General features: G+C 50.1%; 105 protein-coding genes and 1 tRNA gene (2 of these 106 only partly in view). 52 read left to right on the forward strand and 54 right to left on the reverse strand.

What is annotated here, in order from left to right; all coding sequences use genetic code 11:
- Positions 1-521, forward strand: partial view of a thioredoxin-disulfide reductase gene (gene trxB, locus VNQ80_RS12925; RefSeq protein ID WP_325639230.1) — the 3' portion only. 436 nt of this gene lie to the left of the window's left edge; the window shows 521 of its 957 coding nt (coding positions 437-957); the start codon falls outside the window, past its left edge; the stop codon is at positions 519-521.
- 12 nt (positions 522-533) lie between these two features.
- Here the strand turns inward: trxB and VNQ80_RS12930 are convergent, their stop codons facing one another.
- Both VNQ80_RS12930 and VNQ80_RS12935 read right to left on the reverse strand, forming a co-directional pair.
- Entirely contained in the window at positions 534-1,031 is a 498-nt protein-coding gene (locus VNQ80_RS12930) for a rhodanese-like domain-containing protein (RefSeq protein ID WP_325639232.1), read from the reverse strand.
- Entirely contained in the window at positions 1,031-2,371 is a 1,341-nt protein-coding gene (locus VNQ80_RS12935) for an MBL fold metallo-hydrolase (protein ID WP_325639234.1), read from the reverse strand. Before VNQ80_RS12935 ends, VNQ80_RS12930 begins: the two co-directional genes overlap by 1 nt.
- A gap of 72 nt (positions 2,372-2,443) precedes the next feature.
- On the opposite strand from VNQ80_RS12935, the gene VNQ80_RS12940 reads away from it, so the two are divergent.
- On the forward strand, positions 2,444-3,325 hold the full coding sequence (locus tag VNQ80_RS12940) for a hypothetical protein (protein WP_325639236.1): 882 nt from the start codon (positions 2,444-2,446) through the stop codon (positions 3,323-3,325).
- Positions 3,326-3,646: 321 nt separating this feature from the next.
- Here VNQ80_RS12940 and VNQ80_RS12945 read toward each other — a convergent pair whose 3' ends face one another.
- The gene (locus tag VNQ80_RS12945) at positions 3,647-3,952 is read right to left on the reverse strand and encodes a hypothetical protein (protein ID WP_325639238.1); all 306 of its coding nucleotides are present in this window, start codon (positions 3,950-3,952) and stop codon (positions 3,647-3,649) included.
- 104 nt (positions 3,953-4,056) lie between these two features.
- On the opposite strand from VNQ80_RS12945, the gene VNQ80_RS12950 reads away from it, so the two are divergent.
- The gene (locus VNQ80_RS12950) at positions 4,057-5,211 is read left to right on the forward strand and encodes a tetratricopeptide repeat protein (RefSeq protein WP_325639240.1); all 1,155 of its coding nucleotides are present in this window, start codon (positions 4,057-4,059) and stop codon (positions 5,209-5,211) included.
- Between the two features lie 90 nt (positions 5,212-5,301).
- Complete coding sequence (locus VNQ80_RS12955) at positions 5,302-5,883, forward strand: hypothetical protein (protein WP_325639242.1); 582 nt, start codon at positions 5,302-5,304, stop codon at positions 5,881-5,883.
- Here the strand turns inward: VNQ80_RS12955 and VNQ80_RS12960 are convergent.
- Both VNQ80_RS12960 and VNQ80_RS12965 read right to left on the reverse strand, forming a co-directional pair.
- On the reverse strand, positions 5,880-7,577 hold the full coding sequence (locus tag VNQ80_RS12960) for a helix-hairpin-helix domain-containing protein (RefSeq protein WP_325639244.1): 1,698 nt from the start codon (positions 7,575-7,577) through the stop codon (positions 5,880-5,882). The two genes, VNQ80_RS12955 and VNQ80_RS12960, sit on opposite strands and share 4 nt — an antisense overlap.
- A 914-nt stretch (positions 7,578-8,491) precedes the next feature.
- Positions 8,492-10,930: an ABC transporter permease gene (locus VNQ80_RS12965; protein WP_325639246.1), complete on the reverse strand. Its 2,439-nt coding sequence runs from the start codon at positions 10,928-10,930 to the stop codon at positions 8,492-8,494.
- Between the two features lie 326 nt (positions 10,931-11,256).
- Here VNQ80_RS12965 and VNQ80_RS12970 point away from each other — a divergent pair, with 326 nt between their 5' ends.
- Positions 11,257-12,372, forward strand: a complete 1,116-nt coding sequence (locus VNQ80_RS12970; protein WP_325639248.1) for a TlpA disulfide reductase family protein — start codon at positions 11,257-11,259, stop codon at positions 12,370-12,372.
- 96 nt (positions 12,373-12,468) lie between these two features.
- On the opposite strand, the gene VNQ80_RS12975 is transcribed toward VNQ80_RS12970, so the two are convergent.
- The 6 genes from VNQ80_RS12975 to secDF form a co-directional block, all read right to left on the reverse strand.
- Positions 12,469-13,773 carry an NAD(P)/FAD-dependent oxidoreductase gene (locus VNQ80_RS12975; RefSeq protein WP_325639250.1) on the reverse strand — a complete coding sequence of 435 codons (1,305 nt, stop codon included), beginning with the start codon at positions 13,771-13,773 and terminating at the stop codon, positions 12,469-12,471.
- 52 nt (positions 13,774-13,825) lie between these two features.
- Positions 13,826-14,152: a 2Fe-2S iron-sulfur cluster-binding protein gene (locus VNQ80_RS12980; protein ID WP_325639252.1), complete on the reverse strand. Its 327-nt coding sequence runs from the start codon at positions 14,150-14,152 to the stop codon at positions 13,826-13,828.
- Positions 14,153-14,164: 12 nt separating this feature from the next.
- Positions 14,165-15,169 carry an NAD(P)/FAD-dependent oxidoreductase gene (locus tag VNQ80_RS12985; RefSeq protein ID WP_325639254.1) on the reverse strand — a complete coding sequence of 335 codons (1,005 nt, stop codon included), beginning with the start codon at positions 15,167-15,169 and terminating at the stop codon, positions 14,165-14,167.
- Between the two features lie 17 nt (positions 15,170-15,186).
- Positions 15,187-15,621 (reverse strand): MarR family transcriptional regulator, encoded by a 435-nt coding sequence (locus tag VNQ80_RS12990; RefSeq protein WP_325639256.1) that lies wholly within the window; start codon positions 15,619-15,621, stop codon positions 15,187-15,189.
- 73 nt (positions 15,622-15,694) lie between these two features.
- A complete protein-coding gene (locus VNQ80_RS12995; RefSeq protein WP_325639258.1) occupies positions 15,695-16,999 on the reverse strand; it encodes a dicarboxylate/amino acid:cation symporter in 1,305 nt (434 codons plus the stop codon).
- 170 nt (positions 17,000-17,169) lie between these two features.
- Positions 17,170-20,178, reverse strand: coding sequence for a protein translocase subunit SecDF (gene secDF, locus VNQ80_RS13000; protein WP_325639260.1), 3,009 nt, complete (start codon positions 20,176-20,178; stop codon positions 17,170-17,172).
- A 208-nt stretch (positions 20,179-20,386) separates the two neighbouring features.
- On the opposite strand from secDF, the gene VNQ80_RS13005 reads away from it, so the two are divergent.
- From VNQ80_RS13005 to guaB, 3 genes are all read left to right on the forward strand, one after another.
- Positions 20,387-20,893: a hypothetical protein gene (locus VNQ80_RS13005; protein WP_325639262.1), complete on the forward strand. Its 507-nt coding sequence runs from the start codon at positions 20,387-20,389 to the stop codon at positions 20,891-20,893.
- A 151-nt stretch (positions 20,894-21,044) separates the two neighbouring features.
- A complete protein-coding gene (locus VNQ80_RS13010) occupies positions 21,045-21,650 on the forward strand; it encodes a porin family protein (RefSeq protein WP_325639264.1) in 606 nt (201 codons plus the stop codon).
- A 140-nt stretch (positions 21,651-21,790) separates the two neighbouring features.
- Positions 21,791-23,266, forward strand: coding sequence for an IMP dehydrogenase (gene guaB / locus VNQ80_RS13015; protein ID WP_325639266.1), 1,476 nt, complete (start codon positions 21,791-21,793; stop codon positions 23,264-23,266).
- Positions 23,267-23,271: 5 nt separating this feature from the next.
- Here the strand turns inward: guaB and lat are convergent, their stop codons facing one another.
- Complete coding sequence (gene lat, locus VNQ80_RS13020; protein ID WP_325639268.1) at positions 23,272-24,609, reverse strand: L-lysine 6-transaminase; 1,338 nt, start codon at positions 24,607-24,609, stop codon at positions 23,272-23,274.
- 89 nt (positions 24,610-24,698) lie between these two features.
- The gene (locus VNQ80_RS13025) at positions 24,699-25,598 is read right to left on the reverse strand and encodes a 1-aminocyclopropane-1-carboxylate deaminase/D-cysteine desulfhydrase (protein WP_325639270.1); all 900 of its coding nucleotides are present in this window, start codon (positions 25,596-25,598) and stop codon (positions 24,699-24,701) included.
- 60 nt (positions 25,599-25,658) lie between these two features.
- Here VNQ80_RS13025 and VNQ80_RS13030 point away from each other — a divergent pair, with 60 nt between their 5' ends.
- Together VNQ80_RS13030 and VNQ80_RS13035 are read left to right on the forward strand one after the other, a co-directional pair.
- Positions 25,659-26,696, forward strand: a complete 1,038-nt coding sequence (locus tag VNQ80_RS13030) for an RluA family pseudouridine synthase (protein WP_325639272.1) — start codon at positions 25,659-25,661, stop codon at positions 26,694-26,696.
- A gap of 61 nt (positions 26,697-26,757) precedes the next feature.
- Entirely contained in the window at positions 26,758-27,606 is an 849-nt protein-coding gene (locus VNQ80_RS13035; protein ID WP_325639274.1) for an aminotransferase class IV, read from the forward strand.
- Here the strand turns inward: VNQ80_RS13035 and VNQ80_RS13040 are convergent.
- A complete protein-coding gene (locus VNQ80_RS13040) occupies positions 27,596-28,888 on the reverse strand; it encodes a DUF5103 domain-containing protein (RefSeq protein WP_325639276.1) in 1,293 nt (430 codons plus the stop codon). The two genes, VNQ80_RS13035 and VNQ80_RS13040, sit on opposite strands and share 11 nt — an antisense overlap.
- A gap of 25 nt (positions 28,889-28,913) precedes the next feature.
- Positions 28,914-30,833, reverse strand: a complete 1,920-nt coding sequence (locus VNQ80_RS13045) for an ABC-F family ATP-binding cassette domain-containing protein (protein ID WP_325639278.1) — start codon at positions 30,831-30,833, stop codon at positions 28,914-28,916.
- 42 nt (positions 30,834-30,875) lie between these two features.
- Between VNQ80_RS13045 and VNQ80_RS13050 the strand changes: the two genes are divergently transcribed.
- Positions 30,876-31,904: a quinone-dependent dihydroorotate dehydrogenase gene (locus VNQ80_RS13050; protein WP_325639280.1), complete on the forward strand. Its 1,029-nt coding sequence runs from the start codon at positions 30,876-30,878 to the stop codon at positions 31,902-31,904.
- A gap of 78 nt (positions 31,905-31,982) precedes the next feature.
- Here VNQ80_RS13050 and VNQ80_RS13055 read toward each other — a convergent pair whose 3' ends face one another.
- Genes VNQ80_RS13055 through gyrA form a run of 3 tightly spaced genes read right to left on the reverse strand, consistent with a single transcriptional unit; the run spans position 31,983 to position 36,844 of the window.
- Positions 31,983-33,155 (reverse strand): tetratricopeptide repeat protein, encoded by a 1,173-nt coding sequence (locus VNQ80_RS13055; RefSeq protein ID WP_325639282.1) that lies wholly within the window; start codon positions 33,153-33,155, stop codon positions 31,983-31,985.
- Positions 33,156-33,159: 4 nt separating this feature from the next.
- On the reverse strand, positions 33,160-34,296 hold the full coding sequence (locus VNQ80_RS13060) for a hypothetical protein (protein WP_325639284.1): 1,137 nt from the start codon (positions 34,294-34,296) through the stop codon (positions 33,160-33,162).
- Positions 34,268-36,844 carry a DNA gyrase subunit A gene (gene gyrA / locus VNQ80_RS13065; protein ID WP_325639286.1) on the reverse strand — a complete coding sequence of 859 codons (2,577 nt, stop codon included), beginning with the start codon at positions 36,842-36,844 and terminating at the stop codon, positions 34,268-34,270. Before gyrA ends, VNQ80_RS13060 begins: the two co-directional genes overlap by 29 nt.
- Before the next feature lie 197 nt (positions 36,845-37,041).
- Here gyrA and VNQ80_RS13070 point away from each other — a divergent pair, with 197 nt between their 5' ends.
- A complete protein-coding gene (locus VNQ80_RS13070; RefSeq protein ID WP_325639288.1) occupies positions 37,042-38,376 on the forward strand; it encodes a mechanosensitive ion channel family protein in 1,335 nt (444 codons plus the stop codon).
- 11 nt (positions 38,377-38,387) lie between these two features.
- Here the strand turns inward: VNQ80_RS13070 and VNQ80_RS13075 are convergent, their stop codons facing one another.
- From VNQ80_RS13075 to VNQ80_RS13120, 10 genes are all read right to left on the reverse strand, one after another.
- Entirely contained in the window at positions 38,388-38,798 is a 411-nt protein-coding gene (locus VNQ80_RS13075; RefSeq protein WP_325639290.1) for a hypothetical protein, read from the reverse strand.
- 124 nt (positions 38,799-38,922) lie between these two features.
- On the reverse strand, positions 38,923-40,203 hold the full coding sequence (locus tag VNQ80_RS13080; RefSeq protein ID WP_325639292.1) for an MFS transporter: 1,281 nt from the start codon (positions 40,201-40,203) through the stop codon (positions 38,923-38,925).
- 72 nt (positions 40,204-40,275) lie between these two features.
- Positions 40,276-41,013 (reverse strand): hypothetical protein, encoded by a 738-nt coding sequence (locus tag VNQ80_RS13085; protein WP_325639294.1) that lies wholly within the window; start codon positions 41,011-41,013, stop codon positions 40,276-40,278.
- Between the two features lie 11 nt (positions 41,014-41,024).
- Positions 41,025-41,747 carry a hypothetical protein gene (locus tag VNQ80_RS13090; protein ID WP_325639296.1) on the reverse strand — a complete coding sequence of 241 codons (723 nt, stop codon included), beginning with the start codon at positions 41,745-41,747 and terminating at the stop codon, positions 41,025-41,027.
- A gap of 103 nt (positions 41,748-41,850) precedes the next feature.
- Entirely contained in the window at positions 41,851-43,029 is a 1,179-nt protein-coding gene (locus VNQ80_RS13095) for a glycosyl hydrolase family 28-related protein (protein ID WP_325639298.1), read from the reverse strand.
- 537 nt (positions 43,030-43,566) lie between these two features.
- Positions 43,567-44,826 carry a PepSY-associated TM helix domain-containing protein gene (locus VNQ80_RS13100; RefSeq protein WP_325639300.1) on the reverse strand — a complete coding sequence of 420 codons (1,260 nt, stop codon included), beginning with the start codon at positions 44,824-44,826 and terminating at the stop codon, positions 43,567-43,569.
- A gap of 89 nt (positions 44,827-44,915) precedes the next feature.
- Complete coding sequence (locus tag VNQ80_RS13105) at positions 44,916-46,112, reverse strand: glutamate-5-semialdehyde dehydrogenase (RefSeq protein WP_325639302.1); 1,197 nt, start codon at positions 46,110-46,112, stop codon at positions 44,916-44,918.
- Between the two features lie 12 nt (positions 46,113-46,124).
- Positions 46,125-46,904, reverse strand: a complete 780-nt coding sequence (gene proB, locus VNQ80_RS13110) for a glutamate 5-kinase (RefSeq protein ID WP_325639304.1) — start codon at positions 46,902-46,904, stop codon at positions 46,125-46,127.
- A 10-nt stretch (positions 46,905-46,914) separates the two neighbouring features.
- Entirely contained in the window at positions 46,915-47,745 is an 831-nt protein-coding gene (gene proC, locus VNQ80_RS13115; protein ID WP_325639306.1) for a pyrroline-5-carboxylate reductase, read from the reverse strand.
- A gap of 249 nt (positions 47,746-47,994) precedes the next feature.
- A complete protein-coding gene (locus VNQ80_RS13120) occupies positions 47,995-48,747 on the reverse strand; it encodes a hypothetical protein (RefSeq protein ID WP_325639307.1) in 753 nt (250 codons plus the stop codon).
- A gap of 120 nt (positions 48,748-48,867) precedes the next feature.
- On the opposite strand from VNQ80_RS13120, the gene VNQ80_RS13125 reads away from it, so the two are divergent.
- The gene (locus tag VNQ80_RS13125) at positions 48,868-49,257 is read left to right on the forward strand and encodes a DUF423 domain-containing protein (RefSeq protein ID WP_325639308.1); all 390 of its coding nucleotides are present in this window, start codon (positions 48,868-48,870) and stop codon (positions 49,255-49,257) included.
- A gap of 28 nt (positions 49,258-49,285) precedes the next feature.
- Entirely contained in the window at positions 49,286-51,766 is a 2,481-nt protein-coding gene (priA, locus tag VNQ80_RS13130) for a replication restart helicase PriA (RefSeq protein ID WP_325639310.1), read from the forward strand.
- On the opposite strand, the gene VNQ80_RS13135 is transcribed toward priA, so the two are convergent.
- Positions 51,760-52,497 carry a hypothetical protein gene (locus VNQ80_RS13135; RefSeq protein ID WP_325639313.1) on the reverse strand — a complete coding sequence of 246 codons (738 nt, stop codon included), beginning with the start codon at positions 52,495-52,497 and terminating at the stop codon, positions 51,760-51,762. The two genes, priA and VNQ80_RS13135, sit on opposite strands and share 7 nt — an antisense overlap.
- A gap of 99 nt (positions 52,498-52,596) precedes the next feature.
- Between VNQ80_RS13135 and VNQ80_RS13140 the strand changes: the two genes are divergently transcribed.
- The gene (locus VNQ80_RS13140; RefSeq protein ID WP_325639315.1) at positions 52,597-53,253 is read left to right on the forward strand and encodes a protein-L-isoaspartate(D-aspartate) O-methyltransferase; all 657 of its coding nucleotides are present in this window, start codon (positions 52,597-52,599) and stop codon (positions 53,251-53,253) included.
- A complete protein-coding gene (locus tag VNQ80_RS13145) occupies positions 53,253-55,061 on the forward strand; it encodes a MutS-related protein (protein WP_325639317.1) in 1,809 nt (602 codons plus the stop codon). Before VNQ80_RS13140 ends, VNQ80_RS13145 begins: the two co-directional genes overlap by 1 nt.
- A gap of 5 nt (positions 55,062-55,066) precedes the next feature.
- Here VNQ80_RS13145 and smpB read toward each other — a convergent pair whose 3' ends face one another.
- Together smpB and VNQ80_RS13155 are read right to left on the reverse strand one after the other, a co-directional pair.
- Positions 55,067-55,522: an SsrA-binding protein SmpB gene (gene smpB / locus VNQ80_RS13150; RefSeq protein ID WP_325639319.1), complete on the reverse strand. Its 456-nt coding sequence runs from the start codon at positions 55,520-55,522 to the stop codon at positions 55,067-55,069.
- A 17-nt stretch (positions 55,523-55,539) separates the two neighbouring features.
- Complete coding sequence (locus VNQ80_RS13155; protein ID WP_325639321.1) at positions 55,540-56,220, reverse strand: metal-dependent transcriptional regulator; 681 nt, start codon at positions 56,218-56,220, stop codon at positions 55,540-55,542.
- 87 nt (positions 56,221-56,307) lie between these two features.
- Here VNQ80_RS13155 and VNQ80_RS13160 point away from each other — a divergent pair, with 87 nt between their 5' ends.
- Genes VNQ80_RS13160 through VNQ80_RS13170 form a run of 3 tightly spaced genes read left to right on the forward strand, consistent with a single transcriptional unit; the run spans position 56,308 to position 59,513 of the window.
- On the forward strand, positions 56,308-57,405 hold the full coding sequence (locus VNQ80_RS13160; RefSeq protein ID WP_325639323.1) for a carboxylate-amine ligase: 1,098 nt from the start codon (positions 56,308-56,310) through the stop codon (positions 57,403-57,405).
- A 36-nt stretch (positions 57,406-57,441) separates the two neighbouring features.
- On the forward strand, positions 57,442-58,293 hold the full coding sequence (locus tag VNQ80_RS13165) for a type 1 glutamine amidotransferase (protein ID WP_325639325.1): 852 nt from the start codon (positions 57,442-57,444) through the stop codon (positions 58,291-58,293).
- A gap of 23 nt (positions 58,294-58,316) precedes the next feature.
- Complete coding sequence (locus tag VNQ80_RS13170) at positions 58,317-59,513, forward strand: hypothetical protein (protein WP_325639327.1); 1,197 nt, start codon at positions 58,317-58,319, stop codon at positions 59,511-59,513.
- 65 nt (positions 59,514-59,578) lie between these two features.
- Here the strand turns inward: VNQ80_RS13170 and sucD are convergent, their stop codons facing one another.
- Positions 59,579-60,457: a succinate--CoA ligase subunit alpha gene (sucD, locus tag VNQ80_RS13175; RefSeq protein WP_325639329.1), complete on the reverse strand. Its 879-nt coding sequence runs from the start codon at positions 60,455-60,457 to the stop codon at positions 59,579-59,581.
- Positions 60,458-60,526: 69 nt separating this feature from the next.
- Complete coding sequence (locus tag VNQ80_RS13180; protein ID WP_325639585.1) at positions 60,527-61,063, reverse strand: RNA methyltransferase; 537 nt, start codon at positions 61,061-61,063, stop codon at positions 60,527-60,529.
- Between the two features lie 307 nt (positions 61,064-61,370).
- On the opposite strand from VNQ80_RS13180, the gene rpsT reads away from it, so the two are divergent.
- Positions 61,371-61,625, forward strand: a complete 255-nt coding sequence (rpsT, locus tag VNQ80_RS13185; RefSeq protein WP_325639331.1) for a 30S ribosomal protein S20 — start codon at positions 61,371-61,373, stop codon at positions 61,623-61,625.
- An 85-nt stretch (positions 61,626-61,710) separates the two neighbouring features.
- Here rpsT and VNQ80_RS13190 read toward each other — a convergent pair whose 3' ends face one another.
- Positions 61,711-62,541: a DUF1080 domain-containing protein gene (locus VNQ80_RS13190; protein ID WP_325639333.1), complete on the reverse strand. Its 831-nt coding sequence runs from the start codon at positions 62,539-62,541 to the stop codon at positions 61,711-61,713.
- 315 nt (positions 62,542-62,856) lie between these two features.
- Between VNQ80_RS13190 and VNQ80_RS13195 the strand changes: the two genes are divergently transcribed.
- The 5 genes from VNQ80_RS13195 to VNQ80_RS13215 all read left to right on the forward strand — a co-directional run bounded on the left by VNQ80_RS13195 (position 62,857) and on the right by VNQ80_RS13215 (position 70,192).
- Complete coding sequence (locus VNQ80_RS13195) at positions 62,857-64,314, forward strand: succinate CoA transferase (RefSeq protein WP_325639335.1); 1,458 nt, start codon at positions 62,857-62,859, stop codon at positions 64,312-64,314.
- Positions 64,315-64,412: 98 nt separating this feature from the next.
- Positions 64,413-65,156: an Error-prone repair protein ImuA gene (locus tag VNQ80_RS13200; RefSeq protein ID WP_325639337.1), complete on the forward strand. Its 744-nt coding sequence runs from the start codon at positions 64,413-64,415 to the stop codon at positions 65,154-65,156.
- A 1-nt stretch (position 65,157) separates the two neighbouring features.
- Positions 65,158-66,660 carry a DNA polymerase Y family protein gene (locus VNQ80_RS13205; RefSeq protein WP_325639339.1) on the forward strand — a complete coding sequence of 501 codons (1,503 nt, stop codon included), beginning with the start codon at positions 65,158-65,160 and terminating at the stop codon, positions 66,658-66,660.
- A gap of 12 nt (positions 66,661-66,672) precedes the next feature.
- A complete protein-coding gene (locus VNQ80_RS13210; protein WP_325639341.1) occupies positions 66,673-69,816 on the forward strand; it encodes an error-prone DNA polymerase in 3,144 nt (1,047 codons plus the stop codon).
- A 43-nt stretch (positions 69,817-69,859) separates the two neighbouring features.
- Positions 69,860-70,192 carry a hypothetical protein gene (locus VNQ80_RS13215; protein ID WP_325639343.1) on the forward strand — a complete coding sequence of 111 codons (333 nt, stop codon included), beginning with the start codon at positions 69,860-69,862 and terminating at the stop codon, positions 70,190-70,192.
- A 203-nt stretch (positions 70,193-70,395) separates the two neighbouring features.
- Here the strand turns inward: VNQ80_RS13215 and rodA are convergent, their stop codons facing one another.
- The 5 genes from rodA to VNQ80_RS13240 form a co-directional block, all read right to left on the reverse strand.
- A complete protein-coding gene (rodA, locus tag VNQ80_RS13220) occupies positions 70,396-71,667 on the reverse strand; it encodes a rod shape-determining protein RodA (RefSeq protein WP_325639346.1) in 1,272 nt (423 codons plus the stop codon).
- Positions 71,660-73,609, reverse strand: coding sequence for a penicillin-binding protein 2 (gene mrdA, locus VNQ80_RS13225; RefSeq protein WP_325639348.1), 1,950 nt, complete (start codon positions 73,607-73,609; stop codon positions 71,660-71,662). The genes rodA and mrdA overlap by 8 nt, the downstream gene beginning before the upstream one ends.
- Positions 73,610-73,641: 32 nt before the next feature.
- The gene (locus VNQ80_RS13230; RefSeq protein WP_325639350.1) at positions 73,642-74,157 is read right to left on the reverse strand and encodes a rod shape-determining protein MreD; all 516 of its coding nucleotides are present in this window, start codon (positions 74,155-74,157) and stop codon (positions 73,642-73,644) included.
- Positions 74,150-74,983 carry a rod shape-determining protein MreC gene (mreC, locus tag VNQ80_RS13235; protein ID WP_325639352.1) on the reverse strand — a complete coding sequence of 278 codons (834 nt, stop codon included), beginning with the start codon at positions 74,981-74,983 and terminating at the stop codon, positions 74,150-74,152. The genes VNQ80_RS13230 and mreC overlap by 8 nt, the downstream gene beginning before the upstream one ends.
- Positions 74,984-75,098: 115 nt before the next feature.
- Positions 75,099-76,121, reverse strand: coding sequence for a rod shape-determining protein (locus tag VNQ80_RS13240; RefSeq protein WP_262247102.1), 1,023 nt, complete (start codon positions 76,119-76,121; stop codon positions 75,099-75,101).
- A gap of 120 nt (positions 76,122-76,241) precedes the next feature.
- Between VNQ80_RS13240 and VNQ80_RS13245 the strand changes: the two genes are divergently transcribed.
- Both VNQ80_RS13245 and VNQ80_RS13250 read left to right on the forward strand, forming a co-directional pair.
- Positions 76,242-78,230 (forward strand): transglutaminase domain-containing protein, encoded by a 1,989-nt coding sequence (locus tag VNQ80_RS13245; protein ID WP_325639587.1) that lies wholly within the window; start codon positions 76,242-76,244, stop codon positions 78,228-78,230.
- Positions 78,227-80,131, forward strand: coding sequence for a DUF3857 domain-containing transglutaminase family protein (locus VNQ80_RS13250; RefSeq protein ID WP_325639356.1), 1,905 nt, complete (start codon positions 78,227-78,229; stop codon positions 80,129-80,131). Before VNQ80_RS13245 ends, VNQ80_RS13250 begins: the two co-directional genes overlap by 4 nt.
- A gap of 2 nt (positions 80,132-80,133) precedes the next feature.
- Here VNQ80_RS13250 and VNQ80_RS13255 read toward each other — a convergent pair whose 3' ends face one another.
- From VNQ80_RS13255 to VNQ80_RS13265, 3 genes are all read right to left on the reverse strand, one after another.
- The gene (locus VNQ80_RS13255) at positions 80,134-81,792 is read right to left on the reverse strand and encodes a M1 family metallopeptidase (RefSeq protein ID WP_325639358.1); all 1,659 of its coding nucleotides are present in this window, start codon (positions 81,790-81,792) and stop codon (positions 80,134-80,136) included.
- An 81-nt stretch (positions 81,793-81,873) separates the two neighbouring features.
- Entirely contained in the window at positions 81,874-84,066 is a 2,193-nt protein-coding gene (locus VNQ80_RS13260; RefSeq protein ID WP_325639360.1) for a S9 family peptidase, read from the reverse strand.
- 24 nt (positions 84,067-84,090) lie between these two features.
- A complete protein-coding gene (locus VNQ80_RS13265) occupies positions 84,091-85,491 on the reverse strand; it encodes an aminopeptidase P family protein (protein ID WP_325639362.1) in 1,401 nt (466 codons plus the stop codon).
- A 280-nt stretch (positions 85,492-85,771) separates the two neighbouring features.
- Between VNQ80_RS13265 and VNQ80_RS13270 the strand changes: the two genes are divergently transcribed.
- Both VNQ80_RS13270 and VNQ80_RS13275 read left to right on the forward strand, forming a co-directional pair.
- Entirely contained in the window at positions 85,772-86,191 is a 420-nt protein-coding gene (locus VNQ80_RS13270) for a DoxX family protein (protein ID WP_325639364.1), read from the forward strand.
- The gene (locus tag VNQ80_RS13275; RefSeq protein ID WP_325639366.1) at positions 86,172-86,450 is read left to right on the forward strand and encodes a YdeI/OmpD-associated family protein; all 279 of its coding nucleotides are present in this window, start codon (positions 86,172-86,174) and stop codon (positions 86,448-86,450) included. Before VNQ80_RS13270 ends, VNQ80_RS13275 begins: the two co-directional genes overlap by 20 nt.
- Before the next feature lie 187 nt (positions 86,451-86,637).
- Here VNQ80_RS13275 and VNQ80_RS13280 read toward each other — a convergent pair whose 3' ends face one another.
- Positions 86,638-87,027 (reverse strand): DUF2784 domain-containing protein, encoded by a 390-nt coding sequence (locus VNQ80_RS13280; protein ID WP_325639368.1) that lies wholly within the window; start codon positions 87,025-87,027, stop codon positions 86,638-86,640.
- Positions 87,028-87,089: 62 nt separating this feature from the next.
- Between VNQ80_RS13280 and VNQ80_RS13285 the strand changes: the two genes are divergently transcribed.
- The gene (locus VNQ80_RS13285) at positions 87,090-87,824 is read left to right on the forward strand and encodes a DUF481 domain-containing protein (RefSeq protein WP_325639370.1); all 735 of its coding nucleotides are present in this window, start codon (positions 87,090-87,092) and stop codon (positions 87,822-87,824) included.
- A 135-nt stretch (positions 87,825-87,959) separates the two neighbouring features.
- Here VNQ80_RS13285 and ggpS read toward each other — a convergent pair whose 3' ends face one another.
- The 3 genes from ggpS to VNQ80_RS13300 all read right to left on the reverse strand — a co-directional run bounded on the left by ggpS (position 87,960) and on the right by VNQ80_RS13300 (position 91,817).
- Positions 87,960-90,233 (reverse strand): glucosylglycerol-phosphate synthase, encoded by a 2,274-nt coding sequence (gene ggpS, locus VNQ80_RS13290; RefSeq protein ID WP_325639372.1) that lies wholly within the window; start codon positions 90,231-90,233, stop codon positions 87,960-87,962.
- A 243-nt stretch (positions 90,234-90,476) separates the two neighbouring features.
- The gene (locus VNQ80_RS13295) at positions 90,477-91,043 is read right to left on the reverse strand and encodes a YqgE/AlgH family protein (protein WP_325639374.1); all 567 of its coding nucleotides are present in this window, start codon (positions 91,041-91,043) and stop codon (positions 90,477-90,479) included.
- A 138-nt stretch (positions 91,044-91,181) separates the two neighbouring features.
- The gene (locus VNQ80_RS13300) at positions 91,182-91,817 is read right to left on the reverse strand and encodes an HAD family phosphatase (protein ID WP_325639376.1); all 636 of its coding nucleotides are present in this window, start codon (positions 91,815-91,817) and stop codon (positions 91,182-91,184) included.
- A 67-nt stretch (positions 91,818-91,884) separates the two neighbouring features.
- Between VNQ80_RS13300 and VNQ80_RS13305 the strand changes: the two genes are divergently transcribed.
- The 6 genes from VNQ80_RS13305 to VNQ80_RS13330 all read left to right on the forward strand — a co-directional run bounded on the left by VNQ80_RS13305 (position 91,885) and on the right by VNQ80_RS13330 (position 95,719).
- Positions 91,885-91,958 (forward strand) — tRNA-Ile (locus VNQ80_RS13305).
- Positions 91,959-92,142: 184 nt separating this feature from the next.
- Positions 92,143-92,391, forward strand: coding sequence for a hypothetical protein (locus VNQ80_RS13310; RefSeq protein WP_325639378.1), 249 nt, complete (start codon positions 92,143-92,145; stop codon positions 92,389-92,391).
- Between the two features lie 65 nt (positions 92,392-92,456).
- Entirely contained in the window at positions 92,457-92,984 is a 528-nt protein-coding gene (locus VNQ80_RS13315; RefSeq protein WP_325639380.1) for a class I SAM-dependent methyltransferase, read from the forward strand.
- A 6-nt stretch (positions 92,985-92,990) separates the two neighbouring features.
- Positions 92,991-93,647: an NAD-dependent epimerase/dehydratase family protein gene (locus tag VNQ80_RS13320; protein WP_325639382.1), complete on the forward strand. Its 657-nt coding sequence runs from the start codon at positions 92,991-92,993 to the stop codon at positions 93,645-93,647.
- Between the two features lie 486 nt (positions 93,648-94,133).
- Positions 94,134-95,189 (forward strand): NAD(P)-dependent alcohol dehydrogenase, encoded by a 1,056-nt coding sequence (locus VNQ80_RS13325; protein ID WP_325639384.1) that lies wholly within the window; start codon positions 94,134-94,136, stop codon positions 95,187-95,189.
- 287 nt (positions 95,190-95,476) lie between these two features.
- Positions 95,477-95,719, forward strand: a complete 243-nt coding sequence (locus tag VNQ80_RS13330; protein ID WP_414692996.1) for a zf-TFIIB domain-containing protein — start codon at positions 95,477-95,479, stop codon at positions 95,717-95,719.
- A 45-nt stretch (positions 95,720-95,764) separates the two neighbouring features.
- Here VNQ80_RS13330 and VNQ80_RS13335 read toward each other — a convergent pair whose 3' ends face one another.
- The 4 genes from VNQ80_RS13335 to VNQ80_RS13350 are packed head-to-tail and all read right to left on the reverse strand — an operon-like array spanning position 95,765 to position 98,498.
- Complete coding sequence (locus tag VNQ80_RS13335; protein ID WP_325639388.1) at positions 95,765-96,259, reverse strand: DUF6691 family protein; 495 nt, start codon at positions 96,257-96,259, stop codon at positions 95,765-95,767.
- Positions 96,260-96,268: 9 nt separating this feature from the next.
- Positions 96,269-96,859, reverse strand: coding sequence for a YeeE/YedE family protein (locus VNQ80_RS13340; protein WP_414692999.1), 591 nt, complete (start codon positions 96,857-96,859; stop codon positions 96,269-96,271).
- Positions 96,859-97,092 carry a hypothetical protein gene (locus tag VNQ80_RS13345; protein WP_325639392.1) on the reverse strand — a complete coding sequence of 78 codons (234 nt, stop codon included), beginning with the start codon at positions 97,090-97,092 and terminating at the stop codon, positions 96,859-96,861. Before VNQ80_RS13345 ends, VNQ80_RS13340 begins: the two co-directional genes overlap by 1 nt.
- A gap of 14 nt (positions 97,093-97,106) precedes the next feature.
- Positions 97,107-98,498 (reverse strand): MBL fold metallo-hydrolase, encoded by a 1,392-nt coding sequence (locus VNQ80_RS13350; protein ID WP_325639394.1) that lies wholly within the window; start codon positions 98,496-98,498, stop codon positions 97,107-97,109.
- A gap of 211 nt (positions 98,499-98,709) precedes the next feature.
- Between VNQ80_RS13350 and VNQ80_RS13355 the strand changes: the two genes are divergently transcribed.
- The 8 genes from VNQ80_RS13355 (at position 98,710) to VNQ80_RS13390 (ending at position 103,827) form a co-directional block, all read left to right on the forward strand.
- Positions 98,710-99,372, forward strand: coding sequence for a Crp/Fnr family transcriptional regulator (locus VNQ80_RS13355; RefSeq protein WP_325639396.1), 663 nt, complete (start codon positions 98,710-98,712; stop codon positions 99,370-99,372).
- Positions 99,373-99,386: 14 nt separating this feature from the next.
- Positions 99,387-100,514, forward strand: coding sequence for a TlpA disulfide reductase family protein (locus VNQ80_RS13360; RefSeq protein ID WP_325639398.1), 1,128 nt, complete (start codon positions 99,387-99,389; stop codon positions 100,512-100,514).
- A 24-nt stretch (positions 100,515-100,538) separates the two neighbouring features.
- The gene (locus VNQ80_RS13365; RefSeq protein ID WP_325639400.1) at positions 100,539-100,985 is read left to right on the forward strand and encodes a rhodanese-like domain-containing protein; all 447 of its coding nucleotides are present in this window, start codon (positions 100,539-100,541) and stop codon (positions 100,983-100,985) included.
- Positions 100,978-101,499: a TlpA disulfide reductase family protein gene (locus VNQ80_RS13370; protein WP_325639402.1), complete on the forward strand. Its 522-nt coding sequence runs from the start codon at positions 100,978-100,980 to the stop codon at positions 101,497-101,499. The genes VNQ80_RS13365 and VNQ80_RS13370 overlap by 8 nt, the downstream gene beginning before the upstream one ends.
- Positions 101,486-102,091: a nucleosidase gene (locus VNQ80_RS13375; RefSeq protein ID WP_325639404.1), complete on the forward strand. Its 606-nt coding sequence runs from the start codon at positions 101,486-101,488 to the stop codon at positions 102,089-102,091. Before VNQ80_RS13370 ends, VNQ80_RS13375 begins: the two co-directional genes overlap by 14 nt.
- The gene (locus VNQ80_RS13380; protein WP_325639405.1) at positions 102,091-102,468 is read left to right on the forward strand and encodes a hypothetical protein; all 378 of its coding nucleotides are present in this window, start codon (positions 102,091-102,093) and stop codon (positions 102,466-102,468) included. Before VNQ80_RS13375 ends, VNQ80_RS13380 begins: the two co-directional genes overlap by 1 nt.
- 170 nt (positions 102,469-102,638) lie before the next feature.
- Positions 102,639-103,199, forward strand: coding sequence for a TlpA disulfide reductase family protein (locus VNQ80_RS13385; protein WP_325639407.1), 561 nt, complete (start codon positions 102,639-102,641; stop codon positions 103,197-103,199).
- 34 nt (positions 103,200-103,233) lie between these two features.
- Complete coding sequence (locus VNQ80_RS13390; protein WP_325639409.1) at positions 103,234-103,827, forward strand: TlpA disulfide reductase family protein; 594 nt, start codon at positions 103,234-103,236, stop codon at positions 103,825-103,827.
- A gap of 19 nt (positions 103,828-103,846) precedes the next feature.
- Here the strand turns inward: VNQ80_RS13390 and VNQ80_RS13395 are convergent, their stop codons facing one another.
- A complete protein-coding gene (locus tag VNQ80_RS13395) occupies positions 103,847-104,245 on the reverse strand; it encodes a VOC family protein (protein ID WP_325639411.1) in 399 nt (132 codons plus the stop codon).
- A 495-nt stretch (positions 104,246-104,740) separates the two neighbouring features.
- Between VNQ80_RS13395 and VNQ80_RS13400 the strand changes: the two genes are divergently transcribed.
- From VNQ80_RS13400 to VNQ80_RS13425, 6 genes are all read left to right on the forward strand, one after another.
- Positions 104,741-106,960: a S41 family peptidase gene (locus tag VNQ80_RS13400; protein WP_325639413.1), complete on the forward strand. Its 2,220-nt coding sequence runs from the start codon at positions 104,741-104,743 to the stop codon at positions 106,958-106,960.
- Positions 106,961-107,199: 239 nt separating this feature from the next.
- On the forward strand, positions 107,200-107,391 hold the full coding sequence (gene rpsU / locus VNQ80_RS13405; protein ID WP_325639415.1) for a 30S ribosomal protein S21: 192 nt from the start codon (positions 107,200-107,202) through the stop codon (positions 107,389-107,391).
- 90 nt (positions 107,392-107,481) lie between these two features.
- Positions 107,482-108,363 carry a tyrosine-type recombinase/integrase gene (locus VNQ80_RS13410; RefSeq protein WP_325639417.1) on the forward strand — a complete coding sequence of 294 codons (882 nt, stop codon included), beginning with the start codon at positions 107,482-107,484 and terminating at the stop codon, positions 108,361-108,363.
- 13 nt (positions 108,364-108,376) lie between these two features.
- On the forward strand, positions 108,377-108,724 hold the full coding sequence (gene hpf, locus VNQ80_RS13415) for a ribosome hibernation-promoting factor, HPF/YfiA family (RefSeq protein ID WP_325639419.1): 348 nt from the start codon (positions 108,377-108,379) through the stop codon (positions 108,722-108,724).
- Positions 108,725-108,827: 103 nt separating this feature from the next.
- Positions 108,828-109,775, forward strand: coding sequence for a helix-hairpin-helix domain-containing protein (locus VNQ80_RS13420; RefSeq protein WP_325639421.1), 948 nt, complete (start codon positions 108,828-108,830; stop codon positions 109,773-109,775).
- A complete protein-coding gene (locus VNQ80_RS13425) occupies positions 109,768-110,298 on the forward strand; it encodes an adenine phosphoribosyltransferase (RefSeq protein ID WP_325639423.1) in 531 nt (176 codons plus the stop codon). The genes VNQ80_RS13420 and VNQ80_RS13425 overlap by 8 nt, the downstream gene beginning before the upstream one ends.
- Before the next feature lie 10 nt (positions 110,299-110,308).
- Here VNQ80_RS13425 and VNQ80_RS13430 read toward each other — a convergent pair whose 3' ends face one another.
- Positions 110,309-111,244: a DUF6263 family protein gene (locus VNQ80_RS13430; RefSeq protein ID WP_325639426.1), complete on the reverse strand. Its 936-nt coding sequence runs from the start codon at positions 111,242-111,244 to the stop codon at positions 110,309-110,311.
- Positions 111,245-111,468: 224 nt separating this feature from the next.
- Between VNQ80_RS13430 and VNQ80_RS13435 the strand changes: the two genes are divergently transcribed.
- Together VNQ80_RS13435 and pyrF are read left to right on the forward strand one after the other, a co-directional pair.
- On the forward strand, positions 111,469-112,614 hold the full coding sequence (locus tag VNQ80_RS13435; RefSeq protein ID WP_325639428.1) for an acyl-CoA dehydrogenase family protein: 1,146 nt from the start codon (positions 111,469-111,471) through the stop codon (positions 112,612-112,614).
- Between the two features lie 66 nt (positions 112,615-112,680).
- Positions 112,681-113,514 (forward strand): orotidine-5'-phosphate decarboxylase, encoded by an 834-nt coding sequence (gene pyrF / locus VNQ80_RS13440; RefSeq protein WP_325639430.1) that lies wholly within the window; start codon positions 112,681-112,683, stop codon positions 113,512-113,514.
- A 37-nt stretch (positions 113,515-113,551) separates the two neighbouring features.
- Here the strand turns inward: pyrF and VNQ80_RS13445 are convergent, their stop codons facing one another.
- A complete protein-coding gene (locus tag VNQ80_RS13445; protein WP_325639432.1) occupies positions 113,552-114,847 on the reverse strand; it encodes a hemolysin family protein in 1,296 nt (431 codons plus the stop codon).
- Between the two features lie 54 nt (positions 114,848-114,901).
- A protein-coding gene (lon, locus tag VNQ80_RS13450; RefSeq protein ID WP_325639434.1) for an endopeptidase La crosses the window boundary here: on the reverse strand, positions 114,902-115,343 show its 3' portion. The gene runs 2,018 nt beyond the window's last position; only the last 442 of its 2,460 coding nucleotides appear in the window; its start codon lies off the right edge, out of view; it ends in the stop codon at positions 114,902-114,904.

Genomic DNA, 115,343 nt, shown 5'->3' on the forward strand with positions numbered 1-115,343 from the left:
TTAAAGGACAAGATGTCGCTATCGTGGGGGCAGGGGATACCGCTGCTGAAGAAGCGACGTACTTAGCGAAGCTGGCTGCCAAAGTGCATATGCTGGTGCGTAGGGATGAGTTCCGGGCATCGAAAGCCATGCAACACCGGGTGCTGAATACGTCGAATATCGAAATTCACTATCATACGGAAACCAAGGAAATCTTAGGCGACGGCCAGAACGTGACAGGTATACGGGTATATAACAACCAGTCGTTGGAGGAGAAGACCATCCCGGTGACAGGCTTTTTCGTCGCCATTGGTCACAAACCCAATACCGAACTGTTCCAAGGGAAACTGGATATGGATGCCAATGGCTACTTGATTACCCAGCCTGATAGCACGCGCACGAATATCGAGGGCGTATTTGCTTGTGGTGATGTGCAAGATCACGTATACCGGCAGGCCGTTACCGCTGCCGGAACCGGCTGTATGGCTGCGCTAGAAGCTGAAAGGTACTTGGCTGCTAAGGAGTTTTCAGTAGCGTATTAATCCATGTATTTGTTAGTACACGTGCGTGCCGCGGCGGAGCCACTGTGACCAGTTTTTGTCGTATACATGCACTTCGGTGGTTTGCACATCGTTGGCATTATATACGGGGTTTCGTAGGTTTACCCATTCATAAATCCCGCCGTATAGGTTGAACACATATTGATAACCAGCTTTTTTTAGCTTTTCGCCAATCCGTTCGCTACGATTTCCGATGGTGCAATAAACCACTACGGTATCGGTCTTCGGTATATCGTAAATCTCACGCATATCAAACCAAATGTAACCGACATGTTTCGCATGTCGGATATGGCTCACGTCAAATTCATCCCGCTCACGCGTGTCGAGCACAATAACGCCCTGTTTCACCATCTGTTTGAGCTCGTCAGCGGTAATGGTCTTTACGCTGTGCCGGTAGATATTATTCAACCGCTCATTGAACTCAGGACTGCTGGTTGAATCTTGTATGCCGCTACCGCAGGTAAGACATAAAACGGTGAATAACGACCACATTAACCTACATGATTAAAGTCCTGGATACGTGTACCCATATCGATTACCGTTGCATGGGGTAATGCGGCCGCAATGACACTTGTTCCGATGGCCGATCGATAGCCCCCCGCACAATGTACCACGATGGGCTTGTCTGTGGGAATATGCGGTGCGTGCTCCCGCAATTCGGGAAGCGGTATCGGGATAGCGCTGGGGAAAATGGGGTTGGCATTCACTTCTTCACGATTACGGATATCGACGATGGTGTAATCCGGTTGGTTTTTTGCAAAGTGCATTTCGTCAAACAGCGCGCCCTGCACGGGACCGCCGGTGGCCGATGCCTTGCCGGCTACTTGCTGTTCGTAACCGATCTTCGCTGTTTTTTCTACAAGCACCTGTAATTGCTGGGTGTCTTCGGCTACAAGATAGAACGCTTCACCGGGATTGACAATGCTTCCCAACCAGGTTTCAAACCGTAGTCCGTCGGGCACGTTGATGGCTCCGGGTAGGTGCCCCGATTGGAACTGTGCTTGTGGGCGGCCGTCCACAACAAGCATACCGTTGTTATGTATGGCCAAATCGCTGAAGGTAGGAATCGCATCGATGCTGGCCTGAAAAGCCGGTGCTCCTTTTTTGTTGAGCATCACGTTATATTCGAAATAGCGCGGTACAAAGGGTTGCTGCTCCAGGATTAACGTCACAAACTCATCTTCGTCCATCGGTTGCAATGCATAGTTGCTGCTAATTTCGGTTCCAATAGTGCTCTGCCGTGCATCACCCATGTGCTTTCCGCACAGCGAACCCGGACCATGAGCGGGGTAGACCACCACGTCTGCGGGAAGCCGCATTAACTTTTCGCGCGTAGAACGGTATAGTTGCCGTGCCAATGCGGCGGCTTCCCCGGTGATATTGCCTACCCGTCCCCGCAAGTCCGGTCGGCCCACATCACCTACAAATAAGGTGTCGCCAGTGAATATCGCATGCGGTTTGTTGTGCGAGTCTACGAGTAAGATACAGATGCTATCGGGCGAGTGCCCTGGGGTATTGATGGCTTCCAGCCAGCTGCTGCCCAACGCAATGCGGTCGCCTTCGTTAAAAGGCTGGTGAGGGTATTCTGCATCCACCAAAACACTGGTATACAATGTTGCGCCGGTCGTTTGGTGCAGTTCTAAATGTGAGCTTACAAAGTCGGCGTGTGGATGCGTTTCGATCACGGCTGTGATTACGGCACCATGTCGCTCGGCAAAGTTGAGGTATTGTTCGGGGTTTCGTGCTGGATCGATTAAGGCTATTTGACCTGCATCTCTTATCACATAAGACGCGTGCGCCAAACCTTCGTCGTAAAACTGGTGTATCTCCATTTGCGTATGACAATTGTATGCGCAAAGATATGGAAAATGTTTTTGCGTTGAATTAATTCGTATTTTGGCACCATGTGGATAGGGAAGACATTGGCCATATCGCTGGTATTTTTGTTCATTGCCGAATGGGCAGCCGGTCAAGATCATACTACGGTATTCGGCCAACGGCAGGCCCGTGGCCGCATAGTCAATCCAGCAATCAACGAGGCATCTGGACTCGTGGCGTCGGGGAGACACGAGGGATATTTCTGGACCCATAATGATAGTGGCGACGAGGCCCGGATTTTCCTGATCGATGATTCGGCGCATCACCGAGCGACCTATTATCTGCAAGGCGTATTAGCGCACGACTGGGAAGATATCGGGTTGATGGAACGTGAGGGATGTTATTACTTGCTCATCGGCGATATCGGTGATAACCGAGGCGAGCGGCAGCACGTCAAACTGCACGTCATAAAAGAACCGGCAATTGGAACATCAACGGCTGCAACGATGTTGCCGATTGAACAAACCCGATCATTCGTGCTTCGCTACGAGGATGGACCGCGGGATGCGGAATCGCTGTTCTTCGATCCGCTCGACGAACGGCTATATGTAGTGAGTAAACGGGAGCTGGAAGTGGGGGTATATACCACGACGCTGCCTGAATTGACCGCGGATACATTGATCTTGCGTAGAATTGGAACATTGCCCCACACCTTCATTACATCGGCAGCCATCAGTCCGGATGGGAGCGAGGTGCTCATGAAGAGTTTACTTGAAGTGTTTTATTGGCGCCGAAAGGTTGATGAGTCCGTTGGCGAAATGCTCCGTCGCCCGGCCATGCGACAACCCTATCAGGCAGAACCGCAAGGTGAGGCGATGACTTTCGCGCGTGATGGCAGTGGGTATTTTACTTTGGGTGAAGCGGTACTTGGCATCAAACCTGTTTTATATTTTTATCCGCGCTTTTGATCTAGATGGTTTAGCCTTCAGGATGTTGTTACGTTTGTTGACGGTTACTTCGATGGAAAGCAGTTGCAATTGATATTGATTAACAGCGGGTTAGGGTTATAACTAGAATTAGTATGATATTTTTCAAGCAAATTATTTGACGACGTCGGCTTAATTTCCATATTTTTATTGCACAAAACCAACTAATTATAAACTTAATAAAAAGTCCCGGTTGTTAACCAACCGGGACTTTTTATTTCTACATGCCATAAAAATGGGTTGACTAACCGCCATAATCATCGCTAGCGATGATATAAGCATCGACGGTTGGCGATGATAAGTCTATGGATTATTTGGGGGGTTGTTGCCTAGTTCTTGTTGCTGGCGGAGCTCATCTACGTTATTCTTATCGGCAAATTCATCTGTTTTGCCGGAAAACGCTTCCAGTAAATCGGTAATCGCATCCATATTCTCAGCAGTACGCTGATAGATATCAGGGAGAATTTTTTCGAGGCGACTGTCGCCTAACTCGATATTATCGACTTCCACTTTGCCGATTTTCTCCAACACAGCCTGTTGGCTTCGCTTAAGATCATCCAATTCACGGACAATCTTCTCCATCAATTCAAATTTCTTCAATTTATCCATAACATCAGCATTTACTTTTCAAAAACAAGAAAAACCGAAAAAGGTTTTGTATAACTATTTAATTAGTTATATTGCGAAAGTTTTAGTTGTAAACAATCAATACGATGAAGAGGGTTTTATATATAGCCGTATTGCTTTGGTTTGGTGTGGGTAATGGGGTAGGTTACGCCCAAGACAGGCAGCCGGATAATAACAAGTTACTCGAATTATATCAGGCACAGCAATATCGGGAAGCAGCCACTTATTTGCGGTCTTTCTATACTGATAGAATAGCCGATCCGGCAATACTGAACAGGTTGGGTTATTGTTATCGCATGGCGGGCGACGATGAGGAAGCCGAGCGGTATTATCAGCAGCTCTATGCGCTTGACACGTTGAATGTTTCCACATTGATGAATTTGGCCGGCCTGCATGTGAAGCGGGGGCGATATTCCTCGGCTGCCGGCTATTATCAACGAATCGTTGCCGTGGATAGTAACCATGTTGCCGCCTATCGCGCCCTTTCGGAACTGACAAAAAGGAATGGGGATCTCGCCGCTGCTTTCAATTACCTGTTACGGGCAAATAGCCTCCAACCGACGAACAGTGATATTGCCTATGATTTTGCGCAGTTATGTATGGATTTAGAGCGGTATGGACGGGCGGATACGGTTCTGCAGTTGGCCTTGGACGACGATCTGCAAAACGGTCTATTGCTGTTGGGAAAGATCAAGGTTGCTGAAAAATTGAAGCACTACGAAGAGGTGGTTACCTTGGGTGAACGGTTGGGTGAGCTGGGCGACGAGAGTCGAGAGGTACTTGTGCTATTGGCCCGAGGCTATTTCCATACCCAACATTTCGCGGACTGTGAAGAGACCTACAGCCGGCTATTGGCGGTTTACAAACAGATGGGAGAGGTAGATTATTACTATCTGGCAATGGCCTATAAAGCAATGAAACGATATGAAGAAGGACTGGAGAGTATGGAAAAGGTGCTGGAGCTTGCTATCTCGCCGAATACCGCTTTTTATTACGGTCGTAAGGCTGATTTGCACGATTTGGCCAATCAGCCCTCGGCGGCGGCGAAGAGTTATTTACGGAGCTTCCAGTTTGAAACCATTCCCTTGCATTATTACAGCCTAGCTGTTGTATATGACAAAAAATTGAGCGATGCGCGCAATGCCCTGCGGTATTTCCGGCAATATGTCGAACTACAGCTGCCGGAAGATCAGCAAATTTACGTGGATTATGCCCGGCGACGCATTGAAGAGTTGAAGTAGCCGTATGTGCGTTTTGCCGGAAACCGCCAATTTACATTGCAAATGCCGGTGATATTCACGAAGTTTGCTGTCAGTCCAAGTACTTATGCAATGAAGAAAATCTTATTTTGGCTCCTTCCCCTTGCACTGCTTTCCTGCGAAAAAACAGAATATTCCCCCGATCCGGCTGCAGACACCTATTCGTTGAAACAAATCATTTACGATGTAGGGGAAGAGGACGGAATGGAGACGTTTGTACGTCCGTTACACTCGGTCACGTATGCTAATCGCACCAGTGTTGTCCAGCGGGTGATCGTTGATCCCTTGGCGGGCCTAACGGAGTCTTCTGTTTTTACGAGCAGCGATAATAACGCGTTTGCACTGCTTGGCAGTGTGGAACCGGAGGTGGCCGTGCCATTGCAATTGGATGATGGTGTGATTACGGTTGGCGAAGCGAAATGGCCGTACCGCAGTGAGGTCGCGCAGCTCGCCCCAACAGTTAATTTCCGCGATACAATTGCCGTACCGCCAAATACCCGGCTCACACTTATGATGAATGTCTATTTTAACGAATTCGAGCTCTCCTACACCGCCACGTTCGAAGGCCAGCCTACGGGAACCATCGTTGAGGCAAAAGGTAAATGGAAAGGTGTAGTCGTGGCCAATGTCGAGAAGCAGCTGGAGTTCGATTAAAAACTTGTTACCTTTCGTTGTTTTTGTTGATTGAAATATTCGGCTATCGCTTCAACCGAAAGGGTATTCAGACAGTGTTGGGCCGCTACCCCGCCTTTCCGGGCAACGTGCACGCCGTATTGCATGTCTCGGAAGCCGTTGTTGCGGTGAGCATCCGGATTGATGGATAGCATGACACCTTTTTCTATCGCATAGCGATGCCAGCGCCAATCGAGGTCCAATCGGAGTGGATTGGCATTGATCTCGATAGCCACGCCATGTGCGGCACATGTATCAATAATCCGTTCATAGTCTAGCTGATAACCTGTCCTGCTGAGCAGTAAACGCCCTGTCGGGTGACCAATGAGGGTCGTATAAGGGTTTTCTATGGCTTTGACTAACCGATTGGTCGCCCGTTCTTTATCCATTTTGAGGTTGGAGTGGATGGAAGCTACGACGAAATCAAACCCAGCAAGAATTTCATCGGGGTAATCCAACGATCCGTCCCCCAGGATATCGGATTCGATACCTTTGAAAATACGAAACGGTGCCAAGTTTACATTCAGCGCATCGATTTCCGCCCACTGTTCCTGAACACGCCCAATGTCGAGCCCTTTGGCATATACAGCTGCTCTGGAATGGTCGCAGATACCGAGGTACTCCAGTCGCAATTCGTCACGACAGTACCGTGCCATCTCTTCGAGTGTGTTTACGCCGTCGCTGTAGGTGCTGTGGTTGTGAAGTGTTCCCCGAAGGTCGGTATAGTTGATAAGTATGGGTAGTGCACCGGTTGTTGCCAGCACGATTTCGTTGTTGCCCTCACGCAGTTCGGGCTCGATATACGATAACCCAAGCGACGCGTATATCGCTTCTTCCGACTCGAAGTCGGGCAGCTGCGGTTCCGGTAATAATTCGTCCAATAGCCGTAGATGTTCGTCAGACCCGGTGGTTATCAAAAGCTGGCGTGAGAAGGAGTCTGCATCTGATGGGATAAAGCGGAAAGTAAGTCCGGTTTCATTTTTGGCCAGCAGCGGAGCCGGAGCATTCGGGATTTCAACCAAGAGCGTGTCGATTTTAGTAACTGCCGCAGTGAGTTCATCAAAGGAGGCTTCTGCGATTAAGTCTATTGACTGGAGCACTTCGCACTTTCGTCGGAAATCGCCCGTGAACGCAATTTTACGCCCACGAGGTAAAAGCTCCTGTACCGACACCATGACCGATTCGGCCATCGATTCAGCGTTGGCATATAAGAACCAGCCTTTGTTGGCGATGGAAAATTCAAGGGCCTGTTTAATTTCAAGCTGTGTTTTCAATCCGAAGCCGTTGGCTCCCACGAGGCGGTTTTCATTACATGCATAATATAACTCGCCGATCGATTCGATATCCAAATCACGCCAAATAACCTTTATTTTTTTTGGGCCAAGACCCTTGATGGTCAGCATTTCTAGAATACCTTCGGGGGTGGCGTTTATTAACGCTTCCAGTTCGGGAAATGATCCGCTCGCCAGTAGCGTGTTGACCTTATCGGCCGTACGTTGGCCGATGCCCGGCACTTCGCTGAGTTTGCTGATTGTTTGGGGTGTAATTATAAAGGACAGTTTATCCAGTTTGAAGGCTGCGGCTGCCATTGCCTTGGTGCGGAACGGATTTTCACCATGCAGCTCCATCAGCTGGGCATATCGCCGGAATATTTTTGCGATTTTCTTGTTATCCATCGCCGAAAATTACGGATTTCCCGGCAGGTGTCAAAGCGAATCCTGCACTATATCAATACGGTTAATGTTGTTTCTGAAAACGACAGCAGTAATGGTGCGGTTATGGGATGTTGATATGGACAGTCTTTCGGCCAAGTTGTGTTACCGATGTGGCTACACCGTCCGGGCGCAATTGATGCGCTTTACTTTTCATCTGTCTAAATTTGTTTATTCATCGCTTTTTTGTTTCTAAAGGCATTCATGCTGCCTTCGGCGGTTTTAATGGTGATGAAGCTATCATGATTTTTCATTTGTGTTTGACTTCAACGGCATTCAAGATGGCTGAAGCCGTTTAGTCATTCCGCTGTGTGATTTTGAAGATCATGATGGTTTCATATGCTATTATAATGGTTTCTACTCGGGGTATAACGAACGGGATAGCGCTAACGCTACATGGATACGGAAACTTGGTTAGTTATGGAAATAGGTAACAATAAGCATCTCAACTTAAAGGCTAACTGACTGTCAGCGATAACCGTGATGGAACTTTATCAAAGAATGAGCAATAAGCCCGAATTGGCCCGGCTAAAGAAGCGAATCAAATATTATGATGTAATTGAAATTGACGCTTCGAGACTTGCTTCCCAATTTATCGAAAAATTTAAATTAAGTCACGGACTCCAAATCCCTGATGCTATTATAGGTGCAATGCGGTAGTGCATCAAATTCCATTATTCATACAACCTCCTCAATAAGGCTCCATGAGTTCGTTCAAGAATGGTTTCCCTGCATACCTCAAAACGAATCCTGTACTTCTTTTAAACGAACGCTCAGTTCACGGGCTTCCCTGATCCGTGCCCTTGATTACTTGGCCAAACCCTGTGAGATGGAAAAGCACAAGGGTGCAGGTTTATCATGATATTTTTAGACTCTTTTTATTCATCGCGCAAACTATCCACCGGATTGGCTATCGCTGCCCGGACAGCCTGCCAGCTTACCGTAAACAACGCAATCACCACGGTGGCCAAGCCCGCCACGGCGAACATCCACCACTGGATATCGATGCGGTAGGCAAAATCTTCCAGCCATCTGTTCATGGCCCACCAGGCAATCGGCGAGGCTACTGCAACAGCAACCAATATCAATTTCACAAAATCTTTGGAAAGCAGGCCCATGATACCGGTTACAGTGGCGCCTAGCACCTTTCGGATGCCGATTTCTTTCGTTCGTTGGAAGGCCATAAGCGTGGCCAGGCCGAACAACCCTAGGCAACTGATGAAAACCGTGATGCCGGTGGCTGCGGTGATGAGTGTGGAGGTTTTGTATTCCTGCTTATAAAGTGAGGAAATGGTATCGTCGTAAAATCGGTATTCGAAGGGTATGTCCGGATAGACGCGCTTCCAATCCGCCTCGATCAGCGCTATCGCGTCTTTCCACTTTCCGGGTTGTGAGGGAGGCAACTTGATGTTCAGTGTGTTCAGCCCGTCTTTGTACATAACCAAGGCGGCGGCGTCTATACCGCTTTTCAGGCTGAATTGGTGGAAGTCCTTCACCACACCTGTTATCGGCAAACCTATATCACCATCGCCTTTTGTCAGCCGCTGGCCAATGGCGGCCTCGGGGGTTGGGAATCCGAATGCTTTTAGCGCCACTTCGTTGATGATGTATTCGCGGGTAGTATCGGAAGTCTGTAAATTGCGGCCTGCAAGTAATGGAATATCATATAGGTTGATAAAGTCTGTATCCACACTTTTCAACATGACCTGTTCCTGCATCCTTCCGGTGTCACTATCGTGGAAAAGTATCGTGGCCATCATCGAGTTGCTCATCGGGAGGTCCCCTAGTGCCACCCCTGCAATTTCGGGACGGCGTTCCAGCTGCTGCTTGAGCACAAATTGTTTATCCTTGTAGGGTTCTTTATCGCGGATATTGAACGGTATTCCTACGGTCAATACGGCCTCGTGATTGAACCCGAGATCTTTATTCAATGCGTAGCGCAGCTGTTGGCCGATAATGATTGCGCTGATGATAAATACCTGTGCGATGACAAACTGGAAAACGATGAGCCCTTTCCGCAAGCTGAAGCGAACTCTACCCAGCACCTTTTCCGCCTGGCCTTTGAGCACATTTATGGTCTGAACCCTTGTAATGAGCCATGCGGGGTAAATGCCGGCAATGAGCGTAATCGAGAAGGCTAGCAGTAACCCGAAAGCGACCATCCCGCTATGATTAGCAAAGGTAGACATGCCCTGCGGGATGAAATCCCGGAATACGCGGAGGCCGATGGACGACAGGATGAAGGAAAAGCCCAAGGCCAACAGGACAATGACCAGCGTTTCGCCGAGGAAATGGCTGATTAGCCGAGCGGGTGTGCTACCCAATGTCTTGCGGATGCCGATTTCCCTGGCTCGCTGTGGTAACTGTGCCGTGCTGAGGTTGATGTAGTTGATGCATGCCAGGGTCAACAGAAAGGCGGCGACACCCATTAATCCGTACAGTACATTCTTATCGGCTGTAGGGATCCGTCCGCCGTATTGTATGGCAAAAAGCTTATCGACAAGCGGCAGGAACTCATACCACATCTTGTAGTTGTACTTTTCAAAACCTTCTCTATTATGCTGTTCGTTTAACGTATTGATCTGCTGCAATACGTGCGATTGGCTGACCCCGTCGTGCAGCCTGATGTACAGCTCTTCGTTGGAGCTTCTGCTGCTCCAATTGTCACTTATCCATTCCGAGGGAGTAATGGCAAAAAATTCTTTCGCATCAAAGCTGTTCGGATAATCAAGGTCGGCTACTACGCCAGAAACGGTAACCGATATCGTATCGTTGTAGGTAATGGTTTTACCGGCCAACTCTTGCGGCGGCACACCGGGGAAATAGTCCTCGGCGCGGCTGCTGGTCAGCACGACTTTGCCGGGCGCGTCAATAGCAATTGCCGGGTTGCCAGCCAGCCATCGGTATGGTATCATTTTAAAATAGTCGGGTCGCGTCGCCACCAATCCACTCGGAGACTCGATTACCCGTGGCTTACCACCCTCAGCAGTGGCCACATGCGCCGTTTCCCGGCTTTGTTGATATATGGGCACGACCAGCTCCACGCCGGTCATCCCATCGGCGAGAGCTGGAGGTAGCGCCTTTGCGATCGCGGAGAAGCCGCCGCCCCTTCCATGTTGATCGCGGTTTTGGCTCACCACTTGGAAGACGCGTTCAGCATTGGGTTGTTGCTTATCAAAACTGAATTCGTAATCCACCATCCGATAAATGATCCAGCAGGCACTGATGCCGATAGCCAGACCGAAGATATTTAGACCGGTAAACAGCCGGTTGCGCCACAAGTAGCGGAGGGTAGTTTTGAAGTAGTTTTTTATCATAGCGTTGTTTCTGTTTAGCAGTTGCGCTGCCGAATCGAAAAAGATGGTGCACGAATCGGACCAAATGGACAAGTGATTGTTGGTGAGTTTATTACGGTTCGTATTGAGCGAATGGGTGTTCGTTATCGAACACCCGGTGTTCTATATCGGACAATAATATGAGATTTTTTGTCCGCAGCTAAAGCTAAAATCTTATCCAATTTGGACTTGCTATTTGATTTTAAAGTCAGTTCCATCATATAGGCTATTAGAAAAAGGAAACAGCGATGTAATCATGCTAAGGATCCAAGAATTGTATATCTTTGAATATCATAAAAAGTCCAGTTATGAAAACATTCCTCACTGCCATCGCATTGTCTCTCGGATTATCGGTTGCCGTAGCGCAACAAGAGGCATTTAAGATAAAAGGAAAGATCGGTTCGCTTGGCAGTCCTGCAAAGGTTTATCTGGAATATCAAAATGATGACCTGTCCATACTGGATTCCGCAGAATTGAAAAATGGCAGGTTCATTTTCAAAGGTAAAGCTGCACATGCGACCGGTGGCTCGTTGGCATTGAGCCACGATGGCAAGGGGCTTAATAGCGCACGTGATTCCCGTTTAATTTTCCTGCATAAAGGAACAATAAAAATCAACTCGACTGATTCGCTGGATAAAGCTACGATTACAGGCTCTAAACTCAACGCGGATTTCGGGCGGCTTCAAGCTTCATTTGAAACGATCAATGCGAAAGAGCGGACGCTGAATGTCCGTTATGAGGCTGCATCCGAAGAAGATCGTAATAGTGAGATGTTTGAAAAGGATTATGAAGCGATATACGAGATGCAAAGCGCTATTTTTCTTGATTTTGTGCAGAATAATCCACAAAGTATTATCAGTGTAATCGCGTTGGAACGTTATAGTGGTGCTGATCCCGATGTTGACACGGTAGCCTCCCTATTTGCTACATTATCGGAGCAAGTACAAAACAGTGGGCAGGGAAAATCCTATGCACAACGCCTTGAAAACATGAAGCGAACCGAAGTGGGGCAACCTGCCCCTGGGTTTACCCAGAACGATCCCGACGGACATCCCGTTTCACTGGCGGATTTCAAAGGCAGGTACGTACTGATCGATTTCTGGGCCAGTTGGTGCGGTCCCTGCCGTGTGGAAAATCCGAATGTCGTCAACGCACACGAAAACTATAAAGACAAGAATTTCACCGTTCTCGGTGTTTCGTTGGATAACGAAAAAGGACGGGAGGCATGGCTGAAAGCAATCGAGGATGATCAATTAACCTGGACACAGGTTTCCGATCTGAAAGGTTGGGAAAATGAAGTGGCATCACTGTATGCAGTCAGAGCCATTCCAAAGAACGTTTTAGTCGATCCAAGCGGCAAAATTATCGCTAAAGATCTGTATGGTGATGAACTTACAGGCAAGCTGTCCGAGGTACTCGATTAGTGTGTCGGACGAAAGCTAATTTGCAACTCTTTTTTATTCTTTCCTCCGAGCAAGCAGAATGGACAAAGTAAGCCGTGTTAGCTTCCCCCTCATGCGTCAAAGCGAATCTTCCACCTCCCGCACGCGCTCCGGCCGTTTATAACGATGAATGATCAGGCGTATCCCAGCGTTAAACGTGAGATAGCTGATGGTCCAGTTGATGAAGGTAACGACTCGGTTCCTGAAGCCAACTAACGACATCAAATGCACGAACATCCATACCCACCACGCGAAAAAGCCTTGGAAGCGGATTTTGCCAATGTCTACTACCGCTTTATTCCGACCGATAGTGGCCATCGATCCCTTGTCGAAATAGACAAATCGTTCGGCAGGTTGGTTATTGATTATTCGGATAAGTTGTTTGGCCAAGAATCGGCCCTGCTGCTGGGCTACGGGGGCTACACCGGGGTGTCCCCGCGGCAGTTCGTCAGTGATCATCGCTGCTACGTCGCCAATGGCAAAGACATCTCGGGTGCCCACCACGCCGCAGTGTTCATCGACTCGTATACGGTTACCGCGCACAATGGTTTCCTCAGCGATGCCCGCGGGGAACTGGCCAGCCACCCCGGCCGACCACAGCACGGTCTTGGTCGGTATGCGGTCGCCATCCGCAAACGTTATCGTGTCACCATCATAGCTAGTTACTTGTGTGTTCAGCCGGATTTTTACACCGAGTTCGTTCAGGTACAGTTCCGCTTTTTCTGAAGCTTGAGGAGATAGGTTGGCCAATATTTTTGATTGCCCTTCTACCAAATAGACGTTCATGTCTTCTTTCTTGAGCTCGGGGTAATCTTTCGCCAGGATGTTGTTGCGGATTTCTGCAATGGAACCGGAAAGCTCCACGCCGGTGGGACCACCGCCCACGACCACGAAATTGAGGTAAGCGCTACGGCTCTCGGCATCCTTAAGCAAAGAAGCCTCGATATTCTGAAGGATGAAACTACGGATACTTACGGCTTCCTTCACATTTTTCATCGGCATAGCATAGTACTCGATGTCTTTGTTGCCGAAGAAGTTGGTGGTTGCCCCGGTGGCGATAATGAGGTAATCGTATGAAATCGGACCGATATCCGTGTCCAGCTGTTTGTTTTCCACGTCGATACGACGTACATCAGCCATCCGGAACGTGAAATTTTCCTGCTTACGGAACATTTTGCGTAGGGGGAAAGCAATAGAAGGTGCATCAAGCGTTCCGGTAGCCACTTGGTATAGGAGTGGCTGGAAGGTATGGTGGTTGTTTCGGTCAAGAAGCAGCACCTCAACTTCTTTGTTTTTCAGTCCTTTGGCAATTTCTATCCCGCCGAAACCGCCGCCGATAATTACTACTTTCGGGAACTTATTGTCGTTGTGTTGTGTCGTCATCTTATCGCATTCTTTTTACCCGGCATCGTTACGTGGTGAACGGATGACGGAGTCAATTGTTTGCAAAAATACGTATTTTCAACCCGTCCAATGCGGCATTTAGGCGAATTTGGCAGGCTAATCTACTTTGGTCACCAGCACGGGGTAGGGTATCGAGCATATCGAGCTCCGCATCCGAGCGCGCCTCCAGGGCTTCCATTCCTTCCAGTACCTCGATGTGGCACGTTGCGCAAAGCGCCATGCCCCCACAGGTGGCAAGGATATCGTAGTCGGATGCCTTAAGCACTTCCATCAGGCTGAGGTTAATACCTTCCGGTATCTCCAATTGGCGTATTTCGCCAAGCTGATTTTCTACCGTGATATGGATGGTATCTGTCATGATGCTGTTCGTTTAGAATGCGTTTACGCCATTAACGGTGGTGTATTTGAAACTGAGTTTTTCGGCGGGGTATACGTACCGGAACGCGCTTTGAGCCATCAGTGCAGCCTCATGGAAGCCACAGAGGATGAGTTTGAGCTTTCCGGGATAGGTATTGATATCGCCGATGGCATAGATACGCTCCACGCCCGTGGAATAGTCCGTGGTATCCACGGCAATAGCCGATTTGTCGATAGTCAACCCCCAGTCGGCAATCGGTCCCAATTTGGGGCTCAATCCGAACAAGGGGATGAGCGCATCCGCTTCCAGCAACGTTTCTGTTTTGTCCTTACCGAGGATGCCTACATGGCTTAGAGTGCCGTTTCCTCGTACCCCGCTAAGGTTGCTTTGCAACAACAGGTTGATCTTTCCTCGTTCGGCGAGGGAAAACACTTTTTCGGCCGAATCGGGTGCACCCCGGAAACTATCGCTGCGGTGTACCAAGGTAACCGCTGACGCCACGTCACTGAGAAAAACCGTCCAATCCAGTGCCGAGTCCCCGCCGCCCGCAATAATCACCCGCTTGTTACGGTAGGTTTCGGGATTCTTTACCATGTACGATACCCCGCGACCTTCAAAATCGGCAAGGCCTGGAATCTCGGGCTTGCGCGGTTCGAACGAGCCCAATCCGCCCGCGATGACAACCACAGGGGCGTGTATAACGGTACCTTCGTTGCTGATGATACGGTAGGAGCCATCTGGTTGGCGCTCCAGGCTTTCTACCCGTTCACCTAATGTGAATGACGGATTAAACGGGCTGATTTGCGTCATGAGGTTATCGACAAGCTCCTGTGCGTTGATAGCCGGGAATCCGGGTATATCGTAGATGGGTTTATGCGGATAAATCTCCGATAACTGTCCACCTATTTGGGGGAGGGCATCGATGAGGTGGCAGCGCATTTTGAGCAAACCGGCTTCGAATACGGCAAACAGGCCAACCGGTCCTGCTCCGATGATGCATATATCTGTTGTTATCATGTTATCTTTATTCATCCTTAAATCTCCAAATTATCGTATATGGTGTTCAATATCCGTTTCAAGTGTTCAAAATCTGCATCGTTGAGGTTTTTCCAAGCTTGCGTGCGTATCTCGCTGACGTCGCCGGCGAGCATACTGATTTTCTGTTCGCCTTCCGCGGTGAGATGAACTACGAAACTCCGCCTGTCAGTTGGGTTGGCCCTACGTTCCACCAAGTTTTTGCGGACTAGTAAATCGACGATACGGGTTAGCGTGGGTTGGTCCTTTCCGCAATACTCAGCCAGTTCTTTCTGCGATAAATCGGCATGCTGCTTCAGGTTCTTCAATATCGACCACTGGTCCACGGTAATGCCGAATTCACGGCAGTTGAATTGGTATTGAGCATACTGTTTGACCCGACGTGCAGTGCGTTCCAACAGGAATGAATAGGCATTGTAGTGTTCTGTTTGCATAACAATAATTAGTATGACAAATATATAGATAAATGTCGATATTTACAAATAGCGTACATGTGGAATAGGTTATTTATTCCTCAGAAATCCTTCCTGCTTTTTCTTCGGTGTATTGGATGTATGCTGCCGCGGTGATGTCACCATTCACATTGAGCGTTGTGCGCGACATGTCCAAAATACGGTCGACACCGTAGATAAGGGCAATCGCCTCACCGGGTACACCGATGGAGATGAGGATGGTTACGATGACGGGTAATGAGCCGCCCGGCACGCCCGCTGTACCCACACCGGCTAAAATACACAGTAACACCACGGTAATCTGCGATCCGATACTGAGGTCGACATTGAATACCTGGGCAAGGAACAGTACGGTAATCCCCTCAAAGAGCGCCGTTCCGTTTTGATTGCCGGTGCTACCGATAGTAAGCACAAAATGGGCAATGGGCTTGGCGATATTGAGCTTTTCGATGCTCACGCGTATGGCGGTAGGTAAGGTGGCGTTGCTGGAGCTCGTTGAAAAGGCGGTGAGTGTCACCTCGCCCATGTCTTTCATGAATTGTACCGGATTGCGCTTGGCAAAATATTTCAGTATGATCGGATATACCACAAACTGGTGTATGGCGAGTGCGCCCAGCACAACGAGTACATACCACAGCAATGAGATCAGGAAATCGGCGCCAACATTCAATACCATGTTGAATAGCAACGCTGCCACACCATAAGGAGCTAACGCCATGGCGTAGCCAATTACTTTGATAACGACTTCGTAGACGCCCTCCAGGAAACTTTTCAGCGTTGCGGTCTTCTCCGGGCCGACAGCCGCCATCGCCACACCAAAAATCAGGGCAAAGAACATGACGGAAAGCAAGCCGCCACCGGTGTGGCTCGAGTTGAACGCATTGGCCATTTCCTCAAATGGATTGCGTGGAATAATTTGTGCAATCACATCGCCGGCAGTGCGCTCGTCGGCTCTGTTGGCTGCTGCTTGGGCATTCGCTTTGGCCGCTTCGGCACCGAATTCGTTGACGAGATATTCCCGCGTTTCAGGCGAAATGGTTTTGCCGGGCTCGAAAACATTCACCATCGTGATACCAATCAACACAGCGATGAAGCTTACGACAATCGTGTACATTAAAAGCTTGCCGCCCATCCGGCCGAGTTTTTTCACATCGCCGATTTCGGCAATGCCTAGAATCAATGCTGATAGGATCAAAGGAATAACCATCATGAAAATGAGGTTCATGAAAATCTTTCCCACCGGCTCCACCCATTTCACGATGGTGTCGAGCGTTTCCGGTTGCAATCCGAGGTTTTTGATGATCAATCCGGCCGCGATGCCGAATACCATCCCTATGAAAATCTTTGTGTGTAACTTCATCCGGTTCTATTCACTTTTTAGGTAATGTGCAACTGTTCCGAAACAGGGATGCTGTTTTCAGGTCGGAACATCGCAAAATTAACATTATAATCGGTAACAGCTAAATAAAAAGAGGCTGCTGTTTTGTCAGCAACCTCTTGTTGTATTCTATATAATACGCGCAAATCCGCCTATGCTTTTACGGGATTCAACTTCGCCTTGCTTTCCGCGTCGGGAGCAGTCGCATCAACCGGCTTTTTTCCCTGCAAATCCACAATCAACGGTGCCGCTAAGCATACGGAAGAGTAGGTGGCCACAACGATACCCACCAAGATTGCGAAAGAGAAGCCCCGGATTACTTCGCCGCCAAAGATGAACAAGATTGCCATGACAAAAATAACCGTCAATGACGTTACAATCGTCCGACTCAATGTCCGGTTGATGGCAAGGTTGACCGTATCGCCGATGTATTCGTTTTTCCGCCTTGGCATACCCAAGTATTCCCGTAGGCGGTCAAATACCACGACCGTGTCGTTCACAGAATAGGCGATGACCGTTAGTATGGCGGCTACGAAGTGCTGGTCGATATCCAATGAGAACGGAACGATGCCATCCAGTAACGAGAAAAGAATGAGGATTACCAATGCGTCGTGTATCGTGGGTATGGCCGCGGCCAGACTGTATTGCCATTTGTGGAAACGGATGAGTATGTACAGTGCAATTACCAATACCGAGAAAATACCGGCGTAAACCGCCCGCGACTTAATGTCGTTGGCGATGGTGGGGCCTACTTTCTGCGAGCTCAATATTTCGTACGAATTTCCGTCTATTTTAGATAAACCTTCGTTCAACTTAGCGAGTACTTCCGCGTCAGCGGCATCGTCAGTATCGTCGATATGGTAAGTGGTGGTTACCCTGATTTGGTTGTCCGCACCATAGATCTTCACTTCCGTGGTAAGACCGAAGGTTTCGTTGAGGTTCTCGCGAACTTCTTCCAGGTCAATTGCTTGGTCGTAACGTACGGTATACGTACGTCCGCCTTGGAAGTCGACGCCTAGGCTAAACCCTTTAACAAAGATGACGATAAAGCCAATTACGATGAATAGGGCAGAGGCGAGATAAATCTTCTTCCGGTTTTGTACAAACGCAAAATTGGCATTTTGCAGCGTATTGGCGCTCCACGGATATGAAACCTTGATATTCCACCCTTTATTCAACATCCAATCAAAGATGATGCGGGTGATGAATATTGCAGTGAATAGCGAGGTAATGATGCCAATCATGAGTGTGGTTGCAAAACCAAGGATAGGGCCGCTTCCGAAAAAGAATAGGATGACACCGACCAAGAATGTGGTAATCTGGGAGTCGAGAATGGACGGCATCGCATGTTTATAACCATCGGCGATCGCCTGTCTGATTGACTTGCCGATGCTTAGTTCCTCTCGAATCCGTTCATAAATCAATACGTTGGCATCCACTGCAGTACCGAGCGTTAAGACGATACCTGCAATACCCGGTAGGGTCAATACCGCATTCAGCGACGCCATCACCCCCATGAGGAAAAACACGTTAAATATGACGGCGATGTTGGCTACCCAACCACCGCGGTTGTAGTAGAATATCATGAATATCAGCACGATAGCGAGTCCGATAATGGCTGAATTGATGCCAGCATCGATAGCGGCCTGACCAAGTGTGGGGCCCACAATGGCTTCTTCAACGATTTTCGCCGTCGTCGGCAACCGACCGGCTTTCAGTACGTTGGCCAAATCTTTGGTGTCTTCGATGGTGAAGTTACCGGTGATTTGCGATACCCCATTGGGGATTTCACCCTGAACGGTAGGTGCCGAATAGACAACGCCGTCCAATACGATCGCGATAGCGCGCTTATTGTTGGGATCGGCGGAAGCCGATGCGGTAATCCGCCGCCACTCACGCGCGCCTTCACTGTTCATGTACATGGTTACCATCGGACTGTTCGACTGTGGGTCGAAATCGTCTTTGGCATCGGTAATCACGTTGCCGGCCAATACAGGACCAGCCTCAACACCTGTTGGTTTGACCGCATACAATTCCAATTGCTCGGGAGTACGTGGACTTGGTTTCACACTCCACAGCAGTTTTACATTTGCAGGGATAATTTGCTGTACAGCAGGATCCGCGAGAAAATCGTTTACCTTGGCTGTGTCGCGCAACTGTGCATAACCTACGATAGGCCCGGGTGCCAGCATCGGTTGGTTATTGGGCCCGAGGCCCGTTGCTGGTCTCAAGACGTTGAATAATGGATTCTGTAGTGCCAGTTGACTTTCTGACGAGTCGGTAGCGGTCGAATCTTGGCCGGCGCCAAGGGCGGCCAGTAAGCCTGCGTCGGTGCTGTCAGCAGCTGCACTGTCGGCTGTGGTGGCTGTTTCTTTTTTGGTCTCGCGCACTGTGGAAGCCAAGGCGCTGTTTACGTTTTCCAACATGGGGTATATCTCCATGTTGTCGTAGGTTTCCCAGAATTCGAGCTTAGCCGAACCTTGTAACAGCTTGCGCACGCGGTCTTCGTCGTTTACACCTGGCAGCTCGATAAGTATCCGGTTGGTGCCTTGTTGCAGCTGGATATTCGGCGATGCAACGCCGAATTTATCAATCCGTGTACGCAATACTTTAAACGAGTTGTCGATTGCATTGCCGGCTTCCCGTTGCAGAAAACTGGCTACCTCCGCATTGCTGCTGTTAGCATTTACATAAGCTGCGTTGTCTTTCGTGGCAAAAAAACCGGCCAACGATACATTGGGGCTCAGTTTCTGAAACTCATCGACAAATAAGCTTACGTAGTTGTTCTGGCTGCTTCGGCTTTGGATATTGGCATTTTCCAAGGCCTTGTTGAAATTTTCATCCTTCGGGTTATTGGCGAGGTTGCGGACCAACTCTTGCAACGATACTTCCATCGTTACGTTCATGCCCCCTTTCAAGTCCAAACCCAAGGCAATCTCCTGTCCTTTGGCTTCGCGATACGTGTATTTCGCCACGCCCAAGTTATATACCACCTCCCCGGCCATGGAGTCGAGGTATGCTTTCTCTTTCGCCATGTCGCCCTGGGCATACGCTGCGGCATCCCGTTCCACCTTGCGGGTTACGAATGTGAATGATAGGGAATAGAGGCACGCGATGGTGACCACTACTACCAAAAATTTAATCAACCCTGTACCTTGCATTTTCTTTCGTAAGCTAGTATTAATCTATTCTATTTTTAACAAAATTCAGTTAAGACGGCAAAGGTATAAAATTTTTGTCTAAAGCGTACCGTATTTTAGCGTTTAATCAACACCCCAGCTGACCATTTTGGCAGACTATTTGCTAAAATAGTAGTGAGTTTACCAAAAATTCAACATAGTATAACGAAACACAAAAATCGATAACACCATGAAAAAAGCATTCTTACCTTTACTGGCTATGGCAGCCTTGATGTTAAGCGTACATACGGCGGACGCGCAGGCCCGTTACCGGACGGCCTTGGGTCTGGGAATCGATCTGGGCGATGGCCCGACGCTCGTTGGTCCGCAGATTAAGCATTTTTTTGATGGCACCAACGCTGGCAATGCCCAGGTGCTGTTCGGCGATGATGTTACCGTATTGGGCGTAGATTATTCGTACAACCAAGCCATCAGTGGAGCAAACGGATTGACTTGGTACGTCGGCGTCGGCCCACAATTAGCGTTTATAGACCGTGGCGGTTGGTGGTTTGGTGATGACGACTGGGATGGCAACGAAACCTTTTTTGCCCTTCGTCCGGCGGCCGGTTTGGAATTTAAAATCCCCTCGGCACCCTTGGCTTTCCATTTCGATTGGAAACCGTGGTGGAATTTAAGCAACAATAGCCACTTCGAACCTGCACGCTTCACCCTGGGTTTCAAGTTTACATTGAAATAAACACACAACACATTATAAATGATGAAATCTGCCATGTCAGCGCCTGACACAAACGGCGATGAATGCAGGTTCCATGAGGTCATTAAGAACAAACTGCGAAGCATTCATTGACGCAGCTAAAGACGGACAATAAATCAATAATTAATTTCGAATGAAAAGAAAAACACTCCTACTGGCGATAGCGATAGCTGCAACCACGCAGTTGTTCGCACAAAAGAAGGTCTCGCCCGGTATCCGGGCAGGGGTTAATGTGACGACCTTGAGCAACATCGACGCAGACTTCAAAGCTGATTTTTATGCGGGCGGTATCCTTAGTCTTAATCTCGGGCAGCGATATACGCTGCAACCGGAGTTGATTTATACGCGGCAGGGAGCGAGCAACGTTACTTTTGTGGACGAAGCATCCGGCGAGCTAACCGGACAGGAGAACGTAACCATCCAATACCTTTCATTGGGGGTCATCAACAAGTTTTATTTTGTAGACGGCTTTCATGGGCTGATCGGGCCATCGCTCGATATGAAAATCGGAAAGAATTTCCCGCGTATCGATTTCGATGACGATGAGTACGGCGGCGTCGACCTCGGGATTTCCCTTGGACTCGGTTACACGTTGCCCATCGGGCTCACCTTCGAAGGCCGTTTCAAAACCGGGATGTTGGATGCTTTCAACAATGATTATTTCCTCGGCATGTTTGATGACCCCGATGAGATATCGCTTAATCGGGTATTCCAGTTGGGGGTGAGCTATTCATTCTAGTCGTATCGGCTGTATTCCGGTATTGTTTTGCCCACTCCCTGAGGGGATACGTTCGGAATACAGCCGTTCTTTTTACTTGTAGAAGACATAAAAAATAAGTAAATTTGCCCGGCAAATAATAACCCCAACAGATATTTGCCATGCAATTAGATCCCGAAAAATTCGTAGCTGAAGGCCTCACCTACGACGATGTGCTGTTAATTCCTGCCTATTCCGAAGTGTTGCCCCGCGAGGTGGATACATCCACTTACCTGACCCGCAATACGCGGCTGAATATACCACTAGTCTCTGCTGCGATGGATACTGTGACCGGTGCTGACTTGGCCATTGCCATTGCGCAGGCCGGTGGATTGGGGATGCTGCACAAAAACATGACGATTGCAGACCAAGCGGCAGAAGTACGCAAAGTGAAGCGGTCGGAAAGCGGCATGATCCAGGATCCGGTGACACTCAACGAGGCGGCAACGGTTGGGGATGCCTTCCAGATCATGAAGGACCACCGAATCGGGGGCATCCCGATCATCAATGGCGAGGGTAAACTAGTGGGTATCGTAACCAACCGCGACCTCCGCTTTCAGAAAGACATGAAGCGTCCAATCACCGAGATGATGACCAAGGAGGGATTGGTTGTGGCGCCGATAGGCACTGATTTACTCAAAGCCGAAAACATCTTGCAAAACTATAAAATCGAGAAGTTGCCGGTTGTAGACGACCATAATGTCCTCGTAGGGCTGATCACATTCAAGGATATCCAGAAATACCGCCACTTTCCTAATGCAGCCAAAGATAGCCATGGCAGACTGCTTGTAGGGGCGGCTGTTGGTGTTACCGGCGACACCATGGAGCGTGTGGCAGCCTTGGTAAAGGCAGGCGTGGATGTCGTGACGATAGATACGGCCCATGGGCATTCTAAAGGGGTAATCGAGAAGCTTAAGGAGGTAAAGGCTGCATTTCCCGACCTCGAAGTTATCGTGGGGAATATCGCTACGGCCGAGGCGGCTACCGCATTGGCGGACGCCGGGGCCGACGCTGTAAAGGTGGGTATCGGGCCGGGTTCCATCTGTACTACGCGCATCATCGCAGGCGTTGGTGTTCCCCAGCTTTATGCGGTATATGAAGTGGCACGTGCACTTCGCGACCGGGGGGTCCCCGTTATTGCCGATGGTGGTATCAAGCAAACCGGCGATATTGCCAAAGCGATTGCTGCCGGCGCGGATACGGTGATGGCGGGGTCACTCTTTGCCGGTGTGGAAGAGGCTCCCGGTGAGACCATCATTTATGAAGGACGTAAATTTAAATCCTATCGTGGTATGGGCTCGGTAGAAGCCATGGAGAAAGGGTCGAAAGACCGTTATTTCCAGGATGTCGAGGACGACATCAAGAAACTAGTGCCCGAAGGCATCGTGGGGCGTGTCGCTTACAAAGGTACACTGGCCGAAGTGGTGTACCAATATGTAGGTGGACTACGTGCCAGTATGGGCTATTGCGGTGCGCCTACGATAAAAGCGTTGCAGGGAGCCCGCTTCGTCAAAATCACCGGGGCGGGGCTTCGGGAAAGTCACCCACACAACATCACCATCACGAAGGAAGCCCCGAATTACCACAGTAGGCCGTAGCTGTGTCAGCCGATCTCGCTCATGAGGCGGTGGACGGCACGGATTCCCTGATCTATGGCGGCCGGCTCGATGATGAGCGCGGGTCTAAACCGAATGGAACGGTCACCGCAACCGAGAAAAAGGACGCCGTTTGCCAAACCTTTTTCGAGAAAGGTATTTCGGGCTGCGGTATTGGGCAAGTCGAAGGCGCAAAGCAACCCGCTGCCTCGAACATTGGATATTGCCGGGTAGTGGGCCGCCAGATCGTGTAAATGCGCTTGCAAATGCGTGCCGGTAGTCTCTACCTGCGCAAGTAATTGGTCTTCCTCGATAATTTCAAGGATTTTGGTGGCACGCACCATATCCACCAGGCTGCCACCCCACGTGGAGTTAATCCGCGACGGCACACGGAACACATTGGTGTCGATTTCATCAACCCGCGTGCCAGCCAAAATGCCGCATACTTGCATTTTCTTTCCGAAAGCGATGATATCCGGGCGTGCCCGTTCACCGAAATGTTCGTGGCACCAAAATTTGCCGGTAAGGCCCACACCGGTCTGCACTTCGTCATACACAAGCAGTGCTTCGTTTTCGTCGGCCAAGATGCGCAACTGTTCCATGAACTCCCGGCGGAAATGGTTGTCGCCGCCCTCGGCCTGGATGGGCTCTATGATGATGGCACATATGTCATCCTTGTGGTCTGCAAATGCCTGTTTTAATTCATGGGTTGCCTGTCGCTCACGGTTAAGGGTTACGGCCAGGCTATCGGCAGTATCGGGGAACGCCCGCATCGGACTGCTTATGCGGGGCCAGTCGAACTTAGCAAACCACTTCGTCTTATTGGGATGGGTGTTGGTAAGGCTCAACGTATAGCCCGAGCGCCCGTGGAATGCGTGTTCAAAGTGGAGTACCTTAGTGCCTTTTTCACGGTTGTACCCCTTAAGGAAGTTCTTCTGAACCTTCCAGTCCATTGCTACCTTCAGCGCATTCTCCACGGCTAGCGCCCCACCTGAAACAAAAAAGGCATGGGGCAGGTAATCGGGCACTGCTATCCTCCCAAAAGTCTTTACGAACTGGGCATACTCTACGGTATATACATCCGAATTGGAGGGATTGGTCACCGCTGCACGAAGGAGGCTGTTGGTAAAAGCCGTATCATTCACCATTTTCGGATGGTTATATCCGAGCGGGACAGACGCGAAACAGGTGAAGAAATCGAGGAGCTCGCGTTGGTACTTTGAATCGTAGATGGTGACACCTTGGCTGCGCTCCATGTCGAAGGTCATGTCATACCCGTCGGCAAGAATGTAGTTGGCTAAGGTGTGTTGGACTTCCCCCGGTGTTACAGCGATTTGATACATCATAACATGGATGGTTATGCCCAAACTTAGACAAAGTCGCTTTAAAAAGCAACTTTATTCACCGAGACGTCGGCTTTCACAGGCGCTTTTTTTCATGGGAACTGCTCGTGAAGGCCGAGAATACCCGTTAATCCGCCCGTGTGGATAACTAATATCCGAGCCCCCTCGCGGAAATAATCGCGTTTAGCAAGGTCAAACACACCGTACAGTAGTTTACCGGTGTAAACCGGCTCAATGAGAATACCCGTTTGTGCCGTAAATTCCTTGATGAACGTATGAAGTACAGGTGTTGTTTTTGCGTACCCGCCGAAATGGTAGTCGGTATGGCTGGTCAGCCCGTCTAGCTGCATCTCGGGGTATAGGGCACGGATTGCATCGGGAATAAAATTCCCACCAGCCAATACGGTAACTCCATGCAGCCGGGTATCGAGCCCTCGACTTATGCAACCGTGGTACAACCCCGCAAGCGTGGTGCCCGTGCCGCAGGCGCAGAAAATATGGTCGTAAGTATGCGGCAGCTCATCAATGATTTCGGCACATCCCCGCGCACCGTCAACGCTGTAACCACCTTCGTCTATGAAATACGCTCGCTGGTCGGTTGCCGTGTATTGCTCATATAGCCGGGGCTTATCCCGATAAGCCGTCCGGTCTACAAACCGCAATGCCATGCCGTATATTTTGCATAGCGAGAGGTTGGGGTTGGATACGGCTTCCCCACGCACAAACCCCGTCGTTTTAAAGCCGAATGTCGCCCCAGCGCATGCCGTAGCCAGCAGATGGTTGGACCACGCGCCACCAAACGTTACCAGGTGTGTTTTTCCGGCATGGCGTGCCGCCTGCAGTACATATTTGAGTTTACGCCATTTATTGCCAGAAATGAAGGGGTGTATCTTGTCGTCGCGCTTGATGTGCACCGTGAGCGACCTATCGCTGAACAGGGAGAAATCAAGCGATTCTATCGGACTGTGGATATCGAACGGTACCATGGGCATGGGGCAAACTTAGGTAAAAAAGCTGCAGGTACGGGTTGCTTTTTTTTTTATGTTTGCGCCATGGCAGACAATGTAGCATTGGAGGAGTCGGACGAGCAGGATCTGTATGAACATCTGCGCATTGTGGTAGACAAAGGGCAGGCCTTGTTGCGGATCGATAAGTTCTTAATGAACCGGGTAGAAAACGCCTCGCGTAACCGTATTCAGCACGCCATTACCGCTGGTACGGTATTGGTCAACGGACAACCCATCAAGGCCAGTTATAAAATAAAGCCTTTAGACACCATTTCGGTGGTTTTGCCGCACCCGCCGCGAGATACGGAAATTTACCCTGAGAATATCCCGCTGGATATCCCCTATGAAGACGATGATTTGCTCATCGTCAACAAACCGGCGGGCATGGTGGTCCATCCCGGATACAATAACTATACAGGCACGCTGGTCAACGCGTTAGCTTATCATTTCTCCAGTTTGCCGGAGTTGCCTGGAAATGATGGCCGCCCAGGGCTGGTGCATCGTATTGACAAAGATACGAGCGGTTTGTTGGTTGTCGGTAAGAATGAATGGGCGTTGACCTATTTGGCCAAGCAATTTTTCGATCACAGTATATCGCGAAAGTACATTGCGTTGGTGTGGGGTGATATTGCCGAAGAGGGGACCATCACGGGTTATATCGGCCGGAGCGCGAAAGACCGGAAAGTAATGGCCGTGTATGACGACGAGGAGAAAGGGAAATGGTCGGTGACCCACTACCGCGTTTTAGAGCGGCTCGGGTATGTCACACTCATCGAGTGCCAGCTGGAAACTGGCCGTACCCATCAAATCCGAGCGCACTTGCAATCTGTGGGGCATCCGCTATTCAACGATGCGGTGTATGGGGGAGACCGGATACTGAAAGGTACCGTATTCAGCAAGTATAAGCAGTTCGTTGAGAATTGCTTTGCCCTATTGCCGCGGCAAGCGCTCCACGCCCAGAGCTTAGGCTTCATGCATCCTACCACCCGCGAACCCATGGCTTTTCATACACCATTGCCGGATGACTTCCGGTTATGCTTGGAAAAATGGCGCGGCTACGTGTCTCATCAGGAACCAGGATAAGCGGCATAAGAGTTGCACTGTGGAAACCGAAACTTGTTTTAATACGTAATAAATTGAGTGAATGCCGGTACATTTTATAGATTTTAACACCAATTTCGTGCCCGAACAGGAAGCTGTGCTTACCGCTGACAACAGGGCTTTTCGGTATGGCGATGGATTATTCGAAACGATGCGTTGGATGGATGGCGACATCCGCTTTTTGCAGCACCACGTCGCACGGCTCCAGGAGGGGATGAGCATGCTTAAGCTGGAGCGGCCGGAACTCTCCGATTCAGCGTTCATCCGTTCCCGTGCGGCGGAACTCATCAAACGCAACGGCCTGGAAAACCAACATGTGCGGGTACGGCTCCAGGTTTATCGCGGTGGTGGCGGCTTATATAGCCCACAGCATAACCACGCCTGCTACATTATGGAAGTTTCCAAGCTCGACCCGGACGAGGTGAAACACCGGAAAATCGGGTTAATTGTAGATGTCTATAGTGATTTTAAGAAGCCCTACAGCGAACTTTCAAAACTGAAATCCTCCAATGCCCTGGTATATGTCATGGCCGGGTTGTACCGCACCAAGAATGGCTTGGATGATGTGCTGCTGTTAAACCAGGAAGGATTCCTTTGTGAATCGCTTAGTTCTAACGTATTTATTTGGTACGACAAGAAACTGTATACGCCGGCTATCAGCGAGGGGTGTATCGATGGGGTAATGCGTAAGGTGGTCATCGACTTAGCGGTGGACAGTGGGATGGAGGTCATCGAGGCGCAGATAAGCCCCCATATTTTAAGAGAAGCGGATGAGATTTTCCATACCAACGCCATACATGGGGTTCAGTGGGTGATGGGATATAAACAGAAACGTTATTTTAATCGCGTTTCCCGTATGCTACAGGAGCGGTTGGCCTTGGTTAATTGCTGATCTCCACAAAGCCGACTAACTCATCCCACGTTGTTCCCGGTCGCCGGTTATAAAGCAGGATTTGGTACGTATTATTCGTTTCGAAGTGGTTTCCGTCGGAAAATGATACGTCTACCGTGCCAGCTGCGTCGACATGCACGTATGCGTAGTCATACAACCCCTGTTTAAGTAACAAGGTACATTGCCATGTTTTCGTTTTAACGTCGTATGTCATTTTATTAGATTCGTCGCGGACGTAATTATTGAAAGCACCCAACACATAAACAGCGCCATCGGTGGTCGCCTCGTCTACCAGCGAAAACGTAACCCACACGTAGTCCGATTCCGTATCGGCATCGGCTTTATCTTGATTTCGCACGAAAAATTTTCCATTTTCATCGAACGTAGACGCATAGACTGCTTCCCGGTAGTTTTCGTCGGTAACGAGAACGGCATGGGCGGCACTGTCGAGCCGGATGTTAGCCACTTGTCCGGAAGCCAAACGCAGGCTGCGTAGGTCGAAATAGCGAAATTCATTTCCACCACCGAAATCAAACGTCTTGTTGTCGTTATAGGTTAATTGATTGTCGTTCACGAAGTGAGGCGTGGTAAGCCATTGCTGCACGTCGGGACGCTGGTTTTGCATCGCGAGGATACGGATGTCTTGGTACGGGTTGTTAACAGTGAGCCCGGCGGTATTAACTGTGAGGTTTATTTTCTGGTTGCTGTGCCGCTTAGTTACTGCTACCGACGGAACGAGCTGGGGCGAAATGGTCATCAGCGGGGCCAACACGTAGAACCGCCTCGAGATGATAAGACGGCGCTTATCGGCATCCTCGTATACACTTAGTAGGTAGTTGCCCGCTAATTTGGGTTTAATGTTGCTGGTTGGAAAATCCACCCGGTAATGCGTATACGGTTGCAGCGTATTCACGGACGGCGCATAATCCGTAATACGCTCTTCGTTGAACCCATCGGCATATTCCAACGGTGAGAGCCGGCTGGGCTTCCAATCGGCATCGCAATGAACCATGCTGAAATAATAGTTGCGAACATCACCGCGCAAGTCATCAAATGCAAGCATCAGTTGGTCATTGCTGTGCAACTCGATTACCGGTAGTGCATTTTCCTGGTCGACCGGATAAAACTGTACGGATTTGATGGTTGGCAGGTAGCTGATGTTGTCATAAACCAGCTCTTGTTGCGGAGTCCGTTCACGATTGACCCGTTTCTTTTTCTGCTTTTGCGCCATCACGGTTAAACAGGCAAAAAGCATCACCGCGACGGTCAGCCATATTTTCATATAATTGTCAACTATCAACTATCAATTATAAACTATCCATTGCCATAATTTCTTCGGCCAATCGTTCCCATCGTGCTTGGCTTTCTGCCAATTCGGTTTTCAGCGCGTCGTAGTGCCTTGAAGCTTCCCCCAATTTCGTTGGGTCTGCATACGTGTGTTCCTCAGCCATCAGCAATTCGGTTGCTTTAACCGTTTCCTCCAATTGCGCAATATGCTGCTCAACCGTTTCCAGTTCCTTATGGAGTTTTTTTGTGTCCCGTTCTTTGGGTATTTCTTTTTTTACCGGAGCCTGTTTTGCTACTGTTTTTGCCGATTTCGAGTCGTTTGTTTTTGAAGTGGATGTCGTCGCCCGTTTAGCCTGCCATTCCTCATATTCTTGATAGGTGCCCGGATATTCTTTTATTTTCCGATCTTCGATATACCAAATCTTGTTGGCCACATTGTCCAACAGGTAGCGGTCGTGGGAGACGACCACAAATGTACCTTCAAACTGCTTAAGGGCCTGGATGAGGATATTCACCGACTGGATATCCAAGTGATTTGTAGGCTCATCAAGGACCAGGAAATTCGCATCAGCGGTAAGTGCCTTTGCCAACGCTACTCGCGATTTTTCACCACCAGAGAGCACCCGTATTTTTTTGAATGCATCGTCGCCCGTAAAGAGAAAGCACCCCAGAATAGCCCGCAGTTCCGTTTCCGTATGTTTAGGTGCAAACAACTGCAATTCCTGTAGTATTTCGTTATCGAGGTGCAGCGCCTCCAGTTGGTGCTGGGCAAAAAATGTCTGGCTTACGTTGTGGCCCGATTCCGCTGTGCCTGTAAAATCCCGATCGGCATTGGCCACGATGCGCAGCAGCGTAGACTTTCCTTTACCGTTGGCACCGATAAGTGCTATTTTGTCACCTTTTTCAATGATGGCATCTGCCCCTTCGAGAATCGGGATACCGGGGTACGATTTGGTGATATTTTCGAGCCGTACCACGTGCCGGCCCGATTGCTTGCTGAATTTGAAGCGAAAGTTCACACTGGGGTTAAAGTCGTCCACATCGGCGACTTTTTCCATACGCTCCAGCGCTTTGATGCGAGACTGTACCATCTTCGCTTTGCTTGCCTTGGCACGGAACCGCTCAATAAGCCGTTCTTCCTGTTTAATTTTCGCTTGTTGGTTTTTGTATTGATTTCCTTGTATTTCCTCGCGCAGGGCTTTTTCTTCCAGGTAAAATGAATAATTCCCGGCATATTGGATGAGTTTTCCGCGTTTGGACTCGACAATGGTATTCACCACCCGGTCAAGGAAATACCGGTCATGCGAAACGATAACAATCGCTCCTTCAAACGCCTGGAGGTAACCTTCCAGCCATTTGATGGAAGGAAGGTCAAGGTGGTTGGTAGGCTCGTCAAGCAGTAGGATGTCGGGTGCCTGCAGTAATATCCGGGCGAGCATGACGCGCATTCGCCAACCACCGGAAAACTCGGATAATGTACGTTGCTGATCGGCATCGCTAAAGCCCAGTCCGGCGAGGATTTCGTGGGCCCGGTATTCGATATTGTAGCCATCCAGTGCTTCAAACTCGGTCTGCTTGTCGCTTAGCTTTTGGATGATGTCATCGGAATAATCCGTTTCCATCTTTTTGAGCAATTGCTCGATTTCGGTAAGCAGTTGGTTCTGGCGCTCAAACGCTTCCATGGCTACGTGCAAGATACTCTTGCCCGATTGGTAAGAAAGCAGGTCCTGGTTGAGGTACCCGATTTTAATATCCTTAGCCATCGATATCGTACCGGAGGTGGCCGCGTATTCGCCAACGATCAATTTCAATAAGGTGGTTTTTCCAGTCCCATTGGCCCCGATTAGGCCGGTTTTGTCGCCCGGCTTGATATGCCAGTTGGCGTCGTCGTACAGTCCACGCGCACCTATTTCAAACGTGAGGTTATTTATAGCAATCATTCCGAGTGCAAAAGTACGTTTTTTTCAGGTACCTTTGCGCCTATGTATAAACTGGTAAAGCCGCTGCTGTTTTCGATGGACCCCGAAACTGCCCACCATACCGTATCGGGCGGTTTACGGTCGTTTTGCAAATTGATCGGTGGTAAGCGTTTGCTGCGGGCCGCTTATGGCTACGAGCATCCGAGCCTTGAGCGCAAAGTATTTGGTCTAACGTTCAGAAATCCAATCGGTTTGGCTGCTGGATTTGACAAGAATGCCGAGTATGTGGAAGAAATGGCCGCATTGGGCTTCGGCTTTATAGAGATTGGTACGGTAACTCCGCGGCCACAACCTGGCAACGAACGTCCGCGGTTATTTCGTCTTGTTGATGACCAAGCGCTGATTAATCGGATGGGTTTTAATAACCAAGGCGTAGATGTAGCCGCGACGCGGCTAAGCCAACTGAAAGATAGGCGGAACCTCATCATCGGAGGGAATATCGGTAAGAATAAGCTGACACCCAATGAGGAGGCTGTAAGCGATTATATCAAGTGCTTCGACGCATTGTTTGATGTGGTGGATTATTTCGTGGTCAACGTGAGTTCGCCCAATACACCAGGTCTTCGCGCTTTGCAGGAAAAGCAGCCACTTATGCACCTATTGGATACCTTGCAGCAACGCAACCGTAAGGGCGATGTATCCCGGCCAATCCTATTGAAGATTGCACCAGACCTTACCGACGCTCAGCTGGATGACATTATAGATATTGTTCGTGAAACCGGAATTGCGGGCGTAATCGCTACCAACACCACGATAGACCGCGAAGGGCTTCGGAGCGGCGAGCATCTTCGTTCCGAAGGTGGGGGACTGAGTGGAAGGCCACTAGCCAAGCGTGCTACGGAGGTAATCCGATACCTTGCGTCGAAATCGGGGAATGCATTTCCCATTATTGGGGTAGGGGGGATACATACGCCAGACGACGCCGTCGAAAAGCTCGCCGCGGGCGCGACGCTGGTGCAATTGTATACGGGTTTCATTTATCAGGGGCCCGCGTTGGTCAAACGTATTTGTAAAAAGTTAGCCATTGGCTAGCGAAAAGCAGCCATAAAAAAGCCCTCCGGCAATCGAGGCCGGAGGGCTTTTTTATGTGTAGGCTTGTCTACAAATCCCCTATTGCAACGCGTCTATCCGGGCTTGTAGCTCCGCGATTTTATCTTTATCTTCTTTGATTTCGTAATATTTCTTCAGGTTGGTCAACGCCAGATAGGATGAACCGTCCAATTCGACAGCTTTATTTAAATATGGCAATGCCGAATCAAAAATGTCGTACGCCTTCTTGATTTCTGCCTCATATTCGGTTTGGGGAAGGCTCGCGTTATTGGTGGTGTTGAAGTGGTCGATCCCCTTATTCAAGATTAAGCCGCCGAGGTTGATGTTGGCGTCGAGGTAATTCGGATTGAGTTCGAGTGCTTTCCGGTAGGAAGCTTCTGCCTTTTCAATATTGTTCGTTTCGCTGTAGGCGATACCGAGATAATAATGCAGGTTTTCGTTTTCGGGGTCCTTTTCCACCTGTGAACTGATGGTATTGATAATTTTCTCGTCATTTCCCGCCATCAGGTTCAACTCGATATTCTGCGTGGCCAATTCACCATCTTCGGGGTATTTGCTCGTACCCAATTCTGCATATTTGATGGCATTGGTCGTGTCGCCCTGCATGAGGTATAGGCGGGAGACGTCCAGTATGATTTGCTTATTGTTTGAGAAGCTGTCCACTGGAATGAGTTCCACATACTTTGCCAATGCCTTTTCGTAGTCTTGCGAATTGATAGCAGCCAAGCCTGAATAATACAACAAGGTGGTGTCATTGGGTAAATACTTCAAGCCCTGGTCAAATGCATTGTACGCCCCCTCAAAGTCTTGGTTGTCCCACGCTGCTACACCTTTGTTCATCTCATATTGTGCGACGATTGAATTGAGGACGTTTATATTTTGCTCATGCTCCTTTCCCTCGTCGAGACTGATCGCTTTTTCGCGCGCTTGGATAGCAGTTTGCATATAGCCTTCCTGAGCGTCGGTCGAATCGAGCACTGCGAGGTCGGCATTCACCAGGGCGTAGTACGTCCAAGTTTCGGCTAAATCTTTCGTTTTCTCATGCTCGATAGCTTTGTCCAACGCTTCTTTTGCGGCCGTCAAATCTGCGGCGCCCAAAGCTGAGTTCCCAATGGATTTGACCTCGTTGAATTTGTTGTAACTGGCTTTCGCCTTCCTTAAATTACTTGTTTGCGAGAAGGCGGCCGATGAGGTAAGTACCAGCATGCCTAATAAAATCGATTTCACTTTCATGATTCTAGTTTATTGTGAGTTGATTTAATATGTTATTTACTCGTTCCTGTTGGATGACATCGCCCGACTGTTTATATAGCACCGCGAGCGACTTCAGCGTATTCACTTCGGAGGGTTGGATCTGGTTGGCTTTCAACAGATACTCCTGTGCTTTGCTTTGTACTTCCGTATCGTTGGGATTAGCGATGTATTCTTTTAAATAAAGTAGTCCCAATTCTAAATTTCCCTCAAAATTATTGGCGTCGAGGTTGATTACTTTTCCGTAATATTTTTTAGCCGCATCATTGTTCCCTTCCATTTCGTTGGCAAAACCAGCAATATAGTTCAGTCCCACGTTCTCCGGTTCATGTGCGATGGCCTCGTCTGCCAATGGCACTATGGCAGCGTAAGCTTCGTTGGTCATGTACGTATTGATCAGTGTAAAGAGGATTTCCTTACTTTCTGGAAATTGTTGCCGCCCGGTGAGCAATGTGTTGAGCATTTCCCGGCTGTCTCCCTGTTGTTGGTACAACCTAGACAGTTCAAGGATGTAGCTGGGAGACGACGTTTCTGTCTGCGCGGTAAATGCCTTGTACCTATTGATGGCATCTTCCACATTCCCTATTTTGGAACTCAAAATAGCGAGGTTGTGTTTCACGTCGATGGTTTTTCCGCTAATCGAGTCGACCAAGCGGTATTGGTGAAATGCCTCTTCGTAGTTGGCGCCGGCAACCGCACGATTCGCTTTGATGAGATAAGCATTGGCCAAAGAACGCCGTACATAATCAATCTGTGGCTCATCTTCGAAGCCAACTGATTTATTTGTCAGCCGTTTCAATGCCGCTAACGCGATATTATTGGGGTCTGCCGGGTAATTCTGCGTGCGATTGGAATCGACCACCGCCAAGGTACTGTATACGAGTCCGCGAAGGAGGATATTCCTGTAATTCGTGGAATCCCGTTTCGTTTTAAACGCTTCGTCGGCAAACTTCCGTGCAGCCTCCAGCTGCTTGAAGTCTTTAGATTGCATGTAACGTGCAAAGCTATTGTTCCCCTCTTTAAGGTTAGATTGGGCAAGCACGGGCGATACACTGACCGCCAACAGCATTGCAACAGCTGTTACAGCCCTCACGCTATTCTTCGTCCGAAGGTGACGATTCATCCGTTGTTGTGTTGTTGTTTTCACCGCTATTTTCACTGTTTTCCTGGTTTTCTCCTTCTTCAATTAACTCCTCGTCTTCATGTTCCACTTTGGTTATCGAGGCAATTTCATCATCGCCTTTGAGGCTGATGAGTCGAACCCCTTGCGTGGCCCTTCCCATTACGCGCAACTCGCTGGCCGCAATCCGGATGACGATACCGGATTTGTTGATAATCATCAAGTCGTCGTTGTCGGTTACATCTTTGATGGCCACCAACTTACCTGTCTTGTCGGTAATATTGATGGTCTTCACACCTTTTCCGCCACGGTTGGTTACCCGATAATCTTCAATATCCGTTCGTTTGCCGTAACCTTTTTCGGAAACGACCAGTACGGTTGTATCGTAATTATTAACACTAATCATGCCAACTACCTCGTCTTCCGGACCGGTAAGGGTAATACCGCGTACGCCTGTAGCCGTACGTCCCATCGGGCGTACCGTAGATTCGTTGAACCGGATTGCCCTTCCCGACTTCAGTGCCATCACAATCTCGCTATTTCCATCGGTGAGGCATGCCTCCAGCAACTGATCGCCCTCATTGATGTTGATGGCATTGATACCATTGGCCCGTGGCCGGGAGTAAGCCTCCAGCGAGGTCTTCTTAATGGTGCCGCGTTTGGTACACATGATGATGAAATTGTTCTCAAGGTATTCTTGGTCCTTGAGGTTCTTCACTTTGATGTACGCTTTGATTTTTTCTTCTTTCGGGATGTTGATGATGTTCTGTATCGCCCGGCCGCGCGACGTGCGTGTTCCTTCTGGAATTTCGAATGCCCGTAGCCAGAAGCAGCGTCCGGCTTCGGTAAAGAACAGCATGTAGTTGTGGGCCGAGGCGGTGATGATGTGTTCGGTAAAATCTTCCTCGCGGGTGTTGCTGCCTTTCGCGCCCTTTCCACCGCGGCCCTGCCGTCTGTACTCGGTTAGCGGCGTGCGTTTCACATAGCTTTCATGCGAGATGGTGATCACAATTTCTTCATCTTCGATGAAGTCTTCCATGCGCATATCCTCGGCCGAATGTACAATGGTCGATCTGCGCTCATCGCCGTATTTCTCTCTAACTTCACGCAGTTCGTCCTTAATGATGCCCATGCGGAGCCCTTCATCTGCGAGTACCGATTTCAAGTATTCGATGGTTTTCATCAATTCGGCGTATTCCTCTTTGATCTTGTCGCGTTCCAGTCCGGTAAGGCGGCGCAGGGTCATATCGAGGATGGCACGTGCCTGGATGTCGGATAGGCCGAACTTTTCCATTAAGCCCACGCGGGCGTCCTCTGGCGTCGCTGACGCTCGAATAAGTGCAATTACCTCGTCGAGGTGATCTAGCGCAATGAGTAGTCCTTCAAGGATATGTGCACGCTTTTCCGCTTCCGCGAGTTCGAATTTCGTACGGCGCACCACCACTTCGTGCCTGTGTTCCACAAAATGGTAAATCATGTCCTTCAGGTTCAGCATCATGGGGCGGCCATGAACCAAGGCGATGTTGTTTACACTGAATGAGGTCTGTAAGGCTGTATGTTTGTATAGGTTGTTGAGGATGATGGATGCATTTCCATCGCGTTTGATGTCGTATACAATCCGCATCCCGTGCCGATCGGATTCGTCGCGGATTTCAGCAATTCCCTCAATCTTCTTTTCATTGACCAGGTCGGCTGTCCGCTTAATCATGTCCGATTTGTTCACCTGGTAAGGGATTTCGGTAACGATGATCTGTTCGCGGCCGCTTTTTGTGGTTTCGATTTCCGCTTTGGCACGCATTACGATGCGGCCACGGCCGGTATGGAAAGCCTCCTGCACGCCGGCATATCCGTAAATGATACCCCCTGTGGGGAAATCGGGTGCCTTTACGTGCTGCATCAACTCACTGATTTCGATATCGCGGTTGTCGATGTAAGCGATGATGCCGTCTACCACTTCCGAAAGGTTGTGGGGGGCCATATTGGTGGCCATACCTACAGCGATTCCCGAGGCGCCGTTTACCAGCAGGTTGGGAATACGCGTTGGGAGTACCGTAGGCTCTTCGATGGAATCGTCGAAGTTGAGTTGGTAATCGATGGTGTCCTTATTAATATCGGAAAGCAACTCTTCGGCAATTTTCTTCAACCGCGCTTCGGTATACCGCATGGCCGCTGGGGGGTCGCCATCTACCGAACCGTAGTTGCCCTGGCCATCAACCAGTGGATACCGTAAGCTCCATTCTTGGGCCATGCGCACCATGGTATCGTAAACCGAAGAATCGCCATGGGGGTGATATTTACCAAGAACGTCGCCCACAATACGGGCAGATTTTTTATAGGGTTTTCCGGAGGTCACACCCAGGTCGAGCATGCCATACAGCACGCGGCGGTGTACAGGCTTCAAGCCATCCCGCACGTCGGGCAATGCACGTGATACAATAACAGACATCGAGTAATCGATGTATGCCGATTTCATTTGGTCTTCGATGTTGATGGGGATGATCCGGTCGTTCGCCGGAACGTGGTTGTTGCCGTTTTCTGTTTCTTCAGCCATTATATGTTTACCAATCTTAAATCAAAAGGCACAGCAAGAACATGCACTACATGCTTGTTGCGCATGCGAAATTACGAAAATTTTAGGTCATTCTACAATGTTTTTTGGTGCCGCCAGTGCGGTTTTGTTATTCGTCGAGAAACCTTAACTTTGTGGCCCGTTACTTCTTCTTTTTTTACCGTTCAATCAGTTAATTTATGGAAATACCTACGATTACAAGCTCGTCAAACTTTATTTATCAATGGACCTACAATACGCTCATCAGTTGGGGCGTACCCGCCGCTCAAGCAGACATCGTCAACCTTTTTGTTTTACTGGGGCTACTCGTTGTCGTATTGAGCATCGTTTATTATGTTCTCCGTAAATTCCTAGTAAGTACGCTGGCTGTTTTTGCCAAACGGTCAAAAACAAAATTTGATGACCACCTCGTGCGCAACCGGGCAATGGCACAGCTGGCGCGACTGGTGCCGCTCCTGATTTCCATCCAGTTCATCCCGGTCATTTTTTCAGCTTTTCCAGATTGGATTTCGCCTGTGCGAAAGTTCTTTGATATGGTTCTGGTCATTGTATGGGTATTATTATTCAGGGCACTGTTCCGGTCTGTCCGCGATCACCTGCGCACCAAGAAAGGGTTTGAAGACAAGCCGCTTGACAGCTACCTCCAGGTCATCAATATCTTTATGTTCTTTGTGGCTGGTATCATCATATTTTCGATGTTGACCGGCCAGTCACCTTGGGCTTTTCTGGGCGCCTTGGGTGCGGCGTCGGCCATCCTCCTACTGGTCTTCAAAGACACCATCATGGGTTTCGTAGCCAGCATACAAGTGTCTACTAACGATATGGTACGTGTGGGCGACTGGATCGAGATGCCGAAGTACAATGCCGATGGCGATGTGCTAGAAATCAACCTCAATACCGTAAAGGTTAGGAACTGGGATAAGACCATCACCACCGTGCCCACGCATTACCTCGTTACGGACTCGTTCAAGAACTGGCGCGGTATGCATGAAAGTGGTGGGCGTCGTATCAAGCGTTCGGTGAGCATTAAAATATCCACGATACGTTATCTGGAAAAGGAGGAGATCGAGCACCTCAAGAAGATACAATTATTGAAGCCGTTCATCGAGGAACGGCAAAAAGAAATCGAGCAATACAATGCGGAAAGCGGAGCCGACCCGACCATGCCGGTAAACGGGCGGAAGATGACGAACGCTGGGCTTTACCGGCAGTACATTACGTTGTATACCGCGCAACATCCATTGATCCATAAAGGTTATACGATGGTTGTCCGCCAATTGCAACCTACGGAAACCGGATTGCCGATAGAGCTCTACATGTACACCTCCAATACCAAATGGGCGATCTACGAGAACGCGATGGCGGATATTTTCGACCATCTGCTTGCTTCTGTCAAGTTTTTCGGGCTAGAGGTTTTCGAGGCACCCGCTGCCGACGACGTTCGTAGCCTCGGGCTCTCATCGCCCAAGGGCGACAGCGATTCGCCCGTACCCATACGGCAGGGCAACGGGTAGGGGACCATCAATCAACGGATCCGGGCATCGTTGACTACGCGCATCGCCTCATCAACCATGGTTTTCGCTGCATCGCGCATTTTTGTGTTACCGTTAAAATCCGCGTCGAGCGTTACCTCCTTGCTTTTTTCCTTGTAATTGAACTGTAGGTAGAAGCGGGCGACGGGTTTGGTGCCGTCCGGTTCACCGCTGGTCATGTCGTCCGGCAGATTCCAGAAACCCAGTTGGGTTGCTTTGCCATGCAGGTGGTGCATGTCATCTTTGCGCAGCTTCACAGTATCTACCACAAGGGAGTCTTGTTTGTTGAGGAATCGGTAAAGCCCCGTTTCCGAATCAAATTGGTTGATCAGTTCGTCACCTTCACCGTATTTAAGCACAATCGATTCGAAATCAGCGAAACGGAACGGTGCTCTTTTGAACATTTGGCTGTAGTAATAAAAGCAATACAGTAAAAAGGGGATGATAATGCAAACACCAAGGAAAATTTTTTTGATACGGTCGCTCATGATCTCAATTCAATATCGGCGGCAAAAGTACGCAAAAAAATTAAGCCTTGATTTTATATCCTGCCATGGCATAATAAGCAATGAAAGCAAAGAGCGGAATGGGTACGAAAAAGCCTGCAGCCATGCCATATACGTCGGCAACATAACCCATTATGGGTGGAAACACGGCTCCGCCGCCCACCGCCATCACGAGAAAAGAAGCCCCTTGCTTGGTGTGGGTGCCTAAGCTGCGGATGGCTAAAGCGAATATGGTGGGAAACATGATAGACATGAAAAAGAAAACACCATACAACGACACGAATGAAACCCATCCGAGCTTTAACGATACAATCGGCAACAGCAAGCACACCACTAGTGCGTAGCACGCCAACAGGCGGGAAGGCTTGAAATACTTCATCAGCGCACTGCCCGAAAAGCGGCCCATCATGAACAGAAAGAAGCCCAGCGACAAGAAATAGGGCCCGTATTGCACATCGAAATTAGGGTGCATATCGTGGTCCGTTACGAAATTGATGAGGTAGCTGAATACCCCTGTTTGTGCCGCCACATAGCAAGCTTGGGCCGCAACACCCAGTTTAAAATGGTTATTTTTCCACAACGGTTTCTTCGAAATGAAGGCCGGATGCGAAGGATCCGAAATTTCCATGTCACCGCCCGGTGTCGGGGCCGTTCCGTGCGCGTGCATCAAATCCTCCTCATCGATTTTGGGCAGTTTTAGCCGGGAGAAAACAAAGGCAATGGCCAGCACGGCCAATCCGATGAGCGCGAAGGGCATCACAATGGAAATCATCTTTTCGCCTTCCACATGGCTGCGGTTGCCATAGATGGATAGCGCAATCAGCGGGCCTATCACCCACGCAAAGCCGTTGAATGATTGGGCGATATTGATTCGCCGTTCGGCGGATTCTGGAGGACCTAGCTTGGTGGTGTATGGATTAGCGCCGGTTTCCAACGTTGCCAAGCCTGCCCCGATTACGAGGAGACACAACAAAAAAAGCACAAACGATTGAAACGGCGCGGTGCCAGCTGCCAGCAATGCACCGACACCAAAAAGGCTCAACCCGAATATGATTCCCTTTTTGTAACCATATTTCTTGGTGAACAGGCCGGCGGGGATGGCCATGCAAAAGTAAGCTCCATACAGGGAAACCTGTATGAAGCTCGACTGCCATTTTTTCAAGTGTAGCAGTTCCTGAAAGTTCTTATCTAGTGTATCCAGCAAACCGTGTGCAATTCCCCAGGTGAGGAACAGTACACTGATTGCCATGAAAGGTGTGGTATAGTTTGCACCATCCTTGATAAAGATCGATTTTTTGCTCATAACTCGTTATTGGCCTTTCGTGAAAATAAATCGGCCTAAAATAGAGAAATCCGTTGGATTATGAGCAGAAAATCACTGAATTTGATTTACCCCGCGATGGCGCACCACACCGATGTAATAGGGAGTCGACTCACTGCCATCACCCGTAAGGAAGAAGGTCAGGTAGTCGCCGGGATCAAGTGCTACCCCCGTACGCCTGGCCAGTTGCACGCCATCCTCATCTTCTACGGTCAATACATGCGTGCCGGTAGCTGTTGTGGCAATAAACTCCTCGCCATCTTCGCCGGTTTCCGGTGTTTCGGTAGGCCGGTCGCGGAAAGCCGCAATCGGTTCGGCTGCTGCGATACGTAAGGTAACGCGGTGCGGTGTTTCGGCAAGGTTAAAAAAACGTACGCCGGCACTGGCCGCCGGATCTTCGATACCGCTGGGCAAACGATCATCCGTGACGAAATGCCGGGGGGCCGCCTCCGTACCGAAGATAAATGACGTATAGAACTTGTTTTCCTCCAGCGCGACGGTAGTGTCAACCAACTGCGCCAGTTCGTTGGATGAGATGATTTCCATCCTGCAATTTTCAGCACTGGGCACGGCGTAATAATCAATACCACGGTAACCTTGTCCTTGGCCCAACTGTTGGAGGCCACGGCCTACGTCCAATCGGTGCAGCACGGCTTGTGCTTCCAAAAAGGAATTAACCACCACCAGGCCCGACCGGACATCCGGTGCCGGGTCCTCGTCTTTGATACAGCTGGCGAATAAGATTATCCCCACCAACAGGGCTAATCGCGAAATGTAATCGGGTTTCATCATGTGTCATACAGTTAATTGACCCAGTGCCAAACCCTACCCACGTAAAACGTTGTTGGATCCCGCTCATCACCGGTTAGAAAAATACTGGTATAGCTACCTGGCGCTAAGTCAAGCGTACCCTCTCTGGTAGCTACTGTTTCGCCATCTTCGTCCACCACACTGATGGTATAGGTGCCTGTGGTTACCGGAATAAAGCCCTCACCCTCCTTACCGGTCTGTGGTGTTTCGGTAGGCCGGTCGCTAAAAGCGGCGATCGGCTCCATATCGCCAATATGTAGGGTCATGCGGCGGTCGGTGTTGGCCAGGTTATAAAACCGAACGCCGGCGATGGCGGCCGGGTCATCAGCACCTTCAGGTATCCGGTCTTCCGTAATGAAATGCCGCGGGTCGTTATGCGTGCCATAAACGATGGACGAATAATACACGCTATCCTGTATCGTAATGGCCGTATCCACGAGCCGATTATCGTCATATGTGGAGTAGATTTCCAACCGGCGGCTTTCTCCCGGGTACGCGTATACGGGTGGATTAGGTCCGAAGCTCCGGTATTGGAGTGGCTCCGGGCCGATTGCGGCATTGCGATCAATATAGCAATACACTGCTTGCGCTTCGACAAACGCGTTCACAAACGTTGTTCCACCCACCAGCTGGGGTTGTGGATCGCCCCTTAAACAACTCCCCAGCAGCAGCACACTGGCTGCCAAGGAAACGATTAAATTCAATTTCTTCATCATATCCTTCATTAACGTACGGAAGCTGGTGAATGCTACAGCACCTGCATTCTTTTACACAAACAACATTTAAAGAACGAAATGGTGTGCAGCTATTTGAAATTCATTAGAAAGACGGACGATGCTTTACATTCGTGCCGCCCAGCATGTTAAAGTAGGTATTGTCTGCACCTACGTTCGACTTCACAATGTGATAGTTCAATGAGCCATATAGTAAATTGGCAGGGTCTACCACAAAGTTGCTGTAGTTGAATGCCACGGGAACCTGGCCTGTATTGATCTCGATGCCGATCTGCTCGATTTTAAAAAAGGCCGCACCCAGCATATGGCGTGCAAATTCAACATCGAGGGCATTGACGATATTCTTGCAGTTTTGGGCATGTATGCGCCCAAACCAAGCGGCATGGTCCATTTTCGCGAACACAAACGCATTGTCACAATTCCAAACCGATAGGTTATTTCCATTGGCATGTTCCGAAAAAATGAACCCGTAGCGAAAAGCGCTTTTCACGTATGTATTTCGTAATTCCTGCTCCGGATTGCACCATAACCGTGGAGCGACCAGCCCGGCAGAATAGTGTCCATCGTCCGTTGGCGCGGTAAGGTCTACACTTCTCGTTGAGGAGTAGACTAACACGTTGTCGGTATAGAGCGTAGCCGCATGGGCCATATTTATGCCAGACAAGTACGGGTATTTTCCCTTCTCCGATTTGACCTGGAACGCCAGGTCTTGCAGCCTGACCACCGCTTGATTAAGTTTATATGTCCCGCCGCCAGATCCAGCAGCCAATAAGAAGGTAGGGGTCTCCGCTGGGTTTGTCAGTTTTTCTCCCAAGATGTCCGAGAAAAGTACCGTACCATTATCCCATACCTCCGCTTCGTCTTTCCCTGTGTGGTTGGCATACGCACTCGGCGTTACCACACAATTTTCGCCTGCTAACCTGATCATTACGTAGGTTCTTCCCGGCGTAGATTTTGGTTTGATGATGAGGTGCGCTTTTACTTCATATTTTTCCTGTATGGTGGCAAGCCTGTAATGTCCGTTTGGAAAATACAATGTTCCGCCGCCGTGGTCTATAAGATGGTCCAGAGCGTTCTGTATGGCTTGCGTGTCGTCCGTTTCGCCATCTCCCATAGCGCCGAAATCTTTGACGTTATAAGCGAGCAGCTCTTTTTTGGCCGTCTGTGATTTTACCTCTTGAGGTAACGAAAACGCTAGTGTACATACAATAAAGAAAGTAAAAAGAAGCGGTACATGTTTGTGTGGGAACAGGGAATGACTCATCGTGCTAGGCTTTTTATCCGTTTTTAGTTTTGCAGACGGCAAAAATATAAATAACAATACGATTACAAAGAATTGCTTCACCTACCTGGTCAACCGCAACCCACCACATCTGCGGAACCACCACGTACCGACCACGAGGTTGCGGCGTGTATTTGAAATGCCAGATTTAATTGAGAGTTAATTTTACTTTCAAGTTTGTTTTGAAGGTTTATGTCGCCTAGAATTTTAAGCGCTTAGAAGGGCGCTGAATGCCCTTATTTGGGAAATGGACTTTTTAACCCATCGAATTTTGCCCCTTTTTAACTAAAAATTGAACGAAGCGAGTTGCCAAACTCTCCGAAGTCTCTTTCCAAACTCTCCGAAGTCTCTTCCCAAAGTGACCCCAGTCAGTTTGAAACACGACTATTTTATAAATATTTATTGTTTGAGGTGATTTTATTTTCCTACAAATCAGAACTATTTTCGTGACCTACGGCGATGTTTGTTTGTTTTAATACATGAAAAGCATTGGTTGATAAGGTGTTGCTAAAATCCTCTTCACGCGATATCCGACAACACTGCCCGCTGCTTCTTCTGGCCACGCTTCGATGATTTCTTCTTCATTTTATTCAGCCAGATCATCGTGCCGGTGATCGGCAAGGACGTAGCGATGAGGCAGGCCAGGAAATACAGCAGTTTGGTAAACTGGCCGTATACATTGCCTATGTGCAGGGCCTTTATCGAGCCGGCAATGCGCTCGTTGAACGGCTTTTCCCGGAAAACCGTTACTTCTTCGATTTCCGCGGTGGCTGCATTCAGCTTTACCTCGTCGCTAGCGGCCGGAGCAAAAAAGCCGACCTTGTTTTTACGTATGGTCACAGGGCCGCTGCCGGATAGCGACACCATGTAGTCACCACGGTAAGGCAACACCTCATCGGTAGCGGCCAACAGCCGGTTGATGGGCAACATGGGGCGTATTTCTTCCGGCCTATCATTGCCTCCGCGCTGCGCATTATTGCCGCTACGGCCCCCGGTGGGAGCCTCGCGGTAGGTACCCAATGCTTTCTGTAACCCCTCGCGGTACCAAGGGAACGACCATTGGGGGCCGGTGATGCCCATAACGAAAAGGAGGATGAGCGAATAGAAGGCTAGCGTATTGTGCAGGTCATGGTTTACCCGCTTCCAACTGGCTTTCCATTTAACACGCAATCCTTGCCGCCATGTGCGCAGTTTTTGGGGAAACCAGATAACCAGGCCGGTAATAACGCCTAGCGTAAACAAGATGGTCGCCGTTCCTGATATGTAGCTGCCCAACGTGCGGTTGGGTAGCTCGCCGATGATCGGCTCCTCGATACGATCTAGAAGTAGCCAACGGTGCAGGCTGAACATATCGCGCATAAAAATGGCCACCCAGGTTTTCGACTGGTCTTCAGAGGTACCGCGCACCTCACCGTTGTAGGGATTAACATAGTAGGTGGTGCCAAACCGGCTTTGTTCCCCTTCTTTCCGCACAGTAAACCGATACGTACGTGCGGGATCTGCCGAAATATGGATGCCGTTCACGCTGCCGCCAGCTACCGCGGCCACTTCGGGCAGTAATTGCTCTACAGGAAGCCTTTCGCTACCGCGAGGTACGTCTACTTTGTGCAAATGCGATGCCGCCCACTCAGTCAGCTCGGTGTTGTAGGTGTAAACGGTACCGCTGAAGCACACCGCCACAACGACCAGTCCGCTGATTAATCCCATCCAAAGATGGATGTCGTTGAAAAATTTCCGCGTTTGCTGCCAGGGTGTCTTTTTACGATTGCGATCTTCCATTTCGGTTAGTAGTCTGTGGGCTTTGCGACAGCCATTTTTTCTGCGCGCAAAAGTACACAAAGAATAACGAGAAATGAAGTCTTTTTTGACTACCTCACCTGCCCGTCGCCGTAAACGTAGTATTTATTGGTAACCAGTTGCTCCAGCCCCAGCGGCCCGCGGTGGTGCAGTTTATCCGTGCTGATGGCCAGCTCGGCACCTACACCCATTGCTCCGCCATCGGTAAACCGCGTCGATGCGTTGTGGTACACCGCCGCGCTGTCTACTTGTTCCATAAACAGATCGGCCTTTTGCTTGTCGGTGGTGAGAATAACGGTCGAATGCCCGCCGCTGTACTGGTTGATTTTGCCGATAGCGGTTTCCAGCCCGTCAACCTGGCCGAAGCAGATTTTAGGCGCCAGGAATTCTTCGTACCAAACGGACTCATCTGCGATGGGCTCCGATTCGTTCAGCAATGGCAACAGCTGTTCGTCGGCCAGCAGCTGCATGGATTTGGCGCGCAGTGCATCCCCCAATTGCTTCAATTTCTCGGGCAGGCCGGGCGTTGCCTTATCCACTAATACCTTGTCCAGGGCATTACAGGCGCTGATCTTATCGGTTTTCGAATTGATCACAACGGGCAGTACCTTTGCCCAATCGGCATCGGCGGCGATGTAGGCGAAATTGTTGCCCCGTCCGCTCACCAGAACGGCGCACTGCGCGTGTTCTTTGACAAAGCGGATCAGCTGCTCGCCACCCCGGGGCACGATCAGGTCAACCGGCTGGGTTGGGTTCCGTAGGAACTCGCGCGTCGCTTCGCGGTCCAGCGTAATCAACTGGATCCAATCAGCACTGAGGTTATTCTCCGCGAGTGCCCGGTGCCAACAACCTACCAACACCCGGTTGGTATGCACGGCCTCTTTGCCGCCTTTGAGCAGGATCTTGTTATTGGCCTTAAAAGCCAACACGGCAGCTTCGATGGTTACATCGGGGCGCGATTCATAGATGATCAGAATGGTGCCGAACGGTGCCGTGCGGTTTTCGATGCGCAACCCGTTGTCGAGCACGCCCGACGATCGCACCTGGCCGATCGGGTCGGGCTGGTCTTTGACGGTCCGGATGGCTTGGATCATGCCATCCACCTTGGCGCTATCTACCACGAGACGGTCGTAAAGCGCCCGATCATCGCGATCAAACGCGTCGAGGTCCTGCTGGTTTGCTTTCAAAATCGCTTCGCGGCTATCATCGATGATGGTGATCATCGATGATAACACGTTGTTTTTCTGAGTTGTTGTCAATATTTCCATAAAAATCGTTGTTTAAAGGGTAATTTTTGTACCTGCTGTTTTACCGAAGACAATATCGGTAATGATATGGTCTTTTTTACCATTGGCGATAAAAGTAGGAATATTTCGCCGGGCGGTGTGCTTGGCGGCCTGGAGTTTGGATGCCATACCGCCACGCCCGCTTGCTTCCCCTTTGTCGGTCTGCTGGATGTATTGCTCCACCGGTTCGTCCACCCGGAGGTGGGGAATCAGTTCGCTGCCGGCATTGTCGGGATGCCCATTGTAGAGGCCGTCCGTGTCGGTGAGGAGAATCAGCATATCGGCATGGATCAACTCGGCGACCAAGCTGGCCAATTCGTCATTGTCGGTGAAGGTCGACATGGAGAGCGACACGGCGTCATCTTCGTTGGCAATGGGGATAACGCCCTCGGCCAACAGGCCTTCATAACAGTTGACCATATTGTCGCGGTGCTTGCCCAAATCGAAGTCGCGTTTGGTCGCTAACACCTGCGCGCAGCGCATGCCATGGTGATGAAACAGGTTATAGTAGTGCCGCATCATGCGCGGTTGCCCGATGGCCGAGAAGACCTGCCGCCGGGTGATTTTATCGGTCGCCTTCAATTGGTGGCCCATCACTTCCTTGCCCGCAATGACCGAGCCCGACGATACCAATACGGAATGGATGCCATGTTCGTAGAGGTAAGCGATTTGCTCTACCAATTTTGCCAGGATTTTTCCGGTGATGCGGTTGTCCTTGTTGGTAATGACATGGGTGCCAACTTTGATAACGACACGCTGTACAGGGGTGTCCATGGGAGTTCCATTAAGCATTGGCGACCTCCTTTCCTTTGGTTTGCTTGCCCAATTCTTCTGCACGGTGGAATGCCGCATAGGCAGCTTCCTGGATGAGCGCATTGACGTTGTTATCGTCCATCGAGTCCAATGCAGCACGGGTGGTGCCACCCTTGGAAGCGACCCTGGCCATCCAGTCTTCCGGACTAAGGGTGGATGTATTGAACAGCTCGACCGCCCCGGCAAACGTCTGTCCGACCAATAGCCGGGCATCGGCTTGGCTGAAGCCCATTTTCAACGCAGCATCCATCATGGCCTGCATGAAATAAAAGATATATGCGGGGCCGCTCCCGGATATGCCCGTAGAGGCATCGATTTCGGCTTCTGATGTTAAACCGATAGAGCGTCCGGTGGTGCCGAGGAGTTGTTCGATGGCGGCAAGTTCGAGCCGTGATACGTGGTCGGAGGCGGTAAACGAGGTCATTCCCAGACCTACCAATGCGGGCAGGTTGGGCATCGCCCGCACCACTTTTTTTGCGCCGACCCCCTGTTGGATGGTGTCGATGGTTACCCCGGCCATGATGGATACAATGAGTTGTCCGGCCGAAACCAGGGGCTTCATCTCGACCATCAGCGCGGGTGCATGCACCGGTTTAACGGCGACGAGCACCACGTCGGCTTTCGGTAAGCAGGTGGTCAGCCGGTCGTGGACATCGAAAAGCCCGCTAGCCCGTAGCTCCGCTTGCTTTTCCTCGCTCTGGTCGAGTATCATCAAACTTCCGGATGTTAAAAAATTGGACTTGGCGATCGCTTCTGCATACGTCATTCCCATGTTACCGCCGCCAATTACAAGTACGTTCATTTTTTGCTTTCTTTATTCGATTAAAATTTCAATTATCTACCCGCTATGCAACAACCTTCATGCAGGCGTGCCAAATGTTGCCATATTGCTAGTTTGCTTGCTAAGGAACCCTCCGGTGTAGTAACGGCGGTAGCGAGTTTAATCGCAGCTATCTTTCCTCAACCGTGGTTTATCGAGAAGGGCCCGCAAATATGTCAGCCGGTGAATGTTGCTCTAGATATACGGTAATATTGTCACCCGATTTCGGCTTCAATACCGAAAACAATGCAGTTTTCCATCGCGATCACCGCAAAGCAAGTAACGCTGGTCGTCGTTCTGTAACGGGCCGACATAAGCCAATGGGCCACAATCCGGTGGTAGGTCGTTCCGGATGCTGTCGGCTTGTTGGTCAACGTCGCTTGTCCGTGCGCCATGGTTGCGTGCCTGCCGCTGGAGTAAATTTCCACGCCCATCATAGGTTAGGTCTTGCCTACCCGTACCAACCTGGATGCGTACGGGGGCAGAGTCGTCTGCGGTTTGACCACTGGCTACGGCACCCTGTATGGCCCGTTGTGGGAGCTTGAGCGAGAATCCCGGTAGGGGATCTCCCTCGGTATCGACCCGGTAAAGCCGTTCAGCAGTGGTGAATACCAAGCTGTGGTCGGGCAGTTGGGAGATGCTGTCCACAATGGGGCCGGGCAACTGCGCATTCCACAGTTTATGCCCGTCGGGCGAGATGGCATGGAGGATGTGGTAGGCATCCTGCACGAGGATGAAACGGGTGCTATCGCTGTATAGGTGCACAGATGGGTGGGAGATGGCACCGCCGTTTAGGGCGAATGTCCACAATGCGCCATTGCTGGTAGGCGCCGCCGACGGCTCCACCTCCTCCGCCGCTAACGCATCAGTGGTGGTCTCGGGCGGCTGCTCAGCCACCCTTTCGTCCAGATTCGAAAAATAGAAGTAAGAGACGGCAATGATGGCGATAAATACAAGCGATATGCCAATGATTAAATTCTTCATCCACTACAAACCTAGCACAAAAAGTGCCATTTTGCAATCTTGCATTTCAACCCAATTATCATTAAGTTTGGCAAAATATTGTTAGCAGAAGTTGGCCCTGAAAAAATCACTGACATACCGATGAATAAACGAATTATTCTCACTGCATCATTTTTTGGCTTGGCAGCAGTGGTACTGGGTGCCTTTGGCGCACACGGTTTGGAAGATAAAATCACTGACAACGACCTCGAAGCCTGGAAGACCGCAGTCGATTATCAATTTTACCATACATTGGCCTTACTGTTTCTAGCCACCTTTTCAAGAGCGAAAAATACCTACATCCGGTTTTCCTTCATTACGTTCACCTTGGGTATTTTGCTGTTTTCAGGCTCGTTGTATGTGCTGAGTACCCGTGCGATTACGGGGTTCGGTGCAGCTGGTATGCTGGGCCCGGTTACCCCGGTGGGCGGCTTATGCTTCATTTTGGGATGGGTGGGGCTGTTCGTGGCTACCATCAAGAACAAAGGGTAGCACAACCCACCGCTTTTTTGAGTTTTGTATGCTGGAGTTTACTGACGGGAAGACAGAAGCACGTGTAACGCTATTCGTTGAGGTGATATTGCCATTGGCCATCGCCAAGGCTTACACGTACCGGGTGCCGCATGAATGGAATGCGGATGTCGCCGTGGGTAAACGCGTCATCGTGCAGTTCGGCAAAAGCAAAGTATACTCGGCCGTTATCAGTGCGGTGGTGAATCGCCCCCCCGAATTATACGAGGCAAAATACATCCTCGATGTACTTGATGATTCGCCCGTGGTAGCGGGTACACAGCTCCAACTATGGGGCTGGATATCATCCTATTACCTATGCACACTTGGAGAAGTTATGCAGGCAGCGCTCCCGGCAGCACTGAAACTGGCTAGCGAGACCCGCATCATCGCGGCCGATACAAACATCGACCGATCGGAATTGAACGACAAGGAATACCTCATCCTCGATGCGCTTGATATTTCACCCGAACTGAAGGTGAGTGATGTGGTGAAACTGTTGGGACAGAAAAGTGTTTTCCCCTTACTGAAGCGGTTATTCGACAAGGGCCTCATCCTGATTTCAGAGGAAATAGCCCCGAAGTACAAACCGAAGATGAAGGTGTTCATCCGGTTGCACGGCGACTACACCGATAGCGTAGGCCGCAAGGCGCTACTGGATTCGCTGGCCAAAGCACCCAAACAACAGGACGCTGTAGTGGCTTATATCCAATTGAGCCGCCAACAGGCCGACGTGCCCAAGGCCGACATCATGGAGGCGAGCGGTTGCAGTTCAGCCATCATCACCGCATTGGTGGAAAAGGAGGTGTTCGTTGCCGAAGAGCGAGCCGTAAGCCGGCTTGCCGGTGAAGATGTGGAGGTGACGGGCGACTTCGCCTTCAACGATGCCCAATCAGCGGCATTCGAAGGCATCAACCGGCAGTTTGCCGAAAAGGATGTCGTGCTGCTGCATGGCGTCACCGCCTCGGGCAAGACACAGGTGTACATCCGCCTCATGGAGGCGGCCGTGGCGCGCGGCCAACATGTGCTGTACCTGCTACCGGAGATTGCACTGACCGCACAGATTACCGAAAGGCTGCGCAAGCATTTTGGCAACAAACTGGGCGTATACCATTCGCGCTTCAACGACAACGAGCGCGCTGAAGTGTGGCACAAGGTGCTCAACAACGAATACCAGGTCATCGTGGGCGTACGCTCGGCCGTTTTTTTACCCTTCCAGTCGCTGGGCCTCATCGTAGTCGATGAAGAGCACGAGACCTCGTATAAGCAATTCGATCCCGCGCCGCGTTATCACGCGCGCGATACGGCAATATACCTTGGCCACCTCCACGGGGCAAAGGTGTTGCTGGGTTCGGCTACGCCCGCCGTGGAGAGTTTTTACAATGCCCGGGCGGGCAAGTATGGGTTGGTTACCCTGGCACAGCGTTTCGGCGATGCCAAACTGCCCGAAATCATCACGGTGAACATCAGCGAGGAGAGCCGAAAAGGCACCATGTTCACGTACTTCAGCGCTACACTGCTGCAGGAAATGGAAAAGGCATTGGCGGAAAAACAACAGGTGATCCTGTTCCAGAATAGGCGTGGACACACGCCGCTACTGCAGTGCAAAACCTGTGGCTACATCGCCAAGTGCATCCACTGTGATGTGAGCCTTACCTACCATAAGAGCAGCAGCCAGCTGCATTGCCACTATTGCGGGTTTACGGAGGCACCGCTCCAGGTATGCCCGGCGTGTGGGTCTACCCATATCGAGAGCAAAGGGTTCGGTACCGAGCGGATCGAAGAGGAACTGGAAACGCTGTTGCCCAATGCGCGCGTTGGCCGCCTCGACCTCGACTCGACCAAAGGGAAATATGGTTTTGAACGGGTATTGACGGCATTTGACGAACAGCGGTACGATGTGTTGGTGGGTACCCAGATGGTGGCTAAAGGGCTCGACTTTGGGAAGGTAAGCGTTATCGGTATCATCAACGCCGATGGCTTGATTAATTACCCCGATTTCCGTGCTTATGAACGGGCGTTTTCGTTGCTGGCACAGGTGGGTGGGCGCGCCGGGCGGCGCAACAACAGCGGCAAGGTGATTATCCAGTCGTACGCACCAAACCACCGGGTTATCCAACAGGTGATAGGCAACGACTACGAGGGGATGTTTATGGCGGAAGTGTCTGAACGGAAGAATTTCGGTTATCCGCCGTTTTTCCGTTTGTTTAAAATCGATGTGAAACACAAGGAGCAGCAGGCTGCCCACGACGGTGCGCTTCGGCTGGCAACGCTCCTACGGGAAGTACTGGGGCATCGGGTATTCGGGCCGGAGGTGCCGCTGGTGGGACGTGTGCGCAATTATTACATTTTCGGTATCCTGCTCAAAATTGAGCGTACCGGCATCAGCATCGCAAAGGTAAAGGAACAATTGACAGCCGCTTTGTTACGGTTTGAAACCAACAAGGCCAACAAAGGTGTACGGGTGCAGGTCGATGTGGATCCCTATTGATTGATCAGTCCAAAACTGTATTGCAGCGTAATGGCCGCTACAGGCGCAAAGAAATACTCCCAGCGGTAGCGCCGAACTTGGTTGGGTGCACCGCTGAACGAGTCATCGGCATAATGGTTTACCTTCTGGTACGTATAAGCGATATTAAAATTCGCCTCAACCCCAACGGCGATGCGTGGAATCACGTAAACTTTCGCCCCTACGAAGGGTGAAAATAATAGGGCATTTTTGGTGTCTTCTGCAAATACGGTGGTGTTGTCAAAACCACGTGTGTTGAACTGCTGAAACATAAAACCCAGGTCGCCCCCGAAATAAGGTTGCACGCGGGAGTAGTTCACGCTTTTTTCAACGCCTACCTTAATGGCCGTATTGCGGAGTTTGCCGCTTACCTGCGGTAGGCAGCCTTCGCATTCATTATCAAACGCAATGTCGTTGCGGAAGTGGGCGGCCTGGAGCCGGTAGCTGATTTGGTTGTCGTTGATTTTGAAGAGAAGGCCATTGAGATAGGATGGGTGGTACGGCTGCCCCGATGGCTGGTTGAGCAATTGCGGAAACTGCTCGTAAGCATACGCGCGCACGGCGATGGTGTACCAATAATCGGTGTTGAAGTGGTATGTATTGCTTTTTGGAATAACCGGATTGGGATAATCAACCGTATCGATGTTCGTTACCTGGGCAGACAACTGCACCACTCCGGAAGACAGGAGAACAACCAAAAGTAAATACCTCATTCGTCGTATCGTTTATACCGTGCGAAAATAATAAATAAAATCGGGTATCGATTCACTGCTGCGGTAATCTCAGCTAATCTGCGTATTTTTGGGACCATAATGGCATATAAGTTTATTGACAATTACCGTGAGCGTGGCGCACGCAAACAATTGGTCGAGCTGCTCAAGCGGCGCGGAATTGAAGACAAGCGGGTGCTGGCGGCCATTGGCAAGGTGCCCCGGCATTATTTTTTCGACGAAACCTTCTGGAACCAGGCTTATCGCGATATTGCGTTCCCAATAGGGGATGGACAGACCATCTCGCAACCCTACACCGTAGCCTACCAAACCGAACTGCTGCATATTGAACGTGGCGACCGTGTGCTGGAAATCGGTACCGGGTCGGGATACCAGACCTGCATCTTGCTGGAACTGGGCGCCGAGGTCTATACGATCGAGCGGCAGCAAAACCTGTATAACCGTACTATACAGGTGTTGCCCTACATGGGATATAAACCCCATTTTTTTCTCGGCGATGGCTCGAAGGGTGTTCCCGAACACGCCCCGTACGATAAGATTCTGGTTACGGCAGGTGCGCCATTTGTGCCCGATGTGATGCTGAAACAACTTCGTATCGGAGGGGTTTTGGTTATTCCGGTGGGCAGTGAGAAAGAACAGAAGATGATGACCATCTTACGGGTAGGTGAACAGGAGTACGAACGGATTGAGCTGGATACCTTCCGATTTGTTCCGCTAGTGGGGGATAGCGCATGGTGATGGAAGCTGTTTTTGATACTTACCGCAAAAATATAGCCGAGGCCGATCGGCGCATTGCGGACCTACGGAAGTTGATCAATATGAATTCGCTGATGCGGCTGGCCGTCATCGTCGGCGGCGGGGCGGCCCTGTTCGCCGCTGTGCAGACCGAAAACGTATTATTGGTCGTTGGCCTTTTCCTGGTTATCGTCATATGTTTCATGGCGCTGGTGTGGCGGCAAAGCAAGCTGGAAGCGCAAAAGGCCGTATGGGAGGATTTCCGGACGGTAAACCAAAACGAACTGGCGATGGCCGATGGCAAGCCAAACTTATATCCCGACGGTGCAAACCACATGGACCGCCAACACCCTTATAGTGGTGATCTGGATATCTTCGGACCCTCGTCCGTATTTGCCCTAATCAATCGGTGTGCAACACCTGCGGCCAATGCCCGGCTGGCGGCGTGGCTATCGGCACCGGCAAATCGGGAAACCATCGTGGAGCGGCAGGCGGCAGTCGGTGAATTGGCTGTGGATACCGCGTGGTGCCAACAGTTCCAGTCGGACCTGCTGTTCAACCTTACGCAAGGCACCGATTTCAAGCAACAGTTTGCCCGCTTTCTGGAGGGGGGCGATACCCTGGAAAGCAACTGGCTAAGGCGCTACGTGAAAATTGTTCCTTGGCTGATGGCGCTCGTTATCGGGCTCGCGGTTTTCTGGCCGGCCGTTACCCCGCTGGCTATCTTCCTGGCATTGGCCCACCTGCTTGCGGCAGTGGCATACGGCGGCAAGGTAGGACGTATCGCGGGCCAGGTGGACCGTGCAGGGCGGATACTGGGTGCTTTCGCCAATTCGTTCGAACGGATTGAGCACCGTCGCTGGGAAAGCGAACATGGCCGGGCGCTGGTTGCTTCGCTGAAGGCCGGCGGCGGCGATAAGCCGGTTTCGGTGATTTTCCGTGAGCTGTCGGCGCTGATTGACCGGTTGGATTACCGGCTGAACATGCTGGTAGGCGGCGTACTCAATATGGTGGCATTGTGGGATTTCAGGCAGGTGTTGGCGGTAGTCGATTGGCGCAGGCAGTATGGCACCCAAGTGCTGGCAGCAATGGATGTGGTGGCAGAATTTGAAGCATTGGTGAGCTTGGCAACGCTCCGGCGCAACCACCCGCAGTGGGTATTCCCGGAAGTGGCGGCATCATCGCAACCGTTCGTAGAGGCTACCGGATTGGCGCACCCGCTTATTGCGCCGCAAACGGCTGTGCCAAACGATTACGCGATGGACGGCCACCGGGTGGCACTTATCACGGGGTCGAACATGGCGGGGAAGAGCACGTTCCTTCGCGTTATCGGCACCAACGCGGTGCTGGCATTTTGTGGAGCACCGGTGTGCGGTTCGTCCATGCGGTTGTCGGTATTCCATGTGGTAAGCTACATGCGCATCGCCGATTCCCTGAATGAAAGTACGTCTACGTTTAAGGCCGAACTCAATCGGATTGAGGGCGTGTTGCGGGCTGTACGCACCCAACCGGACACCTTTTTCCTCATCGATGAGATGTTGCGCGGTACCAACTCGAAAGACAAATACCTCGGGTCGAAGGCAATCATTAAACGATTGATTGCCGATGGTGGGGTGGGAATGGTGGCGACGCACGATCTACAGCTGGCGAAACTCGCCGGGGAATATCCCGATCGACTCGCTAACTTCCATTTCGATATCCAGGTGCAGGAAGGGGAGATGCTGTTTGATTACAAGCTCAAACCGGGTGAATGCACGATCTTCAACGCATCGCTATTGTTGAAAAATATCGGTATTGATGTGGCTGGATAAGCGTATCAGCGTTTCATCACACGCGCCAGCTCACGCTTCGAGTCGCGTTCCTTGATCGTATCCCGCTTGTCGAAATCTTTTTTACCCTGGGCCAATGCAATTTCTACTTTGGCGAACCCCCGGTTACTGATAAACATGCGCAGTGGAACGATGGTAAAACCCCGCTCGTCAGCTTTCGTCTTCAGTTTTTTGAGCTCTTTCTTGGTGAGCAACAGTTGCCGGTCGCGCTTGGCTTCGTGGTTGTAAAATGAGCCGTGCGAATATTCGGCGATATGCATGTTGCGGATATACAGGTCGTTTTCGAAAAACGAACAAAAGGCGTCGTTGATGTTGGCTTTCCCTTCCCGTATGGACTTGATTTCCGTACCGAGGAGGCGAATGCCCGCGATATACGTATCGAGGATATGGTACTCGAAATAGGCCTTTTTATTTTTGATATGAATAGCTGAAGATAATGCCATTTAGTCGTAAGTCGTTGTTAGTCGTAAGTTGTTAGTTCAGTCGGTCTGCAATAAATATTTTGTGCGACCTTGTCTGATATGTTGATTTTGGTGCCATCGATTTCCAACGCCATCGAATGGTCAAATTCATACCGCTGCAACACGGTGATCTCACTGTGGATACCGATGCCGATCTGGCTTACATATTGAAGGAACGAGGGGCTGTTGTCTTTTACCGCGATAATGGTATGCCGGATACCTTCGGTGGCCTCTGCGAGGGTGTGGCGTGCCTCGTGGATGTAGTCGCCGTCGGCATTGGGTATGGCGTCGCCGTGCGGGTCGAATTGGGGGAACCCCAGGAACCTATCGAGCCGCTCCACCAGTTTTTCCGATTTGATGTGCTCCAGTTGCTCCGCAATGTCGTGTACCTCGTCCCAGCTGAATCCCAGCTTGTCAAACAAGAACGTTTCCCATAGCCGGTGCCGCCGGATGATCGCTACGGCCAAGTTCCGGCCCTTGTCGGTGAGGGTGATCTTTCCGTATTTCTCGTAGTTTACCAGCTGCTTTTCGCGCAATTTTTTCAACATATCGGTTGCCGTGGCCGGCCGAACGTTCAGCTTGCCCGCCAATTGGTTGGTACCGGCTTCGCCGGCACCGTCGTGCTCGGCCGTGATGCGGAGCAGTGCCTTCAAGTAATTTTCCTCGGTATCCGATAGCATAGCGGCAAAGGTAGGCAAATTGTTAAGAAAAAATATTTTTGGCTTTCCCGGGAAAAATACAATATCTTACCTCAAAATTCGCGCATCATGGATATCCATCGTTTTACCATCGGCATTGAGGAGGAATACATGGTGATGGACCCCGTTAGCCGTGAACTGAAGTCGCACGACCAAAAAATTGTGGAGCTTTCGCAGAAAATCCTGAAGGATCGCGTGAAGGCGGAAATGCACCAAGCGGTCGTAGAGGTGGGAACGGCGATATGCAATAACATCGACGAAGCACGCGAAGACGTGCGATTACTGCGTGCTACCGTAGCCGAGATCGCCGGTGAGCTGGACCTGATCGTGGGTGCTTCGGGTACCCACCCGTTTTCGGAATGGGAACGGCAGTTGATTACGGACAACCCACATTATTTCGAAATCATCAACGAGATGCAGGATGCGGCGCGGTCCAACCTCATCTTTGGCCTGCATGTGCACGTGGGTATGGAGAGTCGGCAGATGGCGGTACACATCGCCAATTCTGCCCGGTATTTCCTGCCCCATATTTTTGCACTCTCCACCAATTCGCCCTTTTGGGAAGGTAGGAATACCGGCTTTAAATCGTTCCGTACCAAAGTGTTCGATAAGTTCCCGCGTACGGGCATCCCCGATTATTTCGAATCCATCGAGGAATACGACAGCTACATCAACCTGCTCATCAAAACCAACTGCATCGACAATGCGAAGAAGGTGTGGTGGGATCTGCGTGTGCACCCCTTTTACAATACCATTGAATTCCGTATCTGTGATGTGTCGCTTACCGTGCAGGAAACCATGGCATTGGCGGCACTCTTCCAAGCAGTCTGCGTGAAGTTACACAAGCTGCGCTCGCGAAACATGAGCTACATGATCTACAAACGCTCGTTGGTCAACGAAAACAAATGGCGGGCTTCGCGCTACGGATTGGATGGGCAGTTGATCGACTTCGGCAAAGAGATGGAGGTGAACACCCGGGTGCTGATTTACGAACTGCTCGATTTCGTTGATGATGTAGTGGATGCGCTGGGGAGCCGGGAAGCCATTTCATTTGTGCCCCATATTTTGGAAAACGGTACCGGCGCCGATCGCCAATTGGCCGTCTATGAAGATACCCGGAGCTTGGTGGCCGTGGTTGATTTCGTTTGTGACCAGTTTCTCGTTTAGCTTGCATAGAAATGTAACTTTAGCTAAGTTTGCCCGATGGACCGACCGGGATATGATATGCGGGTAGCGCTGTTGGACTTCAACAACGGGTACCCGAACCAGGGGATGGATAACATACATGCCGTTGTGCAGCGCTACGCGGTGGAAAAGGATTTGCGGCTCGATATCCACGTGTTCGACGTGCGCCAGCGGCATGAAGTGCCCGATTTATCGTATGACGTGTACCTATCAAGTGGTGGCCCCGGATCGCCCCTCGACGAATCGGAGACCGTTGCGGAAGCCCGGTATTTTAAGTTGATAGCGGATCTGGTGGCCCATAATAATGTAGCACTCCCCACCGAACGGAAGTTTGTTTTTTTCATCTGCCACGCCTTCCAGTTGGCATGCAAATATTTTGGGGTGGGCACCTTGTGCCGGCGGAAGTCTGCCGCTTTCGGTACGTTCCCCATCCACAAGACCCTCGTCGGTAAGTCCGAGGATATTTTCTCTGCGTTGCCGGATCCGTTTTATGCCATCGATAGCCGTGAATGGCAGGTGGTGGCAGCCGATGTGGCGCACCTGCGTGCGCTGGGTATGGCCGTACTGGCCATCGAAAAGGAGCGGCCGCACGTGCCGTTGGAACGCGCGGTGATGGCCGTCCGTTTTTCACCAGAGATGATCGGCACGCAGTTCCACCCAGAGGCCGATGCGGAACGGATGCGTACCCATCTGCTGGCAGCCGAGCGGAAACAGCAATTGGTGGAGCAGCACGGAGTGGCCAAATACAACGATATGCTGCAATGCCTGTCAGACCCCATGAAAATCGCGCTAACGCACCGGACAATGTTGCCTGCGTTTCTTGACGGCGCCCGCTGGGCGTACAGCGAGCGGCGCGACGTGGTTGTTTGATTACTCACAATCGCCGGTACACTATGATCCCATCCATCCGCAGCGCGTTTAATGCCGGGTTTTCGTTAGCACGGTACAAACAGCTGTTGGCCTTATTGGAGGGGCCACACCGTGGCGCACTGGGCTTCCGTGTGGCGGAGACACCCGTATTTGTGCCACGCTTACTTACCGAAAGGCTGATCGAGGTGTGCGAAGGAATCGTTGATAAACTGATGGCACCCGATTTCTCCGTGCTTTCCGAGCGTGCGATTCCGCCGCGCTTGCGCGTGCCGGGGCATGAAGGGCATTGTGAGGTGCTGTGTTTGGACTTTGCCGTGTGTTTGGATGATCTGGGACGGCCGATGCCGCAATTGATCGAGTTGCAGGGGTTTCCCACCGTACTTTTTTACCAAGCTGCGCTGGCGCGTGCCTATCGGCAGTGCTATGAGATTCCCGCAGGTTTTGATAATTATTTCAATGGGTATGACGATGAACGTTATGCCCGATTGCTGAAACGGATGTTGCTGGGGAACCATGCGCCCGAGAACGTCGTGTTATTGGAGGTGAACCCCCATGCGCAGAAAACCAGGCTGGATTTTTACCTGACGGAAGCTGCTACAGGGATACGGCCGATATGCATATCGGAACTCTTCCGGGAGGGAAATACGTTCCACTACTTCCGCAATGGACAGCAAATCCCTGTAAAGCGTATATATAACAGGCTGATTGCGGAAGATTTCGAGTCGCAGCGCGACCGGTTATCGCGTTTCGCCGATATCACCGCAGCGGCAGCGGTGGAATGGGTTCCGCATCCTAATTGGTTTTACCGAATCAGTAAATCTACCTTGCCGATCCTATCTTCGCCTTATGTGCCTGAAACGCACTTCCTCAACGAAGTGCATACCCTTCCCGCCGACTTGGAGCACTACGTGTTGAAACCGCTGTATTCATTTGCGGGGCAGGGGGTGATCGTGGATGTGCGGGCGGCGGATATTGCCGCTATTGCCGATCCAACACAATGGGTGTTGCAGCGGAAGGTGAACTATGCACCCATCATTGAAACACCGACGGGGATGGCCACCTGTGAGTTGCGGATGATCTATTGTTGGGAACCGGGGGCAGAGCGCCCGATATTGGTCAATAACCTAGTCCGTCTGAGCAAAAGCAAACTGATCGGTGTCCGCTACAATACGGATTTGGATTGGGTGGGGGCGGGTATTGGGTTTTTCGAGCAAGGCTAAAAAAAACGGGTGTCGGGTAAATCTTTCCCGACACCTCGCTTGGAATATTTCGTAATGCAGCACCGTTAGGCACTCACACCGAGCTCTTCGGCCATGGCCTTGCCGATTTCGGCAGGCGATTCAACCACGCGGATACCACACTCGCGCATGATTGCCATCTTGGCGGCGGCAGTATCATCCGCACCCCCTACGATGGCACCGGCGTGGCCCATGCGGCGCCCCGGAGGCGCTGTTTGGCCTGCAATGAACCCGACCACCGGTTTGGTGCCGTTTTCTTTGATCCACCGCGCGGCTTCGGCTTCCATGCCACCGCCGATTTCACCGATCACGATGATGCCTTCCGTTTCCGGGTCGTTCATCAGCAGCTCCACAGCTTCTTTGGTGGTGGTGCCGATGATGGGGTCGCCACCGATACCGATGGCTGTAGTAATGCCCAGTCCGGCTTTCACCGCTTGGTCTACGGCCTCATAGGTAAGCGTGCCCGACTTGGACACCACGCCCACCGAGCCCTTTTTGAAGATGAAGCCCGGCATGATGCCGATTTTCGCTTCGTCGGCAGTGATGATGCCGGGGCAGTTCGGCCCGATAAGCCTCGAATCTTTGTCGCTCAGGTACGATTTTACCTGGATCATATCTTTGGTAGGGATGCCTTCGGTGATGCAGACGATGACGCCGATACCTGCAGCAGCAGCTTCCATGATGGCATCGGCGGCAAATGCCGGCGGCACGAAAATAATCGATACATTGGCGCCGGTTTTTTCAACGGCTTCCGAAACGGTGTTGAATACCGGGCGTTCGAGGTGCATTTGGCCACCCTTGCCCGGAGTGACACCGCCAACCACATTCGTGCCATATTCGATCATCTGAGAAGCATGGTAAGTGCCCTCATTGCCCGTGAAACCCTGTACGATTACTTTGGAATCCTTATTTACTAATACGCTCATTGTTCTGGTTTTTTGCACCGCAAACTTAGCTAAAATTGCGTTGATATGCAAGCTAGGAAAACTGCCGTTCTAGGCATCGAGCAGGAGCTTTGCATAAAACTCCCACAGCACAATACCAATAGACACCGCGATGTTGAGGGAATGCTTGGTGCCTGATTGGGGGATTTCAACGCAACTGTTTGCCATAGCCATCACTTCGTCCGACACGCCGTGCACTTCGTTGCCGAATACCAGTGCATACTTTTCGGTTGGGGTCGGCGAAAACTGGTGGAGTGCGCGGCTGCCGGCTGCCTGCTCAACAGCCACGATACGGTATCCTTCGCCCCGGAGTTGCTGGATGGCCTGTACGGTGTCAGTGACGTGCTGCCATGCCACGGACTGGGTAGCGCCGAGCGCAGTTTTTTCGATTTCGCGGTGGGGCGGGGTGCCGGTGATGCCGCATAACACGATTTGCTCCAAAGCAAAAGCATCCGCAGTACGGAATGCGGAACCGACGTTGTGCATGCTGCGGACATTATCGAGCACCAACGTGACCGGCAACTTCGCTTGCTTTTTGAACGCTTCGACAGACGGGCGTTTCAACTGATCCATGGATAGCTTTTTTATATGCATATGATTTGTCTTTTGTTGGGCCATCTCAAATATTTATCCTTGAATAGCGCTGTGTGGGGCAAAGATAAGGAAAGTCAGCATTTCAAATTTTGTGGTATTTCCGCTATATTGTCGCTCAGCGGCAGCCGGAGAAATCCATAACGGCGCATAATTGAATAAAAACAAACTTAGTGCGGCGATTTCATTGATGTCTAAAAAAAAGATTAAAACATCAATACTTTATCTAAGTTTGTTTTGAATATTAAAAAGAAGGTAGTAACTTTGCCGACTGAAAATTGATAGGAAAATTTAGCTCATATAAATGGCAAATCATAAATCATCACTTAAAAGAATCCGTTCCAGCGCTGCGAAGCGTTTGAGGAACCGTTACCAAGCGAAGACTACCCGTAATGCAATCAAGAAATTGCGTAACACCACTGATGCAACAGAAGCAAAGGCGCTGTTGCCACGCGTAGCGTCCATGCTGGACCGTTTGGCCAAGAAAAATGTTATCCACAAGAACAAAGCTTCCAACAACAAATCGAAGCTGACCAAACTCGTGAACAGCTTGTCATAATAAATACTACAGATACAATAAGCGAAAAGCCGTCTCGTTTCAAACGAGACGGCTTTTTTCGTCGGCATCCGTTGCTCCCTGCCACTTATTTCCGAGCGGCTTCAAGCACTTGCTGTAATTTTGACGGCTCGTGCAGATAGGGTTCCAGGTCGAGCAGCTCCACTTTACGGAAGTCAATCGGATGGCTTTCGCTCTGCAGGGAAATATAGCCGCTTTTCAGCACCTTCCCATCCTGCTTTACCTCGGGGTCGTAATTAGACACATTGCCGCCGCCGATCTGAGGCTTGTAGTAGGTCAGCACCGTGTCGCCCTCGATGATGTGGTGCACCACGGAGTCGGCCAACACCAGGAATTCGGCAGTTACCCACTGGTCGCCATGGTAGGTCTTGGACGCTGAGTTGATACAGTGTGGGGTAAACAACTCACCGTCCTTTTCCATCAGTACATTCGTACCCGGTGTGCACAGGTTGCTCGTCGTCCGCTCGTTGGTGCCGTCGCCCCCGAGGAGCTGCCCTTCGATAGAGATGGGAAAATCCTGGTCTTTCAGCATGGTCTGCGGGTCTTGCCCGTGGAGCATAGCCCCGCTGTTGCGCCAAGCCCAACCTTCGCCACCCGGTGCCTGCTCGCCCGTAAAACGGTATTCTACACGGAGGAGGTAGGCCGAATACGGTGTATTATAGTGGATATGCCCGTATTGGAAATCGAAATCGGTATAACCATCGTAGCGGACTTTCATGAGGCCATCCTCCACACGGAACGTATTGGCATAGTTTTCACCAACTTCGTGTTTGGCGATTTTCACGGTCCAATCGTTGAGGTCCTTGCCGTTGAAAAGCTGTATCCATTCTGGTTCTGCATCTTTACAGGCACTCACCGCTGTTGCCAGGGCAGCAGCGATTATAAGCATCTTTTTCATCTGTGTATAATTTGTTTTTTAATCGTGATGAAGCTATCAGATTTATTCATTCCTCTATGTGACTGAATAAATCATGATGGTTTCATATACTCTAATAAATAACAATTTGTTAGACGCGCTGAAGATACTAATAAATCAGCGAAACCATTATGAAATCAGCGAATCATATCGGTCACTTTTTTTTCGAACGGTTGTCATTTACATAAATAGGCAACTTTGGTTAAGTTTGCCGTCGGAAAAAGTCGAATTAGTTTGTTTACCTATTTAAACTAGCGCAGCGCAATGCCATACGGACGGATAAAAGCAGAAACATTAATGGATAAGGTCACCACTGCCGAGGAAGCTGCAAAGCTTTTCGAGAACGGTATGGTGGTAGGAGCCAGCGGGTTTACCAAGGCCGGGGATAGCAAAGTGGTACTCGATGCATTGGCTAAGCGAGCCGAGCGCGAAGACATCAAAATAACGCTAATGACGGGTGCTTCATTGGGGCACGATACCGATGCCAAGCTTACCCGTTCGGGAGCGCTCGCCAAACGGATGCCTTTCCAGGTAGACCGGGTGCTGCGGCAAGCCATCAATAACGGTGAAGTGCTGTTTATCGATCAACACCTCAGTGAAAGTGCGGAGCTGCTGCACAACCGGTGCCTGCCATCTGTGGATATTGCGGTGATCGAGGCCGCGCTTATCGAGCGGGATGGCAGCATCGTGCCCACCACATCGGTAGGTAATTCGGTTACCTTCGCCGCACTCGCGAAGAAGGTCATCGTCGAGATCAATACCAAGGTGCCGGAATCCATTTATGGGCTACACGATATTTTCCAACCCGAGAATTACCCACATCGCAATGTCATCCCCATCGTTGCTCCCGAGAATCGTATCGGCAGGCGTTCCATACCTCTCGATATCAATAAGATCGCAGCTATTGTATTCACTGATATCCAGGACAGTCCGGCGGATATTTCCCCGCCAGATGGAAAGACGATGGCCATTGCCCGGCACCTGCTCCGGTTTTTTGAAACCGAGGTGAAAAAGGGGCACCTCACCGACCGGCTGCTTCCCATACAAGCGGGGATCGGCAAAGTAGCCAATGCGGTGCTATCGGGTTTTAAGGATAGCAATTTCTACGATTTGCGGATGTTTTCAGAAGTGTTGCAGGACAGTACCTTCGATCTGCTCGACAGCGGGAAGATGAGCTTTGCTTCGGCTTCATCGATTACCGTATCGCCGGCATGCTACGAAAAGGTGTTCAGCAACCTGCAGAAATATAAAGACCGGGTGGTGCTGCGCCCCCAGAACATCAGCAATACACCCGGTTTGATACGCCGCCTGGGCGTGATCGCCATCAATACGGCCATCGAATTCGACATCTATGGGAATGTGAACTCCACCCACATCGGGGGTACCAACATCATGAACGGTATCGGTGGCTCGGGAGATTTCGCACGGAATGCTTACTTGAGTATTTTTGTGACCCAGGCCGCATCCAAGGATAATTCCATCTCGCATGTCTTGCCCATGGTGTCGCATGTAGACCATACCGAACACGATGTGGATATCCTGGTTACCGACGTAGGATTGGCCGATTTGCGCGGGCTAGCCCCACGGGAACGTGCACAGGTTATTATCAGCAACTGTGTGCATCCCGATTACCGCGAGGCATTACAGTCGTATTTCGACCGTGCCGCTGAACAGCGGGGCGGACATACGCCGCACATCCTCGAAGAGGCGTTCGCCTGGCATGTACGCTACCGGGAAACGGGCAGCATGAAATGAAATGTAAGCTCACCGCTATCGGGCCACTGCGGAATCTTTTAATAAAACTTGACTGCTAATATTATTAGTATTAGCTTTGATGTCCTATTGATCAGGACATGGCAGCGGCAAGTGAAAACACACGTGAAACAATAAATCGACTGAAGCAGGATATCCTGCGCATGCAGGGATTTACCCCGCCCGATGGTGGTGGGGCTCGGCGGATCGGTCTTGGTCCGGTGGAGGAGGCCTTTCCCCATGCCGCTTTCCCGCCCTTCGGTGTTCATGAGTTCATCTGCAGGTGCTGGGAAGAAAGTGCGGCCACCAGTGGCTTCATGGGCGGGCTATTGGCCGAGCTCATGGGCGATGCTGGGGTTTGCCTCTGGATCAGCACCTCAAGGATACTTTTCCCACCTTCCTTGAGCACATTCGGCGTACAGCCAGATCGCGTCGTTTTCGTAGAGGTAGCACGGGAGCTGGATGTGCTGTGGGCTGCCGAGGAAGCCCTAAAATGCAATGGCCTGTCGGCCGTGGTAGCCGAATTGCAGGACATGGACTTTGCCCAGTCGCGCCGGTTGCAGTTGGCCGTGGAGAAAAGCCGGGTAACCGGGCTGATGCTGCGTAGCAGCCCCCGTATCGTTGGTGCCACGGCCTGTGCCGCCCGCTGGCGCATCGCACCGTTGCCCAGCCTACCGGAAGCCGGACTGCCGGGAGTGGGGTTCCCCCGGTGGGAGGTGGAGTTGCTTAAAGTCCGCAACGGCAACCCCGGCTGCTGGCAGTTGGGGTGGGCTGAAGGGCGCTTCGTACCCATTGGATGGCCCCTGCGCAAGACCGCACCCAGCCGGATGAAGAAAATCAGTTGACATGGAAAAGCGTTTCGCATCGATTTGGTTCCGCTACCTCACTACAGACAGGCACGCCGTCCGTAGGCCTGATTTGCGCGCGGTACCTTTTGCCTTGGCGGCACCGGTGCACGGCCGCATGGTTATCACCGAGGCGAATGCCGTGGCCGAAACGCAGGGAGTTGCTCGTGGGATGGTGGTGGCCGATGCCATGGCGTTTCTGCCTGTATTGGAGGTTGCCGACGAACGGCCGGGGTTGGCTGCCAGGCTACTGCATGTGCTCGGCCTGTGGTGCATCCGATATACGCCCATCGTGGCGGTGCAACCACCTGATGGCCTGATTCTCGATATCAGCGGTTGTGCCCACCTGTGGGGCGGCGAGCGCAGGTACCTCAAAGACATCGTGGGCAGGCTACGATCGCGGGGTTTCCATGTGCGGATGGCCATTGCTGGCACCATAGGTGCAGCCTGGGCGGTAGCCCGCTTTGGCAGGGAAACGCCCATCGTGCGCAGCGGAGAGGAGGCCAATACACTCATGGCCCTGCCCCCCGCAGCACTCCGGCTGGAGCCGGAGGTGACGGCGAAGTTGCACAAGCTGGGGCTACGTACCATCGACAGCTTTATGCACATGCCGCCGTCTGTACTGCGGCGGCGTTTCGGCGAAGATTTGCCCCGGCGCCTGCGGCAGGCGCTAGGCCGGGAGGAGGAGCCAATCGTGCCGCTTAGGCCCATACCGCCCTACGTGGAGCGCCTGCCCTGCCTTGAGCCCATCCGCACGGCAGCAGGGGTGGAAATCGCGATACAGCGATTGCTGGAATCCCTATGCAAGCGGCTTGCCGGCGAGGGCAAGGGCCTGCGGGCGGCGAGTCTTATGGGCCACCGCATAGACGGTAAGGTGGTGCAGGTGGGGATTACCACCAGCCGCGCCACGGCCAGCATACCGCACCTGATAAAACTGTTTGCGTTGAAAGTGCCCCAGATCGAGCCTGCCCTGGGCATCGAGTTGTTTGTACTCGAAGCATCGGGCGTTGAGGATGCCGACCCGGTGCAGGAAGCGCTGTGGAGCAGTACCGCGGGACTGGAAGACCCGGCGCTGCCCGAGCTTATCGACCGGCTGAAAGGCCGCGCCGGGATACGGGCGATCTACCGCTACCTGCCCGACGAACATCACTGGCCCGAGCGGTCGTTCCGCGAGGCTTCCTCCATCGTGGAACTGCCGTCCACCGGCTGGAAAAGCGACAGGCCGCGGCCCACACGGCTATTGCCCCAACCCGAATCCATCGAAGTAACGGCACCGATACCGGATTATCCGCCCATGCTGTTCCGCTACAGGGGCACGGCACACCCCATCAAGCGGGCCGACGGGCCGGAGCGCATCGAGCGCGAATGGTGGATGGATCCCGGTGAACACCGCGACTATTACTGTGTGGAAGATGATCAGGGAAGGCGGTACTGGCTTTTCCGCGCGGGGCATTATGATGATGATAGCTCCCGGCAATGGTTTCTGCACGGATTTTTTGCTTAGCAAGGAGCGTGTATGGTATATGTAGAATTGCAGGTAACGACGAACTTCAGTTTCCTCCGCGGGGCTTCGCATCCCGATGAACTGGTGGAGCGGGCTGCGGCATTGGGTTGCCGCGCCGTGGCCGTTACGGATCGCAACAGCTTCGCGGGCATCGTTCGGGCGCATGTGGCGGCCGAAAAGCACGGCATACGCCTCATTCCGGGCTGCCGCCTCGACCTCATGGATGGCCCCAGCCTGCTGGCTTATCCGACCAACCGCGAAGCCTACGGGCGGCTCTCCCGGCTGCTTACCAAAGGCAACCGCAGGGCTGAGAAGGGGCAATGCCGCCTGTTCAAAGCCGATGTTTTTGAACAGCGCGAGGGTATGTATTTCATCGCTGTGCCACCCGATAACCTGACCGCCGCATTTGAGCTGGAGCCGGATTTTGTGCGGCACATGACGACATACCGCGAGGCATTGGGCAGCACGTTCTGCCTCGGTGCCGTGCGCACCTATACGGGCGACGATGCCAAGAAGCTGTTCCGTATCCACCAATTGTGCACAGCGCTGGATATGCCCATGGTGGCCCTCAACGATGTGCATTACCACGTGCCGGAACGGCGGGAATTGCAGGACGTGCTGACCTGCATCCGGGAGAAATGTACTATCCAGACCGCGGGCTATCGCCTGCACCCCAATGCAGAACGCTACCTAAAACCTCCCGACGAGATGGAGCGCCTGTTCCGGCAGTACCCCGAAGCCATCCGGAACGCGGCAGCCATTGCCGATGCCTGCCGTTTTTCGCTGAAGGAACTGCAGTATGTCTACCCGGAGGAACTGGTGCCCCAGGGACGTACGCCACAGGAGGAGCTCACCCGGCTGACGTGGGAGGGTGCTGGAAGGCGTTACCCCCAGGGTATCCCGGATAATGTGCGGGAATCCATCACGATGGAACTGGCCTTCATCGCCAAGAAAAACTACGCTTCCTATTTCCTGACGGTACACGACTATGTGCGTTTCGCGCGTTCGCGCGGCATCCTTTGCCAGGGGCGGGGGTCTGCCGCCAACTCCACGGTGTGCTATTGTTTGGAAATCACGTCGGTCAATCCAGCTGAGATCCGGTTGTTGTTTGCCCGGTTTATGTCTGATGCCCGCGACGAACCGCCCGATATCGACGTGGATTTCGAGCACGAGCGGCGGGAGGAGGTCATCCAATACATCTACGAAAAGTATACCCGCGACCGGGCAGCCATCGTGGCTACGGTAACGCATGTGCATGCGCGGGGTGCCGCGCGCGATGTGGGTAAAGCGATGGGGCTATCGTTGGATGCCGTGGGGCGGCTCGCCGGCACGGTCAGCAGCCATTGGGACAATTACATCGATGAACAGTTACTGGCCGAACAGGGGTTCAATCCCCGCGACCCGCACCTGCGGAAAGTGCTGCAGCTCATCGACCAATACAGCGGCTTCCCGCGCCAACTGGGGCAGCATACCGGCGGTTTTGTCATCACCCAGGGCCGGCTGGATGAGCTATGCCCCATCATCAATGCCCGGATGGAAGACCGCACGAATCTTGAATGGAACAAGGATGACCTCGAAGCCCTTGGGTTCCTGAAGGTCGATGTGCTGGGTCTCGGCATGCTCACCTGCATCCGCAAGGCATTCGATCTGGCTAAACAACATTACGGCCGTGACCTCACGTTGGCCAATGTCCCCCAGAAAGAATCGGAGGTGTACGAGATGATTTGCCGTGCCGATACGCTTGGCGTATTCCAGATCGAGAGCCGCGCGCAGATGTCCATGCTGCCACGGCTGAAGCCCCGCGATTTTTACGACCTGGTCATCGAGGTGGCCATCGTACGGCCCGGGCCAATACAGGGCGACATGGTGCATCCCTACCTGCGGCGGCGCAACAACGAGGAACCGGTAGATTACCCTTCGGAGGAAATCCGGGAAATCCTCGAAAAAACACTCGGCGTGCCGTTGTTCCAGGAGCAGGCCATGGAAATTGCCATCGTCGCCGCGGAGTTTACGGCTGCCCAAGCCGATGAACTCCGGCGTAGCATGGCCACTTTCAAGGCCAAGGGGCAGGTTTCAGCCTTCCATGAAAAGATGGTAACCGGCATGGTGAAGAAGGGGTATACGGAAGAGTTCGCCAACCGCGTATTCAAGCAGCTGGAAGGTTTCGGTAGCTATGGTTTTCCCGAAAGCCACGCCGCTTCCTTTGCCCTGTTGGTCTACATATCTTCGTGGCTCAAATGCTTTTATCCGGATATATTCGCCGCATCCCTGCTCAATAGCCAGCCCATGGGTTTTTACCAGCCTGCACAGATCATCATCGATGCCCGCAAGCATGGCATTGCGGTGCGCCCCGTAGACGTAAACCATTCCGGGTGGGACCACACGCTCGAAGGTGAATTCGGCGTGGAACACCACGCCCTGCGCCTCGGCTTCCGGCAGGTGAAAGGACTGTCCGAAGAAGACAGCGAGCGATTGGTTAATGGCCGTGGGGATGGGTATACAGCACTCCCGGCCTTGGTCGATGCCGGCGTTTCACTGGCAGCCATGGAGCGGCTGGCCGATGCGGATGCGTTCCGTTCGATGGGGTTTGACCGCAGGCAAGCCCTGTGGATGGTTTCGGCATTGAAGGATAGACCCATTGCCCTGTTTGCCGGCCAACCGTCGGAATGTACTAAAGAGGGGCAGATTGCGTTGCCGCTGATGACAGCGGGTGAGCATGTGGTACAGGATTATGCCAGCACAGGGTTGTCGGTCAAAGCACATCCCGTAAGTTTCCTGCGCGAAAAACTCGATCTGCTACGCGTTACGCCCACAGGCAGGTTGTCCGCCATGAAAGATGGGATGTTTGTGAAGGTATGCGGGATGATTACCGTGCGGCAGCGGCCCGGTACGGCCAAAGGGGTGCTGTTCGTTACCATTGAGGACGAAACCGGCTTTGCCAACCTCGTGGTGTGGGGCCTCATGTTTGAGAAGTACCGCCGTGAAATCCTGCAGTCCCGGCTGCTGCTGGTCACTGGCAAGCTGCAGATCGAAGGAGAGGTCATCCATGTGATTGTGAATCACTGCACCAACTTGAATGGTTGGCTGCGTGGCTTGGCTACACCCGAAGGGGTAGACGCAGCAGGGGTGTTCCATAAGGGGAGGAATTTCCAATAAACATTCTCGTCTTTCCATTGTTGTATCCAGTAAAAGAAATGCTATGGAAATGCCCAAACCCATGACGCCGTTATCCCGTGTAATCGAGCGGCTGGAAGAAAAAGGTTACGGTAGGGAACTCCTCATCACCGCGGATGGCGCCCGTTTTGAAGATGGTGGACGATTATACCCTCCCAGTCAACTTACCATTGTAAAGGTTTACCGATTTGAGGGCGAATCGGACCCGGCTGATATGTCTGTGGTCTACGCGATTCACTCCCACGATGGTCAGCACGGCTTTTTGGTGAACGCTTACGGTACATATTCTAATCAGGATAACCCTTATTATGACGACTTTATTCGTAGTGTACCCGTAGACGAGCAGGAAGATTTGTAGCGTACTGAAAATAAAAATAAAAAAATTACAAAAAAATTAGGAGTTTGTTAAAAATCTCCTAAATTTGTGGTCATTCATGTGTGCAGCCATTTGCGTAGCGCCCTGCACCCCATGCAGGGCCGCGCATTTGGTATTTCTTCTTTTCACTTTTCCGTACGTTGCTTTTTTATTGTTCCGATGTCAATGCATCATCTTTCCTTTTTTTAAGCGATTCCCTTTTTATTCGCATCGAATTTCAACATGATGAAGAGCAGGATGGTGAAACTCCATAAGGAGGAGCCGCCATAGCTAATAAACGGTAAAGGGATGCCGATGATGGGGACGATACCGATGGTCATGCCGATATTGATGGCAAAGTGGAAAAACAGGATGCTCGCCACGCCGTAGGCGTAGATACGGGCAAAGGGGGTGCGTTGGCGCTCGGCAATATTCACGATGCGTAGCAGCAGTGTAAGATAGATACCGATGACAACCATCGACCCCACGAACCCCCACTCTTCACCAACGGTGCAGAAGATGAAGTCCGTGCTTTGCTCGGGCACGAAATTGTACTTGGTTTGCGTGCCTTGCAAGTAGCCCTTCCCCCAGAACTGACCGGAACCGATAGCAATCATGGACTGGTTGAGGTTATAGCCCTCGCCACGGGGATCGTCGATTTTGCCCAATAACACATCGATACGGTTGCGCTGGTGCGATTGCAATATGTTTTCATAGACAAACTCTACACAAAGCACATAGGCAGTAGCAATGACAAAGAGGGCAACCAAACTGGTAATGATTTTCCGTTTCTTCCGAAAATAGTAAATGGCGAGTCCAACGACCAAGGCAACACCTGCAATAACTGCCCATTGATTGAATGCAAGGGTGAGTACGAATAGCATAATGGCAAGCGCACCGAAAAGCATCCATGGCCCAGAAATATATCCCTCCCTGTAGAATACAAAGACCAGCGCAAAAAAGGCGAGTGCCGACCCCGTATCCGGCTGGAGTAAAACCAACACAACAGGTAAAGCGATGATGGCCGCACCGGCAACCAGCGTTTTAAGGTTGGGGCTTTTTGTGCTGTGGGCACTCAGAAACCGGGCTAGCAACAAACAAGTGGCTAGCTTGGCAAATTCGGAGGGCTGTAGCCTGAAACTGCCGATGGGGATCCACGCCTGGTTGCCGCCTACATTGCGCCCCACAATGAGCACCGTAATCAGTAACAGAATGGTAATGGCGTATAAGATGGGAGAGAAGGAGCTGTAAAACTTGGCATCTACAATGAGGATGACAACCGCAAGCAGCATCGCTGAAAAGATATAGATGGACTGTTTGCCGTAATTCGTTTCCATACTGAACAATCCAGGATGCTCGGGGTCAAAGACGGCCGCATGGATGTTAAACCACCCGATGATGCAGAGCAGGAGCCATAGCAATACGGTGAACCAATCGACTTCGCCACCAAAGAACCTATTTCGATGTGGATTATTCATACCTGCGGGCTAATAGGCTATGGTGAACGAATATGGTATCCGCGTCGGGGTCTTTCCGGGGCGCGGCAGGTCGCTTGGGAGCTACGCTGACAGATTCGGTTGGTTTTGCAGACTCCACCTTGGGCAGCAGGTCGGCATTGTAGATCCGATCCTGGATGTGTTTGGGTAGCGTGATGGTATCTTTCAGGTACTGCTCCACCAGCATGCTGGCGATTGGTCCCGCCCATACACCGCCATACCCCGCGTTTTCGACGACCACCGCAATGGCGATTTTGGGGTTGTCGCGCGGGGCGAACGCAAAGAACACGGCGTGGTCCGCTCCATGCGGGTTTTGTGCAGTACCTGTTTTCCCACACATCTCGATATCGGCAATCCGTACAGAATATCCTGTTCCGCCCTGCACGTTGACGGCCCTGCTCAACCCTTCCACCACGGGCTCATAATATTTCGCATCCACCCCTGCGGATATCTTTTCGGTATACTCGGGCTTGACGATTTTCTTTTCGCCGATGGCTTTGATGAGGTGTGGCCGGTAATAAAAGCCGCGGTTGGCTACGATGGCCATGATGTTGGCCATCTGCAGGGGAGTGATGCCCATTTCGCCCTGACCAATGGAAAGCGATATGTTATAACCCGATCCCCACCGGGCGTTGCCGTACCGTTTGGTGTAATAGTCGGCCGTAGGCAACAGGCCGTTCTGCTCGCCCGGTAAGTCAATTCCTAGCGGTTGCCCGATGCCGAATTTCATGGTCGCATCGCGCCACAGGGTATACGCCTCGGTAGAAGGCAAGTTGCGCTGGTCGATCATGCGGGCATAGGTATAGCCAAAGTATGTGTTGCATGAACGTTGGATGGCTGTAACCAACGGGATGGAGCCATCCACGTGCGTACAGCGCATGATGGCCCGGCCGCCCCCATAACGGTATCCGCCCGGGCAGTTGAAAACGGTACTGGCTTCGATAATGCCGGCTTGTTGTGCAGTGAGGGCGCTGACCACCTTGAACACCGAGCCGGGGGGGTATTGGGCCTGGATGGGGCGGATAAACATCGGTTTGTAGGGGTCGTACAGCAATTTCATGTAGTTGTTGCCCCGTTCCCGGCCAACCATCATGTTGGGGTCGTAACTTGGGCTGCTCACGAACGTCAGGATTTCGCCGGTGGAGGGCTCGATGGCCACCACACTGCCGATCTTGTTGTGCATCAATTTCTCGGCGAGGATTTGCAAGTCTTTATCCAACGACGACACCAAGCCATCGCCGGCTACGGCGAGCGTGTCGTATTTGCCATCGGAAAACGAACCTTGGGGCCGGTTAAAGGCGTCGACCATGACATTTTTCACACCGCGCTGCCCCCTGAGGAGTTCTTCGTATGCCCGCTCAACCCCACTTGCCCCGATGTAATCCCCAGGCCGGTAAAAGCCGCTTGAGCGCTCGATATCGCGATCATTGACTTCCTGTATGTAACCCAGGAACTGGGCTGCAATGCTATCGGGATAATTGCGTACCGTCCGATTCTGCACATAAAATCCGCGGAATTTATACAGGTGCTCCTGCAATTTGGCATAGGCGGTAGCGGGTATCTGTTTCTCAAACTGGGATGCTTTGTATGGGGAGTAGTCGCGGGCGGTTTTCATCCGTCTTTCGAAACCTGCCCGGTCTATGCCTACCAGCTCGCACAATAATGCGGTATCGAGGTCGTTGACCTCGCGTGGGGTTACCAAGAGGTCGTAAACGGGTTCATTTTGGACAAGGACCTGCCCATTGCGATCGAGGATAACGCCGCGAGCCGGGTAAATGACCATTTTACGTAATACATTGTTGTTTGCCGATAAGAGGTAGCTATCGTCTATCAATTGCAGGTAGAACAGCCGCGACGCGATAATGATGGCCACGGCGATGAATATACCCTGTATAATGTATTTTCGCTCAAAAAATGCGTTCATTTATGTGGATATGCCTTGGCGGCTGCTATGTTTTAACGCTGTTTTTTCCGGTAAAAAAGCAGACTGAACAATAAAATGATAACGACGGTAAATATACAACTTAATAAGATACGGGTGAAGGTGTATTGGAATTGATGGAAGGTGAACGTTTCCAACATGAACAATACCGAATGGTGGAATAGGGTGAGCACAAACACGTAGAGGAAGTACCACCTGAAAGGTACCGTTCCGACGAGGGGTGTCATGTAGTTTTCGTGCTGGTCGCTTTGTAGCGTTACCCGTATAAAGAGAATGCGCCCCCACGCCAAGGCCGTGCACGCGGCAGCGTTGACGCCAAGGGTGTCGTAAAACCCATCGACGATAATGCCGGTAAGGAAAGCAAGGCAATAAAGGATAAAGTTGGGTATGCCCACGGGCAGCAGTAAAACAAAGAGCACATAGGGGAAGGGAGTGGCCAGGTTATAATATCCCATGTTTTTGAATAGGAATACCTGCAATGCCACGAGCACGAAAAAACGGGCGATATTGTATGAAAATATCTTAGCCATCGTTTTCGCTTTGGGATTCTAAGGTTTCTTTTTCGTCGGCCAGCATATCCACCACAACATATACCTGCCGCAGGTTGTGGAACTGCGTGCTGAACTTGATGTGGATATCGAGGAAACTGTCCCCTCCGGAAGCTCCTGTCTGCGCTACCTGGCCCACCAATATCCCCGGGGGAAACAGTGAAAATCCAGATGTAAACACCTGCTCGCCTTCCCGTACCTTCACATGGTTTGGGATGTCTTTTAAAAGGCCCAGCTGGGCGTTGTAATTGTCGCCCCACATCAATGATCCGAATGCGCCACTGTCTTCCAGTGCCGCACTTACGCGTGTTTCACTGTGGAGCAGGGATTGCACGGTAGAAAAATGTGCCGAAACATTCAGCACGATACCTACAATGCCATTGGACGTAATCACCCCCATGCCCTTTTCAATGCCGTGCTTGCGGCCTTTATCCAACGTGATGTAGTTGTTTTTTTGATGGATACTATTGTTGGTCACCTTGGCTACCACGTAGCGGTATTGTATATTCCCGGCACTATCCGTAACCGCACCGCTCACCACACTGTCCGGTGCGGTAAGGAGCTGCAGTTGTTCCCGTAAACTCGCATTTTCTTCAGCCAGTTGCACGTTGAGTTCCCGAAGGTGGAGGTAGCTTTGCCAAGCGTTGATGCGCGCATAAGCCGACCCGATGAACTCGTTGGATGAATTGATGGCGGACGCACGTTGGAACGAGTTGTTTTGGATGACGAGGTATACCGCAAATGTAAAGAACAGCACAAAAAAGAAGAAGGCATTGTATTTAGTAAGAATGAGCCAAAGGTTCTTCATACCTGTTGTGCTTTACATGTTATGCAAGATGCTTATATGCCTAAATCCGTTATGCCCGTGGCTTCGTGCTTAAAGCGTATTGCTTCCGGCGTGAAGCCTATCGCATAAAAGCGAATTACTGCATCAAAAACTTAAACGTACCAATGTTTTTCAACGCGATGCCGGTTCCGCGCACGACGGCCCGCAGGGGGTCTTCGGCGACATGGACGGGAAGCTTGGTTTTGGCTTGGATCCGTTTATCCAGTCCACGCAGCAGTGCGCCACCCCCCGTGAGGTAAATGCCCGTTTGGTATATGTCTGCGGAAAGCTCCGGGGGAGTGATTTCCAATGCCTTCAGGATTGCCTCTTCGATTTTGGAGATGGATTTGTCCAGGCAATGGGCTATTTCGGTGTAAGATACGGTAATCTGCTTGGGTACGCCTGTCATTAGGTCGCGGCCTTGTACGGCAAAGTCGGCTGGTGGTTCCTGCAGCTCCGGAAGGGCAGAACCCACCTCGATTTTTATTTTTTCCGCTGTCCGGTCACCGATCATGATGTTGTGCTGCCTGCGGATGTACTGGACGATATCGGAATCGAAATTGTCTCCGGCTACCCGTATCGACTGGTCGCACACGATACCGGATAAGGCGATGACTGCAATTTCCGTAGTGCCGCCACCGATATCGATCACCATGTTTCCCATAGGCTCCTCGACGTCAATGCCGATACCCACGGCGGCTGCCATGGGCTCGTGTACCAAGTATACTTCTTTGGCGCCCGCGATTTCCGCCGAGTCGCGTACCGCCCGTTTTTCCACTTCGGTAATGCCCGAAGGGATACAGATGACCATCCGCAGCGACGGGAAGAACCAACCCTTGCCGTTGTTGACCATCTTTATCATGCCGCGGATCATGTGTTCGGCCGCATTGAAATCGGCAATCACACCATCTTTCAAAGGCCTTACTGTCCGGATGTTGTCGTGCGTCTTCCCCTCCATTTGCATGGCTTGGCGGCCTATCGCAATCACTTTGTTGGTGGTACGATCAAACGCCACAATCGATGGCTCGTCCACCACCACTTTGTCATTATGGATAATGAGGGTGTTTGCCGTACCCAAATCAATAGCAACTTCTTGTGTAAACCAGTTAAATAAGCCCATCCGGCAAATATGATAAGATTTTTAAATAATGTGCAAACCTACCAAAAAAACTGATAACTTTAGCCACAATATCCGATTTATATCCGAATTGTGTTAATCCGATAATATATTGCCTCAGTGATGATAAAAACCTGTTTAGCCGTTGCTTTTTCGGTGTTTTTGAGCGGCTATACATATAGCCAAGATTTTGCGTTTGGCTCGCCCACAGCGGCCGACCGAAAACTGGCCAAAAACGACTTGGATAGTTTCTCGAACGCTGCCGTGCTAAACGAGTACGGTAAAGCCTATATGGTTTTTGATGATACAAGGGGGTATACGCTATTGGTTGTGGACTACCATGTGCGCATCAAGGTGTTCAATAGTGATGGTTATCGGCATGCAACGGTTGTTATACCTGCCCACCGGGATGAGAGTGGGGAGCGGGCGGATGTCATCTCCGAAGTAAAAGCAGTAACCATCAACGAGGAAAATGGCCGGTTGGTAACCGTGCCACTAGACAAAAGCCAACTGTTTACTGAAGAGATCAACAAGTACCTCACCCACACCAAATTTACCTTCCCCAACCTGCAAGACGGCAGCATTATCGAATACAGCTATCAATTGCGGTCACCACGTATTTTTAATTTCCATACGTGGCAACTGCAGGATGATATACCGAAAGTCAACAGTTTGTTTGAAGCCATTATCCCGGGCTTATATACGTATAACGTCACGTTACGGGGACCCTACGCGCTCGATAAAAAGGATGCGAAGCTAAATCGGGGTGCCTTTCGCATTGCCGGCCGAAATATCGATTGCTCGCACATGACCTACGGAATGGAGGATATTCCAGCATTTGTATCGGAAGATTATATGACGGCCCCAAGTAATTTTAAGTCAGCTATTTATTTCGAACTATCGGATATGTATCGACTCAACGGCGCTAATATCAAGATCACCAAAGAATGGAAAGATGTAGACCGGGAGTTGCTGACCCATGCCGACTTTGGTCGCCAGATGAAACGCGACAACGCATTTAAGACCATCCTTCCTACGATCCTTGCGGATACCATGGACGACCTGGGTAAGGCCAAGGCGATCTATGGCTATATTCAGCGGCACATCAAGTGGAACCGATACTTGGGAAAATATACGGAAACGGGGGTGAACAATGCGTTGGGGCGGGGTTCGGGCAATATTGGTGATATCAACCTTGCCTTAGTGGCAGGGTTACGTGCCGCGGGGCTGGATGGCGAAGCAGTTATTCTCTCCACGCGAGACAACGGCATGGTGAACGATGTGCATCCCGTGCTTAGCGATTTCAACTATGTGGTCGCTAAAGTCAATATCGGCGATACATACTACCTGTTGGATGCGTCTGATCCGTTACTGCCATTTGGGTTGCTGCCGTTGCACTGCATCAATGGGAAAGCGCGTGTCGTCAACTTGAAGGAGCCTTCGTACTGGATTGTTCCGGAATCGTCCCAGAAGTCTACCACCCAATATATACTGGGGGCCAAATTGGGTGATGATGGCGTATTGCGGGGCGAGCTGACCACCAGAAGTTATGGCTATGCCGCATGGCGCAAACGGAAGGAACTGGCCAATTACAACACTTCAGAAGAATATATAGAGCAACGCGATGAAAAGCTTACCGGTTTCCAGATCGTGGCGGGCGAAATTATCGGCGATACTGATTTGGAACGACCATTCGTTGAACGGTACGATATCACGGTGAAATTATACGATACTTTGGGCGGAAAAGAGCTGTTTTTAAATCCATTTTTCATCAATCGGATAACCAATAATCCATTCAACCTGGACGAGCGCACGTATCCCGTAGACATGGGGACCACCAGTGAGCAACGGGTGTTGGTAACCATTGAATTGCCGGAAGCATACGAGATGGTCTCCAAGCCCGATGATTATAATATGGTATTGGAAAACGGGGGCGGGCGTTACCTTACGAAAACTGCGTTGTCGGGTCATATACTGACTTTTTCGCAACTGTTGGCATTGAACCACGCTACTTATCCGCCGGAAAGTTACTTCGCATTGAAGGAATTCTTTAGCCGGATTATCCAGCAGGAAAAAATTGATGTGGTACTGCGTAGGAAAGGAGTGCAATGAAAGCTGGATTGCTGATCGTATTGATGGGGCTGGGTGGCTTGCTACGTGTAGCGGCCCAGTCGGAATACGCAGTAGCACATATTCCCGCTGCGTTAAAAAGCCGTGCCGACGCCGTGGTGCGCCATGAAGAGATTGTGGTCGACATGCATTCGCCGACCAAAGTGCGCTATCGCGTAAACCGGGCCATCACCGTTTTTAATCCCGCTGGCGACGAACGGGCAAGGCTGGTGGTCTATTACGACAAAGCTACGTCGATTAAACAGATTTCGGGTGCCGTGTATGATGAAGGGGGTAGCCAATTGCGTAAGTTTACGAAGCGGGATTGCAGGGATGAGAGCGCGGTGAGCAATTTTTCGTTATATGAAGATAGTCGGGTGAAACATTTCCTTCCGGCAATGGCGGGTTACCCATATACTGTTGCGTACAGTTACGAAGTGGAGCGTAAACAAAACCTGATTATTCCTGCGTGGCGGCCCGAGGCGCATTGGGATGTCGCCGTGCAGCATAGCCAGTATACATTTATCTGTGCGGAAGGGGATAAAGTGCGGATAAGTGCTATCAATTATACCGGAGACCCCGTGCGCCACGTGGATGAGGGCCGAAGTGCCTTAACATGGACCGTAGGCAACCTTCCGGCCAGACGGTACGAGCCTTACAGCCCCGATCCGGAAATCTATAAGACGACGGTGAGAATTGCCCCCGTAGTATTCAATTACTATAAACATAAGGGACAGTATACCAATTGGGAGGAGTTGGGTAAATGGATGTTTGGGGCCCTGCTTTCGGAGGGGATGGAACTTCCCCTACAAACGGTTGCGGAGGTGAAAGCGCTGGTTAGCGGATTGGCCAGCGACAAGGAAAAAGCTGCTGCACTTTACGGGTACATGCAACGTAAAACCCGGTACGTGAGTGTGCAGATCGGTATCGGCGGTTTCAAGCCAGTAGCGGCGTCGGCAGTAGACCGGCTTGGTTATGGCGATTGCAAGGGGCTGGTGAACTATATGCGGGCGCTGCTGGCGGTGGTAGATATCCCTTCCTATTACTGTGTGGTAGAGGCGGGCAATGCGAAACGCGACATCAGCGCTGCCTTTGCCAGTATGGATCAAGGAAACCACGTGATCCTATGTGTGCCATTTGAGCAAGATACGGTTTGGCTGGAATGCACGAGCCAGCGGCTGCCGTTCGGCTTCTTGGGGTCGTTCACGGACGACCGCACGGTATGGGCTTGCACGCCCGAAGGTGGAAAACTGCTTAACACACCGGGGTATACAGCGGCGGTGGCCAACCAGGAACGCCATGCCGAGCTACAGCTCGCTGATGACGGCACCGTGGCCGGCCATATGCAAACCGTGTTTTCTGGTGGGCAGTACGATAACCATCTTGAAATTGCCGAAAGCAGCGGTGCGAAGCAGATAAAGATGCTGAAGGCTGCTTATGATATTGACCATATTGGGTTTGGAAATATTGATTACCAGAAGCCGGCCGGCGAAGTGCCGGCGCTGGTGGAAACCCTCGATGTAACGTTGCCGCGCTATGCGCCTGAAAACGGTGGACAGACCTTTCTGATACCTAACCTTTTCAACCGGCAGTCGAGCATAGCCACGGTAAAGGACAGACAGCTTCCGGTATACATCAATCGGGGATATACTGATGAAGACCACCTTACCTTTATGCTGGCACCGGGTTATGTAATGGTAGGCGGACCCTGGAATGCCGAGCTAGAAAGCCCGTTCGGTCATTATGAGGCAGTCTTGGAGCAGGTAGGCCGTACACTTTCCTATCGGCGGCAGCTGGTGCTGCATGGCGGCACATACCCGGCGGACCAGTATGATGAATTTTGTGCGTTCATCAACCGGGTAAGCATGTTGGACCGCTATAAGGTGGTGCTTACCAGCGAATAATTTCATTCGTTCACCAGTACGCCGATGTAGAAATTGAAGGTATCCACTTCGAGGTTGGCACGTGTAAGCCCGGAAATATTGACAGGAGTGAACTGCCGTTTGGGATGGATGAATTGATAGGTGCCGCCTTTGGTGCGGATGCGGACCGGCATATCAAAATCCCGCACGTCGGCAATCCAACGGCAGAATACTTTGCCATCTTTTGCAAAATAAAACTCAAGTGTGGGGATATTGGCGTGGCGTACGTACTGTGCATACAATTGCGAGAGGTCTTTGCCCGACTGTTCGCTGATGTAGTTTACAACGTCTTCATAGTCTACCGTGCTGTGATAGAACCTGGTGTTGAGGCCCCGGAGTATTTGCCGCCATTTTTCATCGTCGTCAATGATGGTGCGCGCCATGTTGTGCAACACGCCGCCCTTGTTGTACATATCGCCGGAACCCTCGTTGTTCACATGGTAGCTGCCGATAATGGGAGCAAGGTTTTGGATGCCGCGGCGGTTACCATGCACATATTCCTGGCCTGCGCGTTTGCCGAAGTGGTAATCGATGTACAGTGACTCGGAATAGTTGGTGAAACTTTCATGTATCCACATATCGGCTAGGTCATTTGAGGTGATGTTGTTGCCGAACCACTCGTGACCCGCTTCGTGTACGATGATGAAATCCCACTTATTACCCCATCCGGTACCTGAGCCATCGTTGCCCAGGTAGCCGTTTTGGTATTTGTTGCCATAAGCAATGGCACTCTGGTGTTCCATGCCGAGGTGGGAGGTTTCCACCAGTTTAAATCCGTCTGCATAGAACGGGTAGGGGCCAAACCAGTATTCGAACGCACGCAGCATTGGTTTGACGTTGGCGTCGAAATGGGACTTGGCCTTGGCTTCGTTTTCGCGGAGCACCCAATAGTCGAGGTCGAGCACCCCCTTCTCGCCACCGAACGTATCGGCAAAATGCACATAGTCGCCGATATTGGCAGCCACGTTATAATTGTTGATCGGGTTGCTCACGAACCAATTGAAACGCGTGTAACCATCGCCGAGATCTTCACTTCCGCGGAACCGGCCATTGGATACGTTAGTAAGGCCGTTCGGCACGCTGATGCTGATGAGCATGCTATCCACTTCGTCCGACTGATGGTCTTTGTTGGGCCACCACACACTGGCCCCTAAGCCCTGGCAGGCCGTAGCGATCCAATGCTTCCCGTTACTATCTTTCTTGAAATCAAATCCGCCATCCCAGGGCGCCCGTTTGGCTTGCAGCGGATGACCCGAGTAAAACACAGTGAATGAATCCAATTGCCCCTTGGTCATGGCCTGCGGAAAATCGATGAATACGGCGTTATACTCCCGTTTGAAGGGCAGTTGCTGGCCTCGGTAAATTACGCTGTCGAGGCGGAGGTTATCGAACAAATCGAACTGCAGGCGGTCAAAATTGATTGTGGCGGTAAACACAAACAGGTTGGAACCCGAGATGTATCGCTTATCGGGGTCTACACGCACATCGAGGTGGTAGTAATTGATGTCGTAGCAAGTACGCAACGGCGTAAGCTGGCCGCGCAGGGAGTCCGCCCGGCTGAAGAGTTCACGGGCTTTCAGCAATTGGGCGTGGCTTTCAGAAAACATGGCGACCGAAAGGATAAGGATAAATAGGCGCTTCATTTTTAATTCCATTTAAAAATTATTCGATTTGAAGATTTTGGCGAAGGCATCGTCACATCAATAAATCGTCACACTGTCACATCAACGCCCACCAGGCGGGCAATGCTGTTTAAGGAAGTTGGTGTATAGTGTGGCAAGATGTTCTTGGGTGCCCTCGCCTTCGCTGATGCTATGGCTCCGGTTGGGGTAGGCCATGAGCGAAAACTGTTTGTTGTGCTTTATCAATTCGTTGATCAGTAGCTCAGCGTTCTGGTAGTGTACATTGTCATCTGCGGTGCCGTGAATGTATAGCAGGTTACCACGAAGGTGCTGTGCATGCGTTATCGGCGACCCGTCGATAAAAGGAGTGGGGTCTTCTTGCGGTAAGCCCATGTAACGTTCTTGATAGATGTTGTCGTACATCAGTTGGTTGCCCACAGCGGCGATGGCAATGCCGGTTTGATAAATATCGGGGTATTTGAAGAGGAGGTTCAGCGTGGATGATCCACCGCCGCTCCACCCCCATACCGCTACTCGATCGGGGTCGACAAACGGCCATTTCAGGATTTCCTTGGCGCCCATGGCTTGGTCGTGGATGTTGCTGATGCCGATGTTTTTATAGATGGCTTTCCGCCACGCGCGTCCTTTGGGAGCTGGTGTACCGCGATTGTCGAGTGAAATATACAGGTAACCATCATCTGCCATGCTTCCCTTATACAGCCGATTGCCACCCACGCCGTATTGGTCGATAACCGTTTGTGCGGCGGGCTCGCCGTACACGTAGAATACTATGGGGTATTTCTTAGTGGGGTCGAAGTTGGTTGGCTTGATCATCCAGCCGTCCATTTGAATGCCGTTTTCCGTGGTGATGCTGAAGAATTCGGGTTTTGGCGCGTCGGCTGGCAATTTGCTATAAGCGCCGTCAACAAGTGTGTGGTGATTTGGAAGGCTCACCACGTGTCCGGTGTGGTTCCCCGTGTGGCTGCTGTATCGGTGCAAGGCAATTTTGCCATTGGGTGAGATTGTGTAATTATGTGTTCCGGCTTCATTTTCCGGTGTTAGCCGTTTTGCTCTGCCACCGCTTAGTTTTACGCGGTAAAGGTATCTCTGGGTCGCATTACCGGGCGATGCGGAGAAATAGATATAGCCGCCAGCCTCATCAATGCGGTCGATGCCCATCACGTCGTAGTCGCCACGGGTAATTGGTTTTTCATTACCCTCGCGGTCTATACGGTAAATGTGTCTCCAGCCGTCTTTTTCGCTTACCCAGATAAACTCCTTTCCGTTGTTTATCCATTCCCAGCCTGCAGGGTCATCGTGGTTCCACCGGGCTTTGCTGTCTACCCATGCGTCGTCCGTCTCCGTGTAAATCAATCTGCACGTGCCGTCTGTCGCACTAGCCAAATAGATGTTGCTTTCCTGTTGTTTACGGTCGAGCTGCTGAAAAATCAGTTCCGCGCTGTTGGCAGCCCATTCCATCCGAGGCAGGTAGTGTTGCGAGGGGTCGCCGGGGATATCCATTTTTACGGTATGTCCGTTGTCTACCGTCACCACCGAGAGATAAGCGGGACTGGGTGCTTCGCCTACCTTCGGGTATTCCACCGGAATGGTATAGGAGTAGGTAGAATCGGTGTTATTGATCATCAGGAAATTACGGATGGTACGTGCATCGATAGTCCAATACGCAATCCGTTTCCCATCAGGCGACCAGCGGAATCCGTCGCGGCAACCGAACTCTTCCTCATAGGCCCAGTCGAATGTGCCGTGGATGATGCGGTTGGCGCCATCGGTGGTGAGCGGCGTGATGGTGCCCGATGCGAGTTCCTCTACATAGAGGTTATGGCCGCTCACATATGCCACCTGATTTCCGTCGGGCGATAGTTTGGCGTACATCAATGATGACTCGGGCAGGCTCTTACCCAGCGGGGAGAGCGATTTATCTGCCGTATTGAACACCCAGTAGTCACCTCGTGTATCGTAGCGCCACACCCGTTTGGTGTTGGTATTGATTAGGATTTTATCGTATCCGGCTGCTAACGAAAACCGCCGAACAGGTAATGGCTCGCTACTTCCTGTGGGCGTCAGGTCGGCTTGGGTAGCCAGTACAGTTCGTTGCGCCGGGTCGGCTACCGGTTCCTTAACGAGCTCGCCTGCTACGACTTTAATGATTGCGCTGCCATCGGACGACCATTGCACTTGCTGCCCAAATTGTGCTTGGGCATTTAAGCCGATAAATAGCAGGATAATAAGTATGCCGCATCGGCACAGCTGATTACGAAATTCAAATCTATTCATATTATCACATCTTCAAATCATCAATCACCACGCTTCTGCCCTTATTCCTTCGATTTCGGTCACCGTTTTAACCAATGGTTTCCCCAGTATCCGGCGACCATCTCGGGTAATCAGTATATCGTCTTCCACGCGAATGCCACCGAAATTCCGAAATGCTTCAACCTTTTCATAATCGATAAATTGTACGAGTTCGTTTTCGGCCTTCCAGCGATCGATCAGTTCGGGGATGAAGTACAAGCCCGGCTCGACCGTAAGCACATAACCGGCTTCCAATTCCTTGCCCAATCGAAGTGATTTAAGCCCGAATGTGTTGGTATCTTTGCGTAGGTTATCGGTATAACCTACGTACTGTTCACCAAGGTCTTCCATGTCGTGCACATCGAGTCCCATCATGTGGCCTGTGCCGCACTGGAAAAATAAGGTATGTGCACCGGCGGCTACGGCTTCATCGGTATCGCCGCGCATTAAGCCGATTGCTTTCAATCCTTCCGTAAGCATGCGGCAAGCGTGAAGGTGGATGTCGAGGTAGGCGACACCGGGTTTGAGCGCTGCCGTAGCAGATTCCAGTGCGTTTAGTACCACCTGATACGCTTCTTTCTGTAAAGTGGTAAATGTCTTTCCGGCAGGAAACGTGCGCGTCAAGTCGCCCGCATACCCCATAGCCGTTTCTGCTCCGGAATCGTTGAGTACCAAATCGCCTTCTTGCAATACGTTGCCGTGGTAATGGTTGTGCAATACCTCGCCGCGTACGGAGAGGATGGTAGGGTAGGCGAGGGTGCCACCGCCCTGTTGCGCCACGTGCTGTACCGCCGCAGCTAGCTGCTGCTCGGTCATACCCGGTTTTGCCAAACGCATCGCCGTGAGGTGCATATTCACGCTGGTATTTACGGCCCGTTCGATTTCGGCGACCTCTTCTTCCGATTTGACAGCGCGTTGTGCTACCACCGCTTTAATGAGCGCTACTGACGCCGATTCGGAAAGTTGTTCGATGGCGATACCGGTGAGGTGCGAAAGCCTGATTGAATTGGCATGCCTGTAGGGTGGAAGGAAGTGCACGGGGCGACCGTCTTGCATCGCTTGCAAGAGAACCGCCGCTAACGCATTTGTTGGGCGCGTATGAGTGACACCGGCCTTGCTCGCTTTTTCCTTTAAGGTTTCGAGGCGGCCCATCCAGATGATATCGTCAATGGTCATTTCGTCGCCGAAAATGGTCGTGTGGTCTTCATCGATATCGATAACAGCCGCAAGGCCCGGCGTGGCGATGCCGAAATAATAGAGGAAGGTACTGTCTTGCCGGAATGGGTAGGTGTTGTCCTTGAAATTGATGGGCGCTTCGCCATTGCCCATCAGTAAGATGATTCCCGACGACACATTTTTTTGCAGTGCTTCCCTGCGCGATTGATAGGTTCGTGTGCTAAACATCATGGGCATAAAGGTACTAAAAAGCTGGTTGCCGCCTAACCGTTTTTTTCTTAAGCGTTTACGGAAATCAGCTATCGCGGTACTGGCTGTTCGTACCTGACCAGCCCTCCGCAATCAGCAAAACTAAAAACTGAAGAAAAATTTGCGTAGTCGAATAGCTACGTTTATATTTGTAGTCATATAGCTTCATGATGAAGTTTAGAGGGGGCGTGTTTCATGCGATAACCGACCCAAGAAGAAAACCCGTTTACAGGAAGTGCTGGCTAACTTAAAATAATGCGGTATGTTAAAAAGAACCGAGCGTGCGAGCTCAACAAGGTTAAATAAAATCATCTATTGGGTGGCAACCCTATTCTTATCATCGGGTATGCTTGCAGGGGGAGCCCAACAAATGCTTCAAATCGGTGGCTATAATGAAATCGTAACCCGATTGGGGTATCCGCTTTATATGCTTTCCATTATAGGCATTTGGAAAATATTGGGTGTGGTGGCCATTCTCTTGCCAGGGTTCCCCTTGGTAAAAGAATGGGCGTATGCCGGGTTTTTCTTTGTGATGACGGGTGCTGCAATTTCTCATATCCTTATGAAAGAGCCATTTGTCGAAGTGGTGCCGTCGTTGACACTGCTCGCGGCCATTATTATTTCGTGGTATTTCAGGCCTGCAAGCCGCAAAATGACCTCAAATGACAACCATAGCAATTGAAGAAGGTGTGGTACATGAAGTGCCGGACGATTTGAAAAAGGCGTTGCGCACCAATCCGGAACTATTGGAAAAATGGAATAAGCTAACGCCGCTGGCGCGCAATGAATGGATTTGCTGGACAACAATTGTAAAACAGGAAAAAACACGGGCAGAACATATAAAGCGATTGGGCGAAGACATCGTTGAGGGCAAAAAACGGCCTTGTTGCTGGCCCGGATGCCCACACCGCCGGCCCAATGCCCAAAAGTGGTTTAAGTGATTGCCGTGTAAAAGACGTATCTTAAACTTCAGACCGGATAATCCCGCTACGTTGAGGGGTACACCACTTAAACCCAGAATATTCATTAGCTTTCGTGATGCGTCCCGCTGCCCCGCTCGCCTGGCCGCATCGAGAAGAGTTTGAAGCAGTTTCAGTATGTAATAGAAGTGCTAATGAATATTCTGGGTTAAACGTCTTTTGTGTGCGAATGTCTTGGCGACCGACGGAAATTCAGGTACAGCGCGATAAAGAAAACAATGCCGAAACTCACCGCGGTAAGGGTGTCGATCCAGGTGGGATTGCTGTCGGTAACCATTAGCTTGTCTACCTGGTACTTGATAAACGAGTTGGGCAAGTCACGTTCGCCGAGCTGGGTTTTCACTTCCCATTGCCAGTCGGTAATCGGGCAGTAGCCGATGCCATACCAAATGCCCAATACAAGCCAAGATGCCGCTGTGAGCAGCACGCCGTACAGGTGCCACCGGCGGGTGGCTGGCCAAATCCAACCCAGCAGATTGAACCCAATGATCAGCAGGTGCAACAGCGTATAAAAGCTATCAAGTATAGGTAACCACACGAAAAATAACAATGGGGGCGTGGAATTGTTGACACCAAATTTCTTTGTAAATTCGCGGGTTCATGATGAAACGTATTGCCTGTATATTGCTGTTGGTGGCCTCGGCCAATACCGCCGCCCAAGCCCAATCGAACGATAGTACGAACTATTTTATCAAGCTTTCTTCTACAAACTCGATTAACCGCGCAAATGATAAAAGCGCCTTCCTATTCAATAACGGCCTTGGCTTTTCCATCCGGAAAGAACGCGTGAGCCTCAACTGGAACAATACGTGGCTGTATGGCCAGCAGGATGGCAGCAAATCCAACAACGATTTTTCGGCCACTTTTGATGCCAATTTCTACCGCCCCGATCGGAAGTTCTTCTATTGGGGGCTGGCCAACTACAACAGCAGTTTTTCGCTGAAGATTAAAAACCAGTTGCTGGCAGGGGCAGGTGTGGCATATAGCTTTTGGGACACCGAAACGGCCTACCTCAACCTTAGCGACGGGTTTCTCTTTGACACCAGCAGTATTCTGGAAGATGATCTGCCTGTGCATTACCAGACGGTACGCAACTCATTTCGCCTGGCCTACCGGTTTGTCTTTCATTCCCTCGTAACACTTCAGGGTAATAATTTTTACCAACCCTCGCTCACCGATGGCACCGATTTCAATATCCGCCTCAACAACGAAACATCATTTGCGCTATATAGCGGACTCAGCATCAAAGCGGTGCTGACGTACAACCGTGTGAACCGTACCGGCAGCGAAAACCTGCTCTTTACGTATGGGGTTTCGTTTGAGCGTTACTTCTGACGAGCTACGGGCCTTTGCTATCTCTCAATCAGCAACCGGAGCCGCTAAATCGGCAACCGTTTTTGTTAAAACCTCGACCATGGAGAATTTCAGTCGTTGAAATACGATTTGTAATACATCAAGCCGACCACGATTTCATTCGTGCACTGCCAGCTCGTTAGCGTCGCGATGCGCTGTTGCTTTTTTCAACCCCTCCAGGAAGTCTCTCCCCCAGCGTTGCACGTCGTAATGGTTTACCGTTTCAAACAAGCGCTGCATGCGGAGCTTCCGTTCGGTGACATCGAGTGCCAATGCGTTATGCAGGCCGTCTTTGAGGCTCTGGCCATCGTAGGGATTGGTGCGGATGGCATGGGGCAGCTCTACCGACGCACCTGCAAATTCGGAGATGACGAGCACGCCGTCGGGATCCTTCTGCAAGCCCTTTACAGCCACGTATTCCTTGGCCACAAGGTTCAATCCGTCGCGCAGCGGCGTAATCCAAGCCACATCAGCAATGGCGTAATAGGCGATTACCTCTTCGAAAGGTACCGACCGGAAGAAAAAGCGAATGGGGGTCCAGTCCATGCTGGCGTATTTACCGTTGATTTTCCCCACGGCCTGTTCCAGTTCTTCCTGTATACGCTCGTATATTCTCATGCCTTGGGAAGGGGGCGTGCAGATATTGATCAACTCCAACATGCCGTGGTATTCGGGGTGTTCATCAAGGAATTCACCGAATGCTTGGATTTTTTCAAGCGGACCTTTTACATAATCAAGCCGCTCGACGGAAAGTACGATGCGTTTCCCCGAGGTTTGCTGCCGAAGGGTTTCGACCCGTTCCTTGGTTTCGACGCTTTCACAGATGCGGCGAATGTTGTCCATATTTACGCCTACCGGCTGGGCGCCCAGCCGGATGGTGTTGTCGCCCACGGCGATTTGCTTGGTCATCTGGTCAATGCCGAGTGCGCAGCTGTAGGTAAGGAACTGTTTGGCGGCGTTGACACGAGTAAGCACTTTCGTCGGTGCGTGGCTTTTCACGACATCGACAAAGTTTTCGACATACCGCGGGATATGAAAGCTGACGAAATCGCACTGCAGGAGACTGCCGATGATTTCATGCCGCCAAGGGATGATGTTAAAGATATCCGCCGGCGGGAATGCAGTGTGATGGAAGAAGCCGATTTTGAGATCGGGGCGCAACTGCCGGAGGTACGCGGGTACCATCCATAGGTTGTATTCGTGTATCCACACATAGGCACCATGCTCGGCCTCGGCAGCCACGCGGTCGGCAAACAATTTGTTGATCTTGAGGTAGTGTTGCCAATGGTTGTGATTAAACTGGGCCTTGCTAATAAACGAGAATATGGTAGGCCAGAACGCCTCTTTCGAGAATACCCGGTAGAACAGGTCGATATCCTTTTTGGGTAGCGGGATGATGGAGGCTTTCAGGTTGGGGTATTGTTTTTTGTCGATGTACTGGGTGAGTTGGGGGTTATCTCCCAATAAGCCGGCCACTTCTTCACCTATCCATACGCCCGGCCTGCCGGTATCGAAAAAACCGAGCAACGATGGGATGATGCCGTTGGGGCTACGGGGGGGCACGCGTTTCGGCTTGCCATTTTCGGTGATGATATCGAAGGGCAACCGATGGTACACCATGAGCAACTGTTTGTTGCTAATCTCTTTTTTCGTGACTTCTTTTTCACGGACGGGGTAGTAACCACGGAAGGGTTTGAAATGCTGCATAGCCTCCAATATGCCTCCGGCACCTTCTTTGGTAGCTTGGAACACATGATCCATATGGTCCACTGCGGCGAGGAGGGCGGGTTCGGAGTTGCCTACGGCAACTCCGCTGTAGCCCGTTTCGAAAAGGGAATAATCGTTATAGGTGTCGCCCGCAACCAGCACCTGGTCCTCCGGGAAGTCGATGGCCTGGATCAATTTTTTGAGGGTGGTTCCCTTATTTACCCCACCAGGCAAGATATCGAGGTATTTCCCCGCCGACAACAACACATCGCATTGATGGCGGCTGGCGATTTCGTGTACCGTTTGGAGGTCTACATGCTCGTCGTAATAGAATGAACAGCGCCTTTGTTGGGGCACCTCCTGCGGTTGAATGCCCGGTATGGTGGATAGCTGCTGTTTGAGGAGATGTTCATCCGGCCACCGTTGCTCGATTTCAGACTGTATAGTCGCCAAGGGCTCACGGGTTCGGCCGTCCACAACGGTAGCGCCCACATCGCTTATGATGTAGTGGGGCATCGGGATGGTGGGGTCGTGCAACAAAGGGAGTACCGTTTCTATTCCCCGGCCAGTTACGAAAACCAATTTGAAGTCCGAATGGTTTTTGATTAAACGGTAGAGTTTTCGTCTCTTCGAAGCGGAACCGCCGAGAAACGTACCATCGAGGTCAGTTGCCAATAGCATCATCGTTTTTTTCTTTTTTTAAGCGCGGTGCATCTGCGACGAGGTGCCGATACGCTTACGTGAGACAAAATACGGGAGATTGATATTTAAACAGGTGACCCAATACCTGCCCCCTTATGTTAGATATGGGCATAAAAGGGATTCGCAGATCAAAAAAGGGCAATATATGGCCCCAAGGCGGTGCAAAGGTAAAGAAAATAGCGCGGGATCGCAAATGACGTGGATGCTCTTGGTCAGACCGGCGGTTTAATTCCACATGGGGTTTTGCGGAAAATTGGCCACATGGGCATACTTCGGCCCAAGGGATACGATGGCTTCTTTCCATAGATTTTCACCGTCATTTCCAAAGGTAATATCGGGATTATAGTGATTGCTGATTACCCATGTATTTTCCTTGAGTTCGCTATCCAATTGGCCGGGGCTCCAGCCTGAATAACCCAGGAAGAACTTAATCTCATCTGCGGTAATGTCACCGTTGTTGATCAAAATCTGCAGGCTCTCGAAGTTGCCGCCCCAGTAGATGCCGTTACCCAACCCGATTCCACTGTGGAGTTTATCGTAACACTTATGAATGAAATGGATACTGTCCTGTGCTACGGGACCACCCAGAAATAGGGGGAAATCGGTTTCAGGAAACTCGCTCATGACGTCGCTGAGCTGGATGCTGGCTGGCTGGTTGAGTACGTAACCCACGGTTCCATCTTCATCGTTGTGCTCGCATAACAGAACTACTGAACGTTGGAAGTTGGGATCAAGCATAAAAGGTTCTGATAGCAGCAGGCTAGCTATTTGGGGGGTGTTTTTGTTGAACATCGTTGGACCTCCATTCCTTTTAGTTAGGTAAACTTACCTAAAGTTGCTATGATATGCAATTATAATCGCACGAATTATAAAAGTAATGCTTGCGGTATTTCCGCCGCGGTCGTGACGACTCGATAACGAGGATACGAATCAACCGGTATGACCCAGTCGGGCCAAAAGGCTCGGCAACGTGTCGCTCTGAGCCAGTAAATGCGCCTGGATTCCGAGTTTCTTGGCCGTTTCGATATGCTGCGGACTGTCGTCGACGAAAAGCGTCTCTGCCGGATTTAGTCCGTGGGTATCCAATACGAATTGGAAAATCTCGTCATCCGGTTTCCGCATCCGCATGAGGTGTGAGTAGTAGTCCTTTTCGAAGAAGGCGCTGTTGCCATTGATGCCGAATTCACGGTTGAGGTAGTCCATAATCCATTGATAGTGGATTTCGTTGTTGTTGCTTAGCAGGAATGTACGGTATTGCCCTTTTAATTGAAGGAGCAATTCATGGTGGTTTGGCCGCACGCCGATGAGCAGACTGTTCCATGCAGCGTCAATGGCCTCATCGCTCAATTCACGGTTATGCGCGGCGTTGCGAAGTTCATTGCGAAATTGAGCGGCGGTAATGATGCCCTTGTCGAACGCATCGAACAAAACGTGTTGCGCTCTGTGGCCGTAAAAAGTATCCACATCCGGAATGCCGAGATCGATGAATGATTGCCGCAATTTTGGAAAATCGATATCGAATAAAACATTCCCGTAATCGAGGACAATGTTGCGTATATTTCTCATGAAAATTTCTAGTTCTATCTGCAAATATGTACATTTGCAGCCGCAAAACAATGCATTAGTTTGCACTGCGCCTATAGCTCAGTTGGTTAGAGTAGGAGACTCATAATCTCTTGGTCCCTGGTTCGAGCCCAGGTGGGCGCACAAAAAGCCATCTCTTAAGAAATTTCGAGGTGGTTTTTTTATTTCTCTCAGTCGATTTCATCAACAAGATGGTCACGGACCCGGATATTTCATTATAGGACACTCGCGAGCCGAAGGTGGACTATCAGGATTTTTTTCGATGTTCGCATTGGTTTTTTTGTAATTTAGCCACTAATGAATTGGATTGGCTAGGAAAAACACCTTCCCCACGAAGCTTGGCATATGGTACAGCAGACGCAGGGCAGACCCTACCGTCCAGATGAAGGGTGGGGTGAGCGTGAATGATGATGCCGGATTGGAGAAAGTGGCGGATGTGATGGGCGAAAAGGTGCTAAAATTCTCACCGGTACTGCAGGACATAAATGCTGATTCTCCCAACACGGAGATAACATCCAATGGAGCAAAACAACAACGCAAAATAAGTGTTTTATGAAGTGGTATTACCGATAGCGTATGAGCTATCGGATTGTATTTTTTAAACCCTTTAAATTAAACAAGATGAAATCCCTGAAAAATTATTTACTGGTCTTTTTGTTATTGGGAGGCTTGCCGGTATTAGCGCAAACACCCGATTTGGATGTGCCATATGTGCCAACAAGGCAGTCGGTGGTGGACGGAATGCTTGATTTGGCCGGGGTGAAAGCGGGCGACATACATTACGACTTGGGGTGTGGCGATGGTCGTATCGCGATTTCTGCCGCAAAACGTGGTGCCATTTCAACGGGGGTCGACCTCGATCCGCGACGCATAGAAGAAGCAAATGAAAATGCTGAAAAAGCGGGCGTCACCGATAAAGTAACATTTGTCCAAGGTGATTTGTTCGATTTTGATTTTAGCAAAGCGGATGTGTTGACACTTTATCTGCTACCCTCGGTGAACCTGAAGTTACGCCCAAAAATCCTCAAAGAGTTGAAACCGGGAACACGGGTAGTATCCCATGCCTTTGATATGGGCGACTGGAAGCCTGACAAAACTGTTAAAATAGATGGAGCCACGATATACCTATGGACTGTTCCCAAGCGTTAATCGAAAATGCGTGTAATCATCACAGGGACAACAGGTATGATCGGCGAAGGTGTTTTAATTGAATGCTTGGCCCATCCGCTCATCACGGAAGTGCTGAGCGTTAGCCGGAAACCAACAGGTAAGCAGCATCCCAAGCTGAAAGAATACATTGTTGGGGATTTTCTGTCGCTTGAGGAAGATGATGCCATATTGAAAGGATATGACGCCTGTTTCTATTGCGCGGGCATAAGTGCTGTAGGAAAAGTGGAGGAAGAATATAAAAGGGTGACCTACGATACCACCATGCACTTCGCAAAAGTGTTGGATCCTCGTCCCAACATTTCTTTTATTTATGTAAGCGGAGGCGGTACAGACGGTACCGAAAAAAGCAGAATGATGTGGGCTAGGGTGAAAGGAAAAACCGAAAATGATTTGGCAAAACTCCCGTTCAAACAAGCGTTCGGTTTCCGCATAGGTTTTGTTAAACCTGCTGCTGGGCAACAGCTCGTTTTGCGCGCGTACAAATATATTTCATGGCTGTTTCCGGTTATAAAAAGCCTATTTCCCAATATGTACAATACCATGAAGCAGGTTACACAGGCGATGATCCATGTCGCCCAATACGGCTATGAACGAAACGTAATTTATGTGAGGGACATTCATAAAATGAGCAAACAACCGTAACAGAAACACTGGCTAAACAAGGTCATACCGTCGTTATCCATGGCAGGAATAGGCAACGACAATTCCATTTTTATATTTCTGGGGTTGATTGTCCTGATGATACTGTAAAGTTCGGCATTGGGCTTTGGTGTCATGGGCATGATTAACACGTGGTACACATCCCGAAAAGGTGATGATAAAACGGGACCATCACGCTGTGGAGCACGTAGCGTTAAGCCCTTGCGGAGATGTAAAGGTCTTGGTTTCAACTATACCGGCACAAAATAAACGGCCTAATTCCATAGATGGAGGTATCAACATTTCATAATTTTGTATATTGTAAAGCTGTTTGCAGTAGTATTGGATAGCTTTATTTTCTTACTACGGAATGTCATAGTTCGCACGCCGAATCGATATGTGGTGTTATAGAAAAGGTTTTTGGAACGGTGTGACGGCTTGAAGGGAACTTCATTTGCTTAAATAAGAAAAACTAAAAATTTAAAGGGTATGAATACACAAATTGTTAAAGCGTTTGGGACAGACGCCCCAACTGAAGACCTGAAACAGTTAAGCATCGAACGCCGTGAAGTGAGGATAAAAGATGTGGAAATAGATATTTTGTATTGTGGTGTATGTCACTCCGATTTGCACACTGCCCGCAACGAATGGCGAGGAACGGTTTACCCGAATGTACCCGGGCATGAAATTGTGGGACGTATCTCAAAAGTCGGCAGCGGTGTAACCAAATTCAAAGTAGGCGATTTGGCTGCGGTGGGTTGTATGGTAGATAGTTGCCGTGAGTGTGAACAATGCAAAAAAGGGAGTGAGCAGTATTGTGAGAATGGCAATGTACAAACGTACAACGGTCTCGAAAAATACTTGAACAAGCAAACGTTCGGGGGATATTCTGAAAAAATAGTTGTTGATGAGGACTTTGTTTTGCGGGTGCCCGAAAATTTGGATTTAGCAGCCACAGCTCCGTTGTTGTGCGCAGGTGTAACAACCTGGTCGCCTTTGAAGCATTGGAACGTGGGTCCGGGAATGAAAGTTGGTATCGTCGGTATCGGCGGATTGGGACATATGGGTGTAAAATTAGCTAAAGCTATGGGGGCCCACGTAGTCGTGATTACCACCTCGCCGTCAAAAGTGGAAGATGCCCAAAGGTTGGGAGCTGATGAGGTTATCTTATCTACGGACATGGGTCAAATGAAAGCTAACGCAGCCACGCTACACTTCGTTTTGGATTGCGTTTCTGCAGAGCACGATGTGAACGCATACCTGAGCCTTTTAAAAGTGGATGGAACGTTAGCTCTTGTCGGAGCACCGGAACATCCGCTTCCTATTGCTGCATTCAGTCTTATACCGACACGACGGAATTTTGCGGGGTCTACGATAGGTAGCATTGCCGAAACACAGGAAATGCTGGATTTTTGCGGAGCGCATAATATCGTGTCAGATATTGAGCTAATTAAAATGCAAGATATAAATATCGCTTACGAGCGTTTATTGAAAGGCGATGTGAAATATCGATTTGTGATAGATATGGCAAGTCTGAAAAATTAGCCGTTATGCGGTATTGCAAATTCCAGATGTATTCGCTTTCGACTATATCTGGAATTTCGCTGTAAACGTAATCTAACGATAAGTATTCGCAATAATTTTGAAGTTGCCGCGTTTGTTTCGTAATATAGCGCCGTTTGAAAGATGCTACGGTTATTGCATTGCTGTCGATCTTTCTGAACCGAGGTTTCGTAAGAAGTTTTCAGGCTTTTGCGAAACGGTAGATAAGCGGTAAATAGTGATTAAAATTACGATCAATGAATTGTCCAAGTTGCAACGAAACGCTTTTAATGTCTGTACGTAATCAGGTTGAGATCGATTACTGCCCCAAATGCCGAGGAATCTGGTTGGACCGAGGTGAACTGGATAAAATTATAGAACAGTCTGATAAAGCTTACACGCAAGTACCTAACAGCCGTCCGGCATATCCTGACAGCCGATACCAAGAACGGGATGATTATCGGGACGACCGGCATGGCGGTTATCGAAAGAAGAAGAAGTCCTTTCTAGGCGATTTCTTCGACTTCGATTAGCGTTTTATCCGTTGATAAAAGCTATAGCAACTTTGGCTGAACGTATTAATGGGGTAGCCGGTGTTTAAAGTAGCCGTACACCCACGTTCCCGCAACCGCGCTCAATAAGGTTACAGCGATTACCGTGGCGCCCGTGCCGATCTGAGCGAACAGCGGCCCCGGGCAGGCTCCGGTGATTGCCCAGCCGAATCCGAAAATGAGCCCCCCGTAAATATGGCCCTTGGTGAATTTTTTAGGCGCAATGGTAATCGGCTCTCCGTCAATCGTTTTGATTCGGAATTTTTTAATCAGCCAAACGGAAATAATGCCTACGATTACAGCACTGCCAATAATACCATACATGTGAAAGGATTGCAGACGGAACATTTCCTGGATGCGAAACCAGCTAATCACTTCGGATTTCACTAACAGGACACCAAACAGCACACCCGCCACAAGGTATTTCGTATTGTGGCGCCACCCGTACGTCAACCGGTTTTCATTGGTATACACAGCCTCCGGCAATTTTGTGTCCCGATTGTTATTCCTTGTCTGTTGCATGTTGTTCATTTAAAGTGATAAAATATGTGGCAAAATCAGGTTCGCCATGATAAAGCCGCCAATCATAAAGCAAACTGTAGCGATCAGTGAGGGCCATTGCAAATGAGATAACCCCATGATGGCATGCCCGCTGGTGCAGCCATCGGCATAGCGGGTGCCGAACCCAACCAAAAACCCACCGACCACCATAAAGAAAAATCCCTTCACGGTGAACAGCGATTGCCAACTCATGAGATCTTCCGGAATGAGGTTGTTGTAGTTGGTAACGCCGTAAGTAGCCAATTCATTTGCCAATGCTGGGTTTACCTCAGTCGGACTAAGGTTAGCCAGAAAAGCAGTAGCAAGTGTGCCTCCGAGAAAGATACCGAAGACAAAGAATAGATTCCAGGTCTCGCTCTTCCAATTATAGTGAAAGAATGGGATTTTAGCTGGTACACATGACGCGCAGATGTGGCGGAGGGATGAGCTGATTCCAAAAGGTTTATTGCCCAATATCAGTAATGCAGGCACGGTAAGCCCGATTATCGGCCCCGCGATATACCAAGGCCACGGTTGCTTCAAAAGTTCTAACATTTGTTTTTCAATACTGTTTTGATGTATTACTTTACTTCGTCATAGGCGGTGCCGGCATGCTTATGGGGCCTCCGTTGCGTGGGAACGCCACAGCTTCCGGTTGCGCACATATTTACATTGAAAAACGACAATATGGCAAATAAAACACCCATACCTACCAAAAGCCATTGTTCGATTTCTATTCCCTGCATGATAATGATGACACCGATAGCGAGTCGAAGCACCCGCGCCAAGTTCCAGCTTTTCAAATAATTTTTCATTTCTTCTCTTTCTCTTATTTAACAACTTGATTGTCCTTTTCCTTCCATTCCTTCATGCCACCGGAATAGTTTTTGACGTTGTTAAAGCCGTTACGCCTTAAAAGCGAGTAGGCAATCGTAGCGCGGTCGCCGGACTGGCAATGGATCACGACTTGCTTTTCTTTAGCTATCTTGTCTAGATGCTGTTGCAAGGTGCCCACGAATATGTGGTCAGCGCCCGGAATATGCCCCGCCTTGTATTCGCTTTCTCCACGTACATCCACAATCTGGGTGTCGTCTGCCCCTACATACCCTTTAAACGCTTCGATATCGATTACATCTGCCGTTTGTAGTTCCAAACCGAGACTTGTAATGTCTGAAACATAACCACAAACATTATCCATGCCGATACGCATCAATTTCCTGGTCAAATCTTCGACGTCTTTGTCGTCGGCAACCAATAGGAACTGTTCCTGATACGTTAATATCCAGCCCACCCAGGTAGAAAATGAATTATTTCCCTGGATATTGATGCTTCCGGGAATAAACCCCTTTGCGAAATCAACCTTATTTCGGGTATCGATTACCTTTAGCCCGTGGCGGTATGCCGATAGAAAGTCTTCTTTATCCAACTTTGGGTACTTTGGCACTTCGATCAATAGGGGGCGGGGCACCTTATTCAGGTGCTTCATCATAGCGAAATAAGTCGGTGGCTCAGGCTGCCCATCCAACAGGTATTCAACAAAGCCCGCTTCATCATCGCCATATTGGAACGCCCAATTGCGGATTTTTTCATAGCCAACGGTTGAATTGGGTACTGCGCCTAAGGATTTGCCGCAGGCCGATCCGGCACCGTGACCCGGCCACACCTGTATATACTCGGGCAATTCACCAAAATGCTGAATGGACCGGTACAACTGTTTAGCTCCTTTTTCCACCGTACCCACCATACCGGCGGCCTTTTCCAGCAGGTCGGGGCGCCCCACATCGCCTACGAATACGAAGTCTCCTGTAAAGACCATGACGGGTTTGTCTGATGCAGGGTGGTCTATGAGGACGAAACTGATGCTTTCTGGCGTATGCCCGGGGGTATGCAATGTCTCCAGGGTGAGGTTGCCAACGGTTACCTTGTCTCCATGTTTTAACCCGACGTGTGGAAACTGGTACTGCCAGTCTTCGCCACCTTCGTCAGAAAGGTACAGCTTGGCACCGGTAACGGCAGCGAGTTCGCGCGAGCCACAGAGGAAATCGGCGTGGATATGCGTTTCCATAACGTGGGTGATTTTCAGGTTATTTTGCTTCGCTATCTCCAGATACACATCGATATCGCGCTGTGCATCGATGACGATGGCCACTCCGTTTGCCTGGCAACCAATCACGTAGCTGGCCTGCGCTAGGCTTTTATCATATACATGCTGAAAAAACATTATTTTAAATTTATCCGTTTCTACTTATTTTTTTCTCATGCAAAGTACTCACTTTATTTTATACTGTACGGTTACTTTGGTTACACAACATCGGGTATCGAGACACTTCTAAGAAAAATAGCGTCGGGTTTTAGTTGTATTTTTGTAGAAATGATTTATAATTGTCATACTTGCGGCGATAAGTATCAACACATGGAAAAGGATGTTGGGCATGAAAGGACCGATAGAGGAAGCATACGGCGCGATATTCGAACCGGCATTGATTGATGAAATGGCACCGGTAGCCAAACTGGTGGCATTTAAAGCGGGTGATATGCTGATCGACATCGGGAAATACATCAGGACGATGCCTTTGCTTATCAGCGGTGCCATTAAGATTATGCGAGAAGACTTGGATAAAGGCGAATTAGTATTGTATTTTATCGAAAAAGGCGACACCTGTGCGATGACCCTGGCGTGCTGTATGGGCGATACGAAAAGTGAGATCCGGGCGGTAGCCGAAACAGATGGGGTGGTTGCCATGGTTCCGGTAAGCTATATGGAAACATGGGTGGGCAAGTACCCCAGTTGGCGAGCGTTCGTGTTTTCAAGTTACAATAATCGGTTTAACGAGATGCTGGAGGCGATTGATAATCTCGCATTCATGAAAATGGATAGACGCCTGTACAATTATCTTTTGGAAGCAGCGAAAATCACATCATCCGATGTGATAAACAAAACACATCAGGAAATTGCATATGCGCTAAACAGTTCGCGCGTAGTAATTTCGCGCCTGTTGAAAGCGCTTGAAAACGAAGGTAAAGTCAAGCTGAATAGAAACAACATCGAACTGTTGGAGTTAACTAAGACCAGTCGCCGGAAAGCTGGCACATAACGTAATTAAACAAAATGCTTAAAATAGACACCATGAAAATAACCTTATTTCTTCCCCAGCTGGTTGCTTTACTTTTTCTTTTCAGCGCTTGCAACACGAATAGCGGGGATAGTTATACGCTCGCCGGACATGTCAATAATGCCAATCAGTTAAGTAACGTAATGCTGTATGCGGGCGAAGCATTGGTCGACTCCATAGCCGTGGATAAAAACGGTAATTTTTCGATAACAGGAACAGCTTTGGGACCGACCCTATATGAATTGGTCATTGGGCAGCAATCGTATATGCTGGTATTGGAAAATGGCGAAAAGGTTGAATTGAGTGTGGATATGGACCAGCCGGCTCAATATACCGTAAAGGGCTCGGAAACTTCCGCCAAACTGAAAGAGGTTGCTGCGATACGCGATAAATTCCAGGAACAGCAGATGGATTTGCAAAAGGAATTCGAACAACGTATGGCCAATGGCGAAGATCGGGCAGTGGTTCAACAGGAATTGATAGCAAAACATGATCGCTATACCAGCGAGCTGGCCGAACAGATCGTCCGGTTCTCTACAGACAACACGGATAATCTAGCTGGATTCTTTGGGATATTGGTGCTGTATTCGGTAGATCCGGATGGGCACGAACAGGAGTTGGTAGCCTATGCGGAAAAAGCGAAGGACCGGTTTCCCAATGACAAGACCGTGCAGTCATTTGCTGCGCATATGCAGGAAATAAAGCCGCTAAGCGTTGGCCAGCCGGCGCCCGACTTTAGTTTGGAAACGCCGGACGGTAAGGCGGTAAAGCTCTCCGATTTGAGAGGTCAATATGTTCTTGTTGATTTTTGGGCAGCTTGGTGCACACCATGCCGTCATGAGAACCCCAACATCGTTACACAATACCATCAATTTAAAGACCGGGGGTTCACCGTGTTAGGTGTATCGTTGGATAGAGATCGCGATGCGTGGCTTAAAGCCATTAAAGACGACAAGCTCGAATGGACCCACGTGTCGGATCTGAAGATGTGGGAGAGCGAAGCAGGCCGCTTATACAACATCACAGCAATCCCTGCATCGTTTATGATCGACCCCGATGGCAAAATTGCGGCGAAGAACCTCCGGGGACCTGCACTGAAGCAATTTTTGGAAAAAACATTGTAAAAGCTAATCTTATCTTTTTGTGTTATGAAGAGTGTAATCCATCTCGTTTCTATATTTAACGCGTTGTTATTGATGCTTGGTAGCAAAGCGTACGCCCAGCAAAAAGCGGAACCTTGGAGCAAGAAGCAGTTGATTGCAACCGAAACGCTTGCTTCCCGAATCGAACAGGGAGAAACCGAAAACCTGTTTATCCTGTCGATAGGGCCCGATGCCGTTATTAAAGGTTCGGTCGACATCGGTCCTACAATGGAAGCTGAAAACCTCGACAAATTAAAGCATTACCTGAAAGACGTGCCAAAAAACAAGGAAGTGGTGATTTATTGCGGGTGCTGCCCGTTTGAAAGGTGCCCTAATATCAGACCCGCGTTTACGGTGTTGAAAGATTTGGGATTTAAAAATGGGAAGTTGCTAGATATTCCCCAGAATATTAAAGTGAACTGGCTGGATAACGATTACCCAATGAATGAATAATTTGAGATTGATACTTTGTTTTATGGCCATGATCATCATGAGCGTTGGCCTGTATGCACAAGATGAAACGGTAAAAATAGGGCAACAGGCCCCTGAAATTTCATTGCCTACACCCAACGGCGACACCATATCGCTGTCGGCGTTTAAAGGAAAACTGGTATTGATAGATTTCTGGGCGACGTGGTGTGCACCCTGCGTAAAAGAGCAGCCGGAATTAAAAACGCTATATGACACTTATAACGGTGGCACCAAAGGCGATCGGTTTGAGATATTCGGCGTGTCTCTCGATAAAAACCGTGATAGCTGGGTAAAGGCAATCGAACGTTTCAGCATCGATTGGGTACAGGTGAGTGATTTGCTGTTCTGGAGAAGTCCGGTGGCTAAAGACTACGGTATCCAGGAATTACCTTTTAACGTATTGGTCGGTGAACAAGGGGAAATAGTGGCCATCAATTTACATGGCGGAGAGCTCGAGGATTTTATAGCTACACATCTTAACAATGCTTACAATTAATCAAAACCACACCTTTTCCGTTGATGGGGTTTTATTCACTTTTGCGTTGGCATCGGAAGCTGCCGATGTATTTGCAGCTTATAACCATTTAATATGTGGCATAGGCAAGGTAAACGCAACTTACAATTTATTGAAGGCGGTGCAGCGCGAAAGACCTGCGTTGATTGTTAATCTTGGCTCTGCGGGAAGTAATCACTTCCAAAGGGGAGAAGTGGTCTGCTGTACAAAATTTATACAGCGTGATATGGATGTCAGGGGTTTAGGATACGAACAATATGAAACACCGTTATCGGGATTACCCACTATATTGGATTATGGCTTGCTGATGGACGGTTTGCCGGCCGGTATCTGTGGAACGGGTGATAATTTTGAAATGGCACATGCGGCAATCGGTTACAACGTGGTAGACATGGAAGCCTATGCCCTAGCTGTGTTGGCCATGAAAGAAAAGATACCGTTCCTATGCCTGAAATACATCTCGGATGGTGCCGATGGCAATGCGGCGGCAGACTGGACCGTGCAAGTGCACCAGGCAGCTGTTGCCTTCCATGATGTGCTAAAATTGGATAATTTAGTTAATTTTGCAGAGTGATGAGCAGGATTTGGCATAAATTCTTCGTGTGTGTTACAGTGGCGTTGGTTCTACTTGGATCCTGCCCCGTTAAAGCCAGCATCAAAAACTTGATGGGCATTCCGGTTAACAAGGAACAACGTGCACCGCAAAACCATATCATTTTTCAGGTAACAGGGGTAGAAAAGTGTGCCGATGTCGAAATCGCAGCGACCAAAATAGTCCAAATCAATTCTACGGGTATAGGTACTTTGTTGCCCACGGCCGCTCTCGCGCTGATATTTAATCGCTTGCCCAGTTTTGTATTGACCGATGCACAACCGCATCCCCATTACGGTCATCTAAAAATACCCGGTGCCTTACCGGTATTCCTCCAATGCCGGAGCCTCATCATTTAATGTTTTTCGTTCCTTTTCCTAACGATTGCAGTGGTCAAGAGGTAAATTGCCGTTTTGCAACCTGACGCTTGTGAATCCGCGCGATTATCAGTTTCTTAGATCGGCAATCAACCAATAAAAAAGAACAATAATCGTTCAACAATACAGTGAACAAAATAAAAGAACTCATCATGAAAATACACTTTAAAAAGGCCGTTGTCAGCTCCGGGCTTTTCGTCGTCATAATTTCACTCGTTGCCTGTGGGACCAACAAAAAAGAGAAAGATAATTCAATAAATCAGTCGGTCGCTCAGGACGCGGTTGCAGTGGAACAAGCCACTACCCCCGGGATTTTATTCAAGGACGAAAGCGGGAAAACCGTTTCGTTGAATTCGTTAAAAGGTAAGGTGGTATTCATCAACTTTTGGGCAACCTGGTGTCCGCCCTGCATTCACGAGATGCCGTCTATAGATGGTCTGAAAAAGTCGTTCGAAGGGAATGACAAGATCGAGTTTCTGATGGTAGACGTTGATAATAAGATAGAACAGTCAACGGCCTTTATGAATAAGAATGGTTACGATCTTCCGGTTTATACACCGGCGGGCCCTATTCCGTCTGATTATTTGGGCGGCGCAATCCCAACGACAGTTATCCTAGACAAAGAAGGAAAGATGGTAGGCCGGATCGAAGGCGGTCGGGATTATACCGATCCGCAAATAATAAAAGCGTTGAACGAGCTGGTTAACATGTGATTAGCGATGATGCATGAACGGAGAGTTATAGCATATGAATAATAATAAATTTTGGGCATTCATCCGGAAAAATGGTTTTTCGGTGTTCATGGGACTTTTTGTGGCAGCCATGGTGGTAAGTCCGGATACGAAGTCGTTTGTGCTTCGCCAGTTGATGCGTACCGGACTCTTTAATGCTAGCATTGATGAGCAGGGGCCTGCAGCTTTAAGCCAACCGGCTGTTGATTTTGATTTTGCCGACGACGATGGGTATGTTCAGCATACGTCATCGTTACAGGGTAAAGTTGTGTTTATCAATTTCTGGGCATCATGGTGCCCACCGTGCCGGGCTGAGTTTCCTTCTATCGAGAAACTTTATTCTACGCTGAAAGATAACCCGGATATTTTCTTCTTGATGATCAACGAAGATACTGACCTCTCTGCCGCACATGGCTACTTAGAAAGGGAGGACTATTCGATACCTTTCTATCGGTCTAATGGTGGTGTCCCCCGTGAAATTTACACGGGGGCATTACCAACTACGGTCGTGTTGGACAAGGCAGGGCAAATTAGGCTTCGGCATGAGGGTTTTGCTAACTATGGGTCGGCAAAATTTATAAAGGAGCTGGAAGAACTGATGAACGAATGACTACATAATAAGCCAAGAATTAAAGACCATCCATATAGAAAACATTGAATCGATGTCCATCCGGATCGGCGAAAAGAAAGCCGTAATATCCTTCGCCAAATGCTTCGGTGCCGGAAATTAGCTGACCTCCTGCGTTTTTAACCTCCTTCTCCCAGGCGTCTACCTCCGCTCTGCTTGCCGCGGAAATCGTGAATACGACTTCGGCCGCATGCTGGGAGTCGGCTACCTCGATTTTTAAATTGGCCCGGAGCACATCTTTTAAAAAGAAGTGTATCACAAAGTTGTCTTGGCCGACAAAAAAGCTTGTCAGTTCGCTAGAGCCAAGTCCATTGGGCTTGAATCCCAAGTCACGGTAAAATTTAGCTGTTCGGTCTAAATCGGCTACGGCCAGATTGGCCCAAATCTTTTTCGGATTCATAATTTCTGTATTTTCAGTTACCTAGAGAAACCGTCTATGCAAAGCTATTGTTTTAAATAAACATCGGTGCCGTGGAAAAGAGACGATCTGAGGGGTGTTTTGAGACATTTTAGGTGCTGCGAAAATATAAAAGTTGCCGGCTTTTTGTTTGCAGCCGGCAACGTGCAAAAAAGCGAGTTCTGCTATCTTTTTATTGGGCCTCCCTTGATTTCTTCCGACGGATTTGAAAGAACACGATCGCTGGGTGAAACGCTGCCGAATACTTCCGTTAACGTATCCAGCCGTATACCCTCCTTTATTGGAACGCGTTTGATTTCGTTATTATTTAGTATGATGATATAGGAATGATATTTTTCGCGATAACGCCTCAATGTCTGGACTGCGTAATCCTTTATGTTCGGAGACAAACATCCAAAATGTGACAAATGCCGTGATTACAAGTATGTTGGTATTCTGTTTGATAATAAGTACTTTGCTTCACAAAAGCTTACATCCATGAAACAACTGACTTTTCTCATCGTCGGGCTTGCGGCTGCTTTTTCAGCCTTCGGCCAACAAAATAATCCGAAACAGGCTTTTAATTTTGGTTTTGAGCAAGTGGCGGGTACTGTGCCCGTAGGTTGGAGCAATTTTGGGGAGGGCAGCTATAAACTGGAAGCGGACAGCAACGTTGTGAAAAGTGGAAAGTATGCCGCTTCAATAGCTTCGCTAGGTGATGAGCCGGGCTACCGGGCTTGGGCGTTTACGATTCCCGGCAGCTATCCGGGAAAAGAAATTACACTTTCGGGTTTTATCAAAACGGAAGATGTGGAAGGGTTTGCCGGCCTTTGGATGCGTCTCGACCCACAGGTAGCGTTCAACAACATGCAACAAGAGGGTTTGCAAGGCACCACGGAATGGACCCGATATGAATTTACGCTACCCATGAATCCTGACAAGACGGAGCAAACGGTAGTCGGCGGACTATTGGTAGGCAAGGGCAAAGTGTGGTTCGATAGTTTGTCGGTAACGATAGATGGCCAGGATATCGCTACGTTGCAGCCACAGGAGAAAAAGAAAGTGCCGGCACAGTTGGATACAGCGTTTGACCGGGGTTCGGCGGTTGATATACCGGCGCTTGACGAACCGTTATCTGAAAGCTTGGAAGTGCTGGGCCTCATTTGGGGCTTTGTCAAATATTACCATCCCGTCATAGCTGCTGGCGATGTGAATTGGGACTATGAGCTGTTTCGGGTGTTGCCTGCGGTATTGAAAGCAAACGGGAAGCACCAGCGGGATGAGGTGCTGATGCAGTGGATAGCCAGATTAGGACCGATAACGGAAACAGAAGAAGCAACGCTTCCGGCCGAAGGGGTGAAGCTCGAACCCGACCTTGAATGGATAAATACAACGGGTTTCTCAGCCGAATTGACGGAGTTACTTCTGAATATTAAGCAGGCGAAACGGACAGGTAAGCATTTCTACGTGAGCGTATACCCTGCCGTCGGCAACCCGAATTTCAGTAATGAAAATCCTTATCCCCGGATGCAGGTTGCCGACGATGGGTTTCGGCTGCTGGCACTTTACCGGTATTGGAATGTGATTCAGTATTTCTTCCCTTACAGGCATCTAATTGGTGAGGATTGGAAAGACGTGCTCGGCGAATTTATCCCGAAATTCATGGAGGCAGCTGATACGCAAGCTTACGTACTGGCAACGCTGGAACTCATCGCACGAATCCACGACACCCATGCAAATGTGTGGGGCAATAACCCCGTGCTGAATAGCTTCCTCGGTGTCCGTTATGCACCCGTAGAGGTACAGTTTGTGGAAGAACAACCGGTTATAACCGGATATCGGCACAACACATGGGGGAAGGATACCGGATTGGAAGTGGGTGACGTAATAACGTCGATTAACGGCGAAACCGTGGCGGATGTTGTAAGCCGGATGCTGAAGTATACACCGGCATCTAATTATCCCACGCAGTTGCGCGACATTGCACCCAAGCTGCTACGTACCAACGACACGGCCATGCGCATTGGAGTCGCTCGAAACGGGGAGCCCCACTCGGTGGTGCTCAATGCCTACGAACCGAACATATTGAAAATGCATAATCGCTTTTTGAATACCGATACCAGCTTCCGGATGTTGACCGATGACATTGCGTATTTGAACAACGGCACACTGAATGCCGATAACCTGGGCGAATACTGGGCACAGATTCGGGACACGAAAGGCTTAATCATTGATAACCGTAATTATCCTAGTAAGCCGGGGGCGAACCGGGTAGGGGAATTCCTCATGCCGAACGAGACGCCTTTTGCTAAATTTACCTTTTGCAGTATACAGGAGCCAGGTTTGGTTGTTCTTGGCGGTATGTCGATGAATACCGGTAAGGAGAATGCGGCATATTACCAGGGGAAGGTAGTTATCTTGGTAAACGAAGTGACCCAAAGTGCGGCCGAATTCCATGCGATGGCGTATCGCGTTCATCCCAGCGCTACGGTGATGGGCTCTACCACCGCCGGTGCGGATGGTAACGTGTCGCCGATCGTGCTTCCGGGAGGAATATCAACGGCGATTAGCGGCATCGGTGTTTACTATCCGGATGGAGGGGAAACTCAGCGCGTGGGAATCGTTCCTGATGTTGTCGTGAGGCCAACAATTGCCGGTGTGAAAGCCGGCCGTGACGAAGTTCTTGAAAGGGCGGTGCAGTTTATCAACAATCCGTAAGAATGTCCATCAACAGAAGATTAATCGTTAGATACTCCGATATATCGCTAACAGCAGCCGTGTCCGTAGCTTCTTGTATTTGCCAACCTCTTTGGTGAAAACGGTTCGTATTTGGGCAAAATGGAACAGGCTCCTTTTTATAAATAACTCATAATATTATTATAATCACTTTGAAATCAGGGAAAACTTTGATACCTTTGCAATCCGAAAATTTTGTACGAAAGGAGGTATAACAGGATATGATCATTGTAAATGTGAAAGAAGGCGAATCGTTGGACCGTGCGTTGAAACGCTTCAAGAAGAAGTTTGAAAAAACAGGGGTGTTGCGCGAACTCCGTTCCCGCCAGGCTTATGAGAAGAAATCCGTTACCCGTCGTACGCAACGTAAAAAGGCGATTTATAAACAAAGCCTCAACCAGGATATCGTCTAACGATTTTATCTCCGTTAATAGGGCGGTTTATTTGTAATACCCGAAAACTATCCGTATATTCAACCATTAGAATATAAGGGTAGTTTTTCTATGTTTATAGACCGCTTTATCCGTTTCATCACTTACGAAAAGCGCTTTTCGAAGCACACGGTTGATGCGTACAGTCATGAGCTGGTAGCCTATACCGATTACCTGAAAGCGTTGGAGGCGGACATTGCCGATATGACCCATAGGCAGGCCCGCGCTTATTTGGCTGCGCGATTGGAGTCGGGGCTTAGTCCCGTATCTGTAAACCGTAGCTTGGCTGCCCTTCGTACCTACTACCGTTTTCTGATGCGTGAAGGTGCTGTGAAGCAGAACCCCTTTGCCTTGGTCAAAGCGTTAAGAACCCCGAAAAAGCTCCCTGTTACTGTTGATAAAGAAAAGCTCTCAATCCTGTTGGATACCGGGGAGACATTTCCTGATACCTTTGAGGGGCTGCGCGACAAGTTAGTGTTGGAACTCTTGTTTGGTACAGGCATTCGGCTCGCCGAATTATTACAAATCCGTGAGGAACACATCGATTTCTACAGCGGCAATATCCGTATATTTGGGAAACGGAATAAAGAAAGGCTGGTGCCCATGAATAAATCGCTTCAGGTGTTGCTGCGTCATTACATCGGTGAAAAAAATATACAGTATTTTAACAACAATTCACCTTACCTTATCGTTACTAAGAAAGGGAAGGATGCTTATCCCGGATTGATCTATGACATTGTAACGCATTACCTAAGCATAATATCTCCGCAGCGAAAAAAGAGCCCGCACGTGCTCAGGCACACCTTCGCGACAACGCTGCTGGATAATGGGGCAGATTTGAATGCCATAAAGGAATTGCTAGGGCATGCCGGACTGGCTGCTACCCAAGTTTATACACATAATTCGGTGGAACGGCTTAAATCAATTTATAAACAAGCGCATCCAAAAGCTTAAAAAAGGAGGAATCATGAACATTATTGTGCAATCAATTCGTTTCGACGCAGACAAGAAGCTGATCCAGTTTATCCAGAAACGGGTGAACAAACTTGACCAATTCTTCGACCAAATTATTGATGGAGAATGTTACCTCAAGTTAGAAAACGTAGAAGATGAGGCAAACAAAGTTACCGAGTTTAAGCTGAATATTCCAGGAAGTCAGCTGTTTGCCAAAGCACAGGCGAAATCTTTTGAAGAAGCTACAGACTTGGCGGTCGAATCGTTGCGCAGGCAAATCAATAAACATAAAACGAAAACCAGGACTAAAGCAAGTAATCATAAGGAATTACTTTCGATGACCGATGAAATGAGCGCGTAGCGAATACGTTATCATTAGTAACGCAATTCAAACCCGACCAAATGCACCGCTGTGCCTGTTGGGTTTGAATTTTTGTTTTGAATACCCAAACCGTAGACCGACCGTGCAAAAATGGTTTACAACGTATTTCGGCTTTAGCCGCCGCGAACTCAATGGTGTTTGCGTATTGGCGTTGATTTTGCTCCTGATATGGTGCATTCCACGCATCTTCTCTTTTCACAGCGAAAAAACGGAGAGCGACCTCTCTATTCAAATCGCCGAAATCGACAGCTTTCTGGCCGCTGCTGATAAAGAACGAATATCCACTAATCATCATGTGAATAGGAACGTCGGCGAAGGGGCATCACCTGTCTCTGAAGTGACTTATTTTACGTTTGATCCCAATGGGTTGCCCATAGGCGATTGGGAACGGCTAGGGCTGTCCGAAAGGCAAATACGGATGATTAAGAATTATGAGGACAAAGGTGGGCGTTTTCGGAAAAAGGAAGATCTTGCGAAGATCTATGCCATCAGCGATGCGGATTATGCCCGGTTGGAACCGTATATCGAAATCAAGCAAGCCGAGCCAGATCCTATTGCGGCAAATCACGGCGATAGTGGCCAGCGAACCATCAGTACGGTTATGCAAGCAACGGTGCCGCAAGCACTTCATATCGATTTAAACGGCGCAGACTCCCTCGAATTGCAATACCTTCCGGGTATCGGACCAGTGTTCGCGTCGCGTATCGTTCGGTTCAGAGATCTGTTGGGCGGTTTCCATCAGGTATCGCAGTTAATGGATGTTTATGGGTTTGACACTGTGCGGTTTGAAGAGCTGGAAGCATATGTGTATGTCGACACATCCAAAGTAGAAAAAATTGCGATCAATACCGCTGGATACCAACGTTTCAGTGACCATCCATTCATCAATCACAAGTTGGCCAATGCAATTGTGCAATATCGGAAACAACACGGGCCCTATGGCGCGATCAGCGATTTATTACATATCGCTATTATGGATGAGCAAATTTTTCGTAAGATTGCACCGTATTTAACCTTAGTTGATGATTGACCAACGATTGAGAGCGGCCGTCAGGGATGTGCCGGACTTCCCAAAGCCGGGAATTATTTTCAAGGATATTACACCTATCTTGAAAGATCCGGGCCTGTGTGAAGCGGTAGTGGAACGCATGGCTGAACCGATAAACCCCGAAACCATCGATGTGGTGGCAGGTATTGAAAGCCGGGGCTTCCTCTTCGGTCTCATGCTCGCCCAACGGCGGGGAAAGCCCTTCGTACCCGTCAGGAAGGTCGGAAAACTGCCTTATGATACTGTGCAACAAGAATATGCGCTTGAGTATGGCAGCGCTACCATCGAAATGCATGCCGACGCCTTTCCCGTGGGTAGCCGTTTACTCATCCACGATGACCTGCTAGCGACAGGGGGAACGGTGACCGCTGCCAGTCACCTTATCGAACGACTAGGCGGCCACATCGCAGGCTATACCTTTATTATCTGCTTAGACTTCCTTAACGGAAGGGATCGGCTCGCAACTTTCAGTTCACAGATCCATACACTGTTAAGCTATACCTAACAGTAATCGACTATAGTTTTTTGCCAGTCGTAGTAATGTCAGATACGATGGACATTGGAATTTCCATACCTTGGATGCTCATACTTCCCGTGATATCTTGTTTAAGTTTAGAAAGTACCGGCAGGCCCGATTTGACCTCAACCTCAATTGTGCCACGTTGGGTTCCACTCATGTCAAATTCTGCAGCTTGTAGTATCGGATTGCCTCCTTCACCGGTAAACTTCGAGAAAGTCAACTGCGCGTCCACGTCGAGCACCGCAATGTCGCCCTCTAGCCCCGAAAGCGTAAAGTCTGAGTTGGCATCTGAATGCAACAGGTTGGCAATGGAACCCGAAAATGTCTTTCCCCAGGTGTCGCCTATGCTTACGGCCTTATTTGGATAGATGTTGCTGATTTGGTTCATGCTCTGGATTAGCGAGGAATCACCGAATGATTGCTTCAGTATTTCTTTTTGGGGGCCTTCCATGCCATCGAAAATCTCCGCAAAACCAACTACTTTTTGAACACTGCCATCTTCGTTAATATACAGCTGAAATGATTTTCCGATAAGACCTGACATAGCCTTCAGTTCGCTCGTACCTCCATCTGGGTCGTTCGAATCGAATGTAATCCGTTGCATGCCGCCCACGTCCGTATCCATCTTTAGTGCGTTCATCAAGACCTCTATTTCAGTTACACCGTTGTCCCGTGCTTTAATCGTGTAGATGTATTCCGTTGAAATATCCTGTGTAGTCGTAATCTGCTGCCCCATAGCCTCCTGCACAATCTCCTGCTTAACCACCGAGGAAAACAGGTACTTATCGCCCGGTTTGAGGTTGAATTTCAGTTGGACAGCTGCTATTTCGGACTGCGCCTTTTTGATCTCCTCTTTGGGTCCATGGGCAATTACAGATGTAGTTAATAGCAAACAGAAAGCCCAGAGTATGAAAGTAATTGTGCGATTCATCTATTTCGTTTTTGATTTAATCTCAAAGATAAGCTTTGCGCCGATTACACCGCTTTTTTTTCAAACATATTTTGTTGCTGCCGCAGGACCGTACTTCCGGGCCGATTTGGTCGTAAATTGGATTTCATACCCAAAACCATCTTATTCTATATTATGCCGTATTTTCTTTGGTTGGCTTTTTTCGGTGTATTGTTTATTATTGCGATGAAACAGGTAGTTATCTTATGGAATCAATAGCAATGGGCGACGAAAATAGAGAAATGGTACGGCAGATGGTCCGCGAATTTGCGGATAAACACATTCGTCCGCATGTAATGGAATGGGATGAAGCACAACTGTTTCCCATCGATATGTTCAAAGCGATGGGGCAGCTCGGTATCATGGGGGTGTTGGTGCCTGAGGAATATGGTGGTGCCGGATTGGGGTATGATGAGTATGTAGACGTAATTGTCGAAGTAGCAAAGGTGTGCGGCTCGATCGGTCTTTCGCTGGCTGCCCATAATTCCCTTTGCACGGGCCATATATTGGCGTTCGGGAACGATAGTCAGAAAGAGCGGTGGCTGCCTAAGCTCGCCACAGCCGAATGGCTGGGGGCTTGGGCACTTACCGAAGCCAATACGGGGTCGGACGCGCTACGCATGGGTACCACGGCCAAATTGGACGGTGACGAGTACGTTGTTAATGGAACGAAGAACTGGATTACTCACGGCAAAAGCGGGGACATTGCGGTGGTGATGGTCCGGACAGGTGAGAAAAATAAATCGGGTGGTATCTCGGCATTGGTTATTGAGAAAGGTACGTCCGGGTTTACACACGGAAAGAAAGAAAATAAGTTGGGTATGCGGGCATCTGAAACGACGGAACTGGTGTTCGACAATTGTCGTGTGCCCCGCGAGAACATGCTTGGTGAAGAAGGGGAGGGATTTAAGCAGGCGATGCACGTATTGGATGGCGGGCGTATTTCAATTGCCGCCTTAGCACTTGGCATGGCGAAAGGTGCCTTGGCAGCCGCTGTAAGCTATGCCAAGGAACGGCATCAGTTTGGGCAGCCGATCGCTAATTTCCAAGGCATTTCTTTTAAACTGGCAGATATGGCTACGGAGATCGAGGCGGCTGAATTACTGGTCAGGCAAGCATGTGCATTAAAGAACAGCGGTGGCGATGTGACCAAAAACTCCGCGATGGCTAAATACTTTGCTTCGGAATTGGCTGTGCGCTGTGCCACGGAAGCCGTGCAGGTTTTTGGGGGCTATGGTTACACCAAAGATTTTCCAGTTGAAAAGTACTACCGGGATGCTAAACTCTGCACCATCGGTGAGGGGACGTCCGAAATCCAAAAAATGGTCATCGCGCGGGAAGTATTGAAATAGGGGGGCTTTCGCTTTTTTAGCAAGGATTTTTGTTTTAGGTTTGCGGTGACAAAAATCGCGACAGCTATGACCCGGAGTGAACTCATCCAACAGATTAAAACCAAGCGCTCGTTCCTATGTGTAGGCCTCGATACCGATATCAATAAAGTGCCCCGCCATCTGCTGGACTATGCTGATCCGGTTTTTGAGTTCAATAAGCAGATCATCGAGGCAACAGCCGACCTGTGTGTAGCATACAAACCCAATATCGCTTTTTATGAAAGCCGCGGTATAGCGGGGTGGGAGAGCTTACGGAAGACATGGGCGGCGTTGCCGCAAGACTGCCTGAGTATTGCCGATGCCAAACGGGGTGATATCGGTAATACGTCCGAGATGTATGCGAAAGCTTTTTTTGATCGGGATGTGTCAGGCCTCGGTTTCGATGCGCTTACCATTGCGCCGTATATGGGGCACGATTCCATACAGCCCTTTCTTGATTTTGATGGAAAATGGTCGATTGTACTGGCGCTGACCTCCAACGTTGGCGGGTTGGATTTTCAAACCCATCGGGATACGCGTGGGAAGCAGTTATTTGAACGCGTAATCGAAAAAGCCAACGACTGGGGCACAATCGATAACCTAATGTATGTAGTTGGTGCTACGAGGGGCGAAGCTTTTACGGCTGTCCGAGCGCTTGCACCCGATCATTTCTTATTGGTGCCGGGTGTCGGTGCGCAGGGGGGGAGTTTACAGGAAGTATGCCGCTATGGAATGAATGCTGATTGCGGGTTGCTTGTGAATGCTACCCGATCCATCATTTACGCATCAGACAGTGAGGACTTTGCCGAACGAGCTAGGGAGGAGGCAACGGCATTGCAGCGAGAGATGGAGAAAGAGCTGGTTGCGAAAGGCATCATATGATCGGACACTCACTATAACAAGGCACGTTTAATTGTTATCATTGATCTCCTAGGTGGGTAACCAATATTTTGTCGATGCGGTTACCATCCATATCCATTACCTCAAACTCGTGATTTTTCCATTGCACCCGCTCACCTGCCGTAGGCATATGGCCCAATTTAAGCAGGATCAGCCCGGCAATGGTACTGATACTCCCCATGCCATCCTCTTCATCTTCCGCATCGATATTTAATGCTACAAATAATTCATCCAATTGGTATTGCCCATCGATAAGCAAGCTGCCGTCTTCACGGGCGACTATCTCTGGCCTTTCGCCGGTATCGCCATCGGAGATATCGCCCACGAGGCCACTAAGGATGTCGTTGATGGTTACGATACCCTGAAGCGATCCGTACTCATCCAGCACGACCGCCTGGTGTATTTTGGATGCCTTGAACTTGTTCAATATACTGTACGCCGAACTATTTTCGTGGACATAGTTTAGCGGTTGCGTCAATCGGTCGAGCTGAATCGGCTCTTCGATGAGGTACTGGTTGAGCAACGATTTGATATGAACCACGCCTGAGATGTTATCCAAGCCACCTTGGCAAACCGGATAGACCGTATGGCCGCTTTTCAATATGGTATCACGGTGCACATCGTACCCGTCATTGATATCCAGCCACACAATGTTGCTGCGATGTGTCATCAGGTTGATGGCACGCTTATCGCCTAAACTGAATACACGGTCCACGATTTCGTGCTCAATATGTTCAATGGCCCCAGTATCGGCGCCTTCATCAACGAGTGCCTTGATTTCTTCTTCCGTGACGGCACTTTGCGAGGTTCTAACGCCAAGCAGTCGGACAACAGTTTCTGTAGTGGCACTAAGCAGCCACACAAAAGGAGCGACCACCCTGCTTAGTATATTCATCGGGAAAGCGACAATCATCGCATATTTCTCAGGCATAGCCAAACCTATGCGCTTCGGTACCAATTCGCCAAACACCAAGGTCAGAAACGTAATCACGATAACCACGATTAATACCGAAACCTGTGAGCTGTATCCGTCTAGCCAAGCGATTTCCGAAAGATGCACATCCAAGCGTTGGGCAATAGTAGCACCACCGAATATACCCGTCAAAATACCAATCAGCGTAATACCTATTTGTACAGTGGAGAGGAATTGGTTGGGAGAATCCTTTAGTTTGAGTACTTGTTTGGCGGCTGCGTTTTTCCGGTCAACAAGCACCTGTAAACGGGCTTTTCTACTGGAAACGATGGCAATTTCAGAAGCCGAGAAAATGCCGTTCAACAAAACTAACGCCAGGATAATCAGCGATTCGGTAAGCATGAAGCTAATGTAATAATTAATTTATATAAACAAAAGCAACAAAAAGACGCGGTATTATACATCATCGGTTAAGAGCTTCTTGGGATTTTTCACCTGTTGTTTTAATAGTGCGATATTCACAACCTCGTGCATTTCGGTGACATAGTGGAAAGTGAGGTCCTTGATGTAATCTTCCTTGATTTCCAAGATATCTTTTCGATTTGCTTTCGATAAAATAACTTGGTTGATATTAGCCCGTTTGGCGGCCAATATCTTTTCCTTGATTCCACCAACGGGCAGTACCTTGCCCCGCAACGTAATTTCGCCGGTCATAGCCAGCTTTTCTTTTACCTTACGTTGTGTAAAGCTAGATGCCAGGGCGGTAAGCATGGTGATGCCGGCCGAAGGGCCATCCTTGGGCGTGGCACCGGCGGGTACATGGATGTGTACATCCCACTTGTCAAAGATGCGGTAGTCAATACCAAACGCGTCAGCGTTTGCACGGAGATAGGCCATT

The organism is Parapedobacter sp., from assembly GCF_035556095.1.
Lineage (GTDB): Bacteria > Bacteroidota > Bacteroidia > Sphingobacteriales > Sphingobacteriaceae > Parapedobacter.

Excerpts from the sequence above, each read along its gene's own strand:
- ggpS (WP_325639372.1), bottom strand. The coding sequence starts at position 90,233 with ATGATGCTATTGGCAACTGACCTCGATGGTACGTTTCTCGGCGGTTCC.
- VNQ80_RS13245 (WP_325639587.1), top strand. The coding sequence starts at position 76,242 with ATGATAAAAACCTGTTTAGCCGTTGCTTTTTCGGTGTTTTTGAGCGGC.
- VNQ80_RS12975 (WP_325639250.1), bottom strand. The coding sequence starts at position 13,773 with ATGACGACACAACACAACGACAATAAGTTCCCGAAAGTAGTAATTATC.
- VNQ80_RS13330 (WP_414692996.1), top strand. The coding sequence starts at position 95,477 with ATGTCTGTACGTAATCAGGTTGAGATCGATTACTGCCCCAAATGCCGA.
- VNQ80_RS13260 (WP_325639360.1), bottom strand. The coding sequence starts at position 84,066 with ATGAATAGATTTGAATTTCGTAATCAGCTGTGCCGATGCGGCATACTT.
- VNQ80_RS13135 (WP_325639313.1), bottom strand. The coding sequence starts at position 52,497 with ATGAGGTATTTACTTTTGGTTGTTCTCCTGTCTTCCGGAGTGGTGCAG.
- VNQ80_RS12930 (WP_325639232.1), bottom strand. The coding sequence starts at position 1,031 with ATGTGGTCGTTATTCACCGTTTTATGTCTTACCTGCGGTAGCGGCATA.
- VNQ80_RS13250 (WP_325639356.1), top strand. The coding sequence starts at position 78,227 with ATGAAAGCTGGATTGCTGATCGTATTGATGGGGCTGGGTGGCTTGCTA.
- VNQ80_RS13315 (WP_325639380.1), top strand. The coding sequence starts at position 92,457 with ATGAAATCCCTGAAAAATTATTTACTGGTCTTTTTGTTATTGGGAGGC.
- VNQ80_RS13070 (WP_325639288.1), top strand. The coding sequence starts at position 37,042 with ATGGAAATACCTACGATTACAAGCTCGTCAAACTTTATTTATCAATGG.
- VNQ80_RS13165 (WP_325639325.1), top strand. The coding sequence starts at position 57,442 with ATGGACCGACCGGGATATGATATGCGGGTAGCGCTGTTGGACTTCAAC.
- VNQ80_RS13105 (WP_325639302.1), bottom strand. The coding sequence starts at position 46,112 with ATGGAAATATTGACAACAACTCAGAAAAACAACGTGTTATCATCGATG.
- VNQ80_RS13270 (WP_325639364.1), top strand. The coding sequence starts at position 85,772 with ATGTTAAAAAGAACCGAGCGTGCGAGCTCAACAAGGTTAAATAAAATC.
- VNQ80_RS13345 (WP_325639392.1), bottom strand. The coding sequence starts at position 97,092 with ATGAAAAATTATTTGAAAAGCTGGAACTTGGCGCGGGTGCTTCGACTC.
- VNQ80_RS12970 (WP_325639248.1), top strand. The coding sequence starts at position 11,257 with ATGAAAACATTCCTCACTGCCATCGCATTGTCTCTCGGATTATCGGTT.
- VNQ80_RS13055 (WP_325639282.1), bottom strand. The coding sequence starts at position 33,155 with ATGAAAGTGAAATCGATTTTATTAGGCATGCTGGTACTTACCTCATCG.
- VNQ80_RS13040 (WP_325639276.1), bottom strand. The coding sequence starts at position 28,888 with ATGAAAATATGGCTGACCGTCGCGGTGATGCTTTTTGCCTGTTTAACC.
- VNQ80_RS13025 (WP_325639270.1), bottom strand. The coding sequence starts at position 25,598 with ATGCCCATGGTACCGTTCGATATCCACAGTCCGATAGAATCGCTTGAT.
- mreC (WP_325639352.1), bottom strand. The coding sequence starts at position 74,983 with ATGAAGAACCTTTGGCTCATTCTTACTAAATACAATGCCTTCTTCTTT.
- VNQ80_RS13125 (WP_325639308.1), top strand. The coding sequence starts at position 48,868 with ATGAATAAACGAATTATTCTCACTGCATCATTTTTTGGCTTGGCAGCA.
- VNQ80_RS13400 (WP_325639413.1), top strand. The coding sequence starts at position 104,741 with ATGAAACAACTGACTTTTCTCATCGTCGGGCTTGCGGCTGCTTTTTCA.
- proB (WP_325639304.1), bottom strand. The coding sequence starts at position 46,904 with ATGGACACCCCTGTACAGCGTGTCGTTATCAAAGTTGGCACCCATGTC.
- rpsU (WP_325639415.1), top strand. The coding sequence starts at position 107,200 with ATGATCATTGTAAATGTGAAAGAAGGCGAATCGTTGGACCGTGCGTTG.
- VNQ80_RS12980 (WP_325639252.1), bottom strand. The coding sequence starts at position 14,152 with ATGACAGATACCATCCATATCACGGTAGAAAATCAGCTTGGCGAAATA.
- VNQ80_RS13095 (WP_325639298.1), bottom strand. The coding sequence starts at position 43,029 with ATGAGTCATTCCCTGTTCCCACACAAACATGTACCGCTTCTTTTTACT.
- VNQ80_RS13085 (WP_325639294.1), bottom strand. The coding sequence starts at position 41,013 with ATGATGAAACCCGATTACATTTCGCGATTAGCCCTGTTGGTGGGGATA.
- pyrF (WP_325639430.1), top strand. The coding sequence starts at position 112,681 with ATGACCCGGAGTGAACTCATCCAACAGATTAAAACCAAGCGCTCGTTC.
- VNQ80_RS13215 (WP_325639343.1), top strand. The coding sequence starts at position 69,860 with ATGGAAATGCCCAAACCCATGACGCCGTTATCCCGTGTAATCGAGCGG.
- guaB (WP_325639266.1), top strand. The coding sequence starts at position 21,791 with ATGCAATTAGATCCCGAAAAATTCGTAGCTGAAGGCCTCACCTACGAC.
- VNQ80_RS13045 (WP_325639278.1), bottom strand. The coding sequence starts at position 30,833 with ATGATTGCTATAAATAACCTCACGTTTGAAATAGGTGCGCGTGGACTG.
- VNQ80_RS13035 (WP_325639274.1), top strand. The coding sequence starts at position 26,758 with ATGCCGGTACATTTTATAGATTTTAACACCAATTTCGTGCCCGAACAG.
- VNQ80_RS12995 (WP_325639258.1), bottom strand. The coding sequence starts at position 16,999 with ATGAAGTTACACACAAAGATTTTCATAGGGATGGTATTCGGCATCGCG.
- VNQ80_RS13010 (WP_325639264.1), top strand. The coding sequence starts at position 21,045 with ATGAAAAGAAAAACACTCCTACTGGCGATAGCGATAGCTGCAACCACG.
- VNQ80_RS12955 (WP_325639242.1), top strand. The coding sequence starts at position 5,302 with ATGAAGAAAATCTTATTTTGGCTCCTTCCCCTTGCACTGCTTTCCTGC.
- smpB (WP_325639319.1), bottom strand. The coding sequence starts at position 55,522 with ATGGCATTATCTTCAGCTATTCATATCAAAAATAAAAAGGCCTATTTC.
- VNQ80_RS12985 (WP_325639254.1), bottom strand. The coding sequence starts at position 15,169 with ATGATAACAACAGATATATGCATCATCGGAGCAGGACCGGTTGGCCTG.
- VNQ80_RS13265 (WP_325639362.1), bottom strand. The coding sequence starts at position 85,491 with ATGATGTTTAGCACACGAACCTATCAATCGCGCAGGGAAGCACTGCAA.
- VNQ80_RS13295 (WP_325639374.1), bottom strand. The coding sequence starts at position 91,043 with ATGTTCAACAAAAACACCCCCCAAATAGCTAGCCTGCTGCTATCAGAA.
- gyrA (WP_325639286.1), bottom strand. The coding sequence starts at position 36,844 with ATGGCTGAAGAAACAGAAAACGGCAACAACCACGTTCCGGCGAACGAC.
- VNQ80_RS13100 (WP_325639300.1), bottom strand. The coding sequence starts at position 44,826 with ATGGAAGATCGCAATCGTAAAAAGACACCCTGGCAGCAAACGCGGAAA.
- VNQ80_RS13385 (WP_325639407.1), top strand. The coding sequence starts at position 102,639 with ATGAAAATACACTTTAAAAAGGCCGTTGTCAGCTCCGGGCTTTTCGTC.
- VNQ80_RS12950 (WP_325639240.1), top strand. The coding sequence starts at position 4,057 with ATGAAGAGGGTTTTATATATAGCCGTATTGCTTTGGTTTGGTGTGGGT.
- lat (WP_325639268.1), bottom strand. The coding sequence starts at position 24,609 with ATGATGTATCAAATCGCTGTAACACCGGGGGAAGTCCAACACACCTTA.
- proC (WP_325639306.1), bottom strand. The coding sequence starts at position 47,745 with ATGAACGTACTTGTAATTGGCGGCGGTAACATGGGAATGACGTATGCA.
- VNQ80_RS13425 (WP_325639423.1), top strand. The coding sequence starts at position 109,768 with ATGATTGACCAACGATTGAGAGCGGCCGTCAGGGATGTGCCGGACTTC.
- priA (WP_325639310.1), top strand. The coding sequence starts at position 49,286 with ATGCTGGAGTTTACTGACGGGAAGACAGAAGCACGTGTAACGCTATTC.
- VNQ80_RS13170 (WP_325639327.1), top strand. The coding sequence starts at position 58,317 with ATGATCCCATCCATCCGCAGCGCGTTTAATGCCGGGTTTTCGTTAGCA.
- rodA (WP_325639346.1), bottom strand. The coding sequence starts at position 71,667 with ATGAATAATCCACATCGAAATAGGTTCTTTGGTGGCGAAGTCGATTGG.
- secDF (WP_325639260.1), bottom strand. The coding sequence starts at position 20,178 with ATGCAAGGTACAGGGTTGATTAAATTTTTGGTAGTAGTGGTCACCATC.
- VNQ80_RS12940 (WP_325639236.1), top strand. The coding sequence starts at position 2,444 with ATGTGGATAGGGAAGACATTGGCCATATCGCTGGTATTTTTGTTCATT.
- hpf (WP_325639419.1), top strand. The coding sequence starts at position 108,377 with ATGAACATTATTGTGCAATCAATTCGTTTCGACGCAGACAAGAAGCTG.
- VNQ80_RS13300 (WP_325639376.1), bottom strand. The coding sequence starts at position 91,817 with ATGAGAAATATACGCAACATTGTCCTCGATTACGGGAATGTTTTATTC.
- VNQ80_RS12945 (WP_325639238.1), bottom strand. The coding sequence starts at position 3,952 with ATGGATAAATTGAAGAAATTTGAATTGATGGAGAAGATTGTCCGTGAA.
- VNQ80_RS13230 (WP_325639350.1), bottom strand. The coding sequence starts at position 74,157 with ATGGCTAAGATATTTTCATACAATATCGCCCGTTTTTTCGTGCTCGTG.
- VNQ80_RS13285 (WP_325639370.1), top strand. The coding sequence starts at position 87,090 with ATGATGAAACGTATTGCCTGTATATTGCTGTTGGTGGCCTCGGCCAAT.
- VNQ80_RS13145 (WP_325639317.1), top strand. The coding sequence starts at position 53,253 with ATGGAAGCTGTTTTTGATACTTACCGCAAAAATATAGCCGAGGCCGAT.
- VNQ80_RS13275 (WP_325639366.1), top strand. The coding sequence starts at position 86,172 with ATGACAACCATAGCAATTGAAGAAGGTGTGGTACATGAAGTGCCGGAC.
- VNQ80_RS13200 (WP_325639337.1), top strand. The coding sequence starts at position 64,413 with ATGGCAGCGGCAAGTGAAAACACACGTGAAACAATAAATCGACTGAAG.
- VNQ80_RS13410 (WP_325639417.1), top strand. The coding sequence starts at position 107,482 with ATGTTTATAGACCGCTTTATCCGTTTCATCACTTACGAAAAGCGCTTT.
- VNQ80_RS13395 (WP_325639411.1), bottom strand. The coding sequence starts at position 104,245 with ATGAATCCGAAAAAGATTTGGGCCAATCTGGCCGTAGCCGATTTAGAC.
- VNQ80_RS13090 (WP_325639296.1), bottom strand. The coding sequence starts at position 41,747 with ATGATGAAGAAATTGAATTTAATCGTTTCCTTGGCAGCCAGTGTGCTG.
- VNQ80_RS12935 (WP_325639234.1), bottom strand. The coding sequence starts at position 2,371 with ATGGAGATACACCAGTTTTACGACGAAGGTTTGGCGCACGCGTCTTAT.
- VNQ80_RS13060 (WP_325639284.1), bottom strand. The coding sequence starts at position 34,296 with ATGAATCGTCACCTTCGGACGAAGAATAGCGTGAGGGCTGTAACAGCT.
- sucD (WP_325639329.1), bottom strand. The coding sequence starts at position 60,457 with ATGAGCGTATTAGTAAATAAGGATTCCAAAGTAATCGTACAGGGTTTC.
- VNQ80_RS13205 (WP_325639339.1), top strand. The coding sequence starts at position 65,158 with ATGGAAAAGCGTTTCGCATCGATTTGGTTCCGCTACCTCACTACAGAC.
- VNQ80_RS13320 (WP_325639382.1), top strand. The coding sequence starts at position 92,991 with ATGCGTGTAATCATCACAGGGACAACAGGTATGATCGGCGAAGGTGTT.
- VNQ80_RS13390 (WP_325639409.1), top strand. The coding sequence starts at position 103,234 with ATGAATAATAATAAATTTTGGGCATTCATCCGGAAAAATGGTTTTTCG.
- VNQ80_RS13080 (WP_325639292.1), bottom strand. The coding sequence starts at position 40,203 with ATGAGCAAAAAATCGATCTTTATCAAGGATGGTGCAAACTATACCACA.
- VNQ80_RS13360 (WP_325639398.1), top strand. The coding sequence starts at position 99,387 with ATGCTTAAAATAGACACCATGAAAATAACCTTATTTCTTCCCCAGCTG.
- VNQ80_RS12990 (WP_325639256.1), bottom strand. The coding sequence starts at position 15,621 with ATGCAAACAGAACACTACAATGCCTATTCATTCCTGTTGGAACGCACT.
- VNQ80_RS13155 (WP_325639321.1), bottom strand. The coding sequence starts at position 56,220 with ATGCTATCGGATACCGAGGAAAATTACTTGAAGGCACTGCTCCGCATC.
- VNQ80_RS13050 (WP_325639280.1), top strand. The coding sequence starts at position 30,876 with ATGTATAAACTGGTAAAGCCGCTGCTGTTTTCGATGGACCCCGAAACT.
- VNQ80_RS13240 (WP_262247102.1), bottom strand. The coding sequence starts at position 76,121 with ATGGGCTTATTTAACTGGTTTACACAAGAAGTTGCTATTGATTTGGGT.
- VNQ80_RS13445 (WP_325639432.1), bottom strand. The coding sequence starts at position 114,847 with ATGCTTACCGAATCGCTGATTATCCTGGCGTTAGTTTTGTTGAACGGC.
- VNQ80_RS13435 (WP_325639428.1), top strand. The coding sequence starts at position 111,469 with ATGGAATCAATAGCAATGGGCGACGAAAATAGAGAAATGGTACGGCAG.
- VNQ80_RS13335 (WP_325639388.1), bottom strand. The coding sequence starts at position 96,259 with ATGCAACAGACAAGGAATAACAATCGGGACACAAAATTGCCGGAGGCT.
- VNQ80_RS13075 (WP_325639290.1), bottom strand. The coding sequence starts at position 38,798 with ATGTTCAAAAGAGCACCGTTCCGTTTCGCTGATTTCGAATCGATTGTG.
- VNQ80_RS13430 (WP_325639426.1), bottom strand. The coding sequence starts at position 111,244 with ATGAATCGCACAATTACTTTCATACTCTGGGCTTTCTGTTTGCTATTA.
- VNQ80_RS13375 (WP_325639404.1), top strand. The coding sequence starts at position 101,486 with ATGCTTACAATTAATCAAAACCACACCTTTTCCGTTGATGGGGTTTTA.
- VNQ80_RS13030 (WP_325639272.1), top strand. The coding sequence starts at position 25,659 with ATGGCAGACAATGTAGCATTGGAGGAGTCGGACGAGCAGGATCTGTAT.
- VNQ80_RS13350 (WP_325639394.1), bottom strand. The coding sequence starts at position 98,498 with ATGTTTTTTCAGCATGTATATGATAAAAGCCTAGCGCAGGCCAGCTAC.
- VNQ80_RS13255 (WP_325639358.1), bottom strand. The coding sequence starts at position 81,792 with ATGAAGCGCCTATTTATCCTTATCCTTTCGGTCGCCATGTTTTCTGAA.
- VNQ80_RS12960 (WP_325639244.1), bottom strand. The coding sequence starts at position 7,577 with ATGGATAACAAGAAAATCGCAAAAATATTCCGGCGATATGCCCAGCTG.
- VNQ80_RS13120 (WP_325639307.1), bottom strand. The coding sequence starts at position 48,747 with ATGAAGAATTTAATCATTGGCATATCGCTTGTATTTATCGCCATCATT.
- VNQ80_RS13365 (WP_325639400.1), top strand. The coding sequence starts at position 100,539 with ATGAAGAGTGTAATCCATCTCGTTTCTATATTTAACGCGTTGTTATTG.
- rpsT (WP_325639331.1), top strand. The coding sequence starts at position 61,371 with ATGGCAAATCATAAATCATCACTTAAAAGAATCCGTTCCAGCGCTGCG.
- VNQ80_RS13325 (WP_325639384.1), top strand. The coding sequence starts at position 94,134 with ATGAATACACAAATTGTTAAAGCGTTTGGGACAGACGCCCCAACTGAA.
- VNQ80_RS13190 (WP_325639333.1), bottom strand. The coding sequence starts at position 62,541 with ATGAAAAAGATGCTTATAATCGCTGCTGCCCTGGCAACAGCGGTGAGT.
- VNQ80_RS12965 (WP_325639246.1), bottom strand. The coding sequence starts at position 10,930 with ATGATAAAAAACTACTTCAAAACTACCCTCCGCTACTTGTGGCGCAAC.
- VNQ80_RS13005 (WP_325639262.1), top strand. The coding sequence starts at position 20,387 with ATGAAAAAAGCATTCTTACCTTTACTGGCTATGGCAGCCTTGATGTTA.
- VNQ80_RS13140 (WP_325639315.1), top strand. The coding sequence starts at position 52,597 with ATGGCATATAAGTTTATTGACAATTACCGTGAGCGTGGCGCACGCAAA.
- VNQ80_RS13355 (WP_325639396.1), top strand. The coding sequence starts at position 98,710 with ATGAAAGGACCGATAGAGGAAGCATACGGCGCGATATTCGAACCGGCA.
- VNQ80_RS13380 (WP_325639405.1), top strand. The coding sequence starts at position 102,091 with ATGAGCAGGATTTGGCATAAATTCTTCGTGTGTGTTACAGTGGCGTTG.
- VNQ80_RS13160 (WP_325639323.1), top strand. The coding sequence starts at position 56,308 with ATGGATATCCATCGTTTTACCATCGGCATTGAGGAGGAATACATGGTG.
- mrdA (WP_325639348.1), bottom strand. The coding sequence starts at position 73,609 with ATGAACGCATTTTTTGAGCGAAAATACATTATACAGGGTATATTCATC.
- VNQ80_RS13195 (WP_325639335.1), top strand. The coding sequence starts at position 62,857 with ATGGATAAGGTCACCACTGCCGAGGAAGCTGCAAAGCTTTTCGAGAAC.
- VNQ80_RS13210 (WP_325639341.1), top strand. The coding sequence starts at position 66,673 with ATGGTATATGTAGAATTGCAGGTAACGACGAACTTCAGTTTCCTCCGC.
- VNQ80_RS13370 (WP_325639402.1), top strand. The coding sequence starts at position 100,978 with ATGAATAATTTGAGATTGATACTTTGTTTTATGGCCATGATCATCATG.